Genomic DNA, 115,343 nt, shown 5'->3' with positions numbered 1-115,343 from the left:
GTGTTCCGTGAATTGCGGGACGGCGTCACGACGGATGGCAAGACCAAGCTGAAAGGGTCGACCGGCAGCATGAGCACGGCGGAAGCGATTTCCGTCATCACCAATGGCATGTCGCTGGCCGCGCACTTTGGCGATGGCGTGCTGCGCGGCGCCGACCTGGCCGCCGGCATGGTGGGCGCGATCATCAAGGACCCGGTGCAGGACCGCGTGGCCATGCTGGAATACCTTGAAACCGTGGTCAAGGAACGGGAAGGGTGGAAAGACCTGTACCGCGCCTGCCGCGAAGTGATGAATTGACGCGGCATGGCAAGCGATAACGGCGTTCACCTGTTCGGCATCCGCCACCACGGGCCGGGTTGCGCGCGCAGCCTGGCGCAGGCGCTGCACGCGCTGCAGCCTGACTGCATCCTGATCGAAGGGCCGCCGGAGGGCGACGAACTGATTCCCTTCGTGGCGGACGAGGCCATGCAGCCGCCGCTGGCGCTGCTGGTGTATCTGCCGTCGGCGCCGCAGCATGCCGTGTTTTATCCGTATGCGGAGTTTTCGCCGGAATGGCAGGCATTGCGCCATGCGTGCGCGCACCAGGTGCCGGTGCGTTTTTGCGACTTGCCGCAGGCGCACCGCCTGCGGCCGGATGACGGCGGCGATGCGGAGCCCGCCGCAGCGGAGGACGCGCCGGCCCCGGCAAGGCGCGCCGACCCGCTGGCGTGGCTGGCGCAGGCAGCGGGGTACAGCGACAGTGAAACGTGGTGGGATCACCTGGTGGAACAGCGTGCGGACAGCCTGGATTTGTTTGCCGCCATTGAAGAAATGATGACGGTGGCGCGCGACGCCGCCGATGAACCGTTGCCGCTGCTGGAAAGCCGGCGCGAAGCGTATATGCGCAATACCATACGGCAGGCGCAAAAACAGGGTTATGAACGCATTGCCGTGGTGTGCGGCGCATGGCACGTGCCCGCGCTGGCCCGCATGCCGAGTGCAAAAAGCGATGCGGATCTGTTGAAAGGCATGCCGAAGGAGAAAACCGCCGCCACCTGGACGCCATGGAGTTATGGCCGGCTGGCGTTCCGCAGCGGGTATGGCGCCGGGGTGGAGGCGCCGGGCTGGTATCGCCATTTATGGACCCACCCGCAACAGGCCGGGCTGCGCTGGCTGACGCAGGTGGCCACCTTGCTGCGCCGGCACGACCTCGATGCATCGCCGGCGCAGGCGATTGAAGCCGCGCGCCTGGCGGATGCGCTGGCGGCGCTGCGTGACCGCCCCCGCGCCGGACTGGCGGAATTGCAGGAAGCCGTGCGCGCGGTCTTTTGCTACGACAGCGATGCACCGTTGCAGTTGATCCACTCCGCGCTGCTGGTCGATGACCGCCTGGGCAGCGTCCCGCCCGGCGTGCCGATGCTGCCGTTGCCGCAAGACGTGGCGGCCCAGCAAAAGCGCCTGCGCATGCCAGTGCGTGCCGACGACACGGCGCTGCAGCTGGATTTGCGGGAAGCGGCGCACCTGGAAAAGAGCGTGCTGTTGCACCGGCTGGCGTTGCTCGGTGTGAACTGGGGGAAGAGCGACCAGGCACGCGGCAAGAGCGGTACCTTCCACGAATGGTGGCGCCTGGCATGGGGGCCGGAATTTGCCGTGCGCCTGATCGAGGCGAACGTGTGGGGCGGCACCGTGCATCAAGCCGCCACCGCCTGTGCGCTGGAGCGCGCCGGGCGCGCCACGGCCTTGCCTGAATTGACAGCGCTGATCGGCCAGGTCTTGCTGGCCGATTTGCAGGGGGCGGTCGATGGCGTCATGGCGCGCGTGCAGGAAGTCAGCGCGCTGACACCGGACCTGGGCTTTATGCTGGAAGCCTTGCCGCCGCTGGCGAATGTGCTGCGCTACGGGAACGTGCGCAGCCATGGCAGCGATGCCACGATGAGCGCCGTGGCTGCCGTGGTCGATGGCCTGGTGGCGCGCATTTGCATCGCGCTGCCGCTGGGCGCGCGCGGACTGGCCGACGATGCGGCAGAGCAGTTGCTCAAGCGCCTGATCCCGGCCGACCAGGCGATCCGGCTGGTGCAGCGCGACGATTACCTGGAACAGTGGTTCGGCGCCCTGGCGCAAGCGGCCGTCGGACCGGCCCATGCGCTGGTGGCGGGGCGCTGCACCCGCATTTTGGCGGAGCAGGGCCATTGGGATATGGCGCGCGCCGCCGATTGCCTGGCGCTGAGCTGTTCGCACGGCGTGGCGCCACTGGCGGCGGCGCACTGGCTGGAAGGTTTCCTGCAAGGCAGCGGCGCGTTGCTGTTGCACCATGACCGCTTGTGGGAACTGGTCAGCGCGTGGCTGGACAGCCTGGCACCGGACGCTTTCATGGAATTGCTGCCGCTGCTGCGCCGTACCTTTGGCACGTTTGCCGCGCCGGAGCGGCGCGCGCTGGGCGAGCGTGCTGCCGGTGAGCGTGATGGCGGCGCGCCGCCGGTGGTTGCCGTGGCGGCCGATGAATCGCGCGCACTGCGCGTCTTGCCCGTGTTGGGCAGCATATTGGGGATCGCGGAGGGAACGCATGGCTGATCGTGGCGAACTGGCGCGCCGCTGGCGCCTCGTGCTGGGCGCCGCGCCCGATGAGGCGGCGGATACGCTGAACCTGGAAGACCTGGCGCTGGACCGCACGCTGGAAGCGCTGTACGGCGGTGAAGAGCGCAAAGGGGGGCTGGGTGGCTCGGCGCCCAGTGTGGCGCGCTGGCTGGGCGACATCCGCCAGTATTTCCCGTCGTCGGTGGTACAGGTGATGCAAAAGGATGCGCTGGACCGGCTGGGGCTACAGCAAATGCTGCTGGAACCGGAAATGCTGAAAGCCGTGGAGGCGGACGTGCACCTGGTGGCGACCCTGCTCAGCCTGAATCGCGTGATGCCCAACAAGACCAAGGCAACGGCGCGGCAAGTGGTGGCCAAAGTCGTGCAGGAACTGGAACGCCGCCTGGCGCAGCCTTTCCGCCAGGCCGTGGCGGGCAGCCTGAACCGCGCCACGCGCAATCACCGTCCCCGTCACAATGAAATCGACTGGCTGCGCACCATCCGCGCCAACCTGCGCCACTACCAGCCCGCGTACCGCACGGTGATCCCGGAAAAACGCATTGGCTTCGGGCGTAAAGGGCAAAGCTTGCGCGACATCGTGCTGTGCATCGACCAGAGCGGGTCGATGGCGCCGTCCGTGGTGTATGCCAGCGTGTTCGCGGCGGTGTTGGCCAGTATCAAGGCGGTCAGCACGTCGGTGGTGGTGTTCGATACGGCGGTGGTGGACTTGACGCCGCTGCTGGCTGATCCCGTTGATGTGCTGTTCGGCACCCAGTTGGGCGGCGGCACCGATATCAACCGCGCACTGGCGTATTGCCAGGGCCTCGTCACGCGGCCGCAGGACACGATTTCCGTGCTGATCAGCGACCTGTATGAAGGCGGCAATAACCGCGAGATGCTGCAGCGTGCGCAGGCGCTGGTGGCCAGCGGCGTGCAGGTCATCGTGCTGCTGGCGCTCGATGACCGGGGGGCGCCGGCCTATGACCACCGCAACGCGGCACAGTTGGCCGCGATGGGCGTGCCTTGCTTTGCCTGCACGCCGGACTTGTTCCCGGATCTGATGGCGGCCGCGATCCGGCGCAATAACCTGGACCAGTGGGCGGCGCAAGCCGGCATTGTGGCCGCCGGCAAGGTGGCATAAGCGGTCAGCGCTCAGCGTTCGCGCGGCAAATTCGCCAGGAACGCGTGGATCTGCGCCACCACCGCCGCCCCTTCACCGACCGCCGCCGCCACCCGCTTGGTGGAATGGGCCCGCACGTCGCCAATCGCAAACACGCCCGGCACCGAGGTTTCCAGCGCGGCCCGCACCGGCAAATCCGGCGGATAGACGCCGCTGTCGAAGTTGGCGCGGCACTGCGCCTTCGCCACGTCAAAGCCGGTGCGGATAAACCCTTTATCGTCGACATCCACGCCGCAATCATGCAGCCAGCCTGTATTCGGATCGGCGCCGATGAACAGGAACACGTGGCGCACCGGGTAATGGCATTCCTCGCCGGTTTCACTGCAGCGTATCGACACGTGCCGCAGGCCGTCTTCGTCATCGCCATCGAGCGCGGTGATTTCACTGTGCGTATGCAATTCGATATTCGACGTGGCTTCGATGCGTTCGATCAGGTAGCTCGACATGGTGGCGGCCAGTCCCGGACCGCGCACCAGCATGTGCACCTTGGCCGCATGGCCGGACAGGAACACGGCGGCCTGGCCGGCGGAATTGCCGCCGCCGACCAGTACGATTTCCTCGGTCTTGCACAGCTTGGCCTCGATCGGCGAGGCCCAGTAATACACGCCGCGTCCCTCAAACTGTTTCAGGTTCGGCAGGCCGGGACGGCGGTAGCGCGCGCCGCAGGACAGCACCACGGTCTTCGCCTGCAGGCGCTGCAGGCTGCCGCACATTTCCACCTGCAGCGGATAGGTGTCGCAGATCAGGCGTCCGGCCGGCGCGGGGATGGCAATCTCGACGCCGAATTTTTGCGATTGCACGTAGGCGCGGCCCGCCAGCGCGCCGCCGGAAATCCCGGTCGGGAAGCCCAGGTAGTTTTCAATCCGCGCGCTGGCCGCCGCCTGGCCGCCAAAGGCCCGCGTCTCCAGCGCCAGCACCGACAAGCCTTCGGAGGCCGCATACACGGCCGTTGCCAGCCCCGCCGGTCCGGCGCCGACGACGATCACGTCCCACACTTTGCTTGATGACAGTTCCGGCAGCATGCCGAGGCAGCGCCCCAGTTCCACATTGGTCGGGTTCTTTTTCACGCTGCCGTCCGGACACACCACCAGCGGCAATTCTTCCGGGCGGGGGCTGTAATGTTCACACAGCGCGGCGGCCTGCTTGTCCGTTTTCGGATCAAGCACCGTGTGCGGATAGCCATTGGACGACAGCCAGCTTTGCAGGTTATGCAGGCAGGAATTGCTCGGGGGACCCACCAGCACGGGACCGCCGGAATTCACTTCGATCAGTCCCACGCGGCGCAGGATCAGCGCCCGCACGATGCGCTCGCCCAGCTCGGCTTCCGCAATCACCAGCGCGCGCAATTGGTCGGAGGGGATGGCCAGCACTTCCACATCGCCCACGGCGTCGCCATTGACGAGGGAAGGGCGGCCCGACAGCTGGCCCACTTCCGCGCCGAATTCGCCGGGGCCGTGCTCCACGATGGGCGAGGTGTTGCCCAGGCCGTCGTAGCGGCTGATCGCGACCTTGCCTTTCAAGACCACCATCATGCCGAAGTTGGTGCGCCCCGCTTCATACAGCCGCTCGCCGTCGCGGAAGTGGCGGATCACGCCGAACCGGTGCAGGCGGCGGATTTCATGCTCATTCAGCTTCGGAAACATCTGGTGCCGGCGTGACGCCAGGTTGCCAAGGGATGCGGCGACGGGGTCGAGCGAAGACTGCTCGGGAGTGAAATCTGTGCTGTCGGTGGCCATGGAATTTCCGTATCGGATGGAGGTGACTGAGTTCACATTTCCCGGACAGTCTAGCGTATTTATCCGGCCCAAGTCCCATTTTCCCGGGGCGCTGCTACAATCAATCGTTACCTTTTATCCCACACTTCCATGCCCGCAGACAGCAGCCACCATCCGTCGATCCGGCCGGTCAGCCCGGATGAATTGCCGGACTTTTTCCGCTACCTGAACGAGCACCTGAAAGACAACGGGATCAATGGCGCGCCGCTGTTCCAGCCGATGCCGCGCGAACGTTCATCGTTCCCGCAAGATAAGGAAACCGCCTTTTCACGCGGCATGCGCACGCCGGTGGGCGACGCGGGCTGGCGCCGCGCCTGGGTGGCGCAGGGCACGGAGACCATCCTGGGTCACGTCGATTTGCGTGCGCGCCCAGAAAGCGGCGCCGCGCACCGCGCGCTGCTGGGCATGGGCGTGCACCGGCTGGCGCGCCGCCGTGGCTTGGGCGGGGTGCTGATCGCGTCCGCGCTGGCCTGGGCGCGCAGCGCCACCACCCTGGAATGGATCGATCTGGAAGTATTGAGCGTGAATGAACCCGCGCTGGGCCTGTACCGCAAGGCCGGCTTCCGCCAGACCGGGGAAATTGCCGACATGTTCCGGATCGATGGCGAACAGCTGGCCTATACGCTGATGTCCCTGAAATTAAGCCGCTAGGTGGCGCCAATGCGCCTGGCGCGCGGGGCGGTCCGGGCATAGTTGGCCGTCTCGGATTACAATGGTCGTTTTGCTTACTAACGACAGAACACGATGGCTTACAAGACTATTGCCGATACGATCGGCAACACGCCGCTGGTTCAACTGGTGCGCATCCCCGGAGCGGATGCAGCGGCGCGTGGCAACATCATCCTTGGCAAACTCGAAGGCAACAATCCGGCTGGTTCCGTCAAGGACCGCGCCGCCATGTCGATGCTGCGCCGCGCGGAAGAACGGGGCGACATCAAGCCGGGCGATACGCTGATCGAAGCGACGTCCGGCAATACCGGCATCGCGCTGGCCATGGCGGCCGCCATCCGTGGCTACAAAATGCTGTTGCTGATGCCGGAAAACCAGAGTGAAGAACGGCGCCAGGCGATGGCGGCCTATGGCGCGCAAATCCTGCTGACGCCGAAGACCGGCGGCATGGAATATGCGCGCGACCTGGCCGAGCAAATGCAAAAGGATGGCAAAGGCATCATCCTCGACCAGTTCGCCAATGGCGACAACCCGCGCGCCCACGTGGAAGGCACGGGCCCGGAAATCTGGCGCGACACCGACGGCAAGATCACGCACTTCGTCAGCGCCATGGGCACCACCGGCACCATCATGGGCGTGTCACAATACCTGAAACAGCAAAACGAACAGATCCGCATCATTGGCGCGCAACCGGAAGAGGGGTCGCAAATCGCCGGCATCCGCAAATGGCCGGAAGCTTACCTGCCGAAGATTTACGACAAGGCGCGGGTGGATCAGATCGAGTATGTGACGCAGGCTGCCGCTGAGCGCATGGCGCGCCGTCTGGCTGCGGAGGAAGGCATCTTCTGCGGGATTTCGGCAGCAGGCGCCTGTGAAATTGCGTTGCGGATTTCGCAGACCGTGGAAAATGCCACGATCGTCTTCGTCGTGTGCGACCGGGGTGACCGTTACCTGTCAACCGGCGTGTTCCCGGCTTGAGTTGCCCGTGCCTGATACCGGTGCCTGATACCGGCGGTGTCAGGTACCGCTGGCTAATGGGATAGCCACATGGTTGGCTTCCCTCCTCGCCAGAGGAGGGATTCAGCCAGTGGCTGACGCATCAACCCTGGTTTTGCGAGCCTGGGTTTTCGCCTTCTTTTGGTTTGAACTGCTTGTCGCTGATGCGGAACTTGTTGCGGCGGTCGCCCATCAGGTAGCGCAGGTCACGGATCGACAGGTCGCTGACTTCGTGCATGCGGATCAGCAGCGAAGCGCCCACCGGCAGGCGGTGGTGGCGGATTTTACTGATGACCGGCGGCGCGACTTCCAATGCGCGCGACAGGGCGGCATCGTTTTTCAGGCGCAGGTTTTCAATCAGCGTGTCGAGCAGGCGATTCGGATTGTATTGCAGCAGGTCATCGCCTTCCGAATCGTTGTTCATATCAATTCCGACTTGGTTTGTCATGATTCGTCTGTTCCTTGTAAAGTTTGTCCTGCAAAGTTGAAACACTCGGAGCCTGCGGCCATGTTCCTCCTTACTTGGGAACGTTTACACACGGACGGAATTCCGAAATAACAAGTTTCATAATATATACACAATTGTACAACATCAAGCAATCTCATACTCACGAGCAATAAAACTAACAGTGTCGCATGTTGTCCGACTGCAACAATGTGTGAGAATTAAGACCGATTGCTTGTGGTAGCATGCCTGCGCAGATCCCGCATCCGCATTTATCTTTTGGATAAAGTTGAGTATACGGCAAAAAGCGTTGTCATTGCCACACGATACGAAGCATGCCGTGTTTCCAAGTATCAACTATACAATAGCTGCCACTGAGCAAGATTTCAAGCCAATTTACGCAAGCTTACATCAACGCAACTTTGTGACACATGGGATCATGAAGCGCCGCCCCGGGCTGTCCGGATCGCGCGGCCCAGTTCCACCACGGACATGGCATAGAAATAGCTGCGGTTATATTGCGTAATTGCATAGAAGTTATTCGTGGCGAGCCAGAATTCCGTTGCCTCGGCGCCGTTTTGCAAGTCCACCAGGCCAAATAACATCCCCGGCGGTAACGACGATGTGGTGACGATTCCGTCCGCCATCAAGTCTTGCTGGCGGAATTTGGCTTCCAGTCCCTGGTTGATATAGCGCGTCCACTGGCCGGTGGACGACACCGTGGCGGGATAGGCCAGCGGTCCCGCATCGTCGCGGCGCCAGCCGTGCGCCACCAGGAAGGCCGCGACGCTGCCGATGGCGTCAATCGCGGAACTGCGCAAATCAATCTTGCCGTCGCCATCGAAGTCCACCGCATATTTCATGATGTTGCTAGGCATAAACTGCGGCAAGCCGACGGCGCCCGCATACGACCCTTGCAGCGAGAACGGATCGATGCCGGCCTGGCGGGCATAGACCAGCGTGCTTTCCAGTTCGTTGCGGAAGAACTCCATGCGGGCGGCGCGCTGCGGCGCCAGCGGGTAGGCAAAGGCCAGGGTGGCCAGCGCATCGACGACACGGAACCGGCCGGTATTGGCGCCATAAATGGTTTCCACGCCAATAATGCCGACAATGATGTCGGCCGGCACGCCATACAGCGCTTCGGCGCGCGCCAGCGCATCGCGGTTGTCATTCCAGAAGCGCACGCCGCCATTGATACGGCTCGATTCGATGAACATTTGCCGGTAGGCTTGCCAATTCTTGGGCTTGCCGGGCGGCGCGGGTTTCATCAATTGCACCGCCGCATCGACATAGCGGGCCTTGGCGATGGTGGCTTCCAGTTCGGCCCGGTCGAAGCCCTGGCGCACGGCCAGGTCATCGAGGAATTGCCGGACTTCTTTCCACTGGCCGAAGTTGACGAATTCCCCGTCGTAATCAATCGGGGCTTTTTTGGGCGCGGGCGGCGACTTGGTTTTCTTCTTGGCCGCCTTGGCCTTGCTGGCCTTGGCGGGTTTGTCCTGGGCCGCGTGGGAGGCGGAGGGGAACGCCAGGCCGGCCAGCGCCAGCGCCAGCGCCAGCAAGCAGGAAGAGGTGCAAGTACGCAGTTTCATCAGTTCAATCAGTTCTTTAACTCGTTCAATAATGCGTTCAGCCTTGCGGCGGACGCGGTCTGCGTGACGTCAGGCCGTCCATATTTGAGCTTGCCATACAATTCAAGAAAGCTGCGCATGGCAGCTTTCTTTGCCTCCGGGAGTGCCAGCTCCTGCAAGCGCAACGCATAGCTGTGCGGCCCTTCATCCGGCAAGCGTTCCCGGCCCCGTTTCGCCATCATGCGGCAAAACACGTCGTACGCGGCGTCGACCGGATCCTGTGCCGCGCGCCCCCGCAGCCTGCGCCACAGCCAAGCCAGCGCTACGATGGCCGCCAGTCCGGCCGCGCCGCGCCAGTTGAAAAAGCCGAAACTTAATTCTTCAAGGAAACTGCGCTGCCTGTCGGGATTGTAATCGAGGACCCACTGGTTCCAGGCATTATTCAATGCATTGATGCTAAAACGGAGTTGCGACAGCCACGAATCGGGGTTGTTGCGCAAGCCGATCAAGCCATCGAGGCCAAAGGGCGCGGTTTGCGGCAAGCTGCGCGCCAGGTTGTGCTCGATGCGCTCCGGCGCCACCGCCGCGGTCGGGTCGATCCGCACCCAGCCCCGCTGGGGCAGCCAGACTTCCGCCCACGCATGGGCATCGGACTGGCGCACCGTCAGGTAGCCATCCACCGGGTTCAATTCGCCGCCCTGGTAGCCATTGACCACGCGGGCGGGAATGCCCATGGCCCGCATCAAGACGGTAAACGCCGCCGCGTAATGTTCGCAAAAGCCGGCCCGGGTACTGAACAGGAAGTCATCGACCGTGTTGCGGCCCAGCGGTGGCGGTTCCAGTGTGTAGCGGAACTGTTCGCGGCGGAACATCGCCAGCACCGCCTGGGCCGACGCGGCGGGATTGCCGGGCCGCTGCAGCGATTGCGCCAGCGCCAGTGCGCGCGGGTTGTAGCCAGGCGGCAGGCGCAGCCACCTGGCCAGGCGCTCCGGCGGCAAGCTTGCCTGCCACTGATGGCGGACCCAGGCGCGCGCACTGTAGCGCAGGCGCTCGTGCACCGGCAGGCGGGCGGTCAATTCCAGTTCGTCGCTGGCGATGAGGCCGCCCGGCAAGTGAAAATCCGGCGCCGTCAGCTCCAGGCTGAACAGCCAGCGCTTGCTGGTCGGCTCCAGCGTGATGTCATGCCTGAGCGCGTCGCCTTCGACCTGGATGGTCAGATCTTGCAAGCTTTCGCCCGTGGCGTACAGCGGGCGGCTGCCGCGAGTCCAGGTTTTGCCGTCGAACTCGGACAAGACGATGCCACGCCAGTACAGGCTCGATTGCGGCGGCGGCGCGCCAGCGAAGCGGACGCGGAAAGCGATTTCTTCCGACAGCGCCAGGCTGGACAAGGAGCCGGGCGACATGGTGTCGGACATGCCGCTCTTGCCGCCGCGCGCATCGCCCGGCAAACCCCACAGCGGCCCCTGGAAGCGGGGGAAGGCAATAAACAGGAATACCGCCAGCGGCGTGGCGATCAGGAAGATGCGGCCGGTTTCGCGCAGGCGGCGGCCCAGCGGTGGAACGGTGCCGGTGTACTGGAACGTCATCAGGGTGGCCAGCAGCACCACCACGGTGGCGGCCATCAGCACCGCCATCCAGATCGCCTGCGTATAAAAGAAAGTGGTCAGCAACATGAAGAAGCTGAGGAAAATCACCACGAACAAATCGCGCCGCGCGTGCATTTCCAGCAGCTTGAAGGCCAGCAGCAGCGCCAGCATGGCAACGCCGGCGTCGCGCCCCAGCAAAGTCCGGTAACTGGCGTAGACCCCGGCCATGGCGGCCAGTGAAACCGGCAGCAAGAGCCACAGCGGCGGCATGCGCTTGCCGCGCCACGTGATGGCGGCGCGCCAGGCCAGCGTACCGAGCACCACGGCGCTGGTCCACAACGGCAAATGGCCCATGTGCGGCGCCAGCACCAGCAGCGCCGCCGCCAGCAGCAGCAAGGTGTCGGCCTTGTCGCGCGGCAGCGGCCCGGAGCGCAGGCGGGACAGGGCGCTCACAGTTCCTCCGTGCCATACAGCGCCAGCGCCCGCAGGCAGGCGGCGCGGTGCGCATCGCCCTGGGCGGGGCCGAGGTTGCGCCCGCCGATGCGCAGCGCGTAGGGCAGCGCCCGGGCTTCCGCGTCCAGCACCCAGCGCGTCAGCCGCGCCAGCCGCATGTCCACGTCGAGGCTGGGCGGCAGCGCCGTGAAATCCAGCAAGATGTCGGACACCGCGCCGCCTTCGAAATGCTTGGTGGTCAGTTGCCCGCCCAGCGCCGGATCGAGCCGGGCGATCTGGCGCCACGCCAGGTGGCGCATGGGGTCGCCCGGCTGGTAGCTGCGGATGCCGGCAAAGTTATCCAGGCCCACGGTGCCATGGCCATCTTCGCTGGCCGCGCCGCTCATGGGCAGCGGCGGCGCGTCGGTTTCCGGCGCGGGGTAGACCAGCACGCGCAAGTCCGGCTGCCAGTAACTCCACGCGCGGAACAGGCCCAGTGGAAAGCGCGTGACCAGCCGCACGCGCGGCGCCGCCAGCCAGCCGCGCCCCTCGGTGGCCGCCGCCAGGGTCACGGACGCGCTGGTGCCGGCCCCAGCATCGATCGCATGGCGGGGTTCGCCGTCATGCAAAAAGCCCAGCAGGATGGCATAGCGGTCGCGCGGCGTATCGTTATGGACGTGCAGTTCGAATTGCGCTTCCTGGCCGGAAAACACCGGCTGGGCGCGGCCCGCCGACAGCCGCAGCAGCGCCAGGTTTTTCGCGGTCATGACCATGTCCGCCACGGCGCAGGCCGCCGTGAAAAACGTCAGCGCAAAGCCCAGGCCCAGCGAGTAATTGATGGCCCCGATCAGCATCACCAGCAGCAAGCCCGCAAACGCCAGGCCGGGCCGGGTCGGCACGATGAAGACGCGCCGCATCACCAGCACCACGTGGCCCGGTTCACGGTCTTTCAGCTGGAACAGCATGGAATTGACGAGGCGGCGCAGCGGCAGGGTGAGTGGCGTCGCCAGGCGCTGGAAAGGCCCCAGCCAGCGGTCGATCTTCCTGCGCGCGGAGGCCGCCATCGGCTTACACCGGCACGGATTTCTGCAACTGGAGCACCAGGTCGCGGCTGGCCAGCGCCACGCCGTGCGCCGCCTTCAAAGGCCGCAGGCGGTGCGCGCAGACCGGCACCAGCACCGCCTGCACATCTTCCGGCATCACATGGTCGCGCCCTTCCAGCGCGGCCCAGGCGCGCGCCGCCTGCAGCAGCGCCAGCGCCGCGCGCGGGCTCAAGCCTTCGGCGAACGCGCCGCTCTGGCGCGATGCCTGCGCCAGCGCCTGCACATAGGTGGCCAGCGCGGCCGAGACGTGGATTTCGCGCAGGCTGCGCTGCGCCGCCGCCAGTTCGGCCGGCGTCATCGCGGCCGGCAAGGACTTCAGCAAGCTGCGCCGGTCATCGCCCAGCAACAGGGCGCGCTCGGCCGCCGGGTCCGGGTAACCCAGGGACAGGCACATCAGGAAGCGGTCCAGCTGCGATTCCGGCAGCGGGAAGGTGCCGACCTGGTGGGTCGGGTTTTGCGTGGCGATGACAAAGAACGGTTCCGGCAGCGCCCGCGTGACGCCGTCGGCCGTCACCTGCCGTTCTTCCATGGCTTCGAGCAGGCCGGACTGGGTTTTCGGCGTGGCCCGGTTGATTTCATCGGCCAGCAGCACTTGCGTGAAAATCGGGCCGGGGTGGAACACGAAACCGTTTTTTTCCCGCTCGTAGATGGAGATGCCGGAGACGTCGGCCGGCAGCAAATCGCTGGTGAACTGGACCCGGTTGAAATGCAGGCCCAGTGAAATCGATAGCGCGTGGGCCAAGGTGGTTTTGCCCACGCCGGGAACGTCTTCCACCAGCAGGTGGCCGCCAGCGAGCAGGCAGGTCAGCGCCTGCCTGACCTGCAGATCCTTGCCGACGATAATCTCGCAAACCTGGCGTGCAACTGCATGCAGTTTTGTGTACATGGGTTTATTATCCAGTAAGGAGACGTGCATCAACAATATTTACTATACATGACTACAGCAATTTATAGCCATCCGGAATGCCTGCTCCATGAAATGGGCGCATGGCATCCCGAGTCGCCAGCGCGCCTGCAAGCGATCCAGGACCAGCTGATCAATTCGCGCCTGGACGGCCTGGTCGAGCAGCGCCAGGCCCCGCTGGCGGAGGTGTCGGACATCGCCCGCAACCATAGCGCCAGCGCGATCGCCATCGTGCGCGACAATATTCCCCCGGTGGGTGAGCATTACCCGATCGATGGCGACACGTCGCTCAATGCCCACAGCTGGCGTGCGGCGCTGCGCGCGGCCGGCGCGGCGGTGGCCGCGACCGACGCCGTCATCGATGGGGAGATCGCCAACGCGTTTTGCTCGGTCCGGCCGCCCGGCCACCATGCGCGTCCGTCCGAACCCATGGGCTTTTGCCTGTTCAATAATGTGGCGATCGCGGCCCGCCACGCGCTCGATGTACGCGGACTGGCGCGCGTGGCGATCGTCGATTTCGATGTCCACCACGGCAATGGCACAGAGGAAGCGCTGTTGGACGAGCCCCGCGCGCTGATGGTGAGCTTTTACCAGCACCCGTTTTACCCCTACACGCCGCCGCGCCCGGACTCGCCGAACCGCGTCAATGTGCCGGTGCCGGCGCGCTCGGGGGGCGACGTGGTGCGCCAGCTGGTGACCGATCGATGGTTGCCCGCGCTGCACGCGTTCAAGCCCGACATGATTTTCATCTCGGCCGGTTTCGATGCCCACCGTGAAGACGACCTGGGTGGCATGAGCCTGGTGGAAGCCGATTATGCGTGGATGACGGAGCAGGTGATGGCGGTGGCGAAACAGTATGGGCAGGGCCGTATCGTCAGTTGCCTGGAAGGCGGCTACAACTTGTCGGCGTTGGGACGCAGTGTGGCGGCCCATGTGAAGGCGCTGGCGGAACTTTAAGCGGCATGCGCGCCGCGCAGGGAACATGCATATGGCAATCCAGTTGGACCACTTCATCGTTCCCTGCCGCGACCAGGTGGGGGCGGCCAGGCAACTGGCGGAATTGCTGGGCGTGCCGTGGGCGCCGACAGCACTCGGGCCGTTTTCTCCGGTGTTCATCAATGACGGCCTGACCCTGGACTTCCAGCAGACCGGGGAACTGTACCCGGTGCACCACTTTTGTTTCCGCGTCAGCGATGCGGAGTTCGATGCGATCCTGGCGCGCCTGAAAGCCGCCGACATTGCCTACCGCAGCAATGTCCATGGCCCAGTCGACCGCCAGGTCAACACCATGCTCGGTGGCCGCATGGTGTACTGGAACGTGCCGGAAGGGCATCAGTGGGAAATGTTGACAGTCAGTTATGCGCGGCCGCAGGCGGATACTGCGCCAGCAGCGCCGCCACCGCGCTGACAGCGGAAGGCAGCGCGGCCAGCACGGTGTCGGCCTGTTCGCGCGCACAGTCGCCAATGCCGGGTCCCTGGCCGGCGGTTTCGCGCATGGCTAGTTCCGCATCGCCGGCCAGCAGCGCCAGCCGCTCCGCGCCGACGGTCCCGGCCAACCCTTTCAGCACGTGCAGCGGCGCGCGGGCCGCCTGCGCATCGCCGGCTTCGAGTGCGGTGCGCAATTGCTGCTGCAGCGATTGCGCTTCTTCGCCGAAGCGGCGCAGCGCGATCTGGTAGACCGGCAGCAGCCCGCCCAGCTGGCGCAGCGCGCCTTCGCTGTTGAGCCGCACGGCGGTGTCGTTGGCGGCTGCGCCATTCGTGCCGGTCGTGCGATGCGTGCCGTTTTCAGGCGGGGCAGATACCGTCGCACTCGGAGGCACAGCGTCATGGGCCGGCAGGCCGGCCGCATGGCCTGCGGGCGCCACTGCGCCACTTGCCGCATGCCGCAGGATTACCTGCACCAGCGCCGATAAATCAAACGGCTTGCCCACATGGTCCGCCATGCCCGCAGCCAGCGCGGTCTCGCGGTCCGATTGCATGGCGTTGGCGGTCATGGCAATGATGGGTGGTGGCGTGCGGTGTTGTTCGCGCAGGCCATCGAGGATCATGCGGGTCGCCGCGTAGCCATCCATGTCCGGCATCTGGATGTCCATCAGGATCGCATGCGGCAATGCCGTCGGGGCCAGGACCTGGTCGACCGCATCCCGGCCGCTGCCGGCCACGTCCACCTGCGCGCCTTCATAGCCCAGCAGTTCGCACGCCACTTGCTGGTTGGTGGGGTTGTCTTCCACCAGCAGCAGCCGCAAGCCGTGCAAGCGCAGCAGCGAGGCGGGCTGCTGCGCCTGCTCCGGCAGCGTGGCATTGCCGCGCAGCGCCAGCGCATCGGCAACGGCGTCAAACAGCATCGATGCCGTCACCGGTTTGATCAGGACACCGTCCAGCACCGCGCGCTGCTGGTCTTCATGCTGCGCCTGGCGCAGCGCCAGCGGTTCGCGGTCATGCGCCGTGACCATCAGGATCAGGGGTGTGTGTTCAGCGGGCAGCAATTCGCGCAACTGCACGCTGGTGTCCCAGCCGTCCAGCATGGGCATGCGCCAGTCCACCAGCAGCACGTCATACGGTTTGGCGGCGCTGCGTTCCATCACGCGTTTCAGCGCATCGAGTCCGTTGTCGGCGGTGTCGGCATGCCAGCCGAAGGAGGCCGCCATTCCCGCCAGCGCTTGGCGCGCACCGTCGTGGTCATCGATCACCAGGCATTCCAGGCCGCGCAAATCAGCGGCCTGCGGCGGCGCCGTGGCGGGCGTTGGCGCGTGGCCGAACGCCACCGTGAAGGAAAACCGGCTGCCCGCGCCCGGCGTGCTGGCCACGCTGAGTTCACCGCCCATCAGGCGGACCAGCCGCTGCGAAATCGCCAGGCCCAGTCCGGAGCCGCCAAAGCGCCGCGCGGTGGAGGTTTCCGCCTGGCTGAAACCATCGAAAATACGGCCGCATTGTTCGGCCGAGATGCCGATCCCCGTATCCCGCACGGTAAATGCGACGCGCGTACCCTGTTCACCGGGCTCGCCGTGCTCCACGCGCACCGTCAGCGCGACTTCGCCTTCGGCCGTGAATTTAATGGCATTGCCGCACAGGTTCAGCAGCACTTGCTGCAGCCGCAGCGGATCGCCCCGCAGCCAGTGCGGTAATTGCGGATCCACGTCAAACACGATTTCCACCGGCTTGTTTCCGGTATAGGCCGACAGGATCACGGACAATTCGCGCAGCAGCCGGTCCATGCAGAAGGGCGCGTGTTCCAGTTCCAGCTTGCCGGCTTCGACCTTGGAAAAGTCCAGGATATCGTTGAGCAGGCCCAGCAGGGTGCGGGCCGCCGCTTCCGCCTTTTCCGTGTAATCGCGCTGGCGGGCGTCGAGCGCGGTGTGCTGCATCAATTGCAGCATACCCAACACTGCATTCATCGGAGTACGGATTTCATGGCTCATGTTGGCCACGAAGTCGGACTTGGCGCGGCCGGCCGCCAGCGCCTGGTCTTTCGCTTCCACCAATTGCTCGACCATGCGGTACTGGCGCCTGAGCGACTGGCGCGCCCCCAGCAGCAACACGGCCGACAGCGCGAACAACGCGGACAGGAACAGGGCCGCGCTGAGGGCTTCGGTTTTCCACGGCTCGAGGAAGTCATCGCTGGACAGCGCCACCACCACGTACACGGGATACTGGCCCACCCGTTCCAGGCTGACCACGCGCTGCAGGCCGTCGCGCATGGATTTCACCGCATACGTGGCGCGCGGCGCGCCGGAATCGAGCACCGTGGTGGTGGCCGGGGACATGGGGATGGGGGTGCCGATCGGCAGGTCGGCCACTTCGGGGAAGCGGTGCAGCACGCGGTGCTGGCGGTCGAGCAGGGAAATGGCGCCGTGGCGGCCGACATTCATGGCCGCGACCACGTCTGAAATCGTGGACGTGGTCATGTTGACATACACGGTGCCGCCAAAGCCGCCATCGGGATAGGTCAGCGCATACACCAGCGGCAGCACCATATCGCCGCTGATGCGGGATTTGACGGGGGCGCCGAACACCAGGTCCCGTTCGACCTTGGCGCGCATGAAAAATTCGCGGATACCCAGGTTCTGGATCTTGGCCGGGTCGATATCTTCGCCATAAATCACCTGGCCCCCGGCATCGGAACCACGGATGGCGCGCGCATGGGGGACCCGTTCCTTCAAGGTCCGCACAAAGGCGCTAAAGGCGGCGGGATCGAAACGGTGTTGCGCGTGCAGGGTGCGGAATTCGTCGGCGGCGCGGCGCACCGTCAAATCCACTTCATGGAAGTGTGCGCGCAGGAAGTTTTCCAGCGCGATAGCCAGGTTGCGCGACTGTTCTTCCGCATTGGCGTAATAGCGCGCCCGGCTTTGTTGCAAAGTGTGCAAAACAAAGCCGGATACGACAATGAAACCCACGATCACGGCGGCGGTCAGGCTGGCAAAAAGCCGGCGGGATTGCTGCAGGGTCAGTAGTTTCATCAGGGAAAGTGAGGCAGGCCAGGTAATGAAGACACATTATCATTGCCTGCCTGCACGCCTACACTTGGATTAGGCTTCGACGCGGCGAGCGTTGTTGCCGGACCACTTATACAGGCCCACCACCAGTCCCAGGCCGGTCACCAGCGCGATCAGCATGGTGGTGCCTTCACCCAGGCTGTTGGCAATGGCCAGCGGTTCGCCCTGGCCGGACAGCACGATCAGGCCGGCCAGCGCCACGTTGAACAGGCTCTCGCCGACGATGAAGCCGGACATGATCAGCACGCCAAGGCGCTTGGCGATCTCGCCCCAGCTGTGGTGGTGCACGGCGCGCTCGAACAGCCAGCCCGCCACGGCGCCCACCACCACCGGCGCGGTCACGGCGCTCGGCAAATAAATCGCCAGGCCGACACCGAGCGGCGGCAAGCTGTATTTGTCGTTGCTGAATTTCTTCAGCAGGAAGTTCACCACCACCAGCGCCAGGCCCATGACCGCGCCCCAGCCGATCAGGTGCCATGGCAGGTTGCCGCCAATGACGCCCTTGGCCAGGGTGGAAATCAGGGTCGCTTGCGGTGCGGCCAGCGGTTCGTTGGAAATCGCCTGAAGGTTGGGCGCGCCGGCAAAGCCGTTGGCGCGGTTCAGCAATTCCAGCACCGGCGGCACCACGCAGGAACCAGCGACGACACCGATCAACAGCGCGACCTGCTGTTTCCACGGCGTCGCATCGACCAGCTGGCCGGTCTTCAAATCCTGCAAGTTGTCGTTACCGATCACGGCCACGGCCAGCACCACGGTGGTGACGAACAGCGCAAAGGCGATCAGCGCCTGGCCGGTTTCCGGACCCATGATGTGGCGGCCCACGGCGCCCACCGACAGGGCCGCGCCCAGCACCGTCAAGATCGCAATGCCGGATACCGGCGAATTCGACGAACCGATCAAGCCCGCCATGTAACCGCACACGGCGGCGGCAAACATGCCGGCGATCAGGATGTAGGCCACGCCAACCGCAATCAGCGCCGGCGCCACGGACGCCAGCACGCCGCCCTGCAGGAACGAGGCCAGCAGCCAGCCGGCCGGCACCAGCGCGATCAGCGTGGTCAGGCCGACGAAGAAGATCGGCAAGTCTTGCTCGGTGCGGGGCAAGTCGCCCCCGTTTTCCTTGGCTTTGCGCGACGATTCCATCGCGGACTTCAGGCCGCCGATGACCGGCTTGGCCAGGCCCGCCAGGGTCACGATCGCGGCCGCGCCGATGCAGCCCGCGCCCATCATGCGCACGTCGTTTTTCCAGACACCCAGCGCCAGGTCGGCCGCCGGCATGTCCGACGCGGGCAGGGCCGCCGTCAGGATCGGCACCAGCACGCCCCAGGCGATGACGAGACCGGCCAGCATGGCGATGCCGACCGTGATGCCCATCAGGTGGCCGGCGCCGATCAGCGCCAGCGAACTGGAGGCGCCAATCCCGGTCGCACCATTGCCGGTGCGGAAGTAAATCGCCATTTCACCGGCCATCAGTTTCACCGCGGCGCCGGCGGCGTACAGCGCGGATGCCACGCTGCCCCAGATCACGGCCCACAGGCCGGCCTTGCCTTCGGCCGCGCCGCTGCGCGACTGGGTGCCGACTTTCAGCACTTCCGCCGCCGCCACGCCTTCCGGATAGGGCAAGTCCGACTGCGACACCAGCGCGCGCCGCAGCGGCACTGTGTACATCACGCCCAGCACGCCGCCGATGGCGCACGCGCCAAAGGTGGGCCAGAACGGCACGTTGGCCCACCAGCCGATCATCAGCAAACCGGGCAGCACGAAGATCACCGACGCCAGGGTGCCGGCCGCCGAGGCGATGGTTTGGACGATATTGTTTTCCTGGATGGTGGCGGTCTTGAAAGCGCTCAGCAGCGCCATCGAAATCACCGCCGCCGGAATCGAGGTGGCAAAGGTCAGGCCGACTTTCAGGCCGAGGTACACCTGTGCCGCTGTGAATACGAGGGTAATCAGTATCCCCAGAATGACACCGCGCAGGGTAATTTCCCCAGGCGTGGATGGAGAAGATTTGTGCATCTCTCGCTACTCCAGATAAAAAGTGTTTATAAAATAGAAAAATTGCGGTGCCACATGATAGCCGACCTCCATGCAAACCGGTACCTGAAAGCTGCTTCGCGGTAAAATAGAGGATTTCGCGCACGAAGCAGAAGGCCAGAGCATGTCAATACAGTGGTTCCCCGGACACATGAACGCCGCCAAAAAGAAGGCGGCCGAGCAGATGGAGAATACCGACCTCGTGATCGAGGTGGTGGACGCGCGCCTGCCGGAAGCAAGCTGCAATCCGATGGTGGACGAGTTGCGCAAGTTCCGCCAGCGTCCTTGCCTGAAATTGTTGAACAAGGTGGACCTGGCCGATCCGGTCGCCACCAGCGCGTGGGTCGAGTATTTCAGCCGCCAGGAAGGCGTCACGGCGTTTGCCATGACCACCAAGAAGCCGGGTGACGTGACGCGCGTGCTGGAACTGGCGAAACCGCTGGCGCCACACCGTGGCGTGCCCACCAAGCCGCTGCGCATCATGATCATGGGCATCCCCAACGTGGGCAAGTCCACCCTGATGAATGCGCTGCTGAAAAAGCGCGTGGCCAAGGTCGGCGATGAGCCGGCGGTCACCAAGGCGCAGCAAAAGCTGTACCTCGACAAGAACACGGTGCTGGTCGATACGCCCGGCATGCTGTGGCCGAAGATTGCCATGCCAAGCGACGGCCTGATGCTGGCGGCCAGCCACGCGGTCGGTTCCAATGCGCTGATCGAAGAAGAAGTGGCGGAATTCCTCGCCGGTGAACTGTTGCGCCGCTACCCGCAATTGCTGGTGGCGCGCTACGGCTTCAAGGACATCGGCCAGATGGATGGCATCGGCGTGATCGAAGGGATTGCCACCAAGCGCGGCTTCCGCGCCCGTGGCGGCGACATGGATTATGAAAAAGCCGCGCATACCTTCCTGACCGAATACCGCAGCGGTATTTTGGGCCGCATTTCGCTGGAAACCCCGGAAACCCGCGCGGCCGCGCTGGCGGTGTTTAACGAGGAACAGCGCATCAAGGCGGAAAAGGCGGCGCAAAAGGCTGCCGAGAAAGAAGCCGAGCGCATGAAGGGCAAGCGCGGGACCTGAGGCTATCTGGCCGCGCTAGCCGATCCTGAAACTGGACACGGCCAGCGCCCCCATAAAGGCGTCTTCGTGATAGTGCACGGCCGCCGCATCCTGTTCCGCCGCCCCCAGCGCGACCATCAGCGGCAATAAATGCTCTTCGCGCGGATGCGCCTGCCGTGCGGCCGGGGCTTGCTCCCAGGCCAGCAGCCGGGCGCTGCGTTCGCGTGGCGCGGCCGCCATGGTGTCGCGCAGCCAGGCGTCGAACTGATGCGACGCTTGCGCGCCGGCACCGCCAAACAGGCGCAGGTTGTGATAGCTGAGCCCGCTGCCGACGATCAGCACCCCCTCATTGCGCAGCGGCGCCAATGCCCGGCCGATGGCCAGGTGCCGGGCCGGATCGAGGCCTTGTTGCAGCGACAGTTGCACGATGGGGACGTCGGCTTCCGGATACATCGGCGCCAGCGCGGAAAACGTGCCGTGGTCGTAACCGCGTTCGGCATCGAGGTGGGACACGATGCCCGCATCGCCGAGCAGCGCCTGCACGCGCGACGCCACTGCGGGCGACCCCGGGGCATCGTAGCGGATGCGGTACGTATAGTCGGGAAAGCCGCCATAGTCATAGATCATGCCGGGCGTGGGGCTTGATGAGATGCGGGGATGCGCCGCTTCCCAGTGGGCGGTGATCACCAGCACGGCGCGTGGTTGTGCGCCGAGTTCGACAGGAATGGCTTCCAGCGACGCTTTCAGCGCATCATACCGTCCGCCGGATTGATCCAGCATCCACGGCCACGGGCCACCGCCATGGGAGATGAAATACACGGGCAAGGTTGACATCGGCAAGTCCTTTCAATGGACTTTGACTGTACGCTGTCCCGATTCTTCAATCAATCCGGGTAAATCGAAAGCACTGTTCCAAATTTGGGACAATAATTGGGACATCACCCGCGCGCGACCGTGACCAATGCAAACAGGCGCGCCGCGCGGAACCAGGCCAGCAGCAGGGCGATTGCTTGCGTCAGTACCAAGGCCGCCATATCGCCGCCCAGGCTGCCGACCGGGAAATGCAGGCGACCCAGTCCCAGCAAGCCCGCCACGCCAAACCCGACCAGGCCCAGCACCGCATAGCTGCCCAGCGCCGCCACCGGTTGCCGCCGCAGCAGCGTGATGCCGTCCCACCACGCGCGCACGGCGGACGTGCGGCGGCGGTCGGCGGCCAGTACGGCGCGGCCCGCGTCGGCGGTGACCAGCGCGCTCCACACCAGCAAGCCCATGGCGGCATCGGCGGCGTAACCCGCGATCCGGCCATCGGTGGGAAGCAGCGCTTCATGGGGCGTGGCGAGGCCGTTCAAGAAGCTGCCCAGCCATAGCGCGGCGCCCGTCAGCACGGCCGACCACACCAGCATGCGCAACATGCGCGGATATTCCGCCATGCCGCCTTCCAGCAAGGCGCGCAAGACCAGCGGGGCAGGGCTGCGCGCGGCCGTCACGGTGGCGCCGGCCAGCAGTGGCGACAGCAGCGCGGTGCACGCCAGCGCCGCCAGCAGCGCCAGTTGCACCGCCAGCGCGTGGTGCTGGCCCACGGCCAGCAAGTCCGTGATGGAGGCCAGGTCCAGTTGCCGGGCCAGGGTCGCGGCCTGCACGGAATACGACAATTGCGTGTCCAGCAGCATCCACGCGGGCGCCACCACGATCGCCAGCGGCAGCAGCAGCGCCACGCCATACAGCACGGGCAAGCGCCATTGCAGCGCGCGGCGTGCCGATTGCAGGCACAGGGTTTTCAGCAATACCAAGGTTGTCATGGGGTCAAAGCGAGGCAATCAGGGTCAGGAGCAATTGGACTGCGGCGGCGGCATCGAGGGTCCAGCGGCGCGCGGCCGCCTTGTCGGGTGTGGCGGTGCGGCTGTCGTCGAGCTTGTTCACGTCCAGCAGGTGCTGGCGCTGCGGGTCCAGTTCCGCCGACAGGCCGCGCGCCGTGCGCAGCCACACGAAGCGCTGCCATTGCTCGCCATGCCGCGGGTCCCATTGCATGGTTTCCGCGCTGCCGTCGGCGAAGTGCACCGTCAATGTCTGCGGCACCGCCACGCCGCGCCGGCGCAGCAGCACTTCGGTACGCCACATGGGCGCATGGCGCGCACCGGCCGCCGCCGGCTCCAGTTCGGACTGGAATTCCGCCACGCTGTCGTCGATCCGGCCCGCGCCATAGACTTGCTGCTCAAACACGCGCTCGACCAGCGCGCGCTGGCCGCTGCCATCGGCCAGCGCGTCGCGCAAGTCGGCCACGCTGGGGTGGCGGAAGCGCCAGCGGCGGTAGTATTCGCGCAAGCCCTCTGTAAACGCCGCCTTGCCGAGCTGGGCTTCGAGGTCGCGGAACAGCAGGGCGCCCCGTACATACACCTGGCCGACGCCCTGCAGGCGGGCATAGGCGCTGGCCGCGCCGGCATCGGCCGGGTGGTCCAGCACCGCATCGGCCCGTTCCGTTTCGAACGGATCGAAGGCCGGATTGATGCCCAGCCGCCGCAGCCATGCCGGCGCCAGGCTGGCCTTGCGGCCGCGCTCGGCCTGCATGCGCATGTTGGTGTATTCATTGAGGCCTTCGTCGAGCAGCGGCTCTTCGAATTCATTGGACGCGATGATGCCCTGGAAATAGTTATGCGCGAATTCGTGGATATTCACCACGTCCAGGTCGAAGGCCTGGCGCGATCCGGGGGGCACGCGGGTAAAGCTGTCGGCCGTATACAGGGTCGGATATTCCATGCCCGCCGCGCCGATGCCGTTGTGGGGCGGGATCACGATGGTCAGGGTGTCGTAGGGATAGGGGGCCAGCAGCGCCGCATACCAGCCCAGCGCATCCCTGGCCGCCTGCAGCGACGGCGCCGCGCTGGCCGCGTATTCCGGCGTGTACAGCACGCGGATCTCCACCGGCCGGGCGCCGCGCAGGCCGGCCGGCGGCTGCCATGTGCCCGTCAGTGGCGCGGCGTAGCGCTGGTCGGCGGTCCACGCGAAGTCATGCACGTCGCCTTGCACGTAGTGGTGGGTCAGCATGCCGTTGCGCTCGACCGGCGCGCCCTGCAGCTTGCCGGTAGCGCCCAACGTGTACGCCTTCGGCACGGTCAGCTTGACGTCATACAGGCCGAAGTCCGCGTAAAACTCGGAGTCCACGTGGTATTCATGGGCATTCCAGCGTTCTTCCCGCGCGCCCCGTTCACCCGGCAATTCCAGTACGCCGATTTTCGGGAACCACTGCGCGACAAAATGGAAACTGCCGGTATAGCCGCTGCGCGTGCCCAGTTTCGGCAACTGGCTGGTGAAGCCGATGTCCAGGGTGGTGCTGGCGCCCGGCTCGACCGGGTGCGGCAAGTCCAGTTTCACCACCGTGCGGTCGCTTGCCGGACCGTCATCGGGCTGCACGAACGACCAGGACACATCAAGCTGGCCCTGGCGCACCCGGTTCAGTTTGGTGTAGCCCCAGCCATCGTCCATCGGCTCGCTGCCGAACATCGACTGGCTGCGCCGCTGTTCTGTGTAAAACGTGGTGTCCTTGTGCTCGAACGCATTCAGGTACAGGTGCACATACACCGAGCGCACCACGCGCTTGCTGCGGTTGCGCCAAGTCAGGGCTTCACTGCCGGTGACCACATGGCGCACCGGGTCCAGGGTGGCCTCGATCACATAGCTGGCCACGCGGTCGGACAAGGTGGCTTCATTGCCGCTGCGCGGGCCGCCCCATGCCTCGCTGGCGCTGGCCTCGCGGATCGGCGGCGCATGGGCCGGGGCCAGCGGGATGCCGGTGTCGGTGAAGGGCTGCGGGATCGGATACACCACCGCCTGCGCCAGCAGCACGCTTTGCGCCGCCAAGCCGCCGCACAGCATGGCCGTGATCGCGGCCGAACGCAGTAGTTTGCGGACGTTAAATAGAGTCATGGATAAATGTAAAAAGTTGCCGTCGCAACTATAAACCAACACCGGCCCGCCGTGAGGTTGCCAGCGCCCTTAATTGGGCCTTAAAATCCGCCGCCGTAACGCATTTTTACTGATTCGGCGCAAGCACCGCGGCAAATAATGGTAATCTCGCGGCGTAATTCAACTTGACTGGCGCCTGATACCGCAGGTGTCAGGTACCACTGACTATAGAATGGAAGGGAAGTTATGCGTTTTCTGCGCCTGATCCTCGCCGCCGTCACGCTGTCGTTTGCCGCAGCGGGCGCCTCTGCCGCCGAACCCAAGGAAGGCGTCGACTACAAGCTGCTGACCCCGGCTGTGCCGACCAAGGCCGACAAAAAAGTCGAAGTGGTTGAATTCTTCATGTACACCTGCCCGCACTGCAACGCGATGGATCCGTTGCTGCATGAGTGGGTGAAAAAACAGGGGGACAAGATCGCGTTCCGCCGCGTGCACTTCCCGCAGTCCGGTCCGAATGACCCGTTTGCGCATGCTTACCTGACCCTGGAAGCCATGAACCAGGTGGACGTGGTGCATGACAAGCTGTTCCGCGCCATCCACGTCGAGCGCAACCGCATGCGCACCGATGACCAGCTCACCGACTTCATCACGAAAAACGGTGTCGACAAGGCCAAGTACATGGAATTCTTCAATTCCTTTGGTGTGCAGACTAAAATGAAACAGGCGGGCACCGTGATCGGCGCCTACAAGGTCGAGAGCGCGCCGACCATCGTGGTGGATGGCCGCTACGTGACGTCGCCGTCGATTGCCGGCCGTCCTGGCGAGCCGGAACAGCTGGCCATGCAAAAAGCACTGGCGGTGATGGATGCACTGGTGGCCAAGGCCGCCAAAAAATAAGGTTCCCGATGAGCAGTGACTCCGAAAAGCAAGTGATGGAAATTTACCGCGAGTCAGCGCCGGACGAGCGCGGGCTGGTGGGGCGCCGCACCATCAACCATGTGGCGTGGAGCTTGCTGCTGGTGACCATCACGTTTTCGGCCTGGCTGATGCTGGCGCTGGTCAACGCGGAAAACCAGCGCAATGCGCTGGCCAACCGCAAGTGCGCGGACCGCGTGTTCGCCACGGAAATCGACCATGCCTGTCTGAAGACCGTGAAAACACGGGATCACTGGTGGGAACATGTCGGCTATGCGCTGACGCACCTGAAGCCATGATTTGACGTCCCCCAAGCCCGCTGTCAGCGGGCTTGTTTTTTTAGATCACGTGTTCCAGGTTGTCGAGCTGCCGCTTGAACAGCTGCTCCAGCATCCGGCGTTCGTCGGCGGTATAGCCGTCATACGCCCGCGTGGTGCGCGACCACACTTCAGGCATCACTTGTTCCACCAGCTTGCGGCCGGCATCGGTCAGCGTGATCATCACGCAGCGGCGATCGCCCGGACGGTTGCCGCGCGTAATCAAGCCCTGGCTTTCCAGGTCATTGCACACGCGGGTCAGGTTGGCGGGTTTTTCCATGCACGCTTCCCCCAGGTTGGACGCGGTGGACGTTTCATTATCCGAGCCATACAGCACCGCCAGCACCATGTAGCTGGCGTCCACCAGGTCATACTTGCGCAGCGCCGCGTTCGACAAATCCTTCATGCGCTTTTGGACGTGATAAGTCATGCGCATCAGGCGGATCAGCTCTTCAGGGAAGGCCGGCAGCCGTGCGTGGATGTTTTTCAGGCGCTTGTTGGTGGCTTCGAAATTGCTCATGGGCGCTCTCCTTTCTCTCCACTATGAAAGGTTTGATTGTATATCGCATAGTTGAATATTCAGCAATGTATCTCCGCTTTCATGCCTTCACCGGGACCTGCCATCAGGAATGTGTGGTTTTCCCGCAGCCGTGCCGCCAGTCGTCAGCTCAACAGGGTTTCATACAGCGCCAGGTCGCGTTCGGAAAAGCAGCAGAAAATGATTTCCTCCATGCCGCTGGCCGGCGCCGCGGCACGCACCGCATCGACGGCAATGACGGCGGCATCGGCCACCGGATAACCGTATACGCCGGTGCTGATGCAGGGGAAGGCGATCGAGCGCGCGCCCAGCCTGGCGGCCAAGGCCAGTGAGGTGCGGTAGCACGACGCCAGCAAATCCGCTTCGCCGCAGCTGCCGCCTTGCCAGACGGGACCGACGGTATGGATGATGTGGGCGGCCTGCAGGCGGTAACCCCCGGTCGCCTTGGCCTGGCCGGTATTGCAGCCATCGAGCTGGCGGCACTCTTCCAGCAATTCCGGGCCGGCGGCGCGGTGGATCGCGCCATCGACGCCGCCGCCACCCAGCAGCGAAACATTGGCGGCATTGACGATGGCATCCACCGGCAAGGTCGTGATATCGGCAACGATGGCGCGCAACTGGGGACCGGCCATGATCGTGACTCCGCAAACTGGGCATAGTTCATTGTAGGACATGGCATACCATTCCGGCAGGCACGGTCGCGCCCTGTATCGGGGGGCTTTGTTAGAGTGGGGTGGAAGTCGTATGGCTTTACAGGAGAATGATCATGTCAGGCAACAGTACCCTCGACCCCGATAATTTCCCCGCCACCCTGGACCGCGAGCTCGGGCGCGGCCATGGCACTGGTGCGCTGGGTCCCAGTGACAGTTCCGATTCCGGCAGCGACGTCCAGGGCGGCAGCGGCCTGGCGCGGCAACTCGATACCGGCTTAAGGCAAGGCACCAACGAAGACACGGAAATGGGCACGGCGCATGGTACCGCCGGGCCCGATCTTGGCGACGCCGATCTCGACAGCGATACCGATGCGGGCGGCACCGGCGAACGTGCCGCGGCAGGGCGCGACAGCGTGGTGCGCGATGGCGCCGATATCGGCGTTGACCATATCGAAACGTTGCCAGTGGATGGCGGGATCGCGGACGACGATGAAGCGGACGAGGATGAACGCCGGACCCACGATACGGCCCGGGCGCGCTGACGCCGGCACTGTGGCATCGGCCCGCTGCGCAGCGGGCGGCGGCGGCCTGGCGCGCGACCGCCATCACATCACGTCCCGATGCGCTGCAAGTGTGTCGAATTATTAACATCAGGGGCGAATAACGTGTGACGAAATATGCACTTGTACCAAGGTGCAGGTTACAAATTGAATGTTTCCGGCTAGCATGCCTGATCTATGTCAAGAGAGTCGGGCGCATGGCCATTTTTTCCACGGGGACGGCTGATCCGGCAAGCGCGTCCTCCGAGGCCGGCATGAACCGCTTGCAGCGGCAGGCGCGCCGCCGCATTTCCATTGTCTTCATCGTCAGCACGGCGCTGGCCGCGTTGGTCACGGTGTTACTGGCCGTGTTCGCGATGCTTTCCTACAACGCGGAAAGCAATGAGCGGTGGCGCGCGCTGCACCGCGAACTGGAAGCCAGCGCCGACCAGTTGACGGCGGCGGTGGCGCTGCCGGCCTGGAACTTCGACGACCGCCAGATCATCGCCATCGTGCGCGCCAGCCTCAGCAACCGCGATTTGTACGGTTGCACCGTCACGCTCAGCAATGGCATGCAATTCGTCTTCGTGCGCAATGCGCAGGGCGACATCGAGCGGGTTTCCACGCCGCCCGACATCCCGGCCTTGCGCACGGCGGTGCGCACCATCGAAGTGGCGGGCCGGGCCGTGGGGTCCGTCAAGATGCACGTGACGCCGCAATATGTGCTGCAAACCCTGCGCGACCGCCGGGTGGAACTGACCACGGCCATCGTGGCGCTGGACCTCACGCTGGTGGCCGGCCTGTACCTGCTGCTGTGGTATCTGGTGCTGAAACCCCTGAAGGAAGTGGGCCGCTACGCCGCCGCCGTGAAAGCCGGCGACAAGGCCAGCGGCGCGGCGCCGCGCGACCGCATGTTCTTTGGCGAATTGCAGACCCTGAACGAATCCATCCTGGAAATGGTCGACTTGCTGGACCGCCGCTACAGCGCCATGCAGGCGTCTGAAGAACGGCTGGCGATCGCCACCGACGCCGCCAACATCGGAATCTGGGACTGGGATGCGCGCACCGGGCGGCTGGTGTGGGACCGGGAAATGCACCGCCAGTACGGCGTGCCGCCCGGCGCGTTTGAAAACAACCAGATGGCGTGGGAAAGCCGGCTGTTGCCGGAAGACCTGGACCGCGTCAACCGCCTGATCGACGCGGTGCGCCGGGGCGAACGGGAATACCGCACGGAATTCCGCATCCGCTGGCCCGATGGGCAGATCCGCTACATCAAGGCGGCGGGCCGGCCCTTCCGTGGCGACGATGGCGAATTGCTGCGCATGGTGGGCGTCAATTACGACATCACGGAAATCAAGATGGCGGAACATGAATTGCGCCGCCACCGCAATCACCTGGAAGAGCTGGTCGATGCGCGCACCGAAGCGCTGTCGGTGGCGGTGACGGAAGCCAAGGCCGCCAACCGCGCAAAAAGCGTGTTCCTGGCCACCATGAGCCATGAATTGCGCACGCCGCTGCATTCGGTGATCGGTTTTTCGCGCCTGCTGGCCGATTCGCACACCATGACGGAAGAGGAAAAACGCAACCTCGCCGTGATCAACCGCTCCGGCCAGCATTTGTTGACCCTGATTAACGATTTGCTGGAACTGTCGAAGATCGAGGCCGGCCGCATCACCTTGCAGGCGCAGGTGGTGGATATGGAAGGCTTGCTGCGCGAAGTGATGGATATGCTGGGCGCGCGCGCGCGCCAGGCCGGACTGGCGATGACGCTCGACTGCGCCGGGTTGCCGCGCGCGATCCGCATCGATGGCGCGCGCCTGCGGCAGGTGTTGCTGAACCTGGTGTCGAACGCGGTCAAATTTGCCGAGCAGGGCAGCGTGACCCTGGTGGCGCGCGCCATCCCGCTGCAGGAAAAGCACTATGCGCTGACCCTGGCCGTGCGCGATACGGGGCGGGGCATCGCGCGCGAAGACCAGCAGCGCATTTTTGAACCGTTCGTGCAGACCGACAGTTCCGGCTCCAATGAAGGCACGGGACTGGGCCTGACGATTTCGCGCGAATTCGTGCGCATGATGGGCGGCAAACTGGAAGTGGAGTCTGAACTGGGCAATGGCGCGGAATTCCGCTTCACGATCGAGGTGGAAGCGGCCAGCGCGGCGCCCGGCGAGCTGGCCAGCGTGGTCGAAGCGCTGGAGCCGGCCGAGCGCGGCCGCCGCATCCTGGTGGTCGATGACAATGCCGACAGCCGCCACCTGATCGACAGCCTGCTGTCGCCGCTGGGCTTCATGGTGGAAACCGCCGCCGACGGCGCCAGCGCGCTGGCGGCCATGAAACGCTGCCCGCCCGCGCTGGTCATCATGGACTGGCGCATGCCGGGGCTCGATGGCTTGCAGGTGATGCGCTGTATCCGTTCCGACCTGGAACATGCGCAGCCGCGCGTGGTGATGATGACGGCATCGGCGTTCGCTGAAGAACGCCAGCAGGCGCTCGATGCGGGCGCCGATGAATTCCTGTGCAAGCCGATCGAACAGGACACCCTGTTCCAGGTGCTGGAACACCAGCTGGGCGTGCGCTTCCGGCGCCGCCAGCGGGCCTCGCCGGCGCGCCAGCAGCCGCTGACGGAAGCCGAACTGGCGCAATTGCCGTATGAAGTGCTGATGGGCGTAAAGGAAGCGCTGCACCTGCTGTATACGGCGCGCGCGCTGGAATTGCTGGAATCGTGCCGCGCCACCCACCCGGACATCGTGCAATCGGTGGTGGCCATGCTGGAACAGCACCATTATCCGCAACTGTGCGGCATGATCGACATTGTTTGCGCCGCACCCGAAATGTAGGCTTTCATGATCGACATTGTTTGCGCCGCACCCGAAATGTAGGCTTTCATGATCAACACGGTGTGCGCCGCGCCGGAAATGTAGCCATTCGTCCACATCAGTGGCAATTCGTCGCACTCACCGTTGATTCGTCACCCCGGACTGTTGCTGCGCGCCAGCCTGCCCTACACTGGCGGGCATGGACAAATTCACCACATCCGCCATCCCCGGCACATCGGGTACATCGGGCGCGCCGGGCATACTTGGCATCCTGAGCCGGGCCTGGGCCACTCTCTGGATCCTGAAAAAACACCGCGACGAACCGCTGTGGGCGCGCATCGTGGTCGCCACGGTGGTCGCGCTGGGGGCCGGCACGCTGCTGATGGTCATTTCAGGCGTGCTGACAGGGCGTGAATCGGATCCTGGCTGGTGGCGCGCCTCGTACGGATTCAATATGGTGGTGTCGGTGCAGATTGCCTGGTTCACGTTGGTGCTGACCTGGCTGATCGAGCGTTTCCTGCCGGAGCGCTGGCTGGACCGGATGTCCAATCCCACCGACTGGCGCGCCATGGTGATGTGCAACCTGGCCCTGGCGGCGGGTTTAACGGTGGGCTCGAGCAGCGGCCTGTATCTCACGGCATCGGCCTGGCACTTCCGCGCCGCCGATTTCATCTCCCATCCGCTGGCGCAGGCGCGCTTTTATATCCTGCTGGCGGTGGCATCGGTCATTGCATGGGGCTGGTGGCTGGCCCGGCTGCGCCAGCACCAGCGCCAGCGCGCACTGCAGTTCCTGGCGACCGAGGCGCAGCTGCGTCTGCTGCAAGGCCAGATCGAACCCCACTTTTTGTTCAACACGCTGGCCAACGTGGAAAGCCTGATGGATGCCGACCCGCCCCGGGCGCGCCAGATGCTCGAAGCGTTCACCGATTACCTGCGCGCCGGCCTGACCCAGATGCGCAGCGGCGACAGCCGGTTGGCGGCGGAGCTGGACATGGCGGAGCGCTACCTGGAACTGATGCGCATCCGCATGGGCGGCCGGTTGTCGTACCGTATCGAGGCCGACGCCACGGTGCGCGCCGTGCGCATGCCGACCCTGCTGCTGCAACCGCTGATTGAAAACGCGATCCACCACGGCATCGAAGGCAAGGTCGATGGCGGTACGGTGACGGTATCGGCGCAGGTCGACGGTACCAGGCTGGTGTTGCGGGTCGATGACGACGGCCTGGGACAGGCCGCCGCGAACCGGCCGCACCGGCGCGGCGCCGGCATGGCGCTGTCCAATATCCGCAGCCGCTTGCAGGCGCGCTTTGGCGCGCGCGGTTCGCTGACTCTCACCATTGCGGAAAACGGCGCCAGCGCGGTGCTGGTCTTGCCGCCATCCCCGGAAACCACTGTACAGGAGACTGTTTAATGTCCGCACCAATCACCGCCCTGATCGCCGACGATGAACCGCATCTGGCCAATCACCTCAGGGAACAATTGCTGGCGCTGTGGCCGGAACTGCACATCGTGCACATGGCCGCCAATGGCGCCGATGCGGCCGCCGCGATCGCGGAACTGAGCCCGGACATCGCTTTCCTCGATATCCAGATGCCGGGCCTGAATGGACTGGAAGTGGCGCAGGGCATCGAAGGCGCGACGCGCGTGGTGTTTGTCACGGCCTATGATGAATACGCGGTGCAGGCGTTCGATGAAGCCGCCATCGATTACCTGTTGAAGCCCCTGCGGCGCGAACGGCTGGCGCGGGCGCTGGAAAGAGTCAAGGCCACCCTGGCGCCGGCCGAGGACGACGGCCGCTTGGCGCAAACCGTGCACAAGCTGCTGCAGGCGCAGCTGCGCCACTTGCAAGCGCCGCAGTGGTCCCCGCCGCAGCCGCCATCGCCGGCGCAGCCCGCACCCGCCACACAATCCGCCCCGGCTGGTCCGCGCCTGCACTATATCCGCGCCTCGCAGGGGACAATGACACACCAGGTGCCGGTGGCCGAGGTGTTGTATTTCCAGTCCGATGAAAAATACACGGTGGTGCGCACGCGCGGCGGCGAACATTTGATCCGCACGCCGATCGCGGAATTGTCGGCGCAGCTCGACCCGGAGCGTTTCATGCAAATCCACCGTTCCACCCTGGTCAACCAGGACCACGTGGAAGGCGTGCGGCGCGACGAAAGCAGCCGCATGTTTGTGCGCCTGCGTGGTGTCGAGGGGGAATTGCCGGTCAGCCGCGCATACGTGCACCTGTTCCGCGCCATGTAAATTCCGCCGGGTTCTTGCACGCATATTGCCGTTCGTCGCGCCAGTGTGCTGTTCGTCGCATGCCTCATACAATCTTCAGCCACGGTGGGTAACCTTGCGTTTTCCCCTTGACTGGAGACGGAATGTTCAGGCTGGCCCTCAAAATGGCGTTGCGCGACTGGCGCGCGGGAGAATTGCGGCTGCTGCTGGCGGCGCTGGTGCTGTCGGTGGCGGCGATTTCCGCCGTGGGCTTTTTTGCCGACCGCTTGCGCGCCGGCATGCTGGAAGACAGCTCGGCCCTGCTGGCGGCCGATATCACCGTGTCGTCGGATGTGCCGCTGGCGCCAGCTTGGCGCGATGAAGCCCGTCGGCGCGGCTTGCGGACCGCCGCCACCAGCGCCATGGCCGGCATGGCGTCGGCCGGCGGCCATGCCACGCTGGTCTCGCTGAAAGCCGTGGAACCAGGCTATCCGCTGCGCGGCAGTGTGCAATTGCGCGGCGCCGACGGCGCCCCAATCCTGGCGCAGGGCGGCCCGGCGCGCGGCACCGTGTGGATCGACGCCGCCGCCGCCGCGCGCCTCGATAGCGGTATTGGCCAGGTGCTGCGCATCGGCGCGGCCGATTTTACGATTGCCGGCGTGATTGCGGTGGAGCCGGACCGGCGCCCATCGCCGGTCTCCTTTGCCCCGCGCGCCATGATCGCCGCCGCCGATTTGCCGGCGACGGACGTCATGCAACCCGGCGCGCGGGCACGCCATACGCTGCTGGTGGCCGGTGCGGCGGACGCGGTGGCGGAATTCGGACGCCATGTGAAGGACGCCAAAGCCGCCGGCATCACCGTGCAGACCGCGCAGGATGCGGGGCGCGACCTGGCGGAGATCCTCGACAAGGTGCGCGGTTTCATGTCGCTGGCCAGTGTGCTGGCCGCGATCCTGGCGGCGGTGGCGATTGCCATGGCCACGCGCCGCTACCTGCTGCGCCACCTCGATGCCTGCGCCATGCTGCGCTGCCTGGGCTTGCGCGAAGGGCAGGTGTTGATGTTGCACGTTCTGGAATTTGCACTGGTCGGCCTGGCCGGCGGCGTGCTGGGCGTGGCGCTGGGCTATGCCAGCCACTTGGCGCTGCTGCACTGGCTGGGCGGCATGCTGCCATCCACGCTGCCCGCGCCGGGCTGGCAGCCGGCCGTGCAAGGGTTCGTTGCGGCGCAAGTGGCGCTGGCGGGATTTGCGCTTCCGGCGCTGCTGCAAATGCGGGGCGTGTCGCATGTGCGGCTGTTGCGGCGTGAAACCACGGCGCCGCGTGGCGCCACCGTGGCGGCATTCGCGCTGGGCGGCGCCGCGTTCACCGGGTTGCTGTTGTGGACCGCCGGCGACGCCATGCTCGGTATCGGCGCCGCGCTGGGCGTGTTGCTGGCCGGTGGTGTGTTTGCCACGGTGGCATGGCTGGCGCTGGCGTTGCTGGGACGGCTTGGCCCCGGTTCCGCCGCCACCGCCTGGGGACTGGCGACGGTGTCGCTGCGCCGCCACGGCGGCGCCACCGTGGCGCAGGCGGTGGCGCTGGCGATCGGCTTGATGGCGCTGCTGCTGTTGACCGTGGTGCGCAGCGACTTGCACGCGGCGTGGCGCGCATCGGTGCCGGCCGGCGCCGCCAACCAGTTTGTCTTTAATATCCAGCCGGACCAGCACGATGCGCTCGCGCGGCGCTTGCAGGTCTACGGTGCGCCGCAACTGCATCCGTCGATCCGGGGCCGGCTGCTGGAAATCAATGGCAAGCCCGCGCGCGACGGTGAAGCTGGCGCAGCCGGCGAGGGCAAGGCGCAGGCCGTGGAAGCCGACCTGTCGGCCAGCGCCAGCCTGCCTGCAGCCAGCACCGTGGTGCAGGGGCAGTGGTTTGCCGGCGGTGAGACGGCGCCGCAGGTGTCGGTGGGCGAGCAGGCCGCGCAGCGCTTCAAGCTCAAGCCCGGCGACATGCTGGCGTTCGACATCGGCGGCTTGCCGCTGCAGGCGCAAGTGACCAGTATCCGCAAGATCAACTGGCGCCAGCGCACCCCCAGCTTTGATTTCGTGTTGAATCCCGCCGCCGCCGCGGACATGCCCGCCACCTATGTGACGATGTTCCATGCGCCGGAAGGGGACCGCGCCCTCGGCGCGCTGGCGCGCGAATACCCGAATATCAGCCTGGTCGACATCGGCTATTTCGTGCGGCAAATGCAGCGCGCGCTGGAACAGGCCACGTCCGCCGTAGAGTTCCTGTTCGTGTTCACGCTGGCGGCGGGCGTGCTGGTGCTGTATGCGGCGCTGGCCGGCAGCCAGGATGCCCGTACCGGCCAGGCGGCGCTGCTGCGCGCGCTGGGCGCCACGCGCAGCAAGTTGTCGCGGGCGCAAGCGATCGAACTGGCGCTGACCGGCGCCCTGGCCGGACTGCTGGCGGCGCTGGGCGCCAGTTTCGGCGGCTGGGCGCTTGCACACTGGGTTTTCGACCTCACATGGGGCTGGTCACCCATGGTCTGGCCGGCGGGCATCGCCGCGGGCGTGTTATGCGCGCTGGCAGGCGGCTGGCCGGGCTTGCGCCAAGTATTGAATCAACCGCCGCTACGCTCGCTGCGGCAATGTTAAACAACGAGAGCCGGGCCTTTGGGCCGGGGATCCTCAAGGTTAGCAATGGGTGCCGGGCCTTTGGGCCGGGGATCCTCAAGGTTAGCAACGGGTGCAGGGCCTTCAGGCCGGGCATCCTCAAGGTTGGCAACGGGTGCAGGGCCTTCAGGCCGGGCATCCTCAAGGTTGGCAATGGGTGCAGGGCCTTTAGGCCGGGCATCCTCAAGGTTGGCAATGGGTGCCGGGCCTTCAGGCCGGGCATCCTCAAGGTTGGCAACGGGTGCCGGGCCTTTAGGCCGGGCATCCTCACTATAGGAAGCGATATGCAAAACATCATTGAAGTACGCGAGCTGGGCAAGCGGGTGACGGATGCCACCGGCGAACTGACCATCCTCGACAACGTCGGCTTTTCCGTGGCGGCCGGGGAAACCGTGGCGATTGTGGGTGCTTCCGGTTCCGGCAAATCCACCTTGCTGGGCATCCTGGCCGGCCTCGACACGCCGAGCTCCGGCACCGTGAAACTGGCGCAGACCGATATCTTCGCGCTCGACGAAGATGGCCGCGCCCAGTTCCGCCAGGCGCGCCTGGGCTTTGTGTTCCAGTCGTTCCAGCTATTGCCGCATTTGACGGCGCTGGAAAATGTCATGCTGCCGCTGGAATTGCGCGGCGACAGCGCGGCCCGCGCCAAAGCCGAAGCCATGCTGGAACGGGTGGGACTGGGCAGCCGGCTGAAGCACTATCCGAAATTCCTGTCCGGCGGCGAACAGCAGCGTGTGGCGCTGGCGCGCGCGTTTGTCTCCGAACCGCCGCTGTTGTTTGCCGATGAACCGACCGGCAGCCTCGATGCCGCGACCGGCGAAGCCGTCATGCAACTGATGTTTGCCTTGAACCGCGAGCGCGGTTCGACCCTGGTGCTGGTCACCCATGATCCCGCGATTGCCGCGCGCTGCGGCCGCATCGTGACGATGGCGGCAGGCCGCCTGTCCGGCGAATTGCACCCGGCGGCGGAGGCGTTATGCGCGTGAACCGCTCGGCGCTGCTGGGCGCCACGCTGCTGGGCACGACGTTGCTGGCCGGGACGGCGCATGCCGACGGCCTGGCGGACTTGAAAGGCGCGCTGCAGCGCCTGCATGCCAGCAACCCGGTCAAGGGCGTGCTGAAAGCGGAAACCACGCGCAGGATGGGCGAGGGCAGCGAATCCGATGAATATGCGGGCAGCGCGTCGGTGCAGGTGGAGGATGGCGCGCAGGGCTTGCGGCTGCAATATGGCCGTGATTTGCTGGCGCGGATGGATGCCGACCAGCTGGCGGTGGCGAAAAATCCCAACGCGAAAACCCCGGCCCTGTATGCACTGAAGGAAATGGGCCCCGATGATTTGCGGCCGATGGTGTCGGCGGCGGAAAACCTGGCGCGCGATATCGAGCGCGCCACGTTCAAGGTGGAAAAAAACGTTGAATGGCAGGGCAAGCCGGCGCGCCAGCTGACGTTTGTGGTCCCGTCCAAAGTGCTCAGCGACCGCGAACGCAAGTACGTCAAGGAATTCGATGGCGCCCTGGACGTCTGGATCGGACAGGATGGCACGCCGCTGGCCAGTCACCTGAACTGGCACGGCTCGGGCCGGGCTTATGTCGTGGTGAGCTTTGAATTCCGGCAGGAAGTACGCAGTACCTATGCGCTGGCGGGCGACCGGCTGATGACGGTGCGGCAGGAACGCCGTTTCAGCAATTCCGGCGCGGGGGAAAAGAGCGAAGTCCGGACGGTCAAGACGCTGCAGGCAGGGTAGTGCGTCGTCACAGGACGTAAAAAAAGCCGGCAGTGCCGGCTTTTTTCATATCAGCGCAGAACGATCAGGCGAAGTTCTGTGCTGCGAAGTCCCAGTTTGCCAGCGCGAAGAAGTTTTCAACGTACTTCGGACGCAGGTTGCGGTAGTCGATGTAGTACGCGTGTTCCCACAGGTCGCAGGTGATCAGCGCTTTGGCATCGGTGGTCAGCGGGGTGGCGGCGTTCGAGGTGTTGACGATGTCAACCGAACCGTCGGCCTTTTTCACCAGCCAGGTCCAGGACGAACCGAAGTTGCCAACGCACGACTTGGTGAATTCTTCCTTGAACTTGTCGAACGAACCCCACTTGGCGTTGATGGCGTCAGCCAGCGCGCCGGTTGGAGCGCCGCCGCCGTTTGGCTTCAGGCCGTTCCAGTAGAAGGTGTGGTTCCATACCTGGGCCGCGTTGTTGAAAATGCCGCCGGACGATTTCTTGACGATTTCTTCCAGGGACAGGTTTTCGAACTCGGTGCCCTTGATCAGGTTGTTCAGGTTGGTGACATACGCTTGGTGGTGCTTGGCGTAGTGGTATTCCAGCGTTTCTTTGGAGATGTGTGGCGCCAGGGCGTCCATTTCATACGGCAGGGCCGGCAGGGTATGTTCCATGTGAGTTCCTTATGGTTGAGTCAGAAAGGCATTTTTGCTGAAACGTCCACTATTGTAAACCTTCGCGTGGCGTGGCGCTTGGAATGCCCATTATTGGCGCCAGCGTATGGTTTTCATCCCAGCGATGGTTGCACCGACGCGATGCCGATGTCCGCGCTGCCTTGCGCCAGCCGGACGGAAACGGTGGTGTGGGGCTGCAACTGCCCCGGCGCGCGCACGATCGCGCCGCTGTTGTCGGTGACGATGGCATAGCCGCGCTCCAGTGTGCGCTGGGGATTGAGCAATTCCAGCTGGGCCGCCAGCGCGTTCAGGCTGTCGCGCCGCTGCTCGCGCTGGCGGCCGCTGGCCAGCGCGGCGCGGCGACCCAGCGCATCGAGCTGCGCGCGCAGGTTGGCCGGATCCGGGCGGCAGGCTGACCAGCGCGCCTGGAGTTTGTCAAACGCCACGCGGGCCTGGCGCACCGGGGCGCGGTTGGCATGGGTCAGCGCCATCGCGTGCGCTTGCAGGCGGGTGCGTTGCTGGCGGATTTGCGCGGCAGGACTCAGCAAGCGGCGCGCCTGGCCATCGAGCGTTTGCTGCGCATCGTCCAGCCGGCGCCGCATCGCGCGTTTCAAGTCCGTGGCATCGGTGCGCAGCGACGCCAGCCAGTCGGCGCGCGGCGTGGCGGCCAGTTCGGCGGCCGCGGTGGGCGTGGCGGCCCGCAAGTCCGCCGCAAAGTCGGCAATGGTGAAATCGGTCTCGTGGCCGACACCGGAAACCACCGGCACGGCGCAATTGGCGATCGCATACGCCACCGCTTCATCATTGAAACACCATAAATCTTCAATACTGCCGCCGCCCCGGCAGACCAGCAGGACGTCGCATTCGGCGCGGCGCGAGGCGGTATTGATGGCGGCGGCAATCTGCTCCGCCGCCAACTGACCCTGTACCAGCGTCGGGTAAACAATCACCGACACGTGGGGCGCGCGCCGCGCAAGCGCTGTCAGCACATCGCGCAGGGCGGCCGCTTGCGCACTGGTGACGATGCCGATGGTGCGGGCGAACATGGGCAGCGCCCGTTTGCGTTCCTGGTCGAACAGGCCGGCCGCGCCCAGTTTTTCCTTGAGCCGCAGGAACGCTTCAAACAATTGCCCGACACCCGCGCGGCGGATGGCTTCCACATTGATCTGGTAATCGCCCCGTGGCGCATACAAGGTCACCAGCGCCCGCACCTCGACCTTGTCGCCTTCGCGTGGCACAAAGCCGGCATATTGCGCCCGGCCCCGGAACATGACCGCGCGCACCTGGGCCGCGTCATCTTTCAGGGTGAAATACCAGTGGCCGGAACTGGCGCGGGTAAAGTTCGAGATTTCCCCGGATATCCACGTCAGGGGAAACGAGCGCTCGAGCATGCGGCCAACCGCCTGGTTGAGGGCGGAAACCGTGATGACGCCGCTGACGGCGGCCTGGTTATCGGGATAAGTCATGGTTCGGGGAAAGAAAGCTGTCCACAAATTTTTTCTGGGGTCATGCTTATGTCATATATGACTTACTCTGGCAAGTCTTTTTTCTAACCACTTGATTATTAAAGCGAATTATCGATGCTTCATTCGTGAGCATTTCAGGAAAATCCTTATAGATCAAGTACTTTACGGTAACGTCAGGTGGTTACGCACAAAGTTATCCACATAAATTGTGTGGAACTTTCCTGGGCCATGTTGCACTGCGGGGCGGATAAGTATAGTCGTGCTGAAAATTTACTCATGGAAATTTTATCGTTTTAAATCAATTACTTGCATGGTGGAAGTGGTGTTTGCTCACAATTTTATCCACAGAAGATGTGCAGAACTTTGCGCGGTACGGGCAGTTCCCGGCACTGCTTAAATTTTGTGCGCAACAATAAAAACATTACAAATCAATGGCATAGGGTGCAGTTCCGGGCATTGCTCACAATTTTATCCACACAATGTGTGCAGAAGTGCACCAGCGCGACAGCGGTGGAGCGGATCTCTTTTTGATTAATTTTTGAGCATGTGATAAATATCATTTAAAATCAATGGCTTATGCTTTAATCTTGGCCTTGCTAACAATCTTGTCCACAGTTTCTGTGCAGAATGCGGAACTTGTCCCCATTCGTCGCCGGAGCCATGGCGGAAACAGGGAAAAGCCGCTATTTCGGTGGGGAAAACATGCCTGTGCAAAATTTTTGTGCGTGGATAGAAAACGCTTATGAATCAAGGGGTTTTCTGTGCAACAAGGCTATTGCTCACAATCTTATCAACAGAATGTGGGGAGAACTGCACAGTTGCCGCGAGCCCGGTAGAGCGGGTTTGCTGCCTGTTTTTTAATCGACGGAATTAAACCATTTAAAATCAATGGCTTAACATGGTGTTCCGGTGCTTGTGCACATTTTTCTCCACAGAAAATGTGCAGAATGCACAGTTTCATGAATGACAGGACCTTGGATCACTTGCCGACAGGGCGGCAACACGCTACATTGCGCGTTTAGGCAACTTGCCGCTGCAACCGCTGCAACTAATCCCCAGGAGTTTCATTTGCTCGCAATCATCCAAGCCGCAGGCTGGCCCATCTGGCCGCTGCTGATCGCTTCCATCGTCGCCACCGCCCTGATTATTGAACGCCTGATGTACTTGCGCCGCACGCGCATCCTGCCCCGCCAACTGTTTGACGAAGTGGTGGGCGTGTACCGTGGCGGCAAGATCACGCCGGACGTGATCCAGAAACTGGAACAGAGTTCGCCGCTGGGTGTGGTGTTGTCGGCCGCGCTGCGCAACGTGGATGCGCCGCGCGACGTGATGAAGGAAGCGATAGAAGAATCCGGCAGCGGCGTGGCCCATACGCTGGAGCGGTTCCTGACCACGCTGGGCACGATCGCGTCGCTGGCGCCGCTGATGGGCTTGTTCGGCACCGTGGTCGGCATGATTGAAATCTTTGGTTCGCAAACTGCGGCGGGCACCAATCCCGCGCAACTGGCGCATGGTATTTCCGTGGCGCTGTATAACACCGGTTTTGGCCTGGCGATCGCCATGCCGACCCTGGTGTTTTACCGCCACTTCCGCGCGCTGGTCGACAGTTTCGTCATCGAGATGGAGCAGCAAGCCGTGAAATTCGTCGATGTGGTCCACTTTTCGCGCAAGAACTGACCCATGGCCATGAACTTCCGCCGTGGGCGCTTGCGCGAAGATCCGGAAATCAACCTGATTCCGTTTATCGACGTGTTGCTGGTGATCCTGATCTTCCTGATGGTGACCACCACCTATAGCAAATTTACGGAATTGAATATCACGCTGCCAACCGCCGACGCGGAAAAGGCCGCGGAACGCCCCAATGAAATCAATGTCACCATCGATGCCAAGGGTAATTACACGGTCAATAACGTGCCAGTGTCGTTCCAGAACGTGGCGGGCCTGGCGGCCTCGCTGAAAGCGGCGGCCCATGATCCGGCGAAAGCGCCGGTGGTCATCATCAATGCCGACCAGTTCGCCATGCACCAGATGGTGGTCAACGTGATGGAAGCGGCCCGCCTGGCGGGCTTCGACAAGCTGACGTTTGCCGCCCAGACCGGCACGGCGAAATAACCGCACACCTTCGCAACCTTTTCATCCCAGTGCACCCGGGTGCCAGGCCCTTGCGGCTTGCCTCCCGGGTGCGCGGCGATCCGCTGATCCGCTGATGCGGCACTACCCTTATGTCTGAACCGTCCAAGCTGGAATCGATCCTGACCCGCAACTGGCTGCGCCGTGGCCCCCTGGCCTGCGCGCTGTGGCCGGTGTCCGTGCTGTTTGGCGGGATCGCCGGCGTGCGCGCGCAACTGTTCCGCGCCGGCATGTTGAAATCCGAACGCTTGCCGGTCCCGGTGGTGGTGGTGGGCAATATTTATATCGGCGGCACCGGCAAGACGCCGCTGACGATCTGGCTGGTCCAGGCGCTGCGCGACGCCGGCTTCACGCCGGGCGTGATTTCACGCGGCTTTGGCAGCGAGGCGTCGGGGCCCCGCCCGGTGACGGCGGCGTCGTCGCCGCGCGAGGTGGGCGACGAACCGGTGCTGATTGCCGCCCGCACCGGGTGTCCTGTGATGGTGGGGCGGCAGCGGGTGGCGGCGGGCAGGGCGCTGCTGGCGGCCCATCCGGACGTCGATATCCTGGTGGCGGACGATGGTTTGCAGCATTACGCCATGCAGCGCGACGTGGAAATCATCTTGTTTGACAGCCGTGGTGTGGGGAATGGCTGGCTGTTGCCGGCCGGCCCGCTGCGCGAAAAACCGTCGCGGCGGCGCGATGTCACGGTGGTCAATGCGCCGCAGTTGGGGCCGGACCTGGCTGCGCAAGTGCGGGGCAGGGGCCGCCGGCACAACACGGTGACCGTACCGTTGCAGATGGTGCTGGAAGCGGGCCAAGCGGAGCGCCTGTCCGGCACGGCGGCGATGCCGCTGGCGGCCCTGGCCGAGCGGGCCCGGCAGCAGGGCTGGACCGTGGCCGCTGCGGCCGGAATCGGCAATCCGGCGCGGTTTTTCACGATGTTGAAGGGCGTTGGCTTTGATTTGGTGGAGATTCCATTGCCCGATCACCATGATTTCCTCGATCGCCCATTCGACGGCGTGACCGCCGATGTGATCTTGATGACCGAGAAGGATGCAGTAAAATGTCGCCAACTTGAAGAATTCAGGGACGATCCACGCCTGTGGGTGGTGCCCGTGTCCGCGCGCATCGATGCCGCGCTGGCAAAACAATTAGTGGAGAAATGTCGTGGATGCTCGACTGCTTGATATCCTGGTCTGCCCTGTCTGCAAAGGGCCTTTGGAATACGATAAGAAAGCCCAGGAACTGATCTGCCGCGGCGACCGCCTGGCTTACCCGATCCGTGACGGGATTCCGATCATGTGGGCGGATGAAGCCCGTACCTTGCAAGATCCGGCGGAATAATGGCATTTACAGTTATTATCCCGGCCCGCCTGGCGTCCACGCGGCTGCCGAACAAGCCGCTGGCCGACCTCGGCGGCAAGCCGATGGTGGTGCGCGTGGCGGAGCGCGCGGCGCTGTCCGGCGCCACCCGCATCATCGTGGCGACCGACCATGAATCGATCCGCGCCGCCTGTGAAGCGCATGGCGTGGAAGTGTGCATGACCCGCAGCGACCATCCGTCCGGCACCGACCGCATTGCCGAAGTGGCGCGCGCGCTGGCGCTGGGACCGGATGAGGTCGTGGTCAACCTGCAGGGCGATGAACCGCTGATCGAGCCAGCGCTGCTGGCCGCCGCCGCCGCCCGCATCAATGCCGGCGTGCCAATGTCCACTTGCGCCCACCCTCTGCACGACGTGGCCGAGGTCTTCAATCCCAACGTGGTGAAAGTCGTGCTCGACAAGCAAGGCCGTGCGCTGTACTTCTCGCGCGCCACCATTCCGTGGGCGCGCGATGCATTCGCCGTGGACAAGGCCTCATTGCCGGCCGGCTATGTGCCGCTGCGCCATATCGGCCTGTATGCCTACCGCAATGATTTCCTGCAGGCGTACCCCACGCTGGCAGTGTCGCCGCTGGAAACCATCGAAGCGCTCGAGCAGTTGCGCGTGCTGTGGCACGGTTATCCGATTGCCGTGCACGTGACCGACGAGGCGCCCGCCGCCGGGGTCGATACACCGGAAGACCTGCTGCGCGTACAGCGCCTGTTCCAAGGCTGAGTTAAAGCAGATTGCATGCTGATCACGGCCGGATTCCGGCCGGATCACGGCTGTTTTAGCGACGATGCGGGGACGTGATAAGCCATGCCGAAGCGATTGTCTTACACCATCCTTACCTGCGCGCCATTTCGTCATTCTTCGTGCAAATTTGGCCACGAACTGGCGTAGAAGCTGCTTTTTGTGGTAAGTTTCGTGGCGAAGGTAGACAGACCGGCAGCATTTGCAGCATTTGCACACATACCACCGAATTCTCAATTCATTATCCAGGAATTTTCATGCGTCTCATTCTGTTAGGAGCACCCGGCGCCGGTAAGGGCACCCAAGCTAATTACATCAAGGAAAAATACAACATTCCTCAGATCTCCACCGGCGACATGCTGCGTGCCGCCATCAAGGCCGGCACGGAAATGGGTCTGGCAGCGAAGAAAGTCATGGATGCGGGCCAACTGGTGTCGGATGACATCATCATCGGCCTGGTCAAGGATCGCCTGAAAGAAGCGGATTGCGCCAACGGTTACCTGTTCGACGGCTTCCCGCGCACCATCGCGCAAGCGGACGCCATGAAAGACGCCGGCGTGGCAGTGGACTATGTGCTGGAAATCGCGGTGCCGGACGAAGCCATCGTCGAGCGCATGAGCGGCCGCCGTTCGCACCCGGCCTCCGGCCGCGTGTACCACGTGAAGTTCAATCCGCCGAAAGTCGAAGGCAAGGATGACGTGACCGGTGAAGAGCTGGTGCAGCGCGACGACGACCAGGAAGAAACCGTCAAGAAGCGCCTGGACGTCTATCACAACCAGACTGAAGTGCTGCTGGGTTACTACAACAAGTGGGCCGAATCCGGCACGCCGGGCGCACCGAAGTACCGCAAGATCGAAGGCCTGGGCCCGGTCGAAGAAATCCGCGACCGCGCGTTTGCCGCACTGGCGAGCTGATCACTGACGATCGATCCTTGCATCATCCAAAACGGCGCTGCGGCGCCGTTTTTTGCTTTCTGATCTGGCGCAAAACGTCACGTGGTTTGAATAAAACGCAACGCAAATTGCTTATTTTTCCACCTTTGCGGTAGACTCAGAACAACTTCGGTTTTCAGCATGTGCAGTACGCAGCCTGGTGGGCCTGTGCATCTGTCGGCATAGGCCCTTACGTGTGACGTAGTGGTCGAGCTTGATTACAAAACGAAGGGGAAACTATGACGGCAAGCCTATGGTTCGCAGTGGCGTGCGGCGTGATCGCCGTGGTGTATGGCTTATGGGCGCGCAGTTGGATCTTGCGCCAGGACGCCGGTAATGCGCGCATGCAGGAAATCGCAACAGCGATCCAACAAGGGGCGGCCGCCTACCTTGCAAGACAATACAAAACCATTGGCATCGTCGGCGTCGTCTTGCTGATTGCCATTGCCGTGCTGCTCGATATGCAGACGGCGCTGGGTTTCCTGATCGGCGCCGTGCTGTCCGGCGCCTGTGGTTTCATCGGCATGAACGTGTCGGTGCGCGCCAATGTGCGCACCGCGCAAGCCGCTTCCAAAGGCATGAATGAAGCGCTCGACGTCGCCTTCAAAGGCGGCGCCATCACCGGTATGCTGGTGGTGGGACTGGGCCTGCTGGGCGTGGTGCTGTTCTATATGATGCTGATGAGCCTGGCCGGCAGCGGCGGCCCGAACCCGGCCCGGACGCCGCATGACATCATCAAGCCGTTGATCGGCCTGGCCTTTGGCGCTTCGCTGATTTCCATTTTTGCCCGCCTCGGTGGCGGCATCTTCACCAAGGGCGCCGACGTCGGCGCCGACCTGGTTGGTAAAGTCGAAGCCGGTATCCCGGAAGACGACCCGCGCAATCCCGCCGTGATTGCCGACAACGTGGGCGACAACGTCGGCGATTGCGCCGGCATGGCGGCCGACCTGTTTGAAACCTATGTGGTGACCCTGATCGCCACCATGCTGCTGGGGGCGCTGATGTTTACCACGGCGTCGGCGCAGGCCATGGTGTATCCACTGCTGCTGGGCGCGGTGTCGATCCTCGGTTCCATCGTCGGTTGCGGCATGGTCAAGGCCAAGCCCGGCAAGAAAATCATGTCCGCGCTGTACACCGGCCTGTGGTGGGCGGCCGGCCTGTCGCTGATCGGCTTTGCCGTCGTGACATGGCAAGTGTGGCCGGACGACGCGATGCGCATGAAAATGATGGGCTGCGCGCTGGTCGGTATCGTGCTGACGGGCCTGATGGTGTACATCACCGAGTATTACACCGGCACCGACTTTCATCCGGTGCGCCATATCGCGGAAGCCTCGACCACGGGCCATGGCACCAACATCATTGCGGGTTTGGGCGTATCGATGAAATCCACCGCCTGGCCGGTGGTGGCCGTGTGCGCCGCCATCCTCGTGTCGTACCAGCTGGGCCAACTGTATGGCATCGCAATTGCCGCCACCTCGATGCTGTCGATGGCCGGCATCGTGGTGGCGCTCGACGCCTACGGTCCGATCACCGACAATGCTGGCGGCATTGCGGAAATGTCCGGCATGCCGGAATCCGTGCGCGCCATTACCGACCCGCTCGATGCGGTCGGCAACACCACCAAGGCCGTCACCAAGGGCTACGCCATCGGTTCGGCCGGCCTGGCGGCGCTGGTACTGTTTGCCGATTACACGCACGCGCTGGAATCGGTCGGCAAGAGCGTGACGTTTGACTTGTCGAACCCGATGGTGATCGTCGGCCTTATCCTCGGCGGCCTGATTCCTTACCTGTTTGGCGCCATGGCGATGGAAGCCGTGGGCCGCGCCGCCGGCGCCGTGGTGGTGGAAGTGCGCCGCCAGTTCCGCGACATCAAGGGCATCATGGATGGCACTGGCAAGCCGCAATATGACAAGGCGGTCGATATGCTGACCGCGTCGGCCATCCGCGAAATGATCCTGCCCTCGCTGTTGCCGGTGCTGGTGCCGGTGGCGGTGGGGATGTTGCTGGGCTCGGCCGCGCTGGGCGGCCTGTTGATGGGCACCATCATTACCGGCCTGTTCGTGGCGATTTCCATGACGACCGGCGGCGGCGCGTGGGATAACGCAAAAAAATACATCGAAGATGGCAATTTCGGCGGCAAGGGCTCCGATGCGCACAAGGCGGCCGTCACGGGCGATACCGTGGGCGACCCGTACAAGGACACCGCCGGTCCGGCCGTCAATCCGCTGATCAAGATCATCAACATCGTGGCGCTGCTGATCGTGCCGCTGTTGCCGGCGGCCGGCTGGCTGTCGGTAACGGTGCCGATGCATGCGTCCGCCCCGGTGCACGCACCGGGGCCGGTACCGATGCCGCCACAGACCGTGCTGGCGCCGGCCGAACCCGTACAATCTGCCCCGGGTGATGCGGCTGCGGTACCTGCGCCAGCGGCGCTGCCCGCAACCGTAGCTTCGGCGTCCGTACCGGCGGCGCAGCCGGCCAAGTAAGTGTATGGCTGATGCGCAGTTGCGCGCTGTGCATCAGCACAATCGCATCAGCGTTGCTTGCGGCGGCGGGTCAGGGCTGCGCCCAGCAAGCCGATGGCGAGCAGGCCGGCCGTGGCCGGCTCCGGCACCTGCTGGCGGTTTTCAGGATTTAACTCGATCAGCGCCAGATGGTTGGTATAAATGCGCGTCATGAAATATCCCACCGTGTAATTCCACTCAAGGGCCTGACTAACAATGTCACCAGGAGCAAAGCTGACGGTGCTGGTGAGCAAGTCATCTGCGCCTAAAAAAGCGTTGGTGTACGTTGTTGCGCCAAAGTGGGCCTCGACCCTGCCACCCGTTTCCGCGGTCTCGCCATAGGCGGCGGCATGCAAGGTATCCCCGTTGAGGTAGCCGGTAGTTAACCCTTTCCATAGGGTGAGGAACCAAGAACCGTTTCCATTGACAGCTTGGGTGGCGGTCAATCCGTTGATCGTGGTCGAGATGACCATCGGGTTGTCCGCATCGGTTTCGTATGCATAATCCGATTCCCGGTCGATATGACGCTGCGTCTTATCGAGGTCGATGCTGAACGTTTGCGTGAAGGTCTTGCCGGTCAATTCGCTGCCGGCGGTGCCGAACAGGCCGAGCTGGTCGAAGCCATATTCCACGGCGCCGGTGGCGCGCATGCTGACGACGGCGGCATTGGCCGCTGGCGCGGCCGCAGCGAAGAAGATGACACTTGCAAGCAGGGACTTCAAATTCATGCAAAACAACCTTTCTATGTAAATTGGAAATGTTTATTTCCATGAAATAATATTATTCTTTTGAAAAGTTGTCTAGGGGAATTACGGGCCCGACTGTACGGCGCCATGATACGGGCGGCGTATCATAGAGCCGTGTATCGGGAGCCCGACATGTTCAAATACCTGTTGCTGGGAAGTTGGCTGCTGGCAGCTGCTTCGGCGGCGCAGTCCGATCCTGCCGCCATCGAGGCATACCGGCGTTTGCCCTACTGCCGCTTGGCGCCGGACGGGCAGCGGTTGGTGCAGCAGCCATGCCGGAGGCCGCCTACCCGCAATTTTGCCCAGCGGCGCGCGCAGCCGGCGGTCCCGCAGTCGCCATTGGCGCCATCGCAGCCGCAGCGGCGTGAGCCCGGCCCTGAATGGCGTCCAACCCTGACGCCGCGCGTCGCGCCGTCCCTGCCGATGGCCGCCTTGCCATCGGCAGGGACGGCGACACCGGCGCCACCAGGTGTGCCGCCCGCAGTGCAGCCACTGAACCAGTGCGGCATCGCCGGTTGCCGGGGCGCGGATGGAACCTTGTACCAGCCGGGCGCCGGCGACATCGTGCTGGACCCGTCCGGCCGGATGTGCACGCGGCAAGGGCAGTGGGTGCATTGCCAATAATTGCGGCAACGTCAATGGCATGCCATTCACGTATTTTGCGAACGATCGTCCCAATTTTTGCAGTCGTCGCAAGAAATTCGCTACAATTAGAGATTACGTTTACGTAAACGTAAATAAGCATCAATTCTGCAAACCGGATTTTTAATGGAGGGGAGTTCGCATGCAAATCAAGGACAACGTATTTATCATCACCGGTGGCGCCTCGGGCCTGGGCGCCGCCACGGCGCGCATGATCGTGGAAGCGGGCGGTAAAGTAGTGCTGGCGGACGTGCAGGTGGAAGCCGGCCAGGCGCTGGCGGCGGAACTGGGCGGTGTGTTCGTCAAATGCGACGTGACGTCGGAAGCCGATGGCAAAGCCGTGGTGGACGCCGCGACCGCCATGGGTACCTTGCGTGGCCTGGTCAATTGCGCCGGCGTGGCGCCGGCCGTGAAAACCGTGGGCAAGGATGGTCCGCACCCGCTGGACCTGTTCCAGCGCACCATCAACATCAACCTGGTGGGCACCTTCAATATGTGCCGCCTGGCGGCGGACGCGATGAGCAAGACCGAAGGCGCCGAACACGGCGAGCGCGGCATCTTGATCAACACCGCGTCGGTGGCGGCATTCGATGGCCAGATCGGCCAGGCCGCTTACGGCGCCTCGAAAGCTGCGGTGGCCGGCATGACCCTGCCGATGGCGCGCGACCTGTCGCGCAACGGCATCCGCGTGATGACGATTGCACCGGGCATTTTCGAAACCCCGATGCTGCTGGGCATGCCAGCGGAAGTGCAAGATGCGCTGGGCAAGATGGTGCCGTTCCCGCCGCGCCTCGGCAAACCGGTGGAATACGCGATGCTGGCCAAGGCCATCATTGAAAACGTCATGATGAATGGTGAAACCATCCGCCTGGATGGCGCCATCCGCATGCAGCCAAAATAAAGCGCGGGACCGCGTCCCGCAGGACGGTTCCCATTTCCCGGGCGCGGGATTTGGGGTAGGATGCCGGAGCTATCGGGCGCGCGGTCCTGGCCGCGCGCCTGTTTTTATTTGTGCGACGGGTGCGGGGCCTTCAGGCCGGGCATCCTCATTAATCGATGGTGTCCGCATGTTCAAGTTGCATCCGCTGGCGCAGCCCGCTGTTTTGGCTGCCGTGTTGTCCGCCGCCCTGGCCGCCCCGATTTGTTACGCACAGGACGCGCGCGGGCCCGAACGGGCGCCGGAAATCGCCACCGGCTACGCCGACCGGCAAGGCGTCATCGCGGAAAAAACCATGGTGGCCGCCGCCAATCCCCATGCGACCGACGCCGGCTACCAGATGCTCAAAGCCGGCGGCGCGGCGATTGACGCCGCCATTGCCACCCAGCTGGTGCTGACCCTGGTCGAACCGCAATCGTCCGGCATCGGCGGCGGCGCCTTCCTGATGTACTTCGACGGCAAGAAAGTGCGCGCTTACGATGGCCGCGAAACCGCGCCGGCCGCCGCCACGGAAAAACTGTTCCAGGATGCGAACGGCAAGGCCGTCTCGCGTGAATCCGGCATTATCGGCGGCCGTTCGACCGGCGCGCCCGGCGTGCTGCGCATGCTGGAGATGGCGCACAAGGAACACGGCAAGCTGCCGTGGGCCAAATTGTTCGAACCGGCGATCCGGCTGGCATCGAACGGCTTTGCCGTCAGCCCGCGCCTGCATGCGCTGCTGTCTTACGACAGATACCTGGCGCGCGACCCGGTCGCCGCGGCGTATTTCTATGACAAGGACAAAAAGCCGTGGCCGGTCGGCCATGTGCTGAAAAACCCGGAACTGGCGCGCACGCTGAAAGAGATCGCGGCCGGCGGCGCGGACGCCTTCTATGGTGGGCGTATCGCGCGCGACATTGCCGCCAAGGTGCAGTCGCACGCCACCAATCCCGGCCTGTTGACGGTGCAGGATATCGCTTCGTACCAGGCCAAAGAGCGCGACCCGGTGTGCAGCGATTACAAGGCGTACACCGTGTGCGGCATGCCGCCGCCATCGTCGGGCGGCATCGCGATTGCCCAGATGCTGGGGGTGCTGGAACACCAGGGCATCGACAAATTCGCGCCGGTCGACGGCAAGGTCGGCGCCGATGCCGTGCACCTGTTTGCCGAAGCGGGGCGCCTGGCCTATGCCGACCGCAATCGCTACCTGGCCGATACGGACTTTGTGCCGCTGCCGGGCAAGGGCATCGCCTCGCTGATCGACAAGCGCTACCTGGCGCAGCGCGCCGCCCTGATTTCCAGCCGCTCGATGGGCCGCGCGAAATACGGCGTGCCGGACGGACTGGCCGTGGCGTGGGGCGCCGATACCGCGCCGGAGCGGCCCTCGACGTCGCACCTGTCCGTGGCCGACGCCAGTGGCGCCGTGCTGTCGATGACGACGTCGGTGGAAGATGCCTTTGGCTCGCGCCAGATGGTCGATGGTTTCCTGCTCAATAACCAGCTGACCGACTTTTCGTTTGATGCGCAGGATGAGAACGGCCCGATCGCCAACCGGGTGCAGCCGGGCAAGCGTCCGCGCAGCGCCATGTCACCGACCCTGGTATTCGACAAGGCGACGCGCAAGCTGTTGCTGTCCACCGGTTCGCCGGGCGGCACCGCCATCATTAATTACGTGGCCAAAGTGCTGGTCGGCACCCTGGACTGGAAGCTCGACGTGCAGCAAGCCATAAGCCTGCCCAATTTTGGCAGCCGCAATGGCCCGACCGAACTGGAAGCGGGCCGCTTCGCGCCGGCCGTGGTGGATGAATTGAAGGCGAGGGGACACGACGTGCGCCAGTTCGACCAGACTTCCGGTCTGCAGGGCATCATGCGTGTCAAAAAAGAGGGCAAGGAAGTGTGGTTTGGCGGCGCCGATCCCCGCCGCGAAGGGGCGGTGAAAGGGGACTGAGAGGGGACTGAGGCGCCTGAAAGATACTGCGGGTAACAAAAGTTGCCTTTGTGGCCATGCTGCCATTGCCCAAACAAAGTTGAGCCTGATACTCTGTCCGTATGGGAATGAAAAAGAAAACTGGCCTGATCCTCACCGGCGGCGGCGCGCGCGCCGCCTATCAGGTCGGCGTTCTGCAAGCGATCTCGGAAATCCTGTGGGAAGAGGGCTGGCCGCCGTCGCGCTGCCCGTTCAACATCATTTGCGGCACCTCGGCCGGCGCCATCAACGGCACCGCGCTGGCCTGCCGCGCCGACAATTTCGGCGAAGGGGTGCAAAAGCTGCTGGACGTCTGGACCGAGATGGAAGTGGCGCAGGTGTACCGCGCCGATTCGCTCGGCGTGATCCGGTCCGGCGCGCGCTGGCTGTCGCTGCTGTCCTTTGGCTGGCTGCTGCGCAAATGGCGCGCGGCGCCGCCGCAATCGCTGCTCGATAACACGCCATTGGTGGGCCTGCTGCACCGCATGCTCGATTTGCCGCGGCTGGACACGGTGATGCAGGAAGGCTTGCTGCATGCGCTGGCCGTCACCGCCTCGTCTTACACCTCCGGCCAGCACATCACGTTTTACCAGACCACGGCGGAAGTGGCGCCGTGGGTGCGGATGCAGCGCATCGCGCTGCAAGACCAGATCGGTGTCGAACATCTGCTGGCATCGTCGGCGATCCCGTTTATTTTCCCCGCCACGCCGCTGTACCTGGGCGGACAGCAAGAGTACTGCGGCGACGGTTCGATGCGCCAACTGGCGCCGATTTCACCGGCGATCCACCTGGGATCGGACAAGGTGCTGGTGGTGGGGGCGGGCCGCCTGACGGAACCTGCAATGCAGCGCACCGAAGCGCCACGTTATCCCAGCCTGGCGCAAATCGCCGGCCATGCGCTGTCGTCGATCTTTCTCGACAGCCTGGCGGTGGACATCGAGCGCCTCACGCGCGTCAACAAGACCTTGTCGCTGCTGCCGCCGGAATACCTGTCGCAGACGCCGCTGCGGCCGGTGGAGTTGCTGGTGATCGCGCCGTCCGAGCGGCTTGACGACATCGCCACCCGCCATATCGGCAGCCTGCCGGCGCCAATCCGCACCATGCTGTCCGGGATCGGCGCGACGGAAACACGCGGCGCGGCACTGGCGTCGTACCTGTTGTTCGAATCGACGTATACTTGCGAGTTAATCCAGCTCGGCCAGCGCGACACCCATGCGCGCAAGGAAGACGTGCTGGCCTTTTTCAATTCATGACGCCTGTACGCCGCCTCTGCCGCCGATTGCTGATGTCCGCCGCGCTTGCGCTGGCGGCAGTCGCCGCCTTGCCGGTGGCGCCGGCCCATGGCGCGGCGCCGCCGCGCACCTTGCGCTTCGAACAACTGGCGGTCGATGACGGCCTGGCGCAGGAATCCGTGCTGGCCGTGGCGCAGGACCGGCAGGGGTTCATGTGGTTCGGCAGCCAGGCCGGCCTGTCGCGCTATGACGGCGCGCGCATCATCACGTTCCGCAATATCGTGTCGGACCCGCGCAGCCTGACCGACAACTGGGTGCGCGTGCTGCACGTCGACCGCGAAGGGCGCATGTGGATCGGCACCGACGGTGGCCTGGACCGCTACGACCCGCTGACGCAGACCTTCATCCACTATCCGCCCACGGAGCCGGCCAAGCGCGGCAACGGCAACCGCCACGTGCGCGCGATTGTCGATGACGGCGAGGGCGGGCTGTGGATCGGCACCTCGGACGGCTTGCAGCACCTCGATCCGCTGACGGGGCGCTACCAGTTCTGGCACCACGACGCCGGCTTGCCGGGCAGCCTGGGTAATGACCAGATCAATGCGCTGGCGCGCGATGCCGATGGCCGCCTGTGGATCGGCACCGCCAGCGGGCTCGATGTGCTGGAGCCGGGCGCGCAAAGTTTCCGCCATTTCCGCGTTGAAGCGGCGCCGGATACCCGCTTTGAAGCCGTGCTGTCGCTGCACGTGGACCAGCAGCGCACCTTGTGGGTCGGCACCATGGGCAGTATCGAGCAATGGAAGCTGGCGCCGGGGGCGGACCAGCCGCAGCGGGTCCGGCTGGGCGAAGCCGATGGCCTGAAACCGGGCGTGATCACCGCGATTTACCAGGACATGGAAGGCACGGTATGGGCCGGCAGCCAGACCGAAGGCCTGTTCCGCTGGCGTCCCGATGCGCGCCGCTTCGTGCAATACCGCCACCAGCTGTCGGACCCGCACAGCCTGGCCGATAATTACGTCTCGTCGCTGTACCGCGACCGCTTCGGCACCCTGTGGGTCGGCACCTGGTATAACGGCGTGTCGCGCGTGGACCTGGGCAGCGGCGGCTTTGCGCGCCTGGTGCACGATCCGGAGCGGGGGCATTCGCTGTCCGACAACAAGGTGCGCGCCATTGTCGACGCCGGCAATGGCAAGCTTTGGCTGGGCAGCAATGACGGCCTGACCCTGTTCGACCCGCAGACCGGTGAAGGCCAGATATTCCGCGACGCCGGCGCCTCGCTCGATGCCCGCGATCCGCAGGTGATGGCGCTGTGGCGCGACAAATCCAATACCCTGTGGGTCGGCGGGCGCAATGGCTTGCGCCGCTTCGATCCGGCCACGAAGAAATTCACCCGCGTCCAGCCATGGCATGGCGATCCGGACAGCAACAGCCTGCGCGGCATTTATGGCGACAGCAAGGGCGTGCTGTGGATCGCCTCGCGCGGCGGCCTGCACCGCTATGACCCGAAGACCGGGGCTGTGCGCACGTTCCGGCACGACCCGCTCGATCCCGCCAGCCTGGCCGACAATGTGGTGCGTCCGGTCCTGGAAGACAGCAAGGGCCGGCTGTGGGTCGGTACCTTCAACGGCCTGGGATTGCTGGACCGCGACACCGGCAAATTCCGCCACTTCCGCCACGATCCGCGCGACCCGGCCAGCCTGTCGCACGATGAGGTGCACTACCTGTATGAGGACAAGACCGGCGTGCTGTGGGTCGGCACGGCGGCGGGCCTGAACCGCATGGAATTCCAGCCGGATGGCAGCGCGCGCTTCAAGCGCTACCTGCGCCGCGATGGCATGGCCGATGACGCGGTGGCGGCGATCCTGGAAGATGACGCCAGCCGCCTGTGGATCAGCACCAACGCCGGCATCACGCGCCTGAAAGTGCACTCCGGGCATTTGCGCAATTACGGCGGCGCGGATGGCACCATCGAGGGCGCGTACTTCGACAATTCCGCGTTGCGCACGCCCGATGGCACCATGTATTTCGGCGGTTTCAATGGCGTGACGGCGTTTGCGCCGGACGATATCCGGGAAAACAGCGCCGCCCCGTCTGTCGTGATCACGGACTTCCAGATCTTTAACCGTTCGATCCGCGCCGGGCAGGATGGCGGCAATATCCTCAAGCATGCGATCGAGCATACCCAGGCAATTACCCTGCGTGAGCAGGATTCCGTGTTTTCCCTGGAATTCGCCGCGCTGCACTTTGCCGGGCCGCAGCGCAACCGCTACGCGTACCAGTTGCAGGGTTTCGACAAGGATTGGGTGGTGACCGATGCGGGCAAGCGTTTCGCCACCTATACCAACCTTGACCCGGGCCATTACGTTTTCCGCGTCAAGGCCGCCAATAAGGACGGGGTGTGGAACGACAATGCCGCCACCCTGGCCATCACGATCCTGCCGCCGGTGTGGAAAACCTGGTGGTTCCGCGCCGGCATCGCCGCGCTGCTGCTGGGCAGCGCCTATGGCATTTACCGGGTGCGCATGCGCCAGTTGCAGTGGCAAAAGGAAAACCTCGAACGCGAAGTCAATTTCCGCACCGCCGAAGTGGAGTTGAAAAACTCGCTGCTGCAACAGCAAAAGACCGAACTGGAACGGCGCCGCGTGGAAGCCGAAGGCCAGCGCGCGGAAGCGGAAGAACGCCGCATGGACGCCGAGCGCCAGAAGCAGGAAGTGGAATCGCAAAAAGAAGCGGTGGAGCAGGCGCACCGCAATATTTCCGTGCTGTCGGAAATCGGCCGGGAAATGGCGGCCACGCTGGACATCGAAAAGGCCATGCGCACCCTGTACCGCCACGTGCGCCACCTGATGGACACCGACATGTTCGGCGTCGGGTTTTACCGTGAAGAGACCGGCACCATCGATTTCCCGTTCTCGATGGAGCGCGGCATGCGCAGCCTGCCATACAGCCGCCGCGTCGACGACCCGGACCAGCTGGCCGTGTGGTGCCTGTTCCACCGCCACGATATCTTCATCAACGATTTTTACGCGGAGTACAGCCGCTATATGGGGCCGGCGGGGCTCGACAAGCTGAAGCCTGCGCTGCTGGCCGACGGTTCCGATCCGGAATACGCGCAATCGATGCTGTACACGCCGCTGGTGGTCAACGACCGCGTGGTGGGCGTGCTGTCGGTGCAGAGCCGCAACAAGCACGCCTACCGCCAGGTGCACCTGGACATGCTGCAAACCCTGGCGGCGTATGCCGCCGTGTCGCTGGATAATGCGATGGCCTACCAGCGGCTGGAAGAAACCCTGCGCGAATTGCGCGACACGCAGGAACAGCTGATGCAGCAGCAGGCGCAGGTGCGCCTGCACACGGATGAACTGGCGCAAGCGAACCGCGCGCTGCAGGACAATGAAGAGCGGCTACGCTACGCCAAGCAAAAGGCGGAAGATGCGACGCGCCAGAAATCCGAATTCCTGGCCAACATGAGCCATGAAATGCGCACGCCGCTGGCCGGCGTGATCGGCATGCAGGGCTTCGCGCTGCGCGACCAGAAGCTGCACGACGTCACCCGTGAACAGATCGAACGGGCGCAGGCCAACGCACAGGCGCTGCTGGCCATCATCAACGACTTGCTGGACTTTTCCAAGATCGAGGCCGGCAAGCTGACGATTGAAAACATCGACTTTGCGCTGGCCGGCATGGTGGAAAACGTGGCCAGCCTGTTCGAGGAGCAAGCCGCCGCCTATTCGGTCGGTTTTTCGGTGGACTTCTCGGACGGCTTGCCGACCTTCGTGCTGGGCGACCCGACGCGCCTGCGCCAGGTGCTGGTCAACCTGGTGGGCAATGCCTTCAAGTTCACGCAGCGCGGCGAAGTGCGGCTGAAAGTCGAAAAGATGGCGCGCGACGCCAACCTGGACGAGGATTGCCATTTGATCCGCTTCACGGTGCAGGATACCGGCATCGGCATCGAGCCGGACGCCATGCCGCGCCTGTTCCAGAAGTTCGAGCAGGCCGACAGCACCACCACGCGGCGCTATGGCGGCACCGGCCTGGGCCTGGCGATTTGCCGCCAGCTGGTGGAATTGATGGGCGGCGAGATCAGTGTGGCGAGCACGCCCGGCGTCGGCAGCATCTTCACCTTTGAAATCCCGCTCAAGGAAGGCGTGGCGCCGCCGGTGGTGCCGCACCTGCCGCGCGAACCGCACAGCCATCAATTGCGCGTGCTGTGCGCGGAAGACTTCCCGACCAACCAGATCATCATCCGCATGATGCTCGAAGACCTGGGCCACAAGGCCGACATCGCGGCCAATGGCTTGCTGGCGGTGGCGGCCTGCGCGCGCACCCGCTATGACCTGATCCTGATGGATGGGCGCATGCCGGAAATGGACGGTCCGAGCGCCACGCGCCTGATCCGCGCCGGCGGCCCGGATGGCGCGCCGGTGCGTGACCAGGAATTGATGATCATTGCGCTGACGGCGAACGCCAGCGAAGAAGACCGCAGCCGCTACCTGGCGGCCGGCATGGACGATTTCCTGACCAAACCGATCGATGAAGCGGCGCTGCATTACCAGCTCTCGCGCGCCATCGAGCGCCAGTTGCAGCGCGGCATAGCCTTGCCGCCGATGCCGCAGCGCGAACCATCGCAGCCGACGCTGGAAGACCTGGACACCATGTTTGGCGTGGCGCCGGTGGCGCTGCCGTCGCCATCGCTGACACCACGTCCGCAGCCGGGCCAGTATGACGATCCGTTGAAAGCGCGGCTGCGGGCCGCGTTCCTGGCCGACTTGCCGGCGCGCCTGGCGGAACTCGATGAAGCCATTGCCGCGGTGGACAGCGATGCCGCGGGACGCCTGTTCCACGGCATGAAGGGCAGCGCCGCCTACCTGGAAGAACCAGACTTGCGCTCCCTGTGCGGCGAGCTGGAAAAAGCCGCCGATTGCGCCGACTGGGCCGCCATTGCGGCGGGCCTGCCCGGCTTGCGCGCCATGTTGGCCAGCATTGCGCAAACCGTGCAGCCGGAGTAACCCGTGTAATCCGAGAAACCAATCATGCAATCCTGAAAGCGCATGCATCCGTTATCGGTTAAACTTGGCACGGCGCCGTGCGGACGGCGTGGAGAGTAACAAATGAAAGTATTGGTGGTAGACGACGACGTCGTGTCGCGCATGGTGCTGATGCACCTGATCGACAGTTGCGGCAAATTCGATATTGTGGAAGCGGAAGACGGCGCCGACGCCTGGCAACAGCTGGAAAACGGGTTACGGCCCGCAATCGTGTTTTGTGATTTGCGCATGCCGCGCCTGTCCGGCATGGAATTGCTGCAGCGCGTAAAAGGCGATGCCGGGCTGAGTGCCTTGCCGTTTGTCCTGGTGTCGTCCGCCACCGACAAGGAAACCGTCCAGCAAGCCACCAAGGCCGGCGCCGCCGGCTACATTGTCAAGCCATTCCAGGCCGACCAGGTGCGCGTGCACCTGACCGCGTTCCTGGACCAGGCGGCCAGCGGCTATGAACACCTGGCCGAAGCGCCATCGGCCACCCAGCTGCGGCTGGGCATCAACGCCGACCGCTTGCTGGTGTACCTGACCGGCTTCCAGAACCAGCTGACCGCCGCCAGCGGCGAACTCGATGCGCTGTTTGCGCGCGGCGAGCAGCAGGAAGCGCAATCGCGCATCGACCGCCTGCACGCGGGCTGCGTCACCCTCGGCCTCTCTGGCGCCGCCAGTGCGCTGAAAAGCTTCGCGCCGGGCTTCCTGTCCAGCGATGCGGTGCAAGCCGTGCTGGCCGACGTGATCCGCGCTGTGATCCATCAATCGGCGCTGGTCAGAAAATCCATTGGCGGTAATTAAACAGGGCGGCTTACCGGGGGCGCCAAGCCCCTAGTGGGTCACTTGGCAACGGCTCGTGCCATAAAAGCGCGTCTTTCTGTGCCATGCCGCGTTGCAAATCCTCGCGATAGCCCGCTATCGCTGCGGTTTGCGCCTTGCCTGGCGCAGAAAGCCATCGCTTTTATTTGGCACTCCTGTTGCCAAGTGACCCACTAGCGGAAGCCGCCGGCCCTGCCGATACCCTTGCCCAAAAAATAGTTTAGGTTTAAAGTAAAAGTCTGCAGGCTGACTTTTACCGACCAAACACCCAAGGGCGACCAAGATGACAGCAATTGCCGCACCCCTATCCGGGCACGAAGATCCGTTTACCCGTGACCATTTGCCGCCGCGCGGCTTGTGGCCGGAACTGTGTTTCGATTTGCCCGAACTGCATTACCCGGACCGCCTCAATTGCGCGGCAGAATTGCTGGACCGTGCGATTGAGCGCGGCTGGGGCGACCGGATCGCCATCCATAGCGCCGCTGGCGCGTGGACCTACGCACAATTGCAACAGCAGGTCGACCGCATCGCGCACGTGCTGCGCGGGCCGCTCGGCCTGAAAACCGGCAACCGCGTGCTGCTGCGCGGCGCCAACCACCCGATGATGGCCGCTTGCGTGCTGGCGGTGCTGAAAGCCGGGCTGGTGGCGGTGCCGACCATGCCGCTGCTGCGCGCCCGCGAACTGGGCGCGATCCTTGGCAAGGCGCAAGTCAATGCCGTCCTGTGCGCCGATGCGCTGCGCGGCGAACTCGATGCGGCCGACCAATTGCCCGCCACCGTGGTGGTGTTCAATGGCGATGGCGGACCCGGTTCGCTGGAAATGCTGATGCGCGATGTGCCGGCCGCCGGCTTTGACCCTTGCGACACCAGCGCCGACGATGTCTGCCTGATCAGCTTCACGTCCGGCACCACCGGGATCCCGAAAGGCACCATGCACTTCCACCGCGACGTGCTGGCCATTTGCGATTGCTTCCCCCGGTCCACCCTGAAGTCGCGGCACGACGACATCTTTATCGGCACGCCGCCGCTTGCGTTCACCTTCGGCCTGGGCGGCTTGCTGCTGTTCCCGTTGCGGGTGGGCGCGTCCACCGTGCTGCTGGAAAAGCTCACGCCGGAAACCCTGCTTGCCGCCATCGCCCAATACAAGGCGACCATCTGCTTTACCGCACCCACGTTTTACCGGCAAATGGCGCCGCTGGCGCCGAAAGTCGACTTGTCGGCGCTGCGCAAATCCGTCTCGGCCGGCGAAGCGCTGCCGCTGGCCACGCGCGAAGCATGGCAGCAGGCGACCGGCCTGCGCATGATCGACGGTATCGGCGCCACGGAAATGCTGCACATCTTTATTTCGGCCGCCGATGACGACATCCGCCCCGGCGCCACCGGCAAGCCGATTCCCGGCTACCAGGCGTGCCTGCTGGACGCCGATGGCAAGCCTGTCGGTCCCGGCGTGATCGGCCGCCTGGCGGTCAAAGGGCCGACCGGCTGCCGCTACCTGGCCGACGAGCGCCAGCGCGAGTACGTCGTCAACGGCTGGAACCTGACCGGTGACGCGTATGAAATGGATGCGGATGGCTATTTCTTTTACCGTTCGCGCACCGACGACATGATCATCTCCGCCGGCTACAACATCGCGGGACCGGAAGTGGAAGACGCATTGCTGCGCCATCCGGCCGTGGCCGAATGCGGCGTGGTCGGCAAACCGGACGAGGAACGCGGCCAGATCGTGGAAGCGTTCGTGGTGCTCAAGGCTGGATTCGAGGCCAGCGACGCGCTGGCCGTGGCGTTGCAGGAATTCGTCAAGGGACAGATCGCACCCTACAAATACCCGCGCGCGCTGCGCTTCATGCCGGCGCTGCCACGCACGGAAACCGGCAAATTGCAGCGATTCAAGCTGCGCCAGGAGTAATCAATGAATATTGTCTGCATAGGCGGCGGCCCGGCCGGCCTGTATTTTGCGCTGCTGATGAAGAAACAGAACGCGGCGCACAACATCACCGTCATCGAACGCAATCGCCCGTATGACACCTTTGGCTGGGGCGTGGTGTTTTCCGACCAGACTCTGGGCAACCTGGCGCAGGCCGACGAGCCGACCGCGAAAGCCATCCTGCAAGCGTTCAACCACTGGGACGATATCGACATTTTCTTCAAAGGAGAGAAAGTCACCTCCGGCGGCCATGGTTTTTGCGGCATCGGCCGCAAGCGCCTGTTGAATATCCTGCAGCAGCGCTGCGAGCAGCTGGGCGTGCAACTGGTGTTTGAAACCGACGTGGCGGACGACCAGGCGCTGGCAGCGCAATACAACGCCGACCTGGTGATCGCGTCCGATGGCTTGAACAGCCGGATCCGCGCGCGCTACGCCGCCACCTACCAGCCGCAAATTGAAACGCGCCAGTGCCGCTTCGTGTGGCTGGGCACGAAAAAGAAGTTCGACGCGTTCACGTTCGCCTTCAAGGAAACAGAGCACGGCTGGTTCCAGGCCCACATTTACCAGTACGACGGCGACACCTCGACGTTTATCGTGGAAACGCCGGAAACCGTGTGGCGCGCGGCGGGGCTGGAAGACATGACGCAGGAACAGGCGACGGCGTTTTGTGAAGACCTGTTTGCCGAGCAGCTCGATGGCCATGCGCTGATGTCGAACGCGGCGCATTTGCGCGGATCGAATGTGTGGATCAAGTTCCCGCGCGTGGTCTGTGAGCGCTGGGTGCACTGGCATGGCAGCGTTCCGGTGGTGCTGATGGGTGACGCGGCCCATTCCGCCCACTATTCAATCGGTTCCGGCACCAAGCTGGCGCTGGAAGATGCGATCGAGCTGGCGTCGTGCTTTGGCAAAGGCGGTGAACTCCGCCCGACCCTGGAACAGTATGAAGCCGTGCGGGCCATTGAAGTGCTGAAGATTCAGAGCGCGGCGCGCAATTCCATGGAGTGGTTTGAAAACGTGCGCCGCTATACCAAGCTGGAAGCGCCGCAATTCGCTTATTCGATGCTGACGCGCAGCCAGCGCCTGTCGCATGAAAACCTGCGGTTGCGCGATCCCGCCTACGTGGCGGAGTATGAGCGGTGGCTGGCCGGCCAGGCGCGGGCGCAATGCGGCCTGCCGCCGCAGGCAGAGAACGCGAAGCCGGTACCGCCAATGTTCACCCCGTACAAGGTGCGCGATCTGGTGCTGAAGAACCGCATCGTGGTCTCGCCGATGGCGCAATACAGCGCGGTCGACGGCACGGTGGGCGATTACCACCTGGTGCACCTGGGCGCGCGCGCGATGGGCGGCGCGGCCATGGTGATGGCGGAAATGACGTGCGTGTCCAGCGACGCGCGCATCACGCCGTACTGTCCCGGCATGTATGCGCCGGAACACACGGCGGCGTGGAAGCGCATCGTCGACTACGTGCACGCCCACAGCGATGCGAAGATCGCGCTGCAGCTGGGCCATGCCGGCGCCAAGGGATCGACCCGCGCCATGTGGGACGGCATTGACCTGCCATTGCCGAAGAGCGCGGACAACTGGCCGCTGGTGTCGGCCTCGAGCCAGCAATATTTGCCGGGCGTGTCGCAGGTGGCGCGCACCGCCACGGTCGATGACATGCGCCGCATCGAGAGCGACTTCGTGCGCGCCACGGTGGCGGCCGAACAGGCGGGCTTCGACTGGCTGGAGTTGCACTGCGCGCACGGCTATCTGCTGTCCTCGTTCATTTCGCCATTGACCAACCAGCGCGGCGATGAATATGGCGGCAGCCTGGAAAACCGCTGCCGCTTCCCGCTGCGCGTGTTCGCCGCCATGCGCGCCGCATGGCCTGCGCACAAACCGATGAGCGTGCGGATTTCCGCGCATGACTGGGTCGAAGGCGGCATCACGCCGGACGACGCGGTGGCCATTGCGCGCCTGTTCAAGCAGGCCGGCGCGGACATGATCGACTGTTCGTCGGGCCAGGTCAGCAAGCTGGAAAAGCCGGTCTATGGCCGCATGTTCCAGGCGCCGTTCGCCGACCGCGTGCGCAACGAAGCCGGCATTGCCGCGATGGCGGTCGGATCGATCTTCGAAGCGGACCACGCCAACGGCATCATTGCCGCCGGCCGCGCCGACCTGTGCGCCGTGGGCCGTCCCCACCTGGCCAATCCGGCATGGACCCTGCATGAAGCGGCGAAGCTGGGCTACCAGCCGGTCGCGTGGCCGAAGCAATACATGCCGGGCAAGCAGCAGATGGAACGCAACCTGGAACGCGAACGGCAAATGGCGGCCGCCGCGGCGGGCCTGAGCCCGCAGGAAGTCGCCGCGAAATTGCTGGAGGGATGACATGCACAATACACTGGGGACATTGCAGGACAAGCACGCGCTGGTGACCGGCGGCGGACGCGGTATCGGACTGGCGTGCGCCCGCGCCTTGCTGTTGCGGGGCGCCAAGGTCACCCTGGCGGGGCGGGATTTTTCCACCCTGGTGCAGGCGCAGCAGGAATTGCGGGCACTGGGCGACGTGGCGGTGCAGACCATGGACGTGGCCGATGAAACCTCCGTCAATGAAGGCTTCGCGGCGGCGGCCGAACGCTTTGGCCGCATCGATATCCTGGTCAACAATGCGGGCCAGGCCAAACCCGCGCCATTCCTGAAAACCGACACCGCGCACTGGCAGCAAATGCTGGCGGTGAATTTGTCCGGCGTGTTCCACTGCTGCCAGGCGGCGCTGCCGGCCATGCTGGACGCCGGGTGGGGCCGCATCGTCAACGTCGCGTCCACGGCTGGATTGACCGGCTACCGTTACGTCGCCGGGTATGTGGCGGCCAAGCACGGCGTGGTGGGCCTGACGCGCGCGCTGGCGCTGGAAGTGGCGGCCAAGGGCGTCACGGTCAACGCGGTCTGTCCCGGCTATACCGAGACCGAGATCGTCAAGGATGCGATTGCCAACATCATGGCCAAGACCGGCCGCACGGAAGGGGAGGCGCGGGCCGAACTGGCGGCAGCCAATCCGCAAAAGCGCCTGGTGCAAAGCGAGGAAGTGGCCAACGCGGTGGCGTGGCTGTGCCAGCCGGATTCCGCCGCCATGAATGGCCAGGCGATCGCCGTCGCCGGCGGGGAAGTGATGTAGGAGCGCTCATGGCACTGGAACCTGATGTGGAACCCAATCTGGACAATAAACCCGACCCGGGCCAGGCGCTGGACCTGGCCAGCCGCCTGACGCAAGACCACCACCAGTCGCTGAAACTGTGGCTGCGGATGTTGTCATGCACGGTCAAGATTGAAAATGAAATCCGCTCGCGGCTGCGCGCCACGTTCGGCATCACCTTGCCGCGCTTTGACTTGATGGCGCAGCTGGAACGGTATCCCGATGGCTTGCGCATGGGCGAACTGTCGAAACGCATGATGGTCACGGGCGGCAATATCACCGGCATCACCGACCAGCTGGAACAGGAAGGGCTGGTGATGCGAGTCCCGGATCCAAGGGATGGCCGCGCCTACAGCGTCAAGCTGACGCAGGAAGGCCGCAAAGCCTTTGCCATCATGGCGGAAACCCACGAAGCATGGGTGGCGGAATTGCTGGCGCCGATCGCGCAGGACGACAAGGCACAACTGATTAACCTGCTGTCGCAAATGAAGCGGCATCTGAACGAGGGAACCTGATGAAATACTTACCCGGCGAACCGCAGCACTTGCCCGGCAACCGCAGCCAATTGGCCGGTTACCAGGCGCGCCACTTCCTTTTCACAGTGGACAACGGCGTGGCCACGGTGGCACTGAACCGGCCCGAGCGCAAGAACCCGCTGACCTTTGATTCGTATGCGGAGTTGCGCGACCTGTTCCGCGCGCTGGCCTACGCCGACGATATTCACGCCATCGTGGTGCAGGGCGAGGGCGGCAATTTCTGTTCCGGTGGCGATGTGCACGACATCATCGGTCCGCTGACCAAACTCGATATGCCGGGCTTGCTGTCGTTTACGCGCATGACGGGTGACCTGGTCAAAGCCATGCGCGCCTGCCCGCAACCGGTTGTCGCCGCCATCGATGGTATCTGCGCCGGCGCCGGCGCGATGATGGCGCTGGCGTCCGATATCCGCCTCGGCACGGAGCGCAGCAAGACCGCGTTCTTGTTCACCCGCGTTGGCCTGGCCGGCTGCGACATGGGCGCCTGTGCCTTGCTGCCGCGCATGATCGGCCAGGGCCGGGCGTCGGAATTGCTGTACACGGGCCGTTCACTGGGGGGCGCGGAAGGTGAACGGTGGGGCTGGTTCAACAGCCTGCATGCGCCGGAAGACTTGCTCAATGCGGCGCAGGCGTTTGCGCGCGGCCTGGCCGATGGCCCCACGTTCGCGCATGGTATGACCAAGAAAATGCTGCAGCAGGAGTGGAACATGGGCGTCGATGAAGCCATCGAAGCGGAAGCGCAGGCGCAGGCCATCTGCATGGCCACCAATGATTTCCACCGCGCCTACCACGCGTTCGTGGCGAAGCAAAAACCGCAGTTCGAAGGGGATTGAAGCAATGAGCGATAAAAGCTACCTGGCATGGCCATTTTTTGAGGCGCGCCATGCGGAGCTCGAGCGGCAGCTCGATGCCTGGGCCGCCAGCCATTTGCAGGATGCGCATGGCGCCGACGTCGATGACAGTTGCCGCAAGCTGGTGAAATTGCTGGGCGACGGCGGCTGGCTGCGCCATGCCGTGGGCGGTACCGCTTATGGCGGCGCGGGCGACACCATCGATACGCGCGCCATCTGCCTCGTGCGCGAAACGCTGGCGCGCCACGAAGGCCTGGCCGACTTCGCGTTTGCCATGCAGGGACTGGGTTCCGGCGCCATCAGCCTGTTCGGCAGCGGGGCGCAAAAGCAGGCGTATCTGCCGAAGGTTGCGCGCGGCGAGGCGATAGCCGCGTTTGCGCTGTCGGAGCCGCAGGCCGGTTCCGACGTGGCGGCGATGGCGTGCGCGGCGGCGCGCGATGGTGATCACTACGTGCTCGATGGCGAAAAGACGTGGATTTCCAATGGCGGCATCGCGGACTTTTACGTGGTGTTTGCCCGTACCGGGGAACAACCGGGGGCGCGCGGCATCAGCGCTTTTATTGTCGATGCCGATACGCCGGGCTTCACGATTGCCGAGCGCATCGACGTGATCGCGCCGCACCCGCTGGCGCGTTTGAAATTCGACGGTTGCCGCATTCCCGCGTCGCAGCGGATCGGTGACGGCGGCCAGGGCTTTAAAGTCGCGATGGCGACCCTGGACGTGTTCCGCACGTCGGTGGCGGCGGCCGCGCTGGGCTTTGCCCGCCGCGCGCTCGATGAAGCGCTGCGGCGCGCCACCACGCGCCAGATGTTTGGCCAGGTCTTGGCGGACTTCCAGCTGACGCAGGCGAAGCTGGCGCAGATGGCGACCGGGATCGACAGCAGCGCCTTGCTGACCTACCGCGCCGCGTGGCAGCGCGACCAGGGCAATAACGTCACGAAGGAAGCGGCCATGGCGAAAATGACGGCCACGGAAACCGCGCAGCAAGTGATCGACGCGGCGGTGCAAATGTTTGGCGGCCTCGGTGTCGTCAGCGAGGTGCCGGTCGAGCGCTTGTACCGTGAAATCCGCGCGCTGCGGATTTATGAGGGCGCGACCGAAGTGCAGCAACTGATCATTGCACGCGAATTGTTAAAGGGGATGAAATGAAATTCCTGCAACCACCAGGATGGGTCCGGCCGCGCGGCTATTCCAACGGGGTCGCGGCCAGCGGTACCACGGTCTGTGTCAGTGGCATGATCGGCTGGGATGCGCAAGGGGTGTTCCACACGGACGACTTCGCCGGCCAGGTCCGCCAATGCATGGAAAATATCGTGGCCGTGCTGGCCGAAGCCAACGCCCGTCCCGAACACATCGTGCGCATGACGTGGTATGTGGTCGACAAACATGAATACATGGGCGCCTACAAGGAAATCGGTGCGATTTACCGCGAGCTCATCGGCCAGCATTATCCGGCCATGACGGCGGTGCAGGTGGCGGGATTGCTGGAAGAGCGGGCACGGGTCGAGATCGAAGTCACCGCCATCGTGCCCTGACCTGGCCGCCGCGTCATATTGCGCGCCAGGGTTTTGGTGAATCACTGACAATATGGTCCAAACGACAATATTGTGAGTGAACGACAGCATGGCTACCTGGGATCGACTGAAGGCGGACACGTTCCGCCAGTATGGCCGCTATGGCGCGGCGTCATTGCTGAAGGGTTTCCTGACGCGGCGGACTTTCCGCCCGGTGGTGACCATGCGGCTGTGCCAGCGCGCGCGCGATGGCGGGGCGGCGGGGCGGCTGGTGCTGCCGCTGCTGAAAATCCTGCACCGCGTTGCCACCCACCAGGCGGCCATGGATTTCCCTTGGACCGCGCATTTTGGCCCGGGGCTGGCGCTGACCCATGGCTGGGGACTGGTGGTCAGCCAGGGTGTCCGCATCGGGCGCAACGTGACACTGTTCCACGGCGTCACGCTGGGCCGGCGCGACCGCATCGGCGCCGATGGCCAGCGCGACATTGGCTATCCCGTGCTGGAAGATGAAGTGTGGATCGGACCGCACGCAGTGATCGTGGGCGGCGTGACGATCGGGCGCGGCAGCCGTATCGGCGCCGGCGCTTTTGTGACGTCCGACGTGCCGCCCTATTCCGTGGTGGCCGGTAATCCTTCCGTTATCGTCAAGAGCAACTGCGTACCGGATGTGATGAATCCGGTGCCGGCCGAGCTCGACTCAACCGTGGAGCAGCCATGCATTTCCGTTCAAGAATCGTTATAAGCGCGCTGGCCTTGCTGGCCGCGCTGCCGGCACATGCCACGCTGCTCAGCGCGGCGGACCATGCGCAATTGTCGTCGTGGCTGGGCGAGGGGTCGCTGGGCCTGAACCTGTTGTTTGCCAAGGCGCCCGGCAAGACCGCGGCCGACTTCCATGCGGCGGCCGATGGCAAGGGCCGTACCTTCACCGTCATGCAAGCCTATGGTGTGGATGGCCGTTCCTGGCTGGTGGGCGGCTATAACCCGCAAAGCTGGTCATCCAAAGGGGGCTTCAACATGACGCCCGATGCGGCGGACCGCACCGCATTCCTGTTTAACCTGACCAGCGGCTTGCACTTCCAGCAATTGCCGGTGCTGGCGGGCGACGACTATGGCGCCATGCAGACCGTCAATGATGCGGCCAAGGGCCCCACCTTTGGCGCGGGCTTTGATTTATCGGTGCCGTTTGATTTGACCACCGGCGGCGTCTCTGCGCTGCTCAGCTATAACGATGGCGCGCACCACCAGAACCCGTTCACCAGCTTGCTGGACAATACGCCGTACCAGAACATCGCCAATGTGCGCTTTGGCCAGATCGAAGTCTATACCGTCAACCTGGTGCCGGAACCCGGCGCCGGCTGGCTGACCGGCGCCGGGCTGGCTGTCCTGGCGCTGGTGCTGCGGCGCCGTAAAACAGCGGCCTGACGCGGCGAGATAGCGCCGCAGCTTAGAACGGCAGGCGCAGCAAGTCGACCGTCATGCGGATCAGCTTGTTGCGGCCTTGCGTATACGGTGGGAAGAACAGTTTCACCAGGTGCAGCCAGGAGCCGCGCAGCACGGCGCGTTCATGGGAAAACGCCTTGAAGCCATAGTTGCCGTGCGCATTGCCGATGCCGGAGTTGTTGACACCGCCAAATGGCAAGTTGCCGTGCGCAAAATGCGCAACGCAATGGTTGACGCAGGCGCCGCCGGAACTGGTGTGCGACAACACCCGCTTGATCGCGCGCCGGTCGGTGCTCCACAGATACAGCGCCAGCGGTTTCGGCTGGCGGTTGATGTCATGGATGACTTGGTCCAGGTCGGTGTATTCGATAATCGGCAGCAGCGGGCCAAAGATTTCTTCCGACAGGATGGCGGCGCCCTCCGGCACCCGTTCCAGCAAGGTCGGGGCGATATAGCACTGTGCGGTATCGACGTCGCCGCCGGCCAGCACTTTCGCGCCACGGTCCACCGCATCGTTCAGTAAATGCGCCACGCGCTGCGTGTGGCGCTGGTTCACCACCCGGGTCAGGTCGGCGCTGGCTTTTTGCGCGGCCGCGCCGGCGCCATAGCGCTGCTGCAGCACGGAGCGGCAGGCGTCGACAAACGCCTGCTTGACGGAGGCGTGCACATAGGCGGTATCGGGGGCGACGCAGGTTTGTCCATTGTTGAGGAATTTGCCCCACATCAGGGTTTCCGCCGCCATTTGCACATTGGCGCTGGCGTCGACAATCACCGGCGATTTGCCGCCCAGTTCCAGGGTGACGCTGGCCAGGTGTTTGGCGGCGGCGGCCATCACGACCTTGCCGACCGCGGGCGACCCCGTGAAGAAGATATGGTCGAACGGCAGTTCCAGCAGCGCTTGCGACGTCGGCAGGCTGCCTTCGAACAGCGCCACTTCGTCCGCCGGAAACACATCGGCAACGATGCGGCCCATCAGCGCGGACACGGCCGGCGTCATTTCCGAAGGTTTGATGATGGCGGTGTTGCCGGCCGCCAGCGCGGACACCAGCGGGCCGAAGCACAGGCTCAGCGGGTAGTTCCACGGCGCGATGATCAGTACGCGGCCGCGCGGCTGGTATTGCACGTGGGCCCGGGTCCCCAGCATGGTCTTGGTCGGCCACACGCGCTTTGGTTTCATCCAGCGCCGCAGGCTGCCGATGGCCTGGTGGATTTCATCCATCACCGGCAGGAATTCCGATACTTCGACTTCCGCTTCCGGCTTGCGGTAGTCCTGCGCAAAGGCCTGGTGGAAGGCCGCGCGGTGCGCCAGCATGGCGTCGCGCAGTTTTTCGATGCGGCCGATACGCTCGCCGGCGGTCGATTCGCGCCAGCGCAGCGCGGTCGCTCGCTGCACATCGAACACCGCGCGCATGCGGTGCGGATCGGCTTCGCCGGCGGCGGTTTGCAACGAAAGGGAAGAAGGGGTGTCGTTCATCTGCACTGCATCCGTCCAGGTTGGGCAAACTTCGACACTAGCATGCGCGATGAGCCATGGTTGACATGTTTACTCTAATGCCGGCCTGGTGGTTTCGTTGTATTCCTGCTGCAACAGAGTCATTTGACACCCAGGCATTCCGGCGGCATGCTGGTCCGATCACACCTTGCCCGGAGCGTGCCTGTGAACATTATCCTTCGTGTAACAGTCAGCATGGCCTTGTCGTGCGCGTCATGGGCCGCTTATTGCCAGGAACCGATGGTGCTGTGTGTGGAAGACCAGGCTGCGTCGCCCTACACCTTTCCCACCCGCGACGGCACCATGCAGGTGCTGGTGAAGATGGCGGCGAAGCAGGCCGATATCCCGGTGACGCTGAAGGTGCAGCCCTGGAAGCGCTGCATCGACGAGGTGCGCGCCGGCACCTTGTCGGGCATGCTCAACGCCGGCTATACGCCGTTCCATGCGGAATACGCGGCGTTTCCCATGCAAGGGGGCAAACCCAACACGGCGCTGTCGCTGGCGAAAATGGACGTGGTGGCATTCCGCGTCAAGGGCGGCAAGGCCGACTGGGATGGCGCGAAATTTACCAATGTCAGCAAGCCGGTGCTGATACCCGCCGGATTCGCCACGCTCTCGGACCAGTTAAAGGGAATGAATATTCCGTTCGATGACAATACCAAGGAACCTGCGCGGAACTTTTACAAGCTGATCGCCGGGCAGGGCGACATCCTGCTGGGCTTTGACGGCGAAATGCAGGCGCTGATCGCGGCGCGCAAGGACGTGCAGGACAAGGTGGAAATGCTGCCCGTGAAATTCATGACGGCGGATTTTTACCTGGCGGTGTCGAAAGCGTATTACAGCGCCAACAAGGATAAAGTCGAGGCGCTGTGGGCCGCCATCGGCAAGGTACGCAAGTCCCGGGAATACCAGGACGCCATCCGCGACATCCGCTAGGCGCCGCCGCTCTCAGAACGCGGCGCCGGAAGCGGTGCCGCCGGCCATTATTTCAAAACCATGCACGGTCAGCACCGTGACGGCAACGGTCCACACGCAAATCCCGGCCACCAGCAGCGGCATCCAGACCCGGCGCGACAGGCCCAGGCTGGAGGCCAGCGCGGCGGAAATCGTCGCCCCCAGCAGCAGTGGCCCCAGCAAACCAATCGCCCACGGCCCTTTTTGCGCCAGCCAGCCGGCCGTGCCTTTGGTCGGATCCTTGGTGCGCATGCGCAGCAGCTTGTGGACCAGGCCACCGGCAAAGGCCGCCACCACGGTGCCGGCAATGGCGCCGGTGATGGTCAGGGCGGCGACCGCGTAAGGATCGATGTCCATCTTGATCCCGAGTGGCACGGCGGCCCACAACTCAATCATGGCGAGGGCGAAGATGCTGAAGGCTTTGGCGAGCATGGACATTCCGGAACATTAAAAGGAATGCAATTGTAACTGTCTGCTTGCTAAAAAGTTAGTGGAAATAGTGTCGGTGGCCGGCAAGGCCACCGGCGTTGCCGGGTTGGCGGGAGGGCGCGGCGCTGTCTTGTGCCACGCCGTCGTTACACCGCGTTGAGGGGGATTTTCAGATAGCGGATGCCGTTCTCTTCGGGTGGCGGCAGTTCCCCGGCCCGGATATTGACCTGTACCGCAGGCAGGATCAGGGTCGGCATCGCCAGCGTCGCGTCGCGGGCGTTCCTTAACGCGACAAACTGCTCCTCGGAGACGCCCTCGTGCACATGGATATTGTGCCGGCGCTGCTGGTCGACAGTGCATTCCCAGGCCGGAGCACGCCCTTCGGGCGGATAGTCGTGGCACATCATCAAGCGCGTCTGGCCGGGCAGGTCCAGCAGCTTGCGGATGGAACGGTACAACTCGTGCGCATTTCCACCGGGGAAGTCGCAACGGGCGGTGCCGACATCCGGCATGAATAGCGTATCGCCGACAAACACCGCATCGCCAATCCGGTATGCCATGTCGGCCGGCGTATGGCCAGGCACGTGCAGCGCGATGCCGGTCATGGCGCCGATGGTGAACGTTTCATTGTCCTCGAACAAGTGGTCGAACTGGGTCCCGTCTGGCTGGAATCCTGGCTCCAGGTTGAACAGGCCTTTGAATACGCCCTGTACACGGCGAATCTGGCGGCCTATGGCAATCCGGCCACCCAGCTGCCGCTTGAGATAAGGCGCCGCGGACAGGTGGTCGGCATGCGCGTGCGTTTCCAGTATCCATTCCACGTGCAGTCCGTGTTCGAGCACGAAGGCGATGACCTGATCCGCGCTGGCGGTGGCTGTCCGGCCGGCCTTGTGGTCGTAGTCCAGCACGGAGTCGATGATGGCGCATTCGGGGCGCCCCTCCTGGTAGACCACATAAGTGACGGTCCAGGTTGCCGCGTCGAAGAATGCATGTATCGCTGGTCGCATGATGTTCCTCCTTAGGTTAAATCATTATACGCAAAAACATTTTATTTTGTTATATAATGTGTTCATGTATATCGTAGGGCGTCACCAGATGAAAATATTCCACCCCACCATCGACCTTGAATCCATGCAAGCGGCGGCGGCAAATGCATGTGCGCTGCTTAAGGTGCTGGCCAACCCGGACCGTTTGCTGCTGATGTGTCAGCTGTCCCAGGGCGAGATGTCCGTCGGCGCACTGGAAGCGCAGCTGGGCATCCGGCAGCCAACGTTGTCCCAGCAACTGACCATCCTGCGCGAAAACGAGCTGGTGACCACGCGCCGGGATGGCAAGAACGTGTTCTATGCGGTGGCGAGCCCGCAGGCGCTTGCCGTCATGGCAGTCCTGTATCAACAGTTTTGCGGTATCACCACCACCAACCAGGAGGCGACATGCTGATTGATTTTGCTCACTTCACCCCCGGGCTGTCTTTCACCGGCGGCTTGATGATCGGCGCGGCGGCGGCCGTGCTGGTCCTGTTTAACGGCCGGATTGCCGGCATCAGCGGCATCCTGGGCGGCTTGTTGAGCCTGCCGAAGCGCGATATCGCCTGGCGCGTGGCCTTCCTCGCCGGCCTGGTTGGCGCGCCGCTCGTGGCAAGCCTGCTCGGCCGGCCAGCCATGGCGGACATCCAGGCAGGCTGGGGCGAAATTCTGGCCGCCGGCTTCCTGGTGGGGCTGGGCACCCGCTACGCCAGCGGCTGCACCAGTGGCCACGGGGTGTGCGGCATTTCGCGCGGCGCCATCCGTTCGCTGGCCGCCACCCTGACGTTCATGGCGGCGGGTTTCGTGACTGTGTTCGTGCAACGGCACTTGATTGGGGGATGAGATGACCACACTGACTTCCTTGTTCGCAGGCCTGCTCTTCGGCGTCGGCCTGATGGTTTCCGGCATGGCCAATCCGGCCAAGGTCCAGAATTTTCTCGACCTCGCGGGCCGCTGGGATCCGTCCCTGGCCCTGGTGATGGCCGGGGCGATTGCCGTTGGCGCGGTGGCTTTCCTGGCGGCCAGACGCCGGGAGCGGTCGCTGCTCGGGTTGCCCATGCAGTTGCCGGCAAGCACTGCTGTCACACCGAGGCTGTTGCTGGGCAGCGCGGCATTCGGTATCGGATGGGGACTGGCCGGTTTTTGTCCGGGGCCCGCACTGGTTGCACTGGGGGCCGGCTATCCGAAAGCCTGGGGCTTCGTCGCGGCGATGTTGGCCGGCATGGCGGTTTTTGAACTGGCTGAGCGGCTGGGTTCACCGGCAACGTCGAGCACCCGTTAAGCGTGGGGAGGGTGGCTGAAATGGACAGTATTTTGACGGGCAGCGTGGTCCTGGGCGCCGTTGTCGGCCTGATCCTGGCGCTGACGGGGGCTGGTGGCGCGATCCTCGCTGTTCCTCTGCTGCTTTTCCTGCTGCATCTGGGCGTGGCGCAGGCGGCGCCGGTTGCGCTGCTGGCCGTCGGCCTGTCCGCGGCGGTGGGCGCCGTCATCGGACTGCGCACGGGGATCGTCCGGTATCGCGCCGCCATACTCATGGCCGGGGCCGGCATGCTTTTTTCTCCGCTGGGCTTATGGTTGGCGCATCAGATTCCGAATGGGCCGTTGACCTTGCTCTTCGCCGCCATACTGGCGTATGTGGCGTGGCGCATGTTCCGCCAGGCGGCCGCGCCGCAATCCCCGCCGGTGTCGCCCCTGCCTTTGCAGCCCTGCCAGCTCAACACGGACAGCGGCCGGTTTATCTGGACCGCAGCCTGTACGCGCGCGCTGGCAGTCTCGGGGATCGGCGCCGGCTTCCTGTCCGGCCTGCTTGGCGTCGGCGGCGGCTTTGTCATTGTCCCGGCGCTGCGGCGTGCGACGAACGCCCCGATGCAGTCCGTCGTCGCCACCTCGCTGGCGGTCATTACACTGGTCTCCATCACGGGTGTCCTGTCGAGCGCCATCGCGGGCGCCATGAACTGGCGGGTGGGCTTGCCGTTCGCCGCCGGCGCCATCATGGGGATGCTGTCCGGACGGCTGGTGGCCAGCCGACTGAGCGGTCCCAGGCTGCAGCAAGGTTTTGCGCTGGTGGCCGGCCTGATTGCCATCGGCATGGTGGCGAAGGTCTTACTGACTGCCTGAATGCAGGCAATCCACATCAAGGAGAGCATTGTGAACAGCATGAAAACCGGCGCCATGGCGCTTGCATTACTGGCGGTGACGGGCATGGCGGCGTTTGCCCAGCAGGCAACGGGAACCATGCCCGTGCCTGCCGAGGCATCGATCCCCAAGGGCCCGATGGGGGACGCCATCAGGCGCGGCAAGATCCTGTTGACGGACACCCACAAGCAGTTGCCGGGTAACGTTGGCAACGGCTTGAACTGCACCAGTTGTCACCTCAATGGCGGCACTACTGCCTATGCTTCGCCGTGGGTTGGACTGGCCGGCGCCTTTCCGGAATATCGATCGCGCAGCGGAAAAGTGATTTCGCTCCAGGAGCGGGTGAATGACTGTTTCCAGCGCTCGATGAATGGCAAGCCGCTTGCCTTCGAATCGGACGAAATGAATGCCATCCTGTCGTACATGAAATGGCTATCCACCGGGGTGCCGGCGGGCGCCAGCATCAGCGGCAGAGGCTTTGTGAAAATCGATACCGCGCTCAAGCCCAACCTTGCGCATGGCAAGACCGTCTACGCGGCGCAATGTGCATCCTGCCACGGAGCGGAAGGACAGGGCATCCCCAATCCGCAAGGCGGTTATCTCTTCCCGCCACTGTGGGGCAAGGATTCGTTCAATGTGGGGGCGGGGATGGCGCGCACGTATACGGCGGCGGCCTTTGTCAAACATAATATGCCGCTCGGCCAGGGCGAAACCCTTTCCGCGCAGGACGCGGTTGACGTTGCCGCTTATTTCACCGGGCAGCCACGGCCTGAATTCGCCGGCCGGGTCAACGACTGGCCCAAAGGCGACAAACCGATCGATGCGCGCCAATGAATTCACTATGAATTCCACGGGCGAGGGGGCATTGCCTAGCCGGCGTTGCGCAGGGCGACGCCGATGCGGTGGTTGGCTCCACCAGGGCCGCGTTGCGCCGCGTGTTCGTGTCCGATTTGGTCACGGCGGCTCTTTTTAAGTGCTGCCCAATGGTGAATCAAGGCGTTCATTCATCGGCCCGGCAGGGCAATACAACTGGTAAAGCAGCGTCAGTATTTGCAGCAATTCCGGCGATGCCACGCTGTAATAGATATTTTTGCCATCCCGCCGTGGCGCAATCACCCCCTCCTTGCGCAGCACGCCCAATTGCTGGGATAGCGTCGGTTGCCGGATATTGAGCAGCGTCTCAAGCTCGCTGACGCATTTCTCGCCTTGCGATAGCTGACAAAGCAGTAGCAAACGGTCTTCATTGGCAAGCAGCTTCAAGGCGCCCACCGCGTGCTGCGCGCCGACGCGCAGCACATTCAGATCAAGCTGTACAGGAAAATCGGGAGCATTCATCATGAAAATATAATATGTGTGAGCATATTATAAGCAAAGCGGGTGAGTCGAATGCCGTAGCGGGAATAATGGTCCATGGGAATAAGTGTTGCCCGCCAAGATAGGTAATTGGATGGGCTCGACAACACCGGTCATGGCAGGTGTGAACTTGGCGGGATGCCCGCAGGAGAGGGCGCGGGAGCGGTGGTGGTCCCCCCGACAGGAATCGAACCTGTATCCCACGCTTAGGAGGCATGTGTACTATCCATTGTACTACGGGGAGGACGCGGCGCAATTATAGCCGACTGGCACGAAAAAGCTAAATCACGCGCCGTCGTCGCCCCGCCGCCGGAACGCCAGCCACCCCGCGATCAAGGTAAACGCTGCCACGATTCCCACCACCACGGCAAAGCCGTGCGGCGCATCGGCCAGCGGAATGCCGCCCACGTTCATACCCAGCAAGCCGGCGATGATGTTGATCGGCAGCGCCAGCACGGTGACAATGGTCAGCACGTACAGGCTCTGGTTATTGCTTTCATTGACCAGCGCCGCCAATTCTTCCTGCAGTAATTTAATGCGTTCCTGCAGGGCCGACATGTCGTTCAGCACCACGGCGAATTCCTCACTGGCCTGGCGCAATTCTTCGGTGTCGACATCGGCAATCCAGGCCGGCGGCTTTTGCAGCAGGCGGAACAGGGCGGCCGGTTCCGGCGCCAGCAGGCGGCGCAGCCGTACCAGGACGCGGCGCAAGGTGCCCAGGTTGGCGCGCTTGTATTTGAGTTTGCCGGCCAGCAGGTGGTCTTCGATGTTATCGACCCGGGTGGTGGCGTCGCGTACGATTTTCACCAGCGCGTCGGCCTGGTCGCGCAGCAGGTGCGCCAGCAACTCCACCGGCGAGCGCAGCGGCTCGCCCGCCTGCACCGCCAGCCGCAGGCTGTCGACCGCCTTCAATTGCTGACGGCGCGCGCTGATGACGCTGCGCCGGTCCACGCTGAGCCACAGGGTGGCGATGTCGGACGGATCGAATGAAAAGTCGTGAACCACATCGTTGACGATGGCGATCAGCGCATTGTCGGCCACTTCGATCCGGGTCGAACGCTGGCCGTCATGCAGGCTTTCATAGAATTCTTCGGCCAGCGCGGTGTGTTCGTGCAGCCATTTTTCACTGGCGGTATTGGCCAGGTTGAAATGCAGCCAGACAAAGGCGCCATCCGCCTGCGATGCTCCCTGCAGCCACGCCGCGGCCTGCGCCGCGCCCACGGTTTGCGGCGCCTGGCCGGGCAGGAACAGATAGCCGCATACCAGGCCATTCTGGTCCGATCCATAGGCGGGAGGCAGTGTCGCCATAAAAACTCCGGAGGGTGAAGAGCCGCAAGGATAGCAAAGCCGCCATGCCTGCGGCAATGCGCGGCCAATAATTCGCGGCCAATGTTCTGCGGCTGACATTTCACGGCCAATGCCAGCCACTGCCAGGCAATTCCCGCTGAAATCGGCTGATTTCGGCCAGTTTCCGGCTGATGGGCCCCGCTGCCGGTACAATGCTGGTTTCCTTCTTCAATGCAACCGCCTGCCACGCAGGACACGACAATATGGCAGTTATTTCTCTCACCAATGCGCAACTGGCGTTCGGCCACTTCGCGCTGCTCGACCAAGCGGAGTTTTCGCTGGAAACGGGCGAACGGGTCGGCTTGATCGGCCGTAACGGCACGGGCAAATCGTCCCTGCTGAAAATCATTTCGGGCCGCTTCAAGCTCGACGACGGCTTGCTGGTGATGCAGCAGGGCCTCAAGATCGCTTATGTCGAACAGGAACCGGAATTCGATCCGGAAATGACCGTGTTCGACGCGGTGGCGTCCGGCATGGGCGACTTGCAGGCGCTGTTGAAGGAATATGACGCGCTGACAGGCCAGTTCGGCCAGGGCGACGATGACGCGCTGATGGAACGCATGCACGATATCCAGGTCATCCTCGACGCGGCCGATGCGTGGAACCTGAAAAACAAGGTCGAACAAACCCTGGACCGCCTGAACCTGGGCCCGGATGCGCAAATGCAGACGCTGTCGGGCGGGATGAAAAAGCGCGTGGCGCTGGCGCGCGCGCTGGTGTCGGCGCCGGACGTGCTGCTGCTCGACGAACCGACCAACCACCTGGACTTCACGTCGATCCAGTGGCTGGAAGGCTTGTTGCGCGACTTTAAGGGCAGCGTGCTGTTCATCACCCACGACCGCTCCTTCCTCGACAATGTCGCCACCCGCATCATCGAACTGGACCGGGGCCGGCTGCTGTCGTATCCGGGCAATTTCAGCCAATACCAGACCCGCAAGGCGGAGCAGCTGGAAATCGAAGAAGTGGAGAACGCCAAGTTCGACAAATTCCTGGCGCAGGAAGAAGTGTGGATCCGCAAGGGCGTCAAGGCCCGCCGCACGCGTGATGAAGGCCGCGTGCGCCGCCTGGAGCGCTTGCGCGAACAGCGCGCCGTGCGCCGCGAACAGCAGGGCCAGGTGACCTTGCAAGTGTCGTCGGGCGAACGCTCCGGCAAGATCGTGGCGGAACTGGAGAACGTGTCGAAAGCCTATGGCGAAAAAACCATCGTGCGGGACTTCAGCGCCACCATCCTGCGCGGCGACAAGGTCGGCCTGATCGGCGCCAATGGCGCCGGCAAGACCACCTTGCTGAAGCTGATCCTCGGCGAAGAAAGCGCCGACGGCGGCACCATCAAGCAGGGCACCAAGCTGCAAGTGGCGTATTTCGACCAGATGCGCGCCCAGCTCAATGAAGAAGCCAGCCTGCTGGAAACCATTGCACCCGGCAGCGACTGGGTCGAAGTCAATGGCCAGCGCAAGCATGCGATGAGTTACCTGAGCGACTTCCTGTTTGCGCCGGAACGCGCCCGTTCGCCGGTGAAATCGCTGTCCGGCGGCGAGCGCAACCGCCTGCTGCTGGCGCGTTTGTTCGCCAAGCCGGCCAACGTGCTGGTGCTGGACGAACCCACCAACGACCTCGATATCGATACGCTGGAATTGCTGGAAGAATTGTTGGAAGACTATGAGGGCACGGTGTTCCTCGTCAGCCACGACCGCATGTTCCTCGATAACGTCGTGACGCAGGTGATCGTGGCCGAAGGGCAGGGCAAGTGGCGCGAATTTGTTGGCGGCTATAGCGACTGGGAGCGCGTGCGCGACACGGTGGCGCCGCCGCCGGCGCCGATCAAGGGCGCGCCGAAAGTGGAGCAGCCGGCTGCTGCGGCGGCGCCCGCCGCGCCGGCCGCGGCCAAGCAAAAAAAGCTCAGCTACAAGGAACAGCGCGAACTGGAAGAATTGCCGGTCAAGATCGCCGCGCTGGAGGATGAGCAGACCGCGTTGAACCTGCAATTGTCCGACCCGGACTTTTACAAGAAAAACGCGGCCGAGGCGCGCCGCGTGCAGGAACGTATCGAGCAGATCGAACTGGAATTGATGCAGGCGCTGGAGCGGTGGGAAACCATCGAGTCGCGCAACTGACGAGGCGCCATGCGAAGCTTGAATATCGAATCATTGCGGTTGCGGGATTATCGGTGCTTTGACGCTCTCGATATCGATTTCCATCCGAGATTGACTGTGCTGATTGCATCGAACGGCGCCGGCAAAACATCGATACTCGATGCGATAGCGGTCGCGTTTGGTCCCTATGTCGGGGCGTTCGATGAGGGCACCGGGGCGCATTTCGGGCCCAACGATATCAGGCTTTCGCGGGTACGGGAAACCGCCAGCAGCGAAATGGAATTTGCTCCTCAAGGTGTGCGCCTGGAAGCAACCGGTTATATACCCGGGAGTTTGGATGACTCGTTGTCAGATGACCGGCTTACAACCTCGTGGCGTCGTAGCCTGGCCGGGCCTGTGAAGGCCAAGACCACGATCAAGGATGCGAAGGAACTGAGTGAGTATGGCAAGCGTCAACAGGAAGCCGTGCGTACGCAGGGGACCGATACGGTTCTTCCTTTGCTGGCCTACTACGGCACGGGCCGATTATGGCAGCAAAAAAAATTAACGGATGCCAAGCTGCCGCGTACATCACGTACAGTCGGCTATTCGGACTGCCTTGATCCAGGTTCCAGCTACAAGGCGTTCGTTGCGTGGTTCCGCTATTGGAACTTAAATTCCAAAGAGGCGAAAATCGCAGCCCAAGAGCAGGGCAAGCCGTTTTCGCCGACAGAATTTGACGGGTACATCCAATCTGTCTCCGATGCGGTGAATACGTGCCTGGCAGTTGCCGATTGGCGGAACATCAGTTACTCATTTTCGCGTGATGCGCTGGTGGCACATCACGACATCCATGGCGAATTGCCGGTGGAGCTGTTGAGTGATGGCATCCGCAATATGATCGGCATGGTAGCCGACATTGCGTTTCGCGCGACAAAACTGAATCCTCAACTGGGGGCTGCCGCAGCTCGTGAAACGCCTGGTGTTGTATTGATAGATGAAGTGGACATGCACTTGCATCCGGAATGGCAGCAAGTCGTGTTGCAAAGCCTGACCAGTGCTTTCCCCAATGTGCAATTTATCGTTACTACCCATAGTCCGCAGGTACTGACGACTGTTCCTCGTGAAAATATCCGGAAGATCGAATTCGACGCTTCCGGATACACAGCAAGTATGCCGAATTTCAGTCCGCTGGCGCATGAAGCCGGCGATGCCTTGGCCAAGGTGATGGGAACCCATCGTGAACCGCCATTGCCGTTGCAGGACAGCATACGCCAATTTGAGCAACTGGTACGGGCCGGTCTGGAACGCAGTTCTGACGCAGTGCGGCTTAAAGCTGTACTTGATGAGGCTGGCTATCAGATCCATGAGAGTGATTTGGCGACCTGGCGCTTCCTTGCGGAACGCAAAGCAGCAAAGGTCAGGTAGCCATGGTTGAATTACAACACCGTGCGGTGCCCACACCAGCACTGACGTATTTTGTCGCGACACATCCAGGCATTTTGGTGCAGGACTTTGACAGCTCGCCATTTTTGCCGGTTAAGACCGCCGTCAAGGCTGACCTCAATGCCGACCAGGGTGGGTTGTGCGTCTATTGTGAGCGCAAGTTGCAGCCTGGTGCGGGACAAGTTGAGCACATTAAGCCCAAAGGAGGTCCCAATGCGCATCCAGGTCTGTGCTTTACCTACACTAACTACGCTCATAGCTGCATTAACACCAAAACATGCGGCCAACAAAAGAAAAATGGACTATTGCCGATTGAGCCTGGCCCAGGCTGCAACGTCCGATGGAGTGTGTCGACGGATGGCACCATTGAGCCTGTCACCGGCTTGACGCGAGCGCAGCAGCATACTGTTCGCCAGACGCGGGATATGCTGGGACTCAACAAGGATTCGGACCTTGTCGATGAACGACAGCGGTGGCTGAAAAGCGCACTGGCGGTTTTACAGCAAAGGCCTGCTGAAATCCAGCGGTTTCTCCAAGATGCGCCTTACCGGCATATTCTGGAAACGGCGCTATGAAGTAGCAACACTCTGACCATCCCTGAAGCGGCCCGCTCATCCATGTGAGCGGGCCGTTTTCATTGGGTTTCCCAGCCGTGCGCTCCTGTTGAGTTGAAAGTTATATTATTCGCAAACTTGACAAGATTGCTCTGGTGCATGAAACCCTATTCTCCCACTGTTGGCGCCGTACCCGGCCATGCTTCCGCGCGCATCCTGCCGTTTGCCGCGTATATGGCCTTCATCGTGCTGGCCGACCTGTGGCCGGCGCTGGGCGCGCCTGCGGTCTCACCGGCCGACCTGCGCTGGCTGTATGCCGCCAAGATCGCGGCGGTGGTGGCGCTGCTGTGGGCTTACCGCCGCCACTACGTGGAACTGGCGCGGTTTGACGTCACGGCGCGCGGCGCGGCTGCCGCCACGGCGGTCGGACTGCTGGTGTTTGTCCTGTGGATCAACCTCGACGCCGGCTGGATGCAGTTCGGTGTTTCGGCCGGTTTTGATCCGCGCAATGACGCGGGCGCGATCGAATGGCGCCTGGCCTTGATCCGGATCGTGGGCGCCGCGCTGGTCGTGCCCATCATGGAAGAACTGTTCTGGCGTTCGTTGGTGTTGCGCTGGCTGGCGTCTGCTGATTTCCTCAGTGTGGCGCCGGCGCGGGTCGGCATCCGGGCGCTGGCCATTACCGCGCTGCTGTTTGGCGTCGAACATCAATTATGGTTTGCCGGCATCGTCGCAGGCCTTGCCTACAGCTTGCTGTACATGCGCAGCGGCAGCCTGTGGGCCGCCATCCTGGCGCACGGCGTCACCAATGGCGCGCTGGGCATCTGGGTGCTGGCCACCGGCAACTGGCATTACTGGTAAGGAGCCGCCATGCCTTCATATAAAAATTCGTTACTGGTGGCGCTGGGCGCATGGGCGGCGTTGCCGCTGGCGCCGGCCCACGCCATGCTGAGCGACACCATCCACCCCTACCTGGCCGTGGCGCGCAGCCATGACAGCAATTTGTTTCGCCTCGATGAACGGGCCGTGATTGCGCAGCGCGGCGATGATTTCACGCGCACGCAAATCGGCGTGCTGGTGGATATGCCACTCAGCCGCCAGCGCCTGACCGCGCAAATCAAGCGCTCGAAAGTCAAATTCAGCCGCTATACCCAGCTCGACTATGACGGCAAGGATTACGCGGCCGACCTCGAGTGGCACATCGGCAATCACCTGGAAGGCCACCTGGGCGGCACCTATGCGCAAACGCTGACGTCCTTCAACGATTTCCATACGGCTGAGCGCAACTTGCGGGTGCAGCGCCGCGAGTATGCCGATGGCGCGTGGCGTTTTCATCCCAGCTACCGCGTGCGCGCGGCGGCCAGCCGCAACAAGTCGACTTACGATTTGCCGGTCCAGCGGTACAACAACCGCACCGAAGACCAGCTCGATGCGGGCTTCGATTATTTGCCGCCCAGCGGCAGCCGCTTTGGCCTGCAGGCGTCGCGGATCGAAGGCAAGTATCCGAACCACCGCGCACTGGGGGGCATGCTGGTCGACGACAGTTATACCCAGCATGAATTGAAGGCCAACGTGTACTGGCTGTTTTCCGCCACCTCGCAATTCCAGATGCTGGCCGGCTGGGCGGAACGCAAGCACAGCCTGTTTGCGGAGCGCGATACCAGCGGCCTGAATGGCCGCGCCACGATGAACTGGTCGATGCTGCGCAAGCTGAAAATGTCGGCCTCGGCCTGGCGCGATTTTGCCGCAGTGGAAAGCAACTTGATCAACAACAGCGTCAACAAGGGCGCCAGTTTCAATACCACGTGGGACGTCACCAGCAAGGTGGCGGCGACCGCAATGGTGCGGCGCGAAAAACGCGATTTCAGTACGCTGGAGGGACGTCTTGCGGCGCCCAACCTGTCCGATAAAACCCGCATTGCAACATTGGGACTGACCTGGGCGCCGACGCTGTCCTCGCAGTTATCAGTCAATGCTTTCCATGAGGTGCGAAGCGGCAATGCTTCCACCAATTACCGTGCCAACGGCGCCGCAGCCAGCGCCAGCATACAGTTCTGAGCTTTCGAGAAAAACCATGACGGTTAACGACATACCACTGATTTCCTTCTTCCAGCGTGTACTGGACCCCCTCATCATCATGGGTACGCTGTACCTGTTTTCACTGATGTTTGCCGAACCGTTTACCGGCTATTCGCTGGTACTGATGATCCTGGCGTTCTTCATTTCCACTTCGGTCTATCAATACGTCGATCCTTACCAGACCTGGCGCAGCGGCCGCATGCTGGCCTATGCGCGCGACATCTTCATCGGCTGGATCGTCACCGCCGCCATCCTGGTGTTCCTCGGTTCCGTCAGCGGCCTGTCGTACCACTATGATGAGCACGTGGTGCTGGTGTGGTTTGCCGCCACGCCCTTTGCCCTGCTGGCCAGCCACACGGCGGCGCGCAAGCTGGGCTCCGATCCGGAGCGCGAGACCCAGGAACGTTCGGCGCTGATCATCGGCGCCAACGATGTGGGCGTGCGCTTTGCCAATACTATCGACCGCTTGCCGAACCTGTTCATGACGGTGCAAGGCTTCTTTGACGACCGCGCGCGCGACCGCATGCCGGGCAACATGAGTCACCCGGTGCTGGGCAGCATGGACGACATCGCGGCCTTCGTGCGGGAAAACCATATCAAGATGATTTTCATCAGCCAGCCGATTTCCGCCCAGCCCCGCATCCGCCGCCTGCTCGACGAATTGCAGGACACCACGGCCTCCGTGTATTTCCTGCCTGATATCTATGTGTTCGACCTGATGCAGGCGCGCTTCGATAACGTGGGCGGGATGCCGGTGATCGCGATTTGCGAAAGCCCGTTCACCGGATTCAACAGCCTGATCAAGCGCACTTCCGACATGGTGCTGGGCGGCCTGATCACGCTGATGCTGCTGCCGGTCATGGCTGCCGTGGCGCTGGCGGTGAAGCTCGATTCGCCCGGCCCGGCCATCTTCAAGCAGCGCCGCTACGGGCTGTATGGCGAGGAAATCATCGTCTATAAATTCCGTTCGATGTCGGTGTCGGAAGATGGCGCCAAAGTCACGCAGGCGAAGAAAAATGACCAGCGGGTGACCAAGGTCGGGGCGTTCCTGCGCAAGACCTCGCTCGATGAAATTCCGCAATTCATCAATGTGCTGCAAGGCCGCATGAGTATCGTCGGACCGCGCCCCCATGCGGTGGCGCACAACGAGCAATACCGCAAGCTGATCAAGGGCTACATGCTGCGCCACAAGGTCAAGCCGGGCATCACCGGTTGGGCGCAAGTCAATGGCTTGCGGGGGGAAACCGAAACCCTGGACAAGATGGAGGCGCGGATCCGCTACGACCTCGATTACCTGCGCAAGTGGTCGCTGTGGCTGGATCTGTGGATTGTGCTGCGCACCATGAAAGTGGTGACCGGCCATGAGAATGCGCACTGAGCATTGGATTGAACACTGCAAGTGACTGAGCCATTCGTGCGCGCCGAAAAACCGCGCTGGGCTAAAATCTTTGCACATTATTAATGTTGCAAATAAATATTTACACAAAGGACATATCTTGGACACTACCGCTTATCTTAGCCGCGATGTCAGCCGCGATGTCCTCCGCCACCGCGCCGCCGCTACCGTGATCCTGGCCGCCACGCTGGCGCTGTCGGCCTGTGGCAACAAGGAACCCAAGGCCGGGCAGGCGCTGGCCAGCGTCAATGGCGCGGAAATCACGGTATTGCAACTGAATGAAGAATTGCAGCGCTCCGGCGCCACCGCCCAGCCGGACGCCGTGCGCAAGCAATTGCTGGAATCGCTGATCGACCGCCAACTGCTGCAAAACGAAGCGGCCAAGGACAAGCTGGACCGCGATCCGAAAGTCATGCAGGCGATCGAGCGCGCCAAGGCCATGATCATTGCCCAGGCTTACCTGCAAAAACGCATCGGCAGCCAGGCCAAGCCGACCCGCGCGGAAGTCGAAGCGTATTTCAACCAGCATCCGGAATTCTTCACCAGCCGCAAACAGTTCGACATGCGCGAACTGGTGGTGGCCAGCAAGGATGTGACGGAGCCGCTGAAATCGCTGATGGATTCCACCCGGTCGCTGGACGATGTCGCGGCCTGGCTGGACAGCAATAAAGTCAAGTATGGCCGCACGCAAGTGTCGCGCACCAGCGCCGACATGCCGCCTGAACTGAGCAGCAAGCTGTTGACGATGCCCAAGGGCCAGCTGTTCATCATCCGCGAAGGCGAGCGCAGCCTGCTGATGCAAATTGCCGAGGTCAAGGACAGTCCCGCCACGCTCGACAATTCCGTCGCACAGATCGAGCAATTCCTGCTGAACAAGAAAAACAAGGATGCGGCCGAAGCGGAGCTCAAACGCTTGCGCGCGGACGCGAAGATCGACTACTTCAACAAGACCGATACCGTGGCGGGCGCGCAGCCGGTACCGCAGCAGGCGGCGGCGGATGCGCGCGGCGTCGCCGGCTTGAAATAAGGAGAAGGCACCATGAAAAAAATCACCCTGTGGCTGGCCATGCTGACGATGGCGCTGGCGGCGGCAACTTCTATGCGCGCAGCCAGTGCGGCGGACACGGCCAAGTCAGCCACGCCAGCCAACGCGGTTAATGCGGCCAACCTGGCCAACCTGGCCAACGCGGCCGCCATCGTGCTCGGTTCCGGCGATGTCTTGCGCATTACCGTCTATGGCAGTCCCGACCTGGCCACGGAAACCCGGGTGGCGGAAACCGGTACGGTCACGGTGCCGCTGGTGGGGCAGGTGCCGGTGGCGGGCCTGACCGTGCCGGCCGCCGAGAAAAAAATTGCCAGCCTGCTCGACAGCGGCGGCTATGTGAAAAAGGCGCAAGTCAACATCCTGGTCACCACGATCCAGAGTGCGCAGGTGTCGGTGCTGGGCCAGGTCAACCGTCCCGGCCGCTATCCGATGGATGGCAAACGCACCTTGATGGAAGCGCTGGCGCAGGCTGGCGGCATTGGCGTGGAAGGGGGCGACAGCGTGACCCTGATCCGCACCCGCGATGGCAAGACCACCAGTGAAACCATCGATATCATCAAGATGGTGCAGTCGGGCGACTTTGGCCACGACTATCCGCTGGCGCCGAATGACGTGGTGTACGTCGAGCGCGCGCCGCGCTTTTACATCTATGGCGAAGTACAGCGTCCCGGCCCGGCGCGCCTCGAGCGCGGCATGACGGTGGTGCAGGCGCTGGCGGCCGGCGGCGGCCTGACGCCGCGCGGCACCGAGCGCGGCCTGCGCGTCAAGCGCCGCGACGCCAGCGGCCAGATGCAAGTCATCAGCGTCAAGCAGGAGGATTTGCTGCAGGTCGATGATGTGGTGTACGTAAAAGAAAGCCTGTTTTAAGGAAGTCCCATGAATTTCTCCCAGTTCCTGCTGATCTTGCGCGCACGCCGCAAGATCGTGCTGCTGACCTTGCTGGCCACCGTCTTGGTGACCGTCGTGGTCAGCGCCTTGCTGCCCAAGACGTATAAAGCCACGTCCACCGTGCTGTTGAACTACAAGGGCGTGGATCCCGTCACCGGCATGGCCGCACCCGGCCAGCTGATGCCCGGCTATGTCGCGACCCAGATCGACATCATCACCAGCAAGAATGTGGCGCTGCGCGTGGTGGACCAGTTGAAGCTGGCGCAAAACACCGATGTCATTGCGCAATTCCGCCAAGCCACGGATGGCAGGGGCACGGTGCGCGACTGGCTGGCCGAGCTGTTGCTGAAAAAGCTCGATGCCGTGCCGTCGCGTGAAAGCAGCGTGGTGGAAATCAGTTTCAAGGGTGCGGAACCGCAGTTCGTGGCGGCCGTGGCCAATGCGTTTGCCGATGAATACCAGAAGCTGACCGTGCAACTGAAAGTCGAGCCGATGAAAAAAGCGGCCAGCTACTTCAGCGACCAGACCAAGCAGCAGCGCGATGCGCTGGAGGCGGCGCAAAGCCGCTTGTCGAAATACCAGCAGGAATATGGCATTGTCAGCCTCGATGGCCGTCTCGACGTGGAAAGCAACCGCCTTAACGACTTGTCCGCGCAGCTGGTGATGGCGCAGGCCCAGCAAATGGAAGCGGCGTCGCGCCAGCGCATGGCGGCCGGCAAGGCCGGCGAAGCGCCCGACGTGGCCAACAGCCCGCTGATCCAGAACTTGCGCGCCAGCGTCAGTGCCGCGGACAGCAAGGTGGCGGAAATCGGCCAGCGCCTGGGCCAGAACCATCCGCAATACCTGGCGGCCCGCGCCGAAGCGAACCAGCTGCGCGCCAGTCTGAATGCGCACATCCAGTCCACCGCGAACAGTGTCGGCAACAATGCCCAAGTGCTGGCGCAGCGCGAAGGCGCGTTGCGCACCTCCCTGGCGGAACAAAAAACCCGTGTGCTGGAATTGAACCGGACCCGCGATGAATTGAACGTGCTGCAAAAAGATGTGGAAAGCGCCCAGCGCGCCTTTGACGCGACCACGCAGCGCCTGTCGCAAACGCGGATGGAAGGGCAGGCCGAGCAATCGGAAGTGGCGATCCTGAATCCGGCCGTGGCGCCGATCGATCCCGCCACGCCGCGCATGCTGCTGAACACGGTGCTGGCCTTCATGCTGGGCGGCGTGCTGGGTATGGGGTTTGGCCTGGTGGTGGAATTGATGGACCGCCGCGTGCGTTCCACGGGCGACCTGACCAATGTGGCCGACATCCCAGTGCTGGGCAATATTTCGTGGGCGCCGCCGAAACCGCGTTCGCGCCTGGCGAACCTGCTGGCGCCGCGCCGCCTGCGCTTGACGTGAGATTGGACCTGACATGACTGCAACACTATCCTCCGCCCACATGAAACCCTCGCCCGATTCCAGTATCGGCACCATGCTGGTCGCTGCGGGCAAGATCAGCCCGGACAATTCCGAGCGCGTGCTGCGCATGCAAAAGGAATTGGGCATCCGTTATGGCGAGGCGGCACAGCGCCTGGGCCTGGTCAATGAAACGGATATCCAGCAAGTGCTGGCGCGCCAGTTCGACTATCCCTACCTGCAGCAGGGCGATGGCGATTATTCGCCGCTGCTGGCTGCCGCGTTCCAGCCATTCAGCCCGCAAGTGGAAGTGCTGCGCGCGGTGCGCAGCCAGTTGATGCTGCGCTGGTTTTCCCGTGGCCACAAGGCGCTGGTGGTGGCCGGTGTGGCCAGCGGCGATGGCGCCAGCGTGTTCACCGCCAACCTGGCGGTGGTGTTTTCCCAGTTGGGCGAACAGACTTTGCTGGTCGATGCGAATTTGCGTACGCCGCGCCAGCACGACATTTTCGGCGTCAAGCGGCGCCAGGGCCTGTCCGATATTTTGGCGGGCAGGGCGGACATGTCCTCCGTGGCGCGTTTTGATGATTTCCTGGATTTATCCGTGCTGTGCGCCGGCACCTTGCCGCCCAATCCGCAGGAATTGCTGAGCCGTTCGAGCTTTGCCACCTTGAATGCGCAACTGTCGGCGCGCTATGACGCCGTGCTGTATGACGTGCCGGCGTTCGAACGCGGTTCCGATGCGCTGGCGCTGGCGGCGCGGGCGGGCGGGGTCTTGCTGGTGGCCCGTAAGAACCATACGCCGCTCGACGAAGTGCAGGCGCTGGTGGCGCAGGTGCGCCATACGGGGGCGGAAGTGGTGGGCGCGGTGATGGTGGAATTTTGATTGACGCCATGACAGCATACTTGTCCTGAAAAGTAATCTTTCGGGAAAGAACATTATCTCGGTGGAAATCAATATTTGCCTAATCTTATGTGGTGTAGTTTACATCTCGTGAAATAAAATGTGGAATTGTTGGCTCATGGCAACGGAAAAAAGCTTTCTGCGTGCTATCTTCCTGCCCATGTAATTGCAATGTTTTGGGAGATCCAAATGAATTTCACGAGGCACCTGTGCCTGTCCATTGGCGTCGTGCCAGCCTTGCTGGCCGCCGCCGCCCACGCGCAAGTCGATACGGCCATCGGCGGCACGGTGGACGCAACGAAGTTTTCCACCCGCTATGGCCTGTCCAGCGCCAGCGCGGCCAACCTGAGCTTTATCACCGACCCGGCCGGCAGCGGCCGCGTCGTACTGATGAGCAAGGTGAAAAGCACGGACGCCAATGTCGGCGCCATCAAGCGCACGGATTTTTATCCGCTCGGCGAATCGCGCAGCACGGGGTTGCGCTGGTATGGCATCAGCGTCTACATCCCGTCCACCTGGGTGGTGCATCCCAACCCCACGGTGATCGCGCAAATCGATACCGGCACCACCGCCACCAACCTGGCGGCGCCGCTGTCGCTGCTGGTGCGGGGTAATACACTGGAGTTGAACTTAAATTCGAATTACCGGGCGACCACCTCCGCCACCGCCACCAATTCGGCCAGCGAAGTCATCAAGCTGGGGCCGCTGGTGACCAACCGCTGGTATTGCCTGGTGGTGCGCTCCGACTGGCAGCCGACCCTGGGCGCCGGCGCCGTCACGATGTGGATGAATGGGGAGAAAGTGTACAGCGCGACGAATTCCACCAATTCGTATTTCGGCGCCGCGCATACGCCGCGGACCGGGTTGATGTTTCCCGGCCTGATGGGCGTTGCCGAGCGCACGCTGTATACCGATTTCATCCGCCTGGGCGGCGCGTCGACGACCGTCAACCAGATGTACTTCGTCAGTCCATGCGGCGGCTACATCAGCGGCGGCAACATCCAGTGGTAATCCGGAGAACTTCATGTCCTATTTTCCCCAAAAATTCGTGCCGGCGCTGATGCTGGCGGCAACCTGCGTCCCGGCGCTGGCCCAGATCGACCTGTCGCGCAGCGGCCGTGTGGATACCTTGGCGTCCAACCCCAAAAAGCTGATGTATGTCAGCGAAAACCTGGCGCGCAACGCCACCGCGACGTACCGTTACCTCGATGACGTGTATGCGGTTCATACCGGCAATGCCGCCGGCAACTTGCAATTGGTGGACGATCCCAGGGGAAGCGGCCGCAAGGTGCTGTTCCTGAAAACGCTGAAGACCGACCCGCTGGTTTCCGGGGCCTCGCGTACCGAACTGTCGGCCAAGTATGAATATGTGATCGAAGGCATGCGCTGGTATGCGTTTGCCATGATGTTTCCTTCTGACTGGCAATTCCACGCCACGCCGACCGTGGTGGCGCAATTGCACACCAGCCAGAAAACCCTGACGGTGCCGCCGCCGGTGGCCGTGGTGGCCTATGGCCAGGACTTGAACCTGGAACTCCACTACAACTTCCGCAAGACCGATGGCACCGGCACCGATCCGGCCACGCGCGCCAACACCGGCGAGCAGCTGGCGCGGCTGGCCAAGATCCAGACCAACAAGTGGTATTGCTTCGTGGTGCGCGCCGACTGGTCGGCCAAGCCGGGTATCGGGTCCCTGAAAGTCTGGATGAATGGCAACCTCGCCTACGATGTCAAGAATGCCTACAACTCGTATGAAACCTGGCTCGGGAATTATCCCAAGGTCGGGTTGTACATGCCCGGCGTGATGGGCGTGGCGTCGCGCTCGCTGTACACCGACTTCATCTATGTCGGCGGCGCCAGCAGCACCTATGACTTGATGGCGGCGCAGCTGCCATGCGGCGCCACGGTGTCGCCGACGCCGACCGTGATCAAGTAAAGCAGTATCCGCTTCCCCTTGAAAGGCCGCCTTGTGCGGCCTTTTTTGCTGCTGAGTTCTATCGGGCGTCGCGAAATGGGCTGGACTGATAAGATTCAAAATTGAAATTATGGCACTGTTGCTGTAAAGGCACTATTTTGGATCGTTCATGAAATCTACCGCCTCCCCGGGACGCTGGACCGGCCTGCTGGTGTCCGGTTTGCTGCTGCTGACCGCGGTCTTCCTTGGCCTGCTGATTGGTGCGGAACAGCACGTGCTGGTTGTGTTGTTCATGCTGCTGCTGCTGTCGCTGCCGATGTTTTACCTGGCCGTGTTCGGTTATGCCGACCAGCGCGCGATGTTGCTGTGCGCCGGTTTCCTGCTGATGTTTTTTGCACAGACGCTGCAGAGCCGGGGCGTGCCTGCCGGCTACCTGTTGGAAATGGTGATTTTCCTGTTCATGCTGTCGTCGCTGCGTGAAGTGCTGCGGGTGGCCGGGGCAGACGCCACGTTGCGCTGGGTGGTGGCCTTTTTCCTGATGTATTTCGCGCTGGCGCTGGCCAGTACCCTGCTGGGACGTTCCGGCTGGCGCGGCGCGGCCTGGCAATTGCAGTACAACCTCAAATTGCCGCTGATGTTTGCGCTGGGCATGCTGCTGGTGGCGCCCGAACATGCGCAATCGATGCTTCGCCGCTTTGTCGCCTGGACCTGGGTATTTTTCCTGCCCTTCCTGCTGTTCGAACTGGTCGCGTATGGCGCCTTCATGAAAGTATTCGGCCACTCGCCGAGCTACCACGTCAATGTGCTGTTGCCGTTCATGCGCGGCTTGCGCGGCCCGTTCATCCACGCCGGTTACCTGTCGCTGATGTGCGGTTTGCTGGCGTCCGGCGCCGCGGCGTTCTGGTTGCAGGGACTGGGGCGCCGCTGGCTGGGCTATGCGGCGATCTACACGGCGATCGCCGTGTGCGCCGGCCAGCGCCAGGAATTGATGGCGCTGCTGCTGGTGTACCTGGTGTTTGCGCTGATCCAGGGCCGCCGGCACACCGGCTGGCTGGCCGTGGGGGCGATGGCCGGCGTGGCGTGCCTGCTGATGGCGGTGCTGGTCATGGAACACAATCCCTTCAGCGAGTTGATGCGGCAATGGGGCGGCGGGCGGGCCGCCGATATGTCCGAACGCGCGGTGCTGACCGAAGGCGGGATGCGCGTGGCAAGTCAATATTTTCCACTGGGCTCGGGACTGGGCACTTACGGCGGCGCCGGCGCGCAGCGCTTTGACCAAAGCCTGTTCGTCGACCTGGGCTTCAACCGCTACTGGTGGTTCCGGCAGCGCATTTTCCTGGTCGATACCTATTGGCCCAGCGTGGCGGCCGAGGCGGGCTATCCGGCCGCCATGCTGGTGCTGGGCGCCTTCCTGATCATCTGGTTCGGGCTGCTGCGCCGCGCCGCGGCCGCCGACGGCGCCGCGCACCGTCCGCTGTTGCTGACCGGGTTGGCGGCGCTGACGTTGCAACTGGCCAATTCGCCGACCTCGGCGGGGATCACCGACCCGCGCGGCGCCTTTGTGTTCTGGCTGTTGATCGGCTGCGCGTGGCGCGCATCTGTTGTCAATCGTGCACCAACGGGGGAACCCATCCGGCATAATCGGCCGGTGGATTTCAGTGTCCGCTATTTATCTTCGTGAGAGTTTCATGACTGCTTTGTCTTATGGCCCCGAGGCTGCCGAACACGGCCGCCTGAAGGCCATCCTGCCTGAATGGCTGCCCATCGTGCTTGGCTTGGCAGCCATGTTCGGCCCCACGTTTTACGACCAGCTGCACGGCAACTGGGCCACCGAGGAACAGGCGCACGGCCCCATCATCCTGGCATTGTCCCTGTGGCTGTTATGGCGCAAATGGCCCGCCATGCTGGCTGCCGGCGTGGGCCAGCGTCCCGCCCACGCGGCCGGCTGGCCGCTGCTGATGCTGGCGCTGGCCCTGTATGTGCTGGGCCGTTCGCAACAGATCGTCGCCTTCGAGCTCGGTTCGTTCATTGTCATGGGCGTGGCCTTGTTGCTGATTAAATTCGGTACACGCGCCACGGCGGTGCAATGGTTCCCGTTCTTCTTCATGCTGTTCCTGGTGCCGCTGCCGGGCGGCATCGTCAGCGCGCTGACGATGCCGATGAAAATGGCGGTGTCGTACGTGACGGAACAGTTGCTGTTCCTGGCCGGTTATCCGATCGGACGCAATGGCGTGATCCTGCAGATCGGCCAATACCAGTTGCTGGTGGCCGATGCGTGCGCCGGCCTGCAGACCCTGCTGACCCTGGAAGCGCTGGGCCTGTTTTACCTGAACGTGGTGCGCCATTCATCGGCGTTCCGCAACGTGTGGCTGGCGTTGATGATCATTCCCATTTCCTTCACCGCCAACGTGATCCGCGTCGTCACGCTGACCCTGATCACCTATTACCTGGGCGACGCCGCCGGGCAGGGCTTCCTGCACGGGTTTGCCGGCATGGTGCTGTTCATTACCGCGCTGGTCTTGATCGTGGCGGCCGACACCCTCCTGCAATGGCTGTCGGCGCGCCGCCAGGCGGGGAGGCCGGCATGAACCGCCAACGGATGACCATCAGCGTCTTGCTGGCCGCGCTGATGTTGTCGGCCAGCGCGCTGTCCAGCCACTTCACTCCGACCGTCAAGCTGGCCGACCAGGGGCCGCGGGTCGACCTGGCCACGATGGTGCCGGAACAGTTCGGCGAATGGCGCATCGATCCGCATGTGGTGCCGCTGCAAGTCGATCCGGCCACCCAGGCCAAGCTGGACAAGATTTACAACCAGACCCTGTCGCGCACCTATATCAACCGCGATGGCGAACGGGTGATGCTGTCGCTGGCCTATGGCGGCGAACAGAGCGACCGGCTGCAGGTGCACAAGCCGGAAGTGTGCTACGGCGCACAAGGTTTTGACGTGGAAAGCCGCGGCTACGCGGACCTCGATGTGGCGCGCGGCGCCTTGCCGGTCAAGCGCCTGTACGCCGTCAGCGGCGCGCGCCACGAACCCATCACGTACTGGATCACCGTGGGCAACCGCGCGATCCGGCCCGGACTGGCGCAAAAACTGCAGCAGTTGCGCTATGGCCTGGGCGGCATGGTGCCGGACGGCATGCTGGTGCGGGTGTCGTCGATCGGCACCGACGAGCCGGCCGCGTTCGCGCTGCAACAACGATTTATCACCGAGCTGTTGCGCGGCCTCGACGGGCCCGCGCAAGCCAGGCTGGCGGGCAGCTTCGCTCCGCCGACTCTTTGACTGACTTATGACGATCCGCTTACTTTACCTGACCCGCGAACCCCATCCCAGCTTCCGTCCCGACATCGCCACGCTGTTTGGCCAATTCCTGCCACGCCACGGCGTGCATTCCGACCTGGTGGCGTTGCAGGAGGGAGAACCGGCCGCCTGGGCGGGCGGCGCCGCGCATGCCCGCAAGGCCACCGGCAAGCTGGGCCGCCTGCTGGCCCGCATGGGGGCGGCGTGCTCGCTGTTCCGGCTGGCGCGCGGCGGTCAATACCAGGCGGTCCAGGTGCGCGACCGCATTGGCGGCGCCCTGATCGGCCTGCTGGCCGCGCGCTGGCATGGCTTGCCGTTTTTTTACTGGATGTCGTTTCCCTTCGTGGAGTTCTGGCAGGACGTGGGCGCCGGCCGTGAAGCGGTCGGCGCATCGCGCCTGCGCCGGCTGGTGCTGAGCGTACGCGGCCACCTGGGCGCATTCGTGTTGTACCGCCTGGTGTTGCCGCGCGCCGACCACGTGTTCGTGCAGAGTGACGCCATGCGCGACATGGTGGCCAAACGGGGTGTCGATCCCGCCGCCATGACGCCGGTGCCGATGGGCGTCACCGTGCCCGACAGCCTGGACCATGTGATCCCGAGCGACGACCCGCGCCTGGCGGGGCGCAAGGTGGTGATGTACCTGGGCGCGCTGGAACGCATGCGCCATCCGGAAGTCATGGTGGAAGCCATGGTGGAAGTGGCGCGTGGCGAACCCCGGGCGCTGCTGGTGCTGGTGGGCGATTCGCAGACGCCGGGCGACCGCGCCTGGCTGGAACAGCAGGTGCAGCGCTGCGGTGTGCAAGACCATGTGCTGATCACGGGCTGGATGGCGCCGGCGCAAGCCTGGCGCTATTTGCGCGCGGCCTCGGTCGGGCTGTCGCCGATCCCGTGCACGCGTGTGCTGGAAATGGGCACGCCCACCAAGGTGTGCGAATACCTGGCCTACGGCTTGCCGGTGGTGGCCAATGGCCAGCCCGACCAGGCCGCGCTGCTGGCGCAGACCGGCGGCGGCCTGTGCGTGCCGCTCAGCGCCGACGGTTTTGCGCAAGGAGTGCTGGCCATGCTGGCCAATCCGGAGCAGGCGCGCGCCATGGCCGAACAGGGCCGCGCCCGCATCGGGCAATTGCGCAGTTATGACGTGCTGGCCGAACAATTGGCGGCGCAATATCGCCGCCTGCTGGGAAGCGGCGCCGGGCAGGGCGCGGCGCATACCGCGCCGCACGCCGTGTCCCGGGAAGGCACGCCATGAGCGGCGCCGGCAGTCCTTATGGCGGCCGGGCCGCCAAGGCCGGCATGGCGGCTTTCCTTGCGGGACGCGGGGTGTCCGCGCTGCTGACGTTCACGTCGTTCGCGCTGGCCGCACGGCTGTTGCCGCTGGCGGAATATGGCCGCTACGCGGCCGCGCTGGCGTTGATGGAGCTGGCGCTGGCGTTGTCGTCGGGCGGCCTGGAATGGGTGGCGTCGCGCGTGTTGCCGGAAGCGCGTATGCACGCGGGCGGGCGCACCACGGCGCGCCTGCTGCTGCGCATTGCCGCGCTGCAGGGCACGCTGGTGTTGTGCACCTCCGCCGTGGTCGGCCTCGCCGCGCCAATGCTGGCGGAGTTGATGCGCATGCCGGAAGCGGCCGGCGCATTCCGGCTGGCCGGTGTGCTGGTCGCGGTCGAAGGGCTGGGGCGGCTGTCGCGCGACCAGATGCTGGGATTGCTGATGGAACAGCGCGCGGGGCAGGTCGCGCAAGTATTGCGCGCCGGCTTGCTGGTGCTGTTATTGCTGGTGCATGTGGTGCCGGGCTGGCACAGCGGCCCACCGCTCGACGCGGCCGGCATGCTGTGGCTGGAACTGACGGCGGGCGCCAGCGCGCTGGTGGCGGGCACGTTGCTGCTGGCGCGCAGCCTGTGGCGCCTGCGCACGTTGCCGGCGGCGCAGCCGGACTGGCGGCCGCCGCCGCGCCATGTGCTGTTTGGCCTGGCCTGGCATAACTTTGCCGGCTACCTGCTGTCGCTGCTGTATGGGCCGCAAGTGATGACGATGCTGGTGGCGCGCCTGCTGGGTGCCGAGGCGGCGGCCGTGTTTGGGTTTGCGCGCGCCTTCACCGACCAGGTCCGGCGCTACCTGCCGACCGACTTGCTGCAAAGCGTGGTGCGGCCGGTCTTGATTGCGTACTACACGTCCGGCCACAGTTTTGCGGAACTCAGCGTGCGCCTCGGGCTGTGGCTGAAAAGTTCGCTGATGGCGCTGTTCCCGCTGCTGGTGTTTTTCACGGCGTTCGGCGAGCAGGGCATGGCGGCCATCGGCGGCGTGCACTATGCGCAGGCCTGGCCCGTGGTGGTGCTGTTGTTGTGCGGCACGGCCACCATCGCCTGCCGCCGCGTGCTGGAACTGGGCTGCAACGCGGTGCTGCAGTCCGATATCTGCGCGCGCGCCACCGCCGCGCTGCTGGTGACGCCGCCATTGGTGGTGCTGGTGCTGTATTCGACGGGCAAGTTACTGCCGGCCGTGGCGCTGGCGGTGGCGGCGGAATGTATTTTTTGCTGGCGCGTGGCGCGCAGCCTGAAACAAAGGGGTTTTATGGGACATTGGGATGTACAGGGCGGCGTGCGTTTGCTGCTGGCATGGGCGGGCGCCGCGGCGCTGCTGCTGGCGGCGCAGCGCGTCATGGTCTTCAACACGCAGGCGGCCGTGATCGCCGCCGCACTGGCGGCTGCCGCGGCGCTGCGCATGGCGATGCCGCTCAGCGCCGACGAGGGCGCGCTGGTGGCCAGCTGGAATGGCCGCCTGGCGCGTCTGCTGGGCAGCAGGAGGGTCGCCGCATGATGGTCGTTCGCATTTATCGTATCGCGCACTGGCTGCACCGGCGCCGCGTGCCGCTGTTGCCGTTCCTGCTGAAAAGCGTGAACCGCATCTTGTTCGCCGTGGTGTTGCCGCCGTCGGCCATTGTCGGGCGCAACGTGCTGTTCAGCTATGAAGGACTGGGCACCATCATCCACAAGCGCGCCGTGATCGGCGACGACGCGGTGATCGGCGCCGGCGTCACCATCGGCGGCCGATCCGGCAGCACCGGGGTGCCGCGCATCGGCAAGGGCGCCTTCATTGGCGGTGGCGCCAAGGTGATCGGCGATATCCGCATCGGCGACCATGCGTCGATCGGCGCCAATGCGGTGGTGATGGAAGATGTGCCGGACTACGGCGTCGCGGTCGGCATCCCGGCCAAGGTGGTGCGGATCAACCGGCCGCAGGATATGCCGAATTACCGTTCTTTCCAGGAGCAATGAATGGCCCGACGCAGTAATGAACCCGGCGTGGTCATGATCGGCACGTCGCTTGATTCCCCCGGCGGCATGACCGCCGTGGTGCGCCTGTACCGCGACATGGGCTTGTTCGAGGCCTGGAATGTGCGTTACATCGCCTCGTATGAGCGGCCCGGCAAATTGACGCAAATGCGCGTGATGGCCGGCGCGCTGGCCGCCTTCGTGTGGCTGCTGCTGCGCGGGCAGGTCAGCCTGCTGCACGTGCACTCCGCGTCGCGCGGCAGTTTCTGGCGCAAATCCGTGTTTTGCGCACTGGCGCGGCTGTTCGGCGTGCCCTATGTGTTTCATTTGCACAGCGGTGAATTCCCCGTGTTTTACGAGCGCGAATGCGGTCCCCGTGCGCAGCGCTGGGTGCGCCGCACCCTGGAAGGGGCGCAAGCGCTGGTGGCGCTGACCGGCCTGTGGCAAACGGCGCTGGCGCGCATCGCGCCGGGCGCCAGCATCACAGTACTGGGCAACCCGGTGCGGGTGCCGGCGGTGCTGCCGGCCCTGCCAGTGTTGCCGGCCGGGCGGCCGCCGCAGCTGCTGTTCCTGGGCCGCCTGCGCGACAAGAAGGGGGTGTATGACCTGGTGCGCGCCATGCCGGCCGTGCTGGCGCGCCATCCCGGCGCCATTTTTACACTGGCGGGCGATGGCGACCTGGAAGGCACGGCGCGGCTGGCGCGCGAATTGAACGTCGAACACGCCTTGCGGCTGCCCGGCTGGGTCGATGGCGCCGCCAAGGATGCGCTGCTGGCTGACGCCACCGTGCTGGTGCTGCCGTCGTATTTCGAAGGCTTGCCGGTATGCGTGCTGGAAGCCATGGCCGAAGGGATTCCCGTCGTGGCCAGCGAGGTGGGCGGGATCCCGGAAGTGCTGGAGCATGGCCACTGCGGGCTGCTGCACGCGGCGGGCGACGTCGATGCGCTGGCGGCGGCGGTGCTGATGCTGCTGGACGATGCGGCGCGTGGTGGGGCGCGGGATGGATCTCGTTATGCGGCGCTGCGCCAGGCGGCCCATGCGCGCGCGCAGCAGGTGTATTCCGTGCAGGCGGTACAGGCCAGCATCGCCGCGCTGTATGGCAAGGCATTGGCGCAGGGGGGCGAAGCGGGCATTGTGCGCTAGCGTACATTTAAATTTTGTCAATGATGCTAAATTGCTCTTGTTGAGTTAGTGGAGTTTGCAATGGTTAAGAAAGTATTGGCGGTCGCGTCCGGCGGCGGCCATTGGGTACAGTTATTACGGCTGCGCCCGGCATTTGAAGGGCAGGACGTGGCGTATGTGACGGTCCAGCCCAGCTACGCCAGCCAGGTGCCTGGCGCGCGTTTTTATGCGGTCACCGATGCGACGCGCTGGAGCCGCTGGGACTTGGTGAAAATGGTGTGCCAGGTCAGCTGGATCGTGTTGCGCGAACGGCCTGATGTTGTCGTTACCACGGGCGCGGCGCCCGGCGTCGTGGCGTTGCGTATGGGAAAATTCCTGGGGGCAAAAACCATTTGGCTGGACAGCATTGCCAATGTCGAACATATTTCCATGTCGGGCAAAAAAGTGCAGGGCTTTACCGACCTGTGGCTGACCCAATGGCCGCACCTGGCCGGTAAGGATGGTCCGGCCTGCCACGGGAGCGTCTTGTGACCATGATTTTTGTCACCGTCGGTTCGCAAATGCCGTTTGACCGCCTGGTCAAGGCGGTCGACCTGTGGGCGGAGCATACGAAACCGGACGCCGACATCTTTGCGCAAATCGGCGACAGCCGATACCGTCCCAGCGCCATGCGCTTTACCCATTCGCTGGCGCCGGCGGAATTCGCGCAGACCGTGGCGCAGGCCGACGTGATCGTGGCGCACGCGGGCATGGGCTCGGTGCTGACCGCCATGGAGCTGGGCAAACCCCTGGTGCTGCTGCCGCGCCGCGGCGATTTGCAGGAAACCCGTAACGACCACCAAATTGCCACCGCGCACTGGCTGGCCCAGCGGTCCGGCATCTTTGTTGCGGAGCGGGATGCGGAGTTGCCGGCGATGCTGGCGGCAGCCATGGCGGCTTCAAGGGGGAGCGCAGCCATATCGCCATATGCCTCGCCAGACTTGCTCGCGGCCGTCAGGCAGTTTATTGTGCACGTGGCTTAAATTCAAAATACTGCACTGCGGCAATAAACCACTTGGCAAGCACGGAATTAGTGGTTTGTGATGCGGCCGACATATGGTTTGCATGCACTGAATTGCGCCGTGCAATGATATTATTCAAACTTCAATACTAATTTACAGGATGTCATCTATGTCTACTATTGCGGTCATCGGCCTCGGCTATGTTGGTTTGCCTCTGGTGATTGAGTTCGGCAAGCACACCCGCACCATTGGTTTCGACATCGCCCAGTCCAAGGTCGATGCATGCCTGCGCGGCACGGACCCATCGCGCGAGTTGTCGGACGAAGAAGTGCAGGCTGCCAAACTGGCGGAATACACTTCCGATCCGGCCAAGCTGGGCGAAGCGGACATGATTATCGTGGCGGTGCCGACCCCGGTCGACAATGCCCACAACCCGGATTTCACCCCGCTGATCGGCGCCAGCCGCAGCGTCGGCAAGCACATGAAGAAGGGCGCCACCGTCGTGTATGAATCGACCGTGTACCCGGGCGCCACCGAAGAAGTGTGTATCCCTGTGCTGGAAAAAGAATCCGGCATGAAGTGGAAGGAAGGCTTCTTCGTAGGCTACTCGCCGGAGCGTATCAACCCGGGCGACAAGGAACACACCCTGACCACGATCTTGAAAGTGGTGTCGGGCGATACCCCGGAAACCCTGGAAAAAGTCGCGACCATGTACGAGCTGATCGTGAAACCAGGCGTGCACCGCACGTCGTCGATCAAGGCGGCGGAAGCGTGCAAAGTCATTGAAAACACCCAGCGCGACTTGAACATCGCCCTGATGAATGAACTGGCCATCCTGTTCGGCAAGATCGGCATCGATACCGCCGAAGTGCTGAAGGCCGCCGGCACCAAATGGAACTTCCTGAAATTCTCGCCAGGCCTGGTGGGCGGCCACTGCATCGGCGTGGACCCTTACTACCTGACCCACAAGGCGGAGCAGCTGGGCTACAACCCGCAAGTGATCCTGGCCGGCCGCCGCATCAATGACGGTATGGCGAAATACGTGGCGGAACAGACCATCAAGCAAATGATTGCCGCCGGCAGCTACATCAAGGGCGCCAAAGTCAACGTGCTGGGCCTGACCTTCAAGGAAAACTGCGCCGACTTGCGCAACTCGAAGGTGGCGGACGTCATCAATGAGCTGAAAGCCTATGGCGTGGAAGTGTTCGTGCACGACCCGTATGCCGATCCGGAAGAAGCCAAGCATGAATATGGCGTGGAACTGACCAAGTTTGAAGACTTGCCGCGCGCCGACGCCGTGGTGGCCGCCGTGCCGCACAAGTCGCTGCTGGCGCTGTCGGCCGACGACTATGCCCGCAAGCTGGTCAAGGGCGGCTGCTTCATCGATATCAAGTCGGTGCACGACGAAGCCGCGCTGCGCGCTGCCGGCCTGTGCGTCTGGCGCATGTAAGGTGACCGCATGAAGATTCTGGTCACCGGCGGCATGGGGTTTATCGGCTCGCATACCTGCGTGGAATTGCTGGCTGAAGGGCACGACGTGGTCGTGCTCGATAACCTCTCCAATGCCGATATTTCCGTCTACGAGCGCGTGCAGCGCATCGCGGACCGGTCGTACGCATTCGTGCAAGCCGACTTGCGTGACCGGGAAGCGTTGCGGTCGCTGTTCCGTGAATACCGCATCGATGCGGTGATTCACTTCGCCGGCTTGAAAGCGGTCGGCGAATCCGTGCAAAAACCCCTTGAGTATTACGACAACAACGTGGTCGGCAGCCTGGTGCTGTTTGAAACCATGGCCGAGGCTGGCTGCAAGACGTTGGTGTTCAGTTCATCCGCGACCGTGTATGGCGACCCCGCCTCGGTGCCGATCCGCGAAGACTTCCCGCTGTCGGCCACCAATCCGTATGGCCGCAGCAAGCTCATGATTGAAGAAATCCTGCGCGACCTGGGCCGTGCCGACCCGTCGTGGAAGGTGGCGTTGCTGCGCTACTTCAATCCGGTGGGCGCCCACGACAGCGGTTTGATCGGCGAAGCGCCCAGCGGCATCCCGAACAATTTGATGCCGTATGTGTCGCAAGTGGCGTTTGGCCAGCGTGAATTCCTCAATGTCTTTGGCGACGATTATGCGACGCCGGATGGCACTGGCGTGCGCGATTACATCCACGTGGTGGATCTTGCGATCGGTCACTTGCGCGCGCTGTCCAAGCTGGCGACAGTAAATGGCGTGCATGCCTACAATCTGGGGACCGGGCGCGGCAACAGCGTACTGGAAATGGTGCGCGCCTTTGAACAAGCCAGTGGCCGCCCTGTTCCCTACCGTATTGCTCCGCGCCGCGATGGTGACATCGCCGCCTGTTACGCCGATACCAGCTACGCCGAGCGCGAGCTGAACTGGAAGGCTGAACGCGGCATCGCGCAAATGTGCGCCGATGCCTGGCGCTGGCAAAGCTCCGCCCGATAGTGGCTTCAACAGGCCGAGGCGGGAGCAGCGAACCGCCCGGTCTGGTTGAATACACCTCTAGGAGCACACAATGAAAGCGATGATACTGGCCGCAGGAAAGGGGACGCGCGTGCGCCCCCTGACTTACGATTTACCCAAACCCATGATCCCGATTCTCGGCAAGCCGGTGATGGCTTACCTGGTCGAACACCTGGCCCGCTACGGCATCACGGAAATCATGGTCAACGTCAGTTACCTGCACGAAAAGATCGAAGAGTATTTTGGCGAAGGCCATCAATTCGGCGTCCAGATCGGCTATTCGTTCGAAGGCTATACCAACAACGAAGGAGAAGTGGTGCCGGAACCGCTGGGTTCGGCAGGCGGCATGCGCAAGATCCAGGATTTCGGCCGCTTCTTCGATGAAACCACGATCGTGCTGTGCGGCGACGCCATCATCGACCTCGACATCAAGTCAGCGCTGTTCGAGCACCGCCGCAAAGGCGCGCTGGCGACCGTGATCACGCGCGAAGTGCCGTGGGATAAGGTGTCGTCGTATGGCGTGGTGGTGACGGACGGCGATGGCCGCATCCAGGCATTCCAGGAAAAACCGTCGCGCGACGCTGCGCTGTCGAACCTGGCCTCGACCGGGATCTATATCTTCGAGCCGCAGGTGCTGGAATTGATCCCGAACGACCGCCCGTTCGACATTGGTTCGGAATTGTTCCCGCTGCTGGTGGAACAAGGCTTGCCGTTCTACGCGCAGGCACGCAAGTTCGACTGGATCGATATCGGCAGCGTCAAGGATTACTGGGAAGTGCTGCAAAGCGTGCTGCTGGGCGAAGTGGCCAACATGAAAGTGCCAGGCATCCAGGTCGATGACGGCCTATGGGTCGGCCTCAATACCAGCATCGACTGGAGCAACGGCACCCGCATCGAAGGTCCGGTGTATTTGGGGTCCGGCGTCAGGGTGGAGGCGGGCGCCTGTATCATCGGTCCCAGCTGGATTGGCCACGGCAGCCATATTTGCGCGGGCGCGGAAGTGGTGAAGAGTGTGTTGTTCGAATATACTCGTGTGTTACCGGACGTTACGCTGGAAGAATTAATTGTCTTCAAGGACTATAGTGTCGACCGCGCCGGCGAAATGAAGCATATTTCGCAGTACGAGCAGGGCGAGTGGGCCAATGCCCGCGATCGCCGCCGTCGCCGCCGGCAGGAAGAAGAAATGTCTCTCAATTTGGAACACGCTTAATGAAAATTTATCCGATCATCCTGTCCGGCGGCGCTGGCACCCGTTTGTGGCCACTGTCGCGGGCAGTGTTGCCGAAGCAGTTGCTGCCGCTCGTCACTGACAAAACCATGCTGCAGGAAACCGCGTTGCGGGTGTCGGGTGCGCCTGAGATGCAGGCGCCCCTGATCGTCTGTGGCAACGACCACCGCTTCCTGGTGGCCGAGCAAATGCGCGAAACCGGCATCAAGCCGCTGGCCATCTTGCTGGAACCGGTGGGCCGCAACACGGCGCCGGCGGTGGCGGCCGCCGCCAACTACGTCAAGGCGATCGATGCGGATGCCATGATGCTGGTGCTGCCGGCCGATCACGTGATCAATGATGTGCCGGCGTTCCACGCCGCTGTCGATCGCGCCGCGGCGCTGGCGCGCGAAGGCGCGCTGGCCACGTTCGGCATCGTGCCGACCGCGCCGGAAACCGGCTATGGCTATATCAAGAGCGGCGACCTGGTGAAGGGCGCGGCGGGTGACGGTTACCAGGTCGAGCGCTTCGTGGAAAAGCCGGACCGCGCCACGGCGGAAACCTTCGTCAAGGCCGGCACCTATTTCTGGAACAGCGGCATGTTCCTGTTCCGCGCCGATGCGTACCTGCGCGAACTCGAACAATATGCGCCGGAGATGGCGAAAGCCGCCGCCGCCGCCGTGCAAAACGATTACAGCGACCTGGACTTCTGCCGCCTGGATGAAGCCGCCTTTACCTCCAGCCCGTCCGATTCGATCGACTACGCGGTGATGGAAAAGACCCGGCACGCGGTCGTGGTGCCGGCCGATATCGGCTGGAGCGATGTCGGTTCGTGGTCCGCGCTGCATGAGGTGCAGCGGAAGGACGACAACGGCAACGTCACGCGCGGCGACGTCTACCTCGACGGTGTGACCGGCTCGCTGGTGCGCGCGGAATCGCGCATCGTGGCGGTGGTGGGCGTCAAGGACGTGGTCGTGGTGGAAACCAATGACGCCGTGCTGGTGGCCCACAAAGACCAGGTTCAGCGCGTCAAGCAAATCGTCGATCACCTGAAGGCGCAAGACCGTACCGAGCACCTGATGCACCGTAAAGTGTTCCGTCCTTGGGGCAGCTACGAAGGCATCGACGTCGGTGACCGCTTCCAGGTCAAGCGCATCATTGTCAACCCGGGCGGCAAGCTGTCGCTGCAAATGCACCATCACCGCGCCGAACACTGGGTGGTGGTGTCCGGCACCGCGCGCGTCACCTGTGGCGAGGAAGTCAAGCTGTTGACGGAAAACGAATCGACGTATATCCCGATCGGCATGAACCACCGCCTGGAAAATCCGGGCAAAGTGCCGTTGCACCTGATCGAAGTGCAGTCCGGCAGTTACCTGGGTGAAGACGATATCGTGCGTTTCGAGGATGTCTATCAGCGCACCTGACCGCCGCAGCTTGCCGCACCCCGCCAGGATCGCACCTGTTGCGGTGCTGGCGTGCGCGCTGTGCCTGATACTCCATCCGGCAGTGGCGCAATCACCCCGCATCCCTACCGCGTTACAGCCATCGCAACTGGCCGTGATCGTCAATGACGACGATCCGGACAGTGTCGCCGTTGCCAAGCTGTACCGCGAAAAGCGCGCCATCCCGCAAGAAAATATCGTCCACGTGCGCATTCCGGGCAAGCCCCGCAATCTCGATGCGGCCCGCTTTGCCGAATTAAAACAGCAGATCGAGCGCCAACTGGCGCCCGGCATCCAGGCCGTGCTGATGGCGTGGAGCACGCCGTATGCGGTGGAGTGCCAGGGCATCACGGCAGCCTATACCTTGGGCTTCGATCCCGCGCTGTGCAGCAAGCCTTGCGGCCCCGGCAAACCCAGCCCCTACTTCAACGCGCCGTCGCGGTTGCCGTACACGGACCACGGCCTGCGCCTGTCCATGCTGTTGCCGGCAGCGGACCGGCCACTGGCCGCCGCGCTGATCGGGCGCGGCATGACGGCCGCCACGGGCAGGCCGGCGCTGGCGGGCGCGTATTATGTGATCACCCCGGACAAGGCGCGCAACAGCCGCGCCCCTTTCTTCCCCCGCGCCGGCGTGCTGAAAGGGAAGGGCGTGGCCATGCATGTGCTCAATGGCGCCGCGCTGGAAAACGCCGATGACGTTATCGTGTACCAGATCGGCGCCGCCACGGTCGGCAAGCTCGATACCGTGCACTTCGCTCCCGGTGCGCTGGCCGACCACCTGACGTCGCTGGGCGGCGATTTGCTGGGGTCGACGCAAATGAGCAGCCTGCGCTGGCTGGAAGCCGGCGCCACCGCCAGTTACGGCACGGTCAGCGAACCGTGCAATTACTGGCAAAAATTCCCCCACCCGGCCGTGCTGCTGTCCCATTATGTGACGGGGCAGAGCGCGATCGAGGCTTACTGGAAAAGCGTGGCCTGGCCTGCGCAAGGCGTGTTTATCGGCGAGCCGCTGGCCGCGCCGTTCAAATAATGTCGATACAAGCACCGGGAGCAGGCACTGTTGTATCCATGCTCACAGCGCATGGAGCGTGCGCTCTAATTTCACATTGAAAGTCCTCTGGAACCCGCATTCCTGTGTGGTTTTTGTTGCATATTAGTCCGTTCGGATCAATGACTTGTCATCAACACGTCATGTGCTTCAATTAATATGCAAAACATAACAATAAGTACATTTTGTTAATGTTGGCGCCGCCAGCAGCCGCCCCCTCACCACAGGAATTCACATGAAACACACTACCTTGCACGCCGTGCCGGGACGTATGACCGTTCTGGCAGCCTTGCTGGCAGGCATGTCCGCCCCGGCGCTCGCCGTCTCTGACAACATCGTCATCAGCCAGGTCTACGGCGCGGGCGGCAACGGCTCCGGCGCCACCGGCGCGGTCCTCAAGCACGATTACATCGAGCTGTTCAACCGTGGCTCGGCGGCGGTTTCGCTGTCCGGCTGGAGCGTGCAATATGCGTCGTCGTCCGGCACGTCGTGGCAAGTGACGCCGCTGACCGCCGTGACTCTGGAACCGGGCCAGTACTACCTGGTGCAGCAGGCGGCAGGTAGCGGCGGCACGGCCACCACGGTGGTGGCGGACAAGGTGGGCACTATCGCGATGGCGGGAGGCGCCGGCAAGGTTGCGCTGGTGTCGAGCACCACGGCGCTGTCGGGCTCGGCCCCGACCGGCGGTGCGCTGGTGGATTTCGTTGGTTTCGGCGGAGCCAATGCCTTTGAAGGCACGGCCCCGACCCCGGTCCTGGGCAACCTGCTGTCCGCTTATCGCGGCAACGATGGCTGCACGGACACCGACAACAACGGCGCCGACTTCGCCACGGCGGTCCCGGCGCCGCGCAACACGGCAACGGAAAAACGCCTGTGCTCGGTCGCGCCGCAAAAACCCATCGTGGCGACTTGCCCGTCGGCGCTGGCGCTGGCGCAAGGCTTTGCCGGCAGCGCGGCGCTGTCCGCGACCGACCTGGACGGCATCGTCAACGGCGCCACCATTTCCGCCGGCGCCATGACCGGCCTGGCGTTGGCCGACTTCACCGCAGCGTCGGCAGAGGGCGGCACCGCCACTGTCAACCTGACCGCATCGAACGGCCTGGCCGTGGGCAATTACCCGGTGACGGTGCAGTTCACCAATAACCAGGGCCAGACCGGCTCGTGCCAGTTGACCGTGAAGATTTCCGGCCTGGCCGCGGTGACCCGCTCCATCCCTGAAATCCAGGGCCCGGGCGCCACCAGCCCATACAACAACACCGTGCAAACCACGGAAGGCATCGTGACCCTGAAAGTGGGCACCGGCTTCTTCCTGCAGGATGTGAATGGCGACGGCAATCCGGACACCTCGGACGGCGTCTTTGTGTACACCGCCAACAGCCCGGCCAATGTGCAGGCCGGCGACAAGGTGCGCGTCACCGGCACCGTCACGGAATACACGCCGACCAGCGCCAAGCGCTCGTACACGGAAATCAAGGATGTGACGGCGGCGGTCGTCATGTCGTCCGGCTACACCATCACCCCGGCCAACGTGGTGCTGGGCGATGACCTGGGCAAAGTCGAAGGCATGCTGGTCAACTTCACGCAGCCGCTGACCGTCAACCAGGTCGAATACCTGGGCGACCGTGGCGAAGTGACCCTGGCCAATGGCCGCCTGGAAGTGCCGACCAACCGTCATCCGGCCCGCACGGCGGAAGCCTATGCCCTGGCGGCGTCGAACGCGGCCGGCATCATCGTGCTCGATGACGGTATCTTCACCACCCCGGCCACCATTCCTTACATCGGTCAGGACAACACCGTGCGCGTGGGCGACACCGTGACCAGCCTGACCGGCGTGATCGACTTTGGCGCCATCGGTGGCGGCGGCGCGGCGTTCAAGCTGCAGCCGGTGGGCGCACCGCAATTCTCGCGCACCAACCCGCGCGAAGAAGCGCCGGTACTGGCTGCCGGTAACGTCAAAGTGGCCAGCGCCAACGTGCTGAACTTCTTCACCACGTTCGCCAACGGCGCCGACGTGGAAGGCCGCACCGGCCAGGGCTGCAAGATCGGTAACACCACCTCTGCCTCGAACTGCCGTGGCGCCAACAACCTGGTGGAATTCATCCGCCAGCGCGACAAGATCGTGGCCAAGCTGAAAGCCATCGACGCCGACGTGATCGGCTTGATGGAAATCCAGAACAATGGCGATTACGCCGTCACCTACCTGACCAATGCGCTGAACGCCGCGATTGGCGCCCCGGTGTATGCGGTGGTGCCGGCGCCGGCCGCGTCGGGCACCGATGCGATCCGTGTCGCCATGATGTACAAGCCGTCGAAACTGGCTCTGGTGGGCGGCGCCCTGTCCGATGGCGACGCCATCAACAACCGCGCCCCGATGGCACAGACTTTCGCCGCCGCCAATGGCGAAAAATTCTCGCTGATCGTCAACCACCTGAAGTCGAAAGGCAGCTGCCCGAACTCCGGCGCGGATGCCGACCAGGGTGACAGCCAGGGTTGCTGGAACGCCAACCGGATCCTGCAGGCGCAGCGCCTGGTCAACACCTTCGTGCCGCAAGTGGTGGCAGCCAGCGGCGACGCCGACGTGCTGCTGATCGGCGACATGAATGCGTATGGCAAGGAAGATCCGATCGCCGCCATGACGGGCGCCGGTTTTGTGAACCAGCTGGAACGCTTCATCCGTCCATTTGGCATGCCGTATTCGTACGTCTTCGGCGGCACCAGCGGTTACCTGGACCACGCGCTGGCCAGCGCAGCGCTGAGCCCGCAAGTGGCCGGCGCGGCGGAGTGGCATGTCAATGCCGATGAACCGACCGTGATCGACTACAACACGGAGTCCAAGCCGCAAGACTTGTACACCGCGTTGCCATACCGCGCGTCGGACCACGATCCGGTCGTGATCAGCCTGAACCTGCAGCCGAAGTTTGTGGACCTGGCGGGCAGTGTGAAACTGACGCAGCAAGGCGCCACGTATAACCGCGCGACGTCGAAATATGTCGGTGGCATGACCATCACCAATACCAGTGGGGCGGCGATGACGGGGCCATTCCAACTGAAGCTGAACAGCCTGGCTGCCGGCCTGACCTTGGACAATGCCAGCGGCACGCACGAAGGCGCTCCATACGTGACGGTCAACGTCAACCTGGCGCCAGGCGCGGCCATCACGGTGCCACTGACGTTCTCCGGTGCGGCACGCCTGATGGTGACTTACACGCCGAAGTTCTATCGCGGCTCGTTCTGAATTTTTGAGTTAGGAAATAAAAATGTTTAATACCTTTGTTACTTTAGTCCGCCGCGCAGCGTTGGCTGCGGTGCTGGCCGCCACCAGCGGCCTGGCCACTGCCGGTACCATCCACGTTTCCATCGATACAAGCACCTTCGGCGTCGACAGCGGCTTGCTGGACATGAACCTGTCCGCCATCCCGGGCGTACCGCTGGCCACGGCCACCCTGTCGAACTTCACGGGTTTCGACAAGGCTGACCGCGACGACCAGTGGAGCTGGGGTTTTGTCGAGACCGCCGACGGTTATGTGTTGAATAACAATCTCGACAACTACCTGTCCCATCTGGTGTCGTTTGGCGGCACCCTGGGCTTCGACCTGACGTTTGCCGGTGCGTTCGACGATGCGACCCAGTACGTTTCCCATTTCGTCATCGTGGCTTATGACAATGACCTTAACCCGCTGGGTAACTTCAATGAGGAAACCAATGCTCTGCTGGAATACACTTGGACCCCGTCGCCAACTGAAGGCGGCCAGGGCAGTGTCGGCACCGTGCCGGAACCGGGTGTCTTGTTGCTGATGGGCGCCGGCGTTGCCGGCATGGCGCTGGCGCGCCGTCGCCGCACCGGCAAGCAAGCGGCCTGAATCGTTCAGCACCGCGTGTTGTAAAAGCGCACCATTGTGTGCGCGACAAGATGGCTGAAAACGCACTGCCCCTCATAGGGCAGTGCGTTTTTTGATTTAGTCGAAATTCGAATCAAACCTCTATTTAAATTGTATTAGTGCTGACAAGCAGGGGTAATGCATAGTTAAATCCTGCCTTTTCCATCACTGGTGCATCATGCCTGCCCGGATACTTGTATTAGACAGCGACCCTGCAGTCCAAGATCTGATGTCGCTGAACCTGCGCCAAGCCGGCCACGAACCGGCTTGTCTCGCGGATGCTGAAAGCGCACTGTTACAGTTTGAAGATTCCCTGCCTGATTTATTGCTGGTGGAGTGGGATTTGCCCGGCCAGTCCGGCCTGTCGCTGGTGCGCCGCCTGCGCGCGCTGCCGCGCACGCGCGATTTGCCCATCATCATGGTGATGGCGCGCACGGCGGAAACAGACCGCATCATGGCGCTGGAATGCGGCGCCGACGACGTCATGACCAAGCCCTTCGGTCCCCGTGAAATGCTGGCGCGCATGCACGCCGTGTTGCGCCGCCGCCAGCCGCTCGCCGCGCCCGGAACAGTGCAAATGGCGGGCTTGCGGCTCGACCCCGGCACCTTGCGCGTGATGGCGGGGGAGCGCCAGGTGCCGCTGGGCAGGGTGGAATTCCGCCTGCTCAATTTCCTGATGCACCACCCGGAACGGGTGCACAGCCGCGCCCAGCTGCTGGACCAGGTGTGGGGCCGCCATGTCTATCTCGACGAGCGGACCGTGGACGCCCATGTCGGCCGCTTGCGCAGCGCCTTGCAGCCGTCCGGCCACCATGACCACATTGAAACCGTGCGGGGCAGCGGCTACCGCTTTGTCGCATGGGATGCGTCGTGCGCGGCCTGACGCGGCGGCACGGACCTTATTGATTGCCTGCGTTGGAACTTCCCGTCATCCTCAGCAAGCTCGAGCAGGAATACCTGTTGGGCGCGATCGAAGCGGCCTTGCCCATCGACCATTCTCGCCGCCTGTTCCTGTGGGCGCAGGGCCAATTGCAGGCATTGTTGCCGCACCAGGCGCTGGTATGCCTGCAGCTCGACGGCGACGGGCAGGTGCGCGATGTCCAGTGTTTATACGGCGCCGTGCTGGAGCGCGGCGCGCTCGAGCGGCTGGCGGGCGCCGATGGCGGCCTGGCCGGGCAGCTGGCGCAACTGTGGCGCAGTGGTCCGGCCCGGCCCGCCATCCTTGAAGCCGATCCGGCCCCGGACGGCCCGGCGCCGCAGCGCCTGGCGCCCTTGCGGCCGGTTTTGCTGGCCGCCCGCCAGCACACCACCGACGGCAACCTGTTCGCCAATGTGCTGGTGCACGGCAGCGGCGCCCTGCCTGGCGGCGCAACCTTCTTTGCGCTGTTCGGCATGCCGTTCCGTCCCGGTCCGCGCCATGCCTATTTCCTCGAATTGCTGATGCCGCACATGCACATGGGGTTGCTGCGGATCGCCGCCGGTGCCGGCCTGCCCGATGCCGCGGCGCTGCCGGCGCCGGAGGCGGGGCGCCCGGTCAGCCGGCGCGAAGTGGAAATCCTGCAATGGGTACGGGAGGGCAAGAACAATGAGGAAATCGGCCGCATCCTGGGGATCAGTGGCTGGACCGTGAAAAACCATTTGCAGCGCATCTATAAAACCATGGGCGTCAGCAACCGGGCCCAGGCGGTGGCGCGCGGTATCGCGCTGCGCCTGCTGGCGCCGGCGGACAACCCGCTGTTGCACTGACGCGCACCGGCTGCGCGGTGGTCGCGCGGCGACTGCTATATAGTGGCGCTTTCCCCGGGAGTTGCCATGCGTACGCCTTCAGTCCTGAAATTGTCCCTGCTGTGTTCCTTGCTAGGTTCCCTGTGGTGTGTGCCGCTGACGGGGGGCGCCCATGCCGGGGCGGACGGTGATCCGCTGGCGCGCCTGCGCGCACTGGGCGCTGCTTCGCAATGCCGGCAGGCGGCGCAATGCCGCACCGTGCCGGTGGGATTGCGCGCTTGCGGTGGCCCGGCCGGTTATGTCGCGGTCGCCAAAGCCGATGAAGCCGCCGCGCTGGCGCTGGCGCAGCGCCACCTGGCGCAGCGGCGCGAGGAACTGGCCCGCGCACCGGCGCCGCCGTCCACCTGTGAAGTGATTCCCGATCCAGGCGCGCAATGCGTCGCCGGGCGCTGTGTCACCGGCAACACCTTGCCGACGGAATAAAAAAACGCCGGACTTCCGAAGAAGTACGGCGTTCAAAATGCGCCGGCCCCCGCCGGCGCTGCCTCAAGGGCGTGCTTAGTTCGCTGCGTTGCTGCCTTTGATCGCAGTGGCTGCTGGCAGTGGATCGGTGGCATCGACCGACACCAGGGTGGTGCTGGTGACGCCCGAGCCGACCAGTTGCACGGCGCCCAGGTAGTCCTTGCCTGCCGCCAGGCCGGACCAGCTGGTGACCACGGTGCCGGTGCCGCCGGTGTAGACGATCGCTGGTGCGGTGGCCTTGAAGTTGCCGCCGGTGTCAGCGGTGCTCAGGACCCACGAGCTCATCGTGTAGGTGGCGCTGCCGTTGTGCGGAGCGTAGCCCAGCACGCAGACACGGTAGGTGCCGGCGGCCGGTGCGTTCAGCGTGATCAGCTCGTTCGACGTTGCGGTGCCGCTGCTGCCGACAATGGCGCCGGCGCTGTTCAGTACGAACAGGTCCAGGTCATCGGTGGAGCCAGCTTTGAAGCCGCTGGTGTCTTCATCTTTCATCGAGAAGCGTGCCACCAGTGCGCCTGCCGGAATCGTCACCAGGGTCGAGTTCACGCCGGAACCGCCGCCCGCCTTGCAAGCTGCCACGCCGCCGTCCGCGGTCTGGTCAACGCCCACGGTGCCGGAAGTGCGGGTTGCCGCTTTCAGGCCGGCCTTCTTGACCGTCAAGGCGCCGGTGTAGCCGGTGCCGATCGACATGGCCTGGGTGCCGCTGGTGGCTTCGCTGCTGATTTCACCACGGGCTGCGATCATCGCGGCCTTGGCGGTCAGCGGGCTGCGCACCGTGTGGGTGCCATCGTTCCAGGTCAGCGAACCATAGCTCCACGCGCCTTGTGCCGCGCTGTTGTTGGTCAGGTTGACGGTGAAGGTGGCTTTCGCGCCTGGCGCCAGGGTCAGGGTCGAAGGCGATACCGTCACGGTGTAGCCTGGCAGGGAAGCCGAAGCGGTGTAGGTCGATTCGGTGTCGCCCACGTTGGTCACGGTACGGGTGATGGTGGCTTTACCCAACACTTCCGCGATGGTGATCGACGCCAGGTTCAGGTTGTATGGCTGGATCGAGCCCAAGGTGGTGCAATTGGCGCTGTTGGCGGCCAGCTTGCCGATACCGCACAGGTAACGGATCCAGTCGACCGCGTTGTTGTCATACACCAGGCCAGGATCGGCCGCCTTGTTCGGCTGCACGTGGCCCGCGCCTTGCGACCATGGCAGCTGGCCGTTCGACATGCCGGCCACGCCGTCATTGTAGGTGCCGTAGGTGGTGGTCATCAGCGCCGATTTGATGGCCGCTGGCGACCAGGTCGGGTGCAGGTTGCGCAGCAGCGCGCCCAGGCCGGCCACGTGCGGGCTCGACATCGAGGTGCCTTGCAGCGAAGCCCACGCCGCGTCGGGAACCACACTGCCATCGGCGATGGCGGCGCGCAGGGCAGGGTTGCCCGGTGCGGAAACCGCCGCGATGATGTCCACGCCAGGCGCGGTCAAGTCAGGTTTCAGGACGTTCAGGTCGCCCTTGTTCGGGCCACGGGACGAGAAGCCGGCCATTTTCGGGGCCAGGGTGGCGCCCACGGAAACAACCGCCTTGGTCATCGACGAGGTCGCGTCGGCATGGCTGTTGACCCAGGTCTTGATGGCGGAACCGTCCGCGGCGCTGACGTGGATCGCCGGCAGCACATGCAGGTCGGCCACCAGGCCGGAACCGTTGTCGGCCAGGATCATGCCGGCGCCGCCGGCGGTCAGCACTGCTGCGCCTTTATCGACGCGGGCGGTGGTGCCACGGTCGCAGACCACGACTTTACCGGCGGCTTTCGCTGGATCCAGTTTGGAGGCGATGGTGATCTTGCCGCCCGGGTTGAACACGGCGTCGGCGCGGTCCTTGTCGGTGTAGCACAGGCCGACGGCGGCCTTGTCTTCAGCGGACATGCTGGCGTATGGCACGTTGGCGGCATGGCGGGCCAGCACGGTTGGCAAGCCGGACAGCACGGTCTGGTTGTACGACGCGCCGGAATAGGTGCCTGCGCCCGGTACGGTCACGGTGGCGCCCATGAAGCGGTTGTGGGTCGATGCCGCCACGGTGGTCAGCCATGGGCTGATGTGGGCCACGGCGTTGCCCGGGCCCGAGTTGCCGGCCGAAGCGGCAACGAAGACACCGGCGTTGGCGGCGTTGAAGAACGCCACTTCCACGGAATCCATCACGTTGGTCTGGGAACCGGAAATCGAGAAGTTGATGACGTCGACGCCATCCTTCACCGCGGTTTCAATCGCTTTCACGGAGTCGGACGTGAAGCAGCTGTTCGATACGCCGCTGCCATCGTCGGCCGCCGCGTCCAGGTACGACCAGCAGACCTTGTAGGCCGCCAGGCGGGCGCGTGGCGCCACGCCGGACACGTCGCCGATCGCAATGCCGCCCATGTTGGCCGCCACCATGGCGTTGCCGCCGGCGGTGGTGGAGGTGTGCACACCGTGGCCGCCCTTGTTGCCGGCGTCGGAGCCGCCGCGCAGCGCGTCGCGTGGCGATGCGAAATCGCTGTAGTGCGGGGTCTTTTTCTGGGCCTTGAAGCTGGTGTCGAAGAAGCGCGCGCCGATCAGCTTGTTGTTGCAATGCGCGGTGGTGAAGCCAGGACCGGTTTCGCAGGTGCCTTTCCAGTCAGCCGGCGGCGCGCCGTAGACCTGGGTGCCCGATGCGTCGTGGGTTGGACGGCCATCGGCGTCCACGCGGTCGGCGTAGCCCGGGTTTTCCGGCCACAGGCCGCTGTCGACGATACCGATGACGACGTTTTCACCGGCGGATGCTTTGCCGCCCAGTTTGTCCCACAGGCCGGTGCCCGGCTTGTCCAGGCCCAGGAAGGCTGGCGTGTAAGTGGTTTCCAGCTTGCGCGGTTCATCGACGGAAATCGCGGCCACGGCGCTGTTTTTCTTCAGCGCGCGGACTTCATCGTCGGTCAGCAGGGCGGCGAAGCCGTTGAAGACGGTGTTGTACTGGTGCAGGATGGTGGCGTTGGCCACGGTGGCTTGGACGCTGGCCTGTTTCTGGTCCAGGTAAGACATGTAGGCTTGCACGTCGGCTGCGGACACGTCGAGCTTGCCGGTGGCAGGCTTGGTGGCTGGCAGACCGGCGACGTCGCCGGTGTAAGAGGCGACCGGCTTGTCAGCCAGTTGCACGATGTAAGAGCGGCGCACTTCTTGTGCGTTGACGGCGGTGGCGATGGTGGCGACGAGCGCCAGCACGCCCAGCGATACTGGACGGAGTTTCATTATTGGTTCCTAGGTTGTCGGTTCGAAAGACGTGCTTACTTGGCGGCGCGGCGGCGGCGCGAAGCCAAGCCCATGCCTGCGGCGCCCAGCATCAGCAGGGCGATCGAGCCCGGCTCTGGAACGGTGGTCAGTTGCAAATCGTCGATTGCGAACTGGGCTTGGTTGCCAGCCAGTTCATCGAGGGAATTGATGCAGCCGTTGCCGGAGAAGATGCACGACGTGATCGACAGGCTCGTCAGGTGCTGCTGTGCCCAGTCGGCGCCCAGGTCCCAGTGGTCGAAGGCGAAATCGCCATTGGCGTTCTGGCCGGCGAAGTTACGGGCCGCCGTGATGATGCCGCCGCCGACTTTGGTGCCGGTCAGGATCAACTGGCCATAGCTGTCGTCAGGCAAGCCCGCCACCGGACCCACGAACGCGAAGTTCAGGCTGCTGATCTGGAAGTCATTGAACGCGCTGCTGAAATCGACGGAACCGTCGTTGATGCCAGCGTAGTACTGGGAATCGCTGGCCGGGCAAGCCAGGATTGTGCAAGCCTCGGTGTCGCCGTTCACCGTCATGCCGGAACCGGCCACCGAATCCAGACCCAGGTATTGGGCGATGGGGCTGGCCTTGGCGGTCAGCTTGTAGTCGCCAAATTTGACCGATTCATTGCCATTCAGGTTGAGCGGGGAAATGTTGTTGAAGTCGATGACAGACGTGATGGATGCCTGTGCCGCAGGCGCCCAGATCGCGGCGCCGAACAGTGCCGTTGCCAGAGCGGACTTCAGAATGGAGCGGGTGCGTATCATGTATCTTCCCTTGAGTTTGTAGTTGCAGGTGGTCCTGCTGATCTGTTTTTGGCTTGGCTGGGGTACAGCCAAGTGTGTCCCCGGCTCTCCTCCGGGAGTTCGCAATATAGCAATGCCGACAATAAATGTGAGAAGAATTTCAACGTTGATAATTCGTAAGTTACATACGTAAAACGAATTTTGTTTTCTTTACACTATTACGCACCAAGGTGGTGAGTAACTGGTAGTTACAATAAAAAACCGCGAAAAGTGACTGGGAACGTGTTGCGA

The 115,343-nt window shown here is 63.7% G+C and carries 99 protein-coding genes and 1 tRNA gene (1 of these 100 cut by a window edge); 76 read left to right on the top strand and 24 right to left on the bottom strand.

Translation table 11 applies throughout. From position 1 onward, the window contains the following. The 3 genes in view from AC1RRC_RS08530 to AC1RRC_RS08520 are tightly spaced (at most 6 nt apart) and all read left to right on the top strand, a layout consistent with a single transcriptional unit that may run on beyond the window. Window positions 1–297 carry the 3' end of an ATP-binding protein gene (locus AC1RRC_RS08530; protein WP_493054857.1) on the top strand. Its footprint begins 795 nt before the window's first position, so only the last 297 of its 1,092 coding nucleotides appear in the window; its start codon lies off the left edge, out of view; it ends in the stop codon at window positions 295–297. Window positions 298–303: 6 nt separating this feature from the next. Then, window positions 304–2,550 carry a DUF5682 family protein gene (locus AC1RRC_RS08525; RefSeq protein ID WP_493054856.1) on the top strand — a complete coding sequence of 749 codons (2,247 nt, stop codon included), beginning with the start codon at window positions 304–306 and terminating at the stop codon, window positions 2,548–2,550. Further along, a complete protein-coding gene (locus AC1RRC_RS08520) occupies window positions 2,543–3,694 on the top strand; it encodes a VWA domain-containing protein (RefSeq protein WP_493054855.1) in 1,152 nt (383 codons plus the stop codon). Before AC1RRC_RS08525 ends, AC1RRC_RS08520 begins: the two co-directional genes overlap by 8 nt. A gap of 11 nt (window positions 3,695–3,705) precedes the next feature. Here AC1RRC_RS08520 and AC1RRC_RS08515 read toward each other — a convergent pair whose 3' ends face one another. Continuing rightward, window positions 3,706–5,469, bottom strand: a complete 1,764-nt coding sequence (locus tag AC1RRC_RS08515; RefSeq protein WP_493054854.1) for an FAD-dependent oxidoreductase — start codon at window positions 5,467–5,469, stop codon at window positions 3,706–3,708. A 129-nt stretch (window positions 5,470–5,598) separates the two neighbouring features. Here AC1RRC_RS08515 and AC1RRC_RS08510 point away from each other — a divergent pair, with 129 nt between their 5' ends. Next, window positions 5,599–6,159: a GNAT family N-acetyltransferase gene (locus tag AC1RRC_RS08510; protein WP_493054853.1), complete on the top strand. Its 561-nt coding sequence runs from the start codon at window positions 5,599–5,601 to the stop codon at window positions 6,157–6,159. 93 nt (window positions 6,160–6,252) lie between these two features. Continuing rightward, the gene (cysM, locus tag AC1RRC_RS08505; protein WP_493054852.1) at window positions 6,253–7,155 is read left to right on the top strand and encodes a cysteine synthase CysM; all 903 of its coding nucleotides are present in this window, start codon (window positions 6,253–6,255) and stop codon (window positions 7,153–7,155) included. 121 nt (window positions 7,156–7,276) lie between these two features. Here the strand turns inward: cysM and AC1RRC_RS08500 are convergent, their stop codons facing one another. The 5 genes from AC1RRC_RS08500 to AC1RRC_RS08480 all read right to left on the bottom strand — a co-directional run bounded on the left by AC1RRC_RS08500 (window position 7,277) and on the right by AC1RRC_RS08480 (window position 13,193). Continuing rightward, a complete protein-coding gene (locus AC1RRC_RS08500; protein ID WP_493054851.1) occupies window positions 7,277–7,597 on the bottom strand; it encodes a hypothetical protein in 321 nt (106 codons plus the stop codon). Between the two features lie 458 nt (window positions 7,598–8,055). Then, entirely contained in the window at window positions 8,056–9,207 is a 1,152-nt protein-coding gene (mltB, locus tag AC1RRC_RS08495) for a lytic murein transglycosylase B (RefSeq protein WP_493054850.1), read from the bottom strand. Between the two features lie 8 nt (window positions 9,208–9,215). Continuing rightward, entirely contained in the window at window positions 9,216–11,225 is a 2,010-nt protein-coding gene (locus tag AC1RRC_RS08490; RefSeq protein WP_493054849.1) for a transglutaminase TgpA family protein, read from the bottom strand. Next, entirely contained in the window at window positions 11,222–12,169 is a 948-nt protein-coding gene (locus tag AC1RRC_RS08485) for a DUF58 domain-containing protein (protein WP_493055507.1), read from the bottom strand. Before AC1RRC_RS08485 ends, AC1RRC_RS08490 begins: the two co-directional genes overlap by 4 nt. A 103-nt stretch (window positions 12,170–12,272) precedes the next feature. Further along, window positions 12,273–13,193 (bottom strand): AAA family ATPase, encoded by a 921-nt coding sequence (locus AC1RRC_RS08480; protein ID WP_493054848.1) that lies wholly within the window; start codon window positions 13,191–13,193, stop codon window positions 12,273–12,275. 48 nt (window positions 13,194–13,241) lie between these two features. Between AC1RRC_RS08480 and AC1RRC_RS08475 the strand changes: the two genes are divergently transcribed. Both AC1RRC_RS08475 and AC1RRC_RS08470 read left to right on the top strand, forming a co-directional pair. Continuing rightward, the gene (locus tag AC1RRC_RS08475; RefSeq protein WP_493054847.1) at window positions 13,242–14,168 is read left to right on the top strand and encodes a histone deacetylase family protein; all 927 of its coding nucleotides are present in this window, start codon (window positions 13,242–13,244) and stop codon (window positions 14,166–14,168) included. Between the two features lie 31 nt (window positions 14,169–14,199). Then, complete coding sequence (locus AC1RRC_RS08470) at window positions 14,200–14,619, top strand: VOC family protein (RefSeq protein ID WP_493054846.1); 420 nt, start codon at window positions 14,200–14,202, stop codon at window positions 14,617–14,619. Here the strand turns inward: AC1RRC_RS08470 and AC1RRC_RS08465 are convergent. Together AC1RRC_RS08465 and AC1RRC_RS08460 are read right to left on the bottom strand one after the other, a co-directional pair. Then, window positions 14,564–17,668: a hybrid sensor histidine kinase/response regulator gene (locus tag AC1RRC_RS08465; RefSeq protein WP_493054845.1), complete on the bottom strand. Its 3,105-nt coding sequence runs from the start codon at window positions 17,666–17,668 to the stop codon at window positions 14,564–14,566. The two genes, AC1RRC_RS08470 and AC1RRC_RS08465, sit on opposite strands and share 56 nt — an antisense overlap. Window positions 17,669–17,737: 69 nt before the next feature. Continuing rightward, on the bottom strand, window positions 17,738–19,720 hold the full coding sequence (locus AC1RRC_RS08460; RefSeq protein ID WP_493054844.1) for an OPT family oligopeptide transporter: 1,983 nt from the start codon (window positions 19,718–19,720) through the stop codon (window positions 17,738–17,740). Between the two features lie 169 nt (window positions 19,721–19,889). On the opposite strand from AC1RRC_RS08460, the gene ylqF reads away from it, so the two are divergent. Continuing rightward, window positions 19,890–20,813: a ribosome biogenesis GTPase YlqF gene (gene ylqF / locus AC1RRC_RS08455; protein WP_493054843.1), complete on the top strand. Its 924-nt coding sequence runs from the start codon at window positions 19,890–19,892 to the stop codon at window positions 20,811–20,813. 15 nt (window positions 20,814–20,828) lie between these two features. Here the strand turns inward: ylqF and AC1RRC_RS08450 are convergent, their stop codons facing one another. The 3 genes from AC1RRC_RS08450 to AC1RRC_RS08440 all read right to left on the bottom strand — a co-directional run bounded on the left by AC1RRC_RS08450 (window position 20,829) and on the right by AC1RRC_RS08440 (window position 24,713). Continuing rightward, window positions 20,829–21,626, bottom strand: coding sequence for a DODA-type extradiol aromatic ring-opening family dioxygenase (locus tag AC1RRC_RS08450; protein ID WP_493054842.1), 798 nt, complete (start codon window positions 21,624–21,626; stop codon window positions 20,829–20,831). A 104-nt stretch (window positions 21,627–21,730) separates the two neighbouring features. Beyond that, on the bottom strand, window positions 21,731–22,591 hold the full coding sequence (locus tag AC1RRC_RS08445) for a hypothetical protein (RefSeq protein WP_493054841.1): 861 nt from the start codon (window positions 22,589–22,591) through the stop codon (window positions 21,731–21,733). A 4-nt stretch (window positions 22,592–22,595) separates the two neighbouring features. Then, a complete protein-coding gene (locus AC1RRC_RS08440; protein WP_493054840.1) occupies window positions 22,596–24,713 on the bottom strand; it encodes a M1 family metallopeptidase in 2,118 nt (705 codons plus the stop codon). 225 nt (window positions 24,714–24,938) lie between these two features. On the opposite strand from AC1RRC_RS08440, the gene AC1RRC_RS08435 reads away from it, so the two are divergent. Both AC1RRC_RS08435 and AC1RRC_RS08430 read left to right on the top strand, forming a co-directional pair. Beyond that, complete coding sequence (locus tag AC1RRC_RS08435; RefSeq protein WP_493054839.1) at window positions 24,939–25,589, top strand: thiol:disulfide interchange protein DsbA/DsbL; 651 nt, start codon at window positions 24,939–24,941, stop codon at window positions 25,587–25,589. 8 nt (window positions 25,590–25,597) lie between these two features. Further along, window positions 25,598–25,906 (top strand): hypothetical protein, encoded by a 309-nt coding sequence (locus tag AC1RRC_RS08430; RefSeq protein WP_493054838.1) that lies wholly within the window; start codon window positions 25,598–25,600, stop codon window positions 25,904–25,906. A gap of 40 nt (window positions 25,907–25,946) precedes the next feature. On the opposite strand, the gene AC1RRC_RS08425 is transcribed toward AC1RRC_RS08430, so the two are convergent. Both AC1RRC_RS08425 and AC1RRC_RS08420 read right to left on the bottom strand, forming a co-directional pair. Next, a complete protein-coding gene (locus AC1RRC_RS08425) occupies window positions 25,947–26,444 on the bottom strand; it encodes a MarR family winged helix-turn-helix transcriptional regulator (RefSeq protein WP_493054837.1) in 498 nt (165 codons plus the stop codon). Between the two features lie 143 nt (window positions 26,445–26,587). Next, window positions 26,588–27,094: an O-acetyl-ADP-ribose deacetylase gene (locus tag AC1RRC_RS08420; protein WP_493054836.1), complete on the bottom strand. Its 507-nt coding sequence runs from the start codon at window positions 27,092–27,094 to the stop codon at window positions 26,588–26,590. Window positions 27,095–27,228: 134 nt separating this feature from the next. Between AC1RRC_RS08420 and AC1RRC_RS08415 the strand changes: the two genes are divergently transcribed. From AC1RRC_RS08415 to AC1RRC_RS08385, 7 genes are all read left to right on the top strand, one after another. Beyond that, window positions 27,229–27,657, top strand: coding sequence for a hypothetical protein (locus AC1RRC_RS08415; protein ID WP_493054835.1), 429 nt, complete (start codon window positions 27,229–27,231; stop codon window positions 27,655–27,657). 215 nt (window positions 27,658–27,872) lie between these two features. Further along, window positions 27,873–30,488, top strand: a complete 2,616-nt coding sequence (locus tag AC1RRC_RS08410; RefSeq protein ID WP_493054834.1) for an ATP-binding protein — start codon at window positions 27,873–27,875, stop codon at window positions 30,486–30,488. A 178-nt stretch (window positions 30,489–30,666) separates the two neighbouring features. Further along, on the top strand, window positions 30,667–31,878 hold the full coding sequence (locus AC1RRC_RS08405) for a sensor histidine kinase (RefSeq protein WP_493054833.1): 1,212 nt from the start codon (window positions 30,667–30,669) through the stop codon (window positions 31,876–31,878). Then, complete coding sequence (locus AC1RRC_RS08400; RefSeq protein ID WP_493054832.1) at window positions 31,878–32,717, top strand: LytR/AlgR family response regulator transcription factor; 840 nt, start codon at window positions 31,878–31,880, stop codon at window positions 32,715–32,717. The genes AC1RRC_RS08405 and AC1RRC_RS08400 overlap by 1 nt, the downstream gene beginning before the upstream one ends. Window positions 32,718–32,839: 122 nt before the next feature. Continuing rightward, a complete protein-coding gene (locus tag AC1RRC_RS08395) occupies window positions 32,840–35,311 on the top strand; it encodes an ABC transporter permease (RefSeq protein WP_493054831.1) in 2,472 nt (823 codons plus the stop codon). A 302-nt stretch (window positions 35,312–35,613) separates the two neighbouring features. Next, a complete protein-coding gene (locus AC1RRC_RS08390) occupies window positions 35,614–36,315 on the top strand; it encodes an ABC transporter ATP-binding protein (protein ID WP_493054830.1) in 702 nt (233 codons plus the stop codon). Continuing rightward, window positions 36,306–37,073, top strand: a complete 768-nt coding sequence (locus AC1RRC_RS08385; protein ID WP_493054829.1) for a hypothetical protein — start codon at window positions 36,306–36,308, stop codon at window positions 37,071–37,073. The genes AC1RRC_RS08390 and AC1RRC_RS08385 overlap by 10 nt, the downstream gene beginning before the upstream one ends. Before the next feature lie 64 nt (window positions 37,074–37,137). Here AC1RRC_RS08385 and sodB read toward each other — a convergent pair whose 3' ends face one another. Then, complete coding sequence (sodB, locus tag AC1RRC_RS08380; RefSeq protein ID WP_493054828.1) at window positions 37,138–37,716, bottom strand: superoxide dismutase [Fe]; 579 nt, start codon at window positions 37,714–37,716, stop codon at window positions 37,138–37,140. Window positions 37,717–37,829: 113 nt separating this feature from the next. After that, the gene (gene xseA / locus AC1RRC_RS08375; protein WP_493054827.1) at window positions 37,830–39,182 is read right to left on the bottom strand and encodes an exodeoxyribonuclease VII large subunit; all 1,353 of its coding nucleotides are present in this window, start codon (window positions 39,180–39,182) and stop codon (window positions 37,830–37,832) included. Between the two features lie 1,068 nt (window positions 39,183–40,250). Here xseA and AC1RRC_RS08370 point away from each other — a divergent pair. The 7 genes from AC1RRC_RS08370 (at window position 40,251) to AC1RRC_RS08340 (ending at window position 46,826) form a co-directional block, all read left to right on the top strand. Then, window positions 40,251–40,859: a MotA/TolQ/ExbB proton channel family protein gene (locus AC1RRC_RS08370; RefSeq protein ID WP_493054826.1), complete on the top strand. Its 609-nt coding sequence runs from the start codon at window positions 40,251–40,253 to the stop codon at window positions 40,857–40,859. A 9-nt stretch (window positions 40,860–40,868) separates the two neighbouring features. Beyond that, entirely contained in the window at window positions 40,869–41,294 is a 426-nt protein-coding gene (locus tag AC1RRC_RS08365; RefSeq protein WP_493055506.1) for an ExbD/TolR family protein, read from the top strand. 110 nt (window positions 41,295–41,404) lie between these two features. After that, window positions 41,405–42,481 carry a tetraacyldisaccharide 4'-kinase gene (lpxK, locus tag AC1RRC_RS08360; RefSeq protein ID WP_493054825.1) on the top strand — a complete coding sequence of 359 codons (1,077 nt, stop codon included), beginning with the start codon at window positions 41,405–41,407 and terminating at the stop codon, window positions 42,479–42,481. Further along, window positions 42,462–42,638, top strand: coding sequence for a Trm112 family protein (locus AC1RRC_RS08355; protein WP_493054824.1), 177 nt, complete (start codon window positions 42,462–42,464; stop codon window positions 42,636–42,638). Before lpxK ends, AC1RRC_RS08355 begins: the two co-directional genes overlap by 20 nt. Continuing rightward, the gene (kdsB, locus tag AC1RRC_RS08350) at window positions 42,638–43,390 is read left to right on the top strand and encodes a 3-deoxy-manno-octulosonate cytidylyltransferase (RefSeq protein WP_493054823.1); all 753 of its coding nucleotides are present in this window, start codon (window positions 42,638–42,640) and stop codon (window positions 43,388–43,390) included. Before AC1RRC_RS08355 ends, kdsB begins: the two co-directional genes overlap by 1 nt. Before the next feature lie 275 nt (window positions 43,391–43,665). Next, window positions 43,666–44,322, top strand: coding sequence for an adenylate kinase (gene adk / locus AC1RRC_RS08345; protein ID WP_493054822.1), 657 nt, complete (start codon window positions 43,666–43,668; stop codon window positions 44,320–44,322). Between the two features lie 257 nt (window positions 44,323–44,579). Beyond that, the gene (locus AC1RRC_RS08340; protein WP_493054821.1) at window positions 44,580–46,826 is read left to right on the top strand and encodes a sodium-translocating pyrophosphatase; all 2,247 of its coding nucleotides are present in this window, start codon (window positions 44,580–44,582) and stop codon (window positions 46,824–46,826) included. Window positions 46,827–46,873: 47 nt separating this feature from the next. Here the strand turns inward: AC1RRC_RS08340 and AC1RRC_RS08335 are convergent, their stop codons facing one another. Then, window positions 46,874–47,572 (bottom strand): PEP-CTERM sorting domain-containing protein, encoded by a 699-nt coding sequence (locus AC1RRC_RS08335; protein ID WP_493054820.1) that lies wholly within the window; start codon window positions 47,570–47,572, stop codon window positions 46,874–46,876. Window positions 47,573–47,722: 150 nt separating this feature from the next. Between AC1RRC_RS08335 and AC1RRC_RS08330 the strand changes: the two genes are divergently transcribed. The 15 genes from AC1RRC_RS08330 to AC1RRC_RS08260 all read left to right on the top strand — a co-directional run bounded on the left by AC1RRC_RS08330 (window position 47,723) and on the right by AC1RRC_RS08260 (window position 67,618). Then, a complete protein-coding gene (locus AC1RRC_RS08330) occupies window positions 47,723–48,214 on the top strand; it encodes a hypothetical protein (protein WP_493054819.1) in 492 nt (163 codons plus the stop codon). A 160-nt stretch (window positions 48,215–48,374) separates the two neighbouring features. Further along, window positions 48,375–49,133, top strand: coding sequence for a 3-hydroxyacyl-CoA dehydrogenase (locus AC1RRC_RS08325; RefSeq protein ID WP_493054818.1), 759 nt, complete (start codon window positions 48,375–48,377; stop codon window positions 49,131–49,133). A gap of 166 nt (window positions 49,134–49,299) precedes the next feature. After that, on the top strand, window positions 49,300–51,096 hold the full coding sequence (gene ggt, locus AC1RRC_RS08320) for a gamma-glutamyltransferase (RefSeq protein WP_493054817.1): 1,797 nt from the start codon (window positions 49,300–49,302) through the stop codon (window positions 51,094–51,096). Between the two features lie 101 nt (window positions 51,097–51,197). Then, window positions 51,198–52,367: a patatin-like phospholipase family protein gene (locus tag AC1RRC_RS08315; protein ID WP_493054816.1), complete on the top strand. Its 1,170-nt coding sequence runs from the start codon at window positions 51,198–51,200 to the stop codon at window positions 52,365–52,367. 32 nt (window positions 52,368–52,399) lie between these two features. Then, window positions 52,400–57,355 (top strand): two-component regulator propeller domain-containing protein, encoded by a 4,956-nt coding sequence (locus AC1RRC_RS08310; protein WP_493054815.1) that lies wholly within the window; start codon window positions 52,400–52,402, stop codon window positions 57,353–57,355. Between the two features lie 102 nt (window positions 57,356–57,457). Next, window positions 57,458–58,177 (top strand): response regulator, encoded by a 720-nt coding sequence (locus AC1RRC_RS08305; protein ID WP_493054814.1) that lies wholly within the window; start codon window positions 57,458–57,460, stop codon window positions 58,175–58,177. A gap of 301 nt (window positions 58,178–58,478) precedes the next feature. Next, on the top strand, window positions 58,479–60,101 hold the full coding sequence (locus tag AC1RRC_RS08300) for a benzoate-CoA ligase family protein (RefSeq protein ID WP_493054813.1): 1,623 nt from the start codon (window positions 58,479–58,481) through the stop codon (window positions 60,099–60,101). Window positions 60,102–60,104: 3 nt separating this feature from the next. Continuing rightward, on the top strand, window positions 60,105–62,489 hold the full coding sequence (locus AC1RRC_RS08295) for a bifunctional salicylyl-CoA 5-hydroxylase/oxidoreductase (RefSeq protein ID WP_493054812.1): 2,385 nt from the start codon (window positions 60,105–60,107) through the stop codon (window positions 62,487–62,489). 1 nt (window position 62,490) lies between these two features. Beyond that, entirely contained in the window at window positions 62,491–63,276 is a 786-nt protein-coding gene (locus AC1RRC_RS08290; RefSeq protein WP_493054811.1) for an SDR family NAD(P)-dependent oxidoreductase, read from the top strand. Between the two features lie 8 nt (window positions 63,277–63,284). Beyond that, the gene (locus AC1RRC_RS08285; RefSeq protein WP_493054810.1) at window positions 63,285–63,809 is read left to right on the top strand and encodes a MarR family winged helix-turn-helix transcriptional regulator; all 525 of its coding nucleotides are present in this window, start codon (window positions 63,285–63,287) and stop codon (window positions 63,807–63,809) included. Continuing rightward, window positions 63,809–64,663 (top strand): enoyl-CoA hydratase family protein, encoded by an 855-nt coding sequence (locus AC1RRC_RS08280; protein WP_493054809.1) that lies wholly within the window; start codon window positions 63,809–63,811, stop codon window positions 64,661–64,663. The genes AC1RRC_RS08285 and AC1RRC_RS08280 overlap by 1 nt, the downstream gene beginning before the upstream one ends. Before the next feature lie 4 nt (window positions 64,664–64,667). Next, a complete protein-coding gene (locus AC1RRC_RS08275) occupies window positions 64,668–65,831 on the top strand; it encodes an acyl-CoA dehydrogenase family protein (protein WP_493054808.1) in 1,164 nt (387 codons plus the stop codon). Further along, window positions 65,828–66,217 (top strand): RidA family protein, encoded by a 390-nt coding sequence (locus AC1RRC_RS08270; RefSeq protein ID WP_493054807.1) that lies wholly within the window; start codon window positions 65,828–65,830, stop codon window positions 66,215–66,217. The genes AC1RRC_RS08275 and AC1RRC_RS08270 overlap by 4 nt, the downstream gene beginning before the upstream one ends. Before the next feature lie 88 nt (window positions 66,218–66,305). Then, window positions 66,306–66,938, top strand: coding sequence for a serine acetyltransferase (locus AC1RRC_RS08265; RefSeq protein WP_493054806.1), 633 nt, complete (start codon window positions 66,306–66,308; stop codon window positions 66,936–66,938). After that, complete coding sequence (locus AC1RRC_RS08260) at window positions 66,911–67,618, top strand: PEP_CTERM-anchored TLD domain-containing protein (protein ID WP_493054805.1); 708 nt, start codon at window positions 66,911–66,913, stop codon at window positions 67,616–67,618. Before AC1RRC_RS08265 ends, AC1RRC_RS08260 begins: the two co-directional genes overlap by 28 nt. 22 nt (window positions 67,619–67,640) lie before the next feature. On the opposite strand, the gene AC1RRC_RS08255 is transcribed toward AC1RRC_RS08260, so the two are convergent. Next, window positions 67,641–69,110 (bottom strand): aldehyde dehydrogenase family protein, encoded by a 1,470-nt coding sequence (locus tag AC1RRC_RS08255; RefSeq protein ID WP_493054804.1) that lies wholly within the window; start codon window positions 69,108–69,110, stop codon window positions 67,641–67,643. A gap of 183 nt (window positions 69,111–69,293) precedes the next feature. On the opposite strand from AC1RRC_RS08255, the gene AC1RRC_RS08250 reads away from it, so the two are divergent. Further along, a complete protein-coding gene (locus tag AC1RRC_RS08250) occupies window positions 69,294–70,064 on the top strand; it encodes a hypothetical protein (RefSeq protein ID WP_493054803.1) in 771 nt (256 codons plus the stop codon). Between the two features lie 12 nt (window positions 70,065–70,076). Here the strand turns inward: AC1RRC_RS08250 and AC1RRC_RS08245 are convergent, their stop codons facing one another. Together AC1RRC_RS08245 and AC1RRC_RS08240 are read right to left on the bottom strand one after the other, a co-directional pair. Beyond that, on the bottom strand, window positions 70,077–70,514 hold the full coding sequence (locus tag AC1RRC_RS08245) for a hypothetical protein (protein ID WP_493054802.1): 438 nt from the start codon (window positions 70,512–70,514) through the stop codon (window positions 70,077–70,079). A gap of 143 nt (window positions 70,515–70,657) precedes the next feature. Beyond that, window positions 70,658–71,518, bottom strand: a complete 861-nt coding sequence (locus tag AC1RRC_RS08240) for an MBL fold metallo-hydrolase (protein ID WP_493054801.1) — start codon at window positions 71,516–71,518, stop codon at window positions 70,658–70,660. An 88-nt stretch (window positions 71,519–71,606) separates the two neighbouring features. Between AC1RRC_RS08240 and AC1RRC_RS08235 the strand changes: the two genes are divergently transcribed. From AC1RRC_RS08235 to AC1RRC_RS08215, 5 genes are read left to right on the top strand one after another with little or no spacing between them, the layout of a single operon-like run. Then, window positions 71,607–71,951: an ArsR/SmtB family transcription factor gene (locus AC1RRC_RS08235; protein ID WP_493055505.1), complete on the top strand. Its 345-nt coding sequence runs from the start codon at window positions 71,607–71,609 to the stop codon at window positions 71,949–71,951. Further along, window positions 71,945–72,379: a YeeE/YedE family protein gene (locus AC1RRC_RS08230; RefSeq protein ID WP_493054800.1), complete on the top strand. Its 435-nt coding sequence runs from the start codon at window positions 71,945–71,947 to the stop codon at window positions 72,377–72,379. The genes AC1RRC_RS08235 and AC1RRC_RS08230 overlap by 7 nt, the downstream gene beginning before the upstream one ends. Window position 72,380: 1 nt before the next feature. Then, window positions 72,381–72,818, top strand: a complete 438-nt coding sequence (locus AC1RRC_RS08225) for a DUF6691 family protein (protein ID WP_493054799.1) — start codon at window positions 72,381–72,383, stop codon at window positions 72,816–72,818. 20 nt (window positions 72,819–72,838) lie between these two features. Continuing rightward, window positions 72,839–73,654, top strand: a complete 816-nt coding sequence (locus AC1RRC_RS08220) for a sulfite exporter TauE/SafE family protein (RefSeq protein ID WP_493054798.1) — start codon at window positions 72,839–72,841, stop codon at window positions 73,652–73,654. Between the two features lie 30 nt (window positions 73,655–73,684). Next, on the top strand, window positions 73,685–74,506 hold the full coding sequence (locus tag AC1RRC_RS08215; RefSeq protein ID WP_493054797.1) for a c-type cytochrome: 822 nt from the start codon (window positions 73,685–73,687) through the stop codon (window positions 74,504–74,506). Between the two features lie 135 nt (window positions 74,507–74,641). On the opposite strand, the gene AC1RRC_RS08210 is transcribed toward AC1RRC_RS08215, so the two are convergent. The 3 genes from AC1RRC_RS08210 to AC1RRC_RS08200 form a co-directional block, all read right to left on the bottom strand. After that, window positions 74,642–75,010: an ArsR/SmtB family transcription factor gene (locus tag AC1RRC_RS08210; RefSeq protein WP_493054796.1), complete on the bottom strand. Its 369-nt coding sequence runs from the start codon at window positions 75,008–75,010 to the stop codon at window positions 74,642–74,644. A gap of 184 nt (window positions 75,011–75,194) precedes the next feature. Next, window positions 75,195–75,269, bottom strand: a tRNA-Arg gene (locus AC1RRC_RS08205). A 41-nt stretch (window positions 75,270–75,310) separates the two neighbouring features. After that, complete coding sequence (locus tag AC1RRC_RS08200; protein ID WP_493054795.1) at window positions 75,311–76,333, bottom strand: transporter; 1,023 nt, start codon at window positions 76,331–76,333, stop codon at window positions 75,311–75,313. 242 nt (window positions 76,334–76,575) lie between these two features. On the opposite strand from AC1RRC_RS08200, the gene AC1RRC_RS08195 reads away from it, so the two are divergent. The 31 genes from AC1RRC_RS08195 to AC1RRC_RS08045 all read left to right on the top strand — a co-directional run bounded on the left by AC1RRC_RS08195 (window position 76,576) and on the right by AC1RRC_RS08045 (window position 111,009). Beyond that, a complete protein-coding gene (locus AC1RRC_RS08195; protein ID WP_493054794.1) occupies window positions 76,576–78,486 on the top strand; it encodes an ATP-binding cassette domain-containing protein in 1,911 nt (636 codons plus the stop codon). 9 nt (window positions 78,487–78,495) lie between these two features. Then, window positions 78,496–79,872 (top strand): AAA family ATPase, encoded by a 1,377-nt coding sequence (locus AC1RRC_RS08190; RefSeq protein WP_493054793.1) that lies wholly within the window; start codon window positions 78,496–78,498, stop codon window positions 79,870–79,872. 2 nt (window positions 79,873–79,874) lie between these two features. Continuing rightward, on the top strand, window positions 79,875–80,465 hold the full coding sequence (locus AC1RRC_RS08185) for a retron system putative HNH endonuclease (protein WP_493054792.1): 591 nt from the start codon (window positions 79,875–79,877) through the stop codon (window positions 80,463–80,465). A gap of 138 nt (window positions 80,466–80,603) precedes the next feature. After that, a complete protein-coding gene (locus tag AC1RRC_RS08180) occupies window positions 80,604–81,305 on the top strand; it encodes a CAAX prenyl protease-related protein (protein WP_493054791.1) in 702 nt (233 codons plus the stop codon). A gap of 9 nt (window positions 81,306–81,314) precedes the next feature. Next, window positions 81,315–82,502, top strand: a complete 1,188-nt coding sequence (epsL, locus tag AC1RRC_RS08175; protein WP_493054790.1) for an XrtB/PEP-CTERM-associated polysaccharide biosynthesis outer membrane protein EpsL — start codon at window positions 81,315–81,317, stop codon at window positions 82,500–82,502. 16 nt (window positions 82,503–82,518) lie between these two features. Then, a complete protein-coding gene (locus tag AC1RRC_RS08170; protein ID WP_493054789.1) occupies window positions 82,519–83,901 on the top strand; it encodes an undecaprenyl-phosphate glucose phosphotransferase in 1,383 nt (460 codons plus the stop codon). A gap of 118 nt (window positions 83,902–84,019) precedes the next feature. Further along, on the top strand, window positions 84,020–84,946 hold the full coding sequence (locus AC1RRC_RS08165; protein WP_493054788.1) for an EpsD family peptidyl-prolyl cis-trans isomerase: 927 nt from the start codon (window positions 84,020–84,022) through the stop codon (window positions 84,944–84,946). Between the two features lie 12 nt (window positions 84,947–84,958). Continuing rightward, window positions 84,959–85,831, top strand: a complete 873-nt coding sequence (gene epsE, locus AC1RRC_RS08160) for a polysaccharide export protein EpsE (protein WP_493054787.1) — start codon at window positions 84,959–84,961, stop codon at window positions 85,829–85,831. A gap of 9 nt (window positions 85,832–85,840) precedes the next feature. Then, complete coding sequence (gene epsF, locus AC1RRC_RS08155; RefSeq protein ID WP_493054786.1) at window positions 85,841–87,244, top strand: chain length determinant protein EpsF; 1,404 nt, start codon at window positions 85,841–85,843, stop codon at window positions 87,242–87,244. Between the two features lie 13 nt (window positions 87,245–87,257). Continuing rightward, complete coding sequence (epsG, locus tag AC1RRC_RS08150) at window positions 87,258–88,124, top strand: chain length determinant protein tyrosine kinase EpsG (RefSeq protein WP_493054785.1); 867 nt, start codon at window positions 87,258–87,260, stop codon at window positions 88,122–88,124. A gap of 207 nt (window positions 88,125–88,331) precedes the next feature. Continuing rightward, window positions 88,332–89,153 carry a heparin lyase I family protein gene (locus AC1RRC_RS08145; RefSeq protein ID WP_493054784.1) on the top strand — a complete coding sequence of 274 codons (822 nt, stop codon included), beginning with the start codon at window positions 88,332–88,334 and terminating at the stop codon, window positions 89,151–89,153. Between the two features lie 13 nt (window positions 89,154–89,166). Continuing rightward, a complete protein-coding gene (locus AC1RRC_RS08140) occupies window positions 89,167–90,078 on the top strand; it encodes a polysaccharide lyase family 20 protein (RefSeq protein WP_493054783.1) in 912 nt (303 codons plus the stop codon). A gap of 148 nt (window positions 90,079–90,226) precedes the next feature. Next, complete coding sequence (locus tag AC1RRC_RS08135; RefSeq protein WP_493054782.1) at window positions 90,227–91,738, top strand: hypothetical protein; 1,512 nt, start codon at window positions 90,227–90,229, stop codon at window positions 91,736–91,738. 7 nt (window positions 91,739–91,745) lie between these two features. Beyond that, entirely contained in the window at window positions 91,746–92,645 is a 900-nt protein-coding gene (gene xrtB, locus AC1RRC_RS08130; RefSeq protein WP_493054781.1) for an exosortase B, read from the top strand. Next, window positions 92,642–93,340 (top strand): exosortase-associated protein EpsI, B-type, encoded by a 699-nt coding sequence (gene epsI / locus AC1RRC_RS08125; RefSeq protein ID WP_493054780.1) that lies wholly within the window; start codon window positions 92,642–92,644, stop codon window positions 93,338–93,340. Before xrtB ends, epsI begins: the two co-directional genes overlap by 4 nt. Before the next feature lie 7 nt (window positions 93,341–93,347). Then, window positions 93,348–94,607 (top strand): glycosyltransferase, encoded by a 1,260-nt coding sequence (locus tag AC1RRC_RS08120; protein WP_493054779.1) that lies wholly within the window; start codon window positions 93,348–93,350, stop codon window positions 94,605–94,607. Next, the gene (locus tag AC1RRC_RS08115; protein WP_493054778.1) at window positions 94,604–96,172 is read left to right on the top strand and encodes a lipopolysaccharide biosynthesis protein; all 1,569 of its coding nucleotides are present in this window, start codon (window positions 94,604–94,606) and stop codon (window positions 96,170–96,172) included. Before AC1RRC_RS08120 ends, AC1RRC_RS08115 begins: the two co-directional genes overlap by 4 nt. Next, complete coding sequence (locus AC1RRC_RS08110; protein WP_493054777.1) at window positions 96,169–96,630, top strand: serine O-acetyltransferase; 462 nt, start codon at window positions 96,169–96,171, stop codon at window positions 96,628–96,630. Before AC1RRC_RS08115 ends, AC1RRC_RS08110 begins: the two co-directional genes overlap by 4 nt. Beyond that, on the top strand, window positions 96,631–97,770 hold the full coding sequence (locus AC1RRC_RS08105; protein ID WP_493054776.1) for a glycosyltransferase family 4 protein: 1,140 nt from the start codon (window positions 96,631–96,633) through the stop codon (window positions 97,768–97,770). It begins immediately after the preceding gene. 60 nt (window positions 97,771–97,830) lie between these two features. Beyond that, window positions 97,831–98,280, top strand: a complete 450-nt coding sequence (locus tag AC1RRC_RS08100) for a glycosyl transferase (protein WP_493054775.1) — start codon at window positions 97,831–97,833, stop codon at window positions 98,278–98,280. Window positions 98,281–98,282: 2 nt separating this feature from the next. After that, a complete protein-coding gene (locus AC1RRC_RS08095; RefSeq protein ID WP_493055504.1) occupies window positions 98,283–98,771 on the top strand; it encodes a glycosyltransferase in 489 nt (162 codons plus the stop codon). A 148-nt stretch (window positions 98,772–98,919) separates the two neighbouring features. Then, window positions 98,920–100,200 carry a nucleotide sugar dehydrogenase gene (locus AC1RRC_RS08090; protein WP_493054774.1) on the top strand — a complete coding sequence of 427 codons (1,281 nt, stop codon included), beginning with the start codon at window positions 98,920–98,922 and terminating at the stop codon, window positions 100,198–100,200. A gap of 9 nt (window positions 100,201–100,209) precedes the next feature. Then, window positions 100,210–101,208, top strand: a complete 999-nt coding sequence (gene galE, locus AC1RRC_RS08085; protein WP_493054773.1) for a UDP-glucose 4-epimerase GalE — start codon at window positions 100,210–100,212, stop codon at window positions 101,206–101,208. A 70-nt stretch (window positions 101,209–101,278) separates the two neighbouring features. Then, window positions 101,279–102,436, top strand: a complete 1,158-nt coding sequence (locus AC1RRC_RS08080) for a nucleotidyltransferase family protein (RefSeq protein WP_493054772.1) — start codon at window positions 101,279–101,281, stop codon at window positions 102,434–102,436. After that, window positions 102,436–103,857, top strand: a complete 1,422-nt coding sequence (locus AC1RRC_RS08075; RefSeq protein ID WP_493054771.1) for a mannose-1-phosphate guanylyltransferase/mannose-6-phosphate isomerase — start codon at window positions 102,436–102,438, stop codon at window positions 103,855–103,857. The genes AC1RRC_RS08080 and AC1RRC_RS08075 overlap by 1 nt, the downstream gene beginning before the upstream one ends. Beyond that, a complete protein-coding gene (locus AC1RRC_RS08070) occupies window positions 103,838–104,905 on the top strand; it encodes a TIGR03790 family protein (protein ID WP_493054770.1) in 1,068 nt (355 codons plus the stop codon). Before AC1RRC_RS08075 ends, AC1RRC_RS08070 begins: the two co-directional genes overlap by 20 nt. Window positions 104,906–105,158: 253 nt before the next feature. Next, entirely contained in the window at window positions 105,159–108,158 is a 3,000-nt protein-coding gene (locus AC1RRC_RS08065; protein WP_493054769.1) for an ExeM/NucH family extracellular endonuclease, read from the top strand. A gap of 22 nt (window positions 108,159–108,180) precedes the next feature. Then, entirely contained in the window at window positions 108,181–108,783 is a 603-nt protein-coding gene (locus AC1RRC_RS08060) for an NF038129 family PEP-CTERM protein (protein ID WP_493054768.1), read from the top strand. Between the two features lie 196 nt (window positions 108,784–108,979). Next, entirely contained in the window at window positions 108,980–109,684 is a 705-nt protein-coding gene (locus tag AC1RRC_RS08055; protein ID WP_493054767.1) for a winged helix-turn-helix domain-containing protein, read from the top strand. Between the two features lie 23 nt (window positions 109,685–109,707). After that, the gene (locus AC1RRC_RS08050; RefSeq protein WP_493054766.1) at window positions 109,708–110,547 is read left to right on the top strand and encodes a LuxR C-terminal-related transcriptional regulator; all 840 of its coding nucleotides are present in this window, start codon (window positions 109,708–109,710) and stop codon (window positions 110,545–110,547) included. A gap of 66 nt (window positions 110,548–110,613) precedes the next feature. Next, entirely contained in the window at window positions 110,614–111,009 is a 396-nt protein-coding gene (locus AC1RRC_RS08045; protein ID WP_493054765.1) for a hypothetical protein, read from the top strand. Between the two features lie 75 nt (window positions 111,010–111,084). Here AC1RRC_RS08045 and AC1RRC_RS08040 read toward each other — a convergent pair whose 3' ends face one another. Both AC1RRC_RS08040 and AC1RRC_RS08035 read right to left on the bottom strand, forming a co-directional pair. Beyond that, window positions 111,085–114,285 (bottom strand): S8 family serine peptidase, encoded by a 3,201-nt coding sequence (locus AC1RRC_RS08040; RefSeq protein WP_493054764.1) that lies wholly within the window; start codon window positions 114,283–114,285, stop codon window positions 111,085–111,087. Between the two features lie 35 nt (window positions 114,286–114,320). Next, window positions 114,321–115,073, bottom strand: coding sequence for an NF038120 family PEP-CTERM protein (locus AC1RRC_RS08035; protein WP_493054763.1), 753 nt, complete (start codon window positions 115,071–115,073; stop codon window positions 114,321–114,323). Window positions 115,074–115,343 lie beyond the last annotated feature (270 nt).

This window comes from Pseudoduganella sp. GW821-FHT12E03 (assembly GCF_058807115.1).
The sequence above is the reverse complement of the archived record's forward strand: the minus strand, read 5'-3'. Positions and strand labels throughout refer to the sequence as shown.

Excerpts from the sequence above, each read along its gene's own strand:
- AC1RRC_RS08525 (WP_493054856.1), top strand. The coding sequence starts at position 304 with ATGGCAAGCGATAACGGCGTTCACCTGTTCGGCATCCGCCACCACGGG.
- AC1RRC_RS08520 (WP_493054855.1), top strand. The coding sequence starts at position 2,543 with ATGGCTGATCGTGGCGAACTGGCGCGCCGCTGGCGCCTCGTGCTGGGC.
- AC1RRC_RS08515 (WP_493054854.1), bottom strand. The coding sequence starts at position 5,469 with ATGGCCACCGACAGCACAGATTTCACTCCCGAGCAGTCTTCGCTCGAC.
- AC1RRC_RS08510 (WP_493054853.1), top strand. The coding sequence starts at position 5,599 with ATGCCCGCAGACAGCAGCCACCATCCGTCGATCCGGCCGGTCAGCCCG.
- cysM (WP_493054852.1), top strand. The coding sequence starts at position 6,253 with ATGGCTTACAAGACTATTGCCGATACGATCGGCAACACGCCGCTGGTT.
- AC1RRC_RS08500 (WP_493054851.1), bottom strand. The coding sequence starts at position 7,597 with ATGAACAACGATTCGGAAGGCGATGACCTGCTGCAATACAATCCGAAT.
- mltB (WP_493054850.1), bottom strand. The coding sequence starts at position 9,207 with ATGAAACTGCGTACTTGCACCTCTTCCTGCTTGCTGGCGCTGGCGCTG.
- AC1RRC_RS08485 (WP_493055507.1), bottom strand. The coding sequence starts at position 12,169 with ATGCTGTTCCAGCTGAAAGACCGTGAACCGGGCCACGTGGTGCTGGTG.
- AC1RRC_RS08480 (WP_493054848.1), bottom strand. The coding sequence starts at position 13,193 with ATGTACACAAAACTGCATGCAGTTGCACGCCAGGTTTGCGAGATTATC.
- AC1RRC_RS08475 (WP_493054847.1), top strand. The coding sequence starts at position 13,242 with ATGACTACAGCAATTTATAGCCATCCGGAATGCCTGCTCCATGAAATG.
- AC1RRC_RS08470 (WP_493054846.1), top strand. The coding sequence starts at position 14,200 with ATGGCAATCCAGTTGGACCACTTCATCGTTCCCTGCCGCGACCAGGTG.
- AC1RRC_RS08465 (WP_493054845.1), bottom strand. The coding sequence starts at position 17,668 with ATGAAACTACTGACCCTGCAGCAATCCCGCCGGCTTTTTGCCAGCCTG.
- AC1RRC_RS08460 (WP_493054844.1), bottom strand. The coding sequence starts at position 19,720 with ATGCACAAATCTTCTCCATCCACGCCTGGGGAAATTACCCTGCGCGGT.
- ylqF (WP_493054843.1), top strand. The coding sequence starts at position 19,890 with ATGAACGCCGCCAAAAAGAAGGCGGCCGAGCAGATGGAGAATACCGAC.
- AC1RRC_RS08450 (WP_493054842.1), bottom strand. The coding sequence starts at position 21,626 with ATGTCAACCTTGCCCGTGTATTTCATCTCCCATGGCGGTGGCCCGTGG.
- AC1RRC_RS08445 (WP_493054841.1), bottom strand. The coding sequence starts at position 22,591 with ATGACAACCTTGGTATTGCTGAAAACCCTGTGCCTGCAATCGGCACGC.
- AC1RRC_RS08440 (WP_493054840.1), bottom strand. The coding sequence starts at position 24,713 with ATGACTCTATTTAACGTCCGCAAACTACTGCGTTCGGCCGCGATCACG.
- AC1RRC_RS08435 (WP_493054839.1), top strand. The coding sequence starts at position 24,939 with ATGCGTTTTCTGCGCCTGATCCTCGCCGCCGTCACGCTGTCGTTTGCC.
- AC1RRC_RS08430 (WP_493054838.1), top strand. The coding sequence starts at position 25,598 with ATGAGCAGTGACTCCGAAAAGCAAGTGATGGAAATTTACCGCGAGTCA.
- AC1RRC_RS08425 (WP_493054837.1), bottom strand. The coding sequence starts at position 26,444 with ATGAGCAATTTCGAAGCCACCAACAAGCGCCTGAAAAACATCCACGCA.
- AC1RRC_RS08420 (WP_493054836.1), bottom strand. The coding sequence starts at position 27,094 with ATGGCCGGTCCCCAGTTGCGCGCCATCGTTGCCGATATCACGACCTTG.
- AC1RRC_RS08415 (WP_493054835.1), top strand. The coding sequence starts at position 27,229 with ATGTCAGGCAACAGTACCCTCGACCCCGATAATTTCCCCGCCACCCTG.
- AC1RRC_RS08410 (WP_493054834.1), top strand. The coding sequence starts at position 27,873 with ATGGCCATTTTTTCCACGGGGACGGCTGATCCGGCAAGCGCGTCCTCC.
- AC1RRC_RS08405 (WP_493054833.1), top strand. The coding sequence starts at position 30,667 with ATGGACAAATTCACCACATCCGCCATCCCCGGCACATCGGGTACATCG.
- AC1RRC_RS08400 (WP_493054832.1), top strand. The coding sequence starts at position 31,878 with ATGTCCGCACCAATCACCGCCCTGATCGCCGACGATGAACCGCATCTG.
- AC1RRC_RS08395 (WP_493054831.1), top strand. The coding sequence starts at position 32,840 with ATGTTCAGGCTGGCCCTCAAAATGGCGTTGCGCGACTGGCGCGCGGGA.
- AC1RRC_RS08390 (WP_493054830.1), top strand. The coding sequence starts at position 35,614 with ATGCAAAACATCATTGAAGTACGCGAGCTGGGCAAGCGGGTGACGGAT.
- AC1RRC_RS08385 (WP_493054829.1), top strand. The coding sequence starts at position 36,306 with ATGCGCGTGAACCGCTCGGCGCTGCTGGGCGCCACGCTGCTGGGCACG.
- sodB (WP_493054828.1), bottom strand. The coding sequence starts at position 37,716 with ATGGAACATACCCTGCCGGCCCTGCCGTATGAAATGGACGCCCTGGCG.
- xseA (WP_493054827.1), bottom strand. The coding sequence starts at position 39,182 with ATGACTTATCCCGATAACCAGGCCGCCGTCAGCGGCGTCATCACGGTT.
- AC1RRC_RS08365 (WP_493055506.1), top strand. The coding sequence starts at position 40,869 with ATGAACTTCCGCCGTGGGCGCTTGCGCGAAGATCCGGAAATCAACCTG.
- lpxK (WP_493054825.1), top strand. The coding sequence starts at position 41,405 with ATGTCTGAACCGTCCAAGCTGGAATCGATCCTGACCCGCAACTGGCTG.
- kdsB (WP_493054823.1), top strand. The coding sequence starts at position 42,638 with ATGGCATTTACAGTTATTATCCCGGCCCGCCTGGCGTCCACGCGGCTG.
- adk (WP_493054822.1), top strand. The coding sequence starts at position 43,666 with ATGCGTCTCATTCTGTTAGGAGCACCCGGCGCCGGTAAGGGCACCCAA.
- AC1RRC_RS08340 (WP_493054821.1), top strand. The coding sequence starts at position 44,580 with ATGACGGCAAGCCTATGGTTCGCAGTGGCGTGCGGCGTGATCGCCGTG.
- AC1RRC_RS08335 (WP_493054820.1), bottom strand. The coding sequence starts at position 47,572 with ATGAATTTGAAGTCCCTGCTTGCAAGTGTCATCTTCTTCGCTGCGGCC.
- AC1RRC_RS08330 (WP_493054819.1), top strand. The coding sequence starts at position 47,723 with ATGTTCAAATACCTGTTGCTGGGAAGTTGGCTGCTGGCAGCTGCTTCG.
- AC1RRC_RS08325 (WP_493054818.1), top strand. The coding sequence starts at position 48,375 with ATGCAAATCAAGGACAACGTATTTATCATCACCGGTGGCGCCTCGGGC.
- ggt (WP_493054817.1), top strand. The coding sequence starts at position 49,300 with ATGTTCAAGTTGCATCCGCTGGCGCAGCCCGCTGTTTTGGCTGCCGTG.
- AC1RRC_RS08315 (WP_493054816.1), top strand. The coding sequence starts at position 51,198 with ATGGGAATGAAAAAGAAAACTGGCCTGATCCTCACCGGCGGCGGCGCG.
- AC1RRC_RS08310 (WP_493054815.1), top strand. The coding sequence starts at position 52,400 with ATGTCCGCCGCGCTTGCGCTGGCGGCAGTCGCCGCCTTGCCGGTGGCG.
- AC1RRC_RS08305 (WP_493054814.1), top strand. The coding sequence starts at position 57,458 with ATGAAAGTATTGGTGGTAGACGACGACGTCGTGTCGCGCATGGTGCTG.
- AC1RRC_RS08300 (WP_493054813.1), top strand. The coding sequence starts at position 58,479 with ATGACAGCAATTGCCGCACCCCTATCCGGGCACGAAGATCCGTTTACC.
- AC1RRC_RS08295 (WP_493054812.1), top strand. The coding sequence starts at position 60,105 with ATGAATATTGTCTGCATAGGCGGCGGCCCGGCCGGCCTGTATTTTGCG.
- AC1RRC_RS08290 (WP_493054811.1), top strand. The coding sequence starts at position 62,491 with ATGCACAATACACTGGGGACATTGCAGGACAAGCACGCGCTGGTGACC.
- AC1RRC_RS08285 (WP_493054810.1), top strand. The coding sequence starts at position 63,285 with ATGGCACTGGAACCTGATGTGGAACCCAATCTGGACAATAAACCCGAC.
- AC1RRC_RS08280 (WP_493054809.1), top strand. The coding sequence starts at position 63,809 with ATGAAATACTTACCCGGCGAACCGCAGCACTTGCCCGGCAACCGCAGC.
- AC1RRC_RS08275 (WP_493054808.1), top strand. The coding sequence starts at position 64,668 with ATGAGCGATAAAAGCTACCTGGCATGGCCATTTTTTGAGGCGCGCCAT.
- AC1RRC_RS08270 (WP_493054807.1), top strand. The coding sequence starts at position 65,828 with ATGAAATTCCTGCAACCACCAGGATGGGTCCGGCCGCGCGGCTATTCC.
- AC1RRC_RS08265 (WP_493054806.1), top strand. The coding sequence starts at position 66,306 with ATGGCTACCTGGGATCGACTGAAGGCGGACACGTTCCGCCAGTATGGC.
- AC1RRC_RS08260 (WP_493054805.1), top strand. The coding sequence starts at position 66,911 with ATGCATTTCCGTTCAAGAATCGTTATAAGCGCGCTGGCCTTGCTGGCC.
- AC1RRC_RS08255 (WP_493054804.1), bottom strand. The coding sequence starts at position 69,110 with ATGAACGACACCCCTTCTTCCCTTTCGTTGCAAACCGCCGCCGGCGAA.
- AC1RRC_RS08245 (WP_493054802.1), bottom strand. The coding sequence starts at position 70,514 with ATGCTCGCCAAAGCCTTCAGCATCTTCGCCCTCGCCATGATTGAGTTG.
- AC1RRC_RS08240 (WP_493054801.1), bottom strand. The coding sequence starts at position 71,518 with ATGCGACCAGCGATACATGCATTCTTCGACGCGGCAACCTGGACCGTC.
- AC1RRC_RS08235 (WP_493055505.1), top strand. The coding sequence starts at position 71,607 with ATGAAAATATTCCACCCCACCATCGACCTTGAATCCATGCAAGCGGCG.
- AC1RRC_RS08230 (WP_493054800.1), top strand. The coding sequence starts at position 71,945 with ATGCTGATTGATTTTGCTCACTTCACCCCCGGGCTGTCTTTCACCGGC.
- AC1RRC_RS08225 (WP_493054799.1), top strand. The coding sequence starts at position 72,381 with ATGACCACACTGACTTCCTTGTTCGCAGGCCTGCTCTTCGGCGTCGGC.
- AC1RRC_RS08220 (WP_493054798.1), top strand. The coding sequence starts at position 72,839 with ATGGACAGTATTTTGACGGGCAGCGTGGTCCTGGGCGCCGTTGTCGGC.
- AC1RRC_RS08210 (WP_493054796.1), bottom strand. The coding sequence starts at position 75,010 with ATGATGAATGCTCCCGATTTTCCTGTACAGCTTGATCTGAATGTGCTG.
- AC1RRC_RS08200 (WP_493054795.1), bottom strand. The coding sequence starts at position 76,333 with ATGGCGACACTGCCTCCCGCCTATGGATCGGACCAGAATGGCCTGGTA.
- AC1RRC_RS08195 (WP_493054794.1), top strand. The coding sequence starts at position 76,576 with ATGGCAGTTATTTCTCTCACCAATGCGCAACTGGCGTTCGGCCACTTC.
- AC1RRC_RS08190 (WP_493054793.1), top strand. The coding sequence starts at position 78,496 with ATGCGAAGCTTGAATATCGAATCATTGCGGTTGCGGGATTATCGGTGC.
- AC1RRC_RS08185 (WP_493054792.1), top strand. The coding sequence starts at position 79,875 with ATGGTTGAATTACAACACCGTGCGGTGCCCACACCAGCACTGACGTAT.
- AC1RRC_RS08180 (WP_493054791.1), top strand. The coding sequence starts at position 80,604 with ATGAAACCCTATTCTCCCACTGTTGGCGCCGTACCCGGCCATGCTTCC.
- epsL (WP_493054790.1), top strand. The coding sequence starts at position 81,315 with ATGCCTTCATATAAAAATTCGTTACTGGTGGCGCTGGGCGCATGGGCG.
- AC1RRC_RS08170 (WP_493054789.1), top strand. The coding sequence starts at position 82,519 with ATGACGGTTAACGACATACCACTGATTTCCTTCTTCCAGCGTGTACTG.
- epsE (WP_493054787.1), top strand. The coding sequence starts at position 84,959 with ATGAAAAAAATCACCCTGTGGCTGGCCATGCTGACGATGGCGCTGGCG.
- epsF (WP_493054786.1), top strand. The coding sequence starts at position 85,841 with ATGAATTTCTCCCAGTTCCTGCTGATCTTGCGCGCACGCCGCAAGATC.
- epsG (WP_493054785.1), top strand. The coding sequence starts at position 87,258 with ATGACTGCAACACTATCCTCCGCCCACATGAAACCCTCGCCCGATTCC.
- AC1RRC_RS08145 (WP_493054784.1), top strand. The coding sequence starts at position 88,332 with ATGAATTTCACGAGGCACCTGTGCCTGTCCATTGGCGTCGTGCCAGCC.
- AC1RRC_RS08140 (WP_493054783.1), top strand. The coding sequence starts at position 89,167 with ATGTCCTATTTTCCCCAAAAATTCGTGCCGGCGCTGATGCTGGCGGCA.
- AC1RRC_RS08135 (WP_493054782.1), top strand. The coding sequence starts at position 90,227 with ATGAAATCTACCGCCTCCCCGGGACGCTGGACCGGCCTGCTGGTGTCC.
- xrtB (WP_493054781.1), top strand. The coding sequence starts at position 91,746 with ATGACTGCTTTGTCTTATGGCCCCGAGGCTGCCGAACACGGCCGCCTG.
- epsI (WP_493054780.1), top strand. The coding sequence starts at position 92,642 with ATGAACCGCCAACGGATGACCATCAGCGTCTTGCTGGCCGCGCTGATG.
- AC1RRC_RS08120 (WP_493054779.1), top strand. The coding sequence starts at position 93,348 with ATGACGATCCGCTTACTTTACCTGACCCGCGAACCCCATCCCAGCTTC.
- AC1RRC_RS08115 (WP_493054778.1), top strand. The coding sequence starts at position 94,604 with ATGAGCGGCGCCGGCAGTCCTTATGGCGGCCGGGCCGCCAAGGCCGGC.
- AC1RRC_RS08110 (WP_493054777.1), top strand. The coding sequence starts at position 96,169 with ATGATGGTCGTTCGCATTTATCGTATCGCGCACTGGCTGCACCGGCGC.
- AC1RRC_RS08105 (WP_493054776.1), top strand. The coding sequence starts at position 96,631 with ATGGCCCGACGCAGTAATGAACCCGGCGTGGTCATGATCGGCACGTCG.
- AC1RRC_RS08100 (WP_493054775.1), top strand. The coding sequence starts at position 97,831 with ATGGTTAAGAAAGTATTGGCGGTCGCGTCCGGCGGCGGCCATTGGGTA.
- AC1RRC_RS08095 (WP_493055504.1), top strand. The coding sequence starts at position 98,283 with ATGATTTTTGTCACCGTCGGTTCGCAAATGCCGTTTGACCGCCTGGTC.
- AC1RRC_RS08090 (WP_493054774.1), top strand. The coding sequence starts at position 98,920 with ATGTCTACTATTGCGGTCATCGGCCTCGGCTATGTTGGTTTGCCTCTG.
- galE (WP_493054773.1), top strand. The coding sequence starts at position 100,210 with ATGAAGATTCTGGTCACCGGCGGCATGGGGTTTATCGGCTCGCATACC.
- AC1RRC_RS08080 (WP_493054772.1), top strand. The coding sequence starts at position 101,279 with ATGAAAGCGATGATACTGGCCGCAGGAAAGGGGACGCGCGTGCGCCCC.
- AC1RRC_RS08075 (WP_493054771.1), top strand. The coding sequence starts at position 102,436 with ATGAAAATTTATCCGATCATCCTGTCCGGCGGCGCTGGCACCCGTTTG.
- AC1RRC_RS08070 (WP_493054770.1), top strand. The coding sequence starts at position 103,838 with ATGTCTATCAGCGCACCTGACCGCCGCAGCTTGCCGCACCCCGCCAGG.
- AC1RRC_RS08065 (WP_493054769.1), top strand. The coding sequence starts at position 105,159 with ATGAAACACACTACCTTGCACGCCGTGCCGGGACGTATGACCGTTCTG.
- AC1RRC_RS08060 (WP_493054768.1), top strand. The coding sequence starts at position 108,181 with ATGTTTAATACCTTTGTTACTTTAGTCCGCCGCGCAGCGTTGGCTGCG.
- AC1RRC_RS08055 (WP_493054767.1), top strand. The coding sequence starts at position 108,980 with ATGCCTGCCCGGATACTTGTATTAGACAGCGACCCTGCAGTCCAAGAT.
- AC1RRC_RS08045 (WP_493054765.1), top strand. The coding sequence starts at position 110,614 with ATGCGTACGCCTTCAGTCCTGAAATTGTCCCTGCTGTGTTCCTTGCTA.
- AC1RRC_RS08040 (WP_493054764.1), bottom strand. The coding sequence starts at position 114,285 with ATGAAACTCCGTCCAGTATCGCTGGGCGTGCTGGCGCTCGTCGCCACC.
- AC1RRC_RS08035 (WP_493054763.1), bottom strand. The coding sequence starts at position 115,073 with ATGATACGCACCCGCTCCATTCTGAAGTCCGCTCTGGCAACGGCACTG.